The 112,168-nt window shown below is 62.6% G+C and carries 107 protein-coding genes and 2 pseudogenes; 53 read left to right on the top strand and 56 right to left on the bottom strand.

Annotation, left to right across the window (positions count from 1 at the left end):
- Window positions 1–424: 424 nt before the first annotated feature.
- The 12 genes from ccoS to HNQ71_RS20560 form a co-directional block, all read right to left on the bottom strand.
- Window positions 425–580: a cbb3-type cytochrome oxidase assembly protein CcoS gene (gene ccoS, locus HNQ71_RS20615; RefSeq protein ID WP_184874502.1), complete on the bottom strand. Its 156-nt coding sequence runs from the start codon at window positions 578–580 to the stop codon at window positions 425–427.
- Window positions 577–2,859 carry a cation-translocating P-type ATPase gene (locus HNQ71_RS20610; protein WP_184874501.1) on the bottom strand — a complete coding sequence of 761 codons (2,283 nt, stop codon included), beginning with the start codon at window positions 2,857–2,859 and terminating at the stop codon, window positions 577–579. Before HNQ71_RS20610 ends, ccoS begins: the two co-directional genes overlap by 4 nt.
- A 5-nt stretch (window positions 2,860–2,864) precedes the next feature.
- A complete protein-coding gene (locus HNQ71_RS20605) occupies window positions 2,865–3,671 on the bottom strand; it encodes a DUF2189 domain-containing protein (protein WP_184874500.1) in 807 nt (268 codons plus the stop codon).
- Window positions 3,672–3,717: 46 nt separating this feature from the next.
- Window positions 3,718–3,930 carry a hypothetical protein gene (locus HNQ71_RS20600; RefSeq protein ID WP_343068200.1) on the bottom strand — a complete coding sequence of 71 codons (213 nt, stop codon included), beginning with the start codon at window positions 3,928–3,930 and terminating at the stop codon, window positions 3,718–3,720.
- Window positions 3,927–4,808, bottom strand: coding sequence for a cytochrome-c oxidase, cbb3-type subunit III (gene ccoP / locus HNQ71_RS20595; RefSeq protein WP_184874499.1), 882 nt, complete (start codon window positions 4,806–4,808; stop codon window positions 3,927–3,929). The genes HNQ71_RS20600 and ccoP overlap by 4 nt, the downstream gene beginning before the upstream one ends.
- Window positions 4,799–4,969 (bottom strand): cbb3-type cytochrome c oxidase subunit 3, encoded by a 171-nt coding sequence (locus HNQ71_RS20590; RefSeq protein WP_184874498.1) that lies wholly within the window; start codon window positions 4,967–4,969, stop codon window positions 4,799–4,801. Before HNQ71_RS20590 ends, ccoP begins: the two co-directional genes overlap by 10 nt.
- The gene (gene ccoO / locus HNQ71_RS20585) at window positions 4,966–5,706 is read right to left on the bottom strand and encodes a cytochrome-c oxidase, cbb3-type subunit II (protein WP_184874497.1); all 741 of its coding nucleotides are present in this window, start codon (window positions 5,704–5,706) and stop codon (window positions 4,966–4,968) included. Before ccoO ends, HNQ71_RS20590 begins: the two co-directional genes overlap by 4 nt.
- A 5-nt stretch (window positions 5,707–5,711) precedes the next feature.
- The gene (ccoN, locus tag HNQ71_RS20580) at window positions 5,712–7,364 is read right to left on the bottom strand and encodes a cytochrome-c oxidase, cbb3-type subunit I (protein WP_184874496.1); all 1,653 of its coding nucleotides are present in this window, start codon (window positions 7,362–7,364) and stop codon (window positions 5,712–5,714) included.
- A 164-nt stretch (window positions 7,365–7,528) separates the two neighbouring features.
- Entirely contained in the window at window positions 7,529–7,993 is a 465-nt protein-coding gene (locus tag HNQ71_RS20575; RefSeq protein WP_184874859.1) for a group III truncated hemoglobin, read from the bottom strand.
- A 52-nt stretch (window positions 7,994–8,045) separates the two neighbouring features.
- Complete coding sequence (locus HNQ71_RS20570) at window positions 8,046–8,915, bottom strand: SUMF1/EgtB/PvdO family nonheme iron enzyme (protein ID WP_184874495.1); 870 nt, start codon at window positions 8,913–8,915, stop codon at window positions 8,046–8,048.
- A 73-nt stretch (window positions 8,916–8,988) separates the two neighbouring features.
- Window positions 8,989–10,095 (bottom strand): copper-containing nitrite reductase, encoded by a 1,107-nt coding sequence (gene nirK / locus HNQ71_RS20565; RefSeq protein WP_184874494.1) that lies wholly within the window; start codon window positions 10,093–10,095, stop codon window positions 8,989–8,991.
- Window positions 10,096–10,325: 230 nt separating this feature from the next.
- Window positions 10,326–10,772 (bottom strand): pseudoazurin, encoded by a 447-nt coding sequence (locus tag HNQ71_RS20560; protein WP_184874493.1) that lies wholly within the window; start codon window positions 10,770–10,772, stop codon window positions 10,326–10,328.
- Between the two features lie 167 nt (window positions 10,773–10,939).
- Here HNQ71_RS20560 and HNQ71_RS20555 point away from each other — a divergent pair, with 167 nt between their 5' ends.
- The 5 genes from HNQ71_RS20555 to HNQ71_RS20535 all read left to right on the top strand — a co-directional run bounded on the left by HNQ71_RS20555 (window position 10,940) and on the right by HNQ71_RS20535 (window position 15,400).
- Window positions 10,940–11,638 carry a Crp/Fnr family transcriptional regulator gene (locus HNQ71_RS20555; RefSeq protein WP_246461729.1) on the top strand — a complete coding sequence of 233 codons (699 nt, stop codon included), beginning with the start codon at window positions 10,940–10,942 and terminating at the stop codon, window positions 11,636–11,638.
- A 426-nt stretch (window positions 11,639–12,064) separates the two neighbouring features.
- On the top strand, window positions 12,065–13,585 hold the full coding sequence (locus HNQ71_RS20550; protein WP_184874491.1) for a PAS domain-containing sensor histidine kinase: 1,521 nt from the start codon (window positions 12,065–12,067) through the stop codon (window positions 13,583–13,585).
- The gene (gene fixJ / locus HNQ71_RS20545; protein WP_184874490.1) at window positions 13,572–14,192 is read left to right on the top strand and encodes a response regulator FixJ; all 621 of its coding nucleotides are present in this window, start codon (window positions 13,572–13,574) and stop codon (window positions 14,190–14,192) included. Before HNQ71_RS20550 ends, fixJ begins: the two co-directional genes overlap by 14 nt.
- Before the next feature lie 124 nt (window positions 14,193–14,316).
- A complete protein-coding gene (locus tag HNQ71_RS20540) occupies window positions 14,317–14,676 on the top strand; it encodes a response regulator (protein ID WP_184874489.1) in 360 nt (119 codons plus the stop codon).
- A gap of 82 nt (window positions 14,677–14,758) precedes the next feature.
- Entirely contained in the window at window positions 14,759–15,400 is a 642-nt protein-coding gene (locus HNQ71_RS20535; protein WP_184874488.1) for a helix-turn-helix domain-containing protein, read from the top strand.
- Window positions 15,401–15,657: 257 nt separating this feature from the next.
- Here the strand turns inward: HNQ71_RS20535 and HNQ71_RS20530 are convergent, their stop codons facing one another.
- The 7 genes from HNQ71_RS20530 to HNQ71_RS35710 form a co-directional block, all read right to left on the bottom strand.
- Window positions 15,658–16,104, bottom strand: a complete 447-nt coding sequence (locus tag HNQ71_RS20530) for a pyridoxamine 5'-phosphate oxidase family protein (RefSeq protein WP_184874487.1) — start codon at window positions 16,102–16,104, stop codon at window positions 15,658–15,660.
- 333 nt (window positions 16,105–16,437) lie between these two features.
- On the bottom strand, window positions 16,438–17,460 hold the full coding sequence (locus HNQ71_RS20525; protein WP_184874858.1) for an aminopeptidase: 1,023 nt from the start codon (window positions 17,458–17,460) through the stop codon (window positions 16,438–16,440).
- A gap of 346 nt (window positions 17,461–17,806) precedes the next feature.
- Window positions 17,807–18,958: an FMNH2-dependent alkanesulfonate monooxygenase gene (gene ssuD / locus HNQ71_RS20520; RefSeq protein ID WP_184874486.1), complete on the bottom strand. Its 1,152-nt coding sequence runs from the start codon at window positions 18,956–18,958 to the stop codon at window positions 17,807–17,809.
- A 45-nt stretch (window positions 18,959–19,003) separates the two neighbouring features.
- Window positions 19,004–19,852 carry an ABC transporter permease subunit gene (locus tag HNQ71_RS20515; RefSeq protein WP_184874485.1) on the bottom strand — a complete coding sequence of 283 codons (849 nt, stop codon included), beginning with the start codon at window positions 19,850–19,852 and terminating at the stop codon, window positions 19,004–19,006.
- On the bottom strand, window positions 19,849–20,643 hold the full coding sequence (locus tag HNQ71_RS20510) for a taurine ABC transporter ATP-binding protein (RefSeq protein WP_184874484.1): 795 nt from the start codon (window positions 20,641–20,643) through the stop codon (window positions 19,849–19,851). Before HNQ71_RS20510 ends, HNQ71_RS20515 begins: the two co-directional genes overlap by 4 nt.
- A 67-nt stretch (window positions 20,644–20,710) precedes the next feature.
- Entirely contained in the window at window positions 20,711–21,718 is a 1,008-nt protein-coding gene (gene tauA / locus HNQ71_RS20505; protein WP_184874483.1) for a taurine ABC transporter substrate-binding protein, read from the bottom strand.
- A gap of 355 nt (window positions 21,719–22,073) precedes the next feature.
- Entirely contained in the window at window positions 22,074–22,250 is a 177-nt protein-coding gene (locus HNQ71_RS35710; RefSeq protein ID WP_343068198.1) for a hypothetical protein, read from the bottom strand.
- A gap of 850 nt (window positions 22,251–23,100) precedes the next feature.
- On the opposite strand from HNQ71_RS35710, the pseudogene HNQ71_RS35705 reads away from it, so the two are divergent.
- The 4 genes and pseudogenes from HNQ71_RS35705 to HNQ71_RS20490 all read left to right on the top strand — a co-directional run.
- Window positions 23,101–23,415, top strand: a pseudogene (locus HNQ71_RS35705) (hypothetical protein); the annotation flags it as partial.
- Between the two features lie 24 nt (window positions 23,416–23,439).
- Entirely contained in the window at window positions 23,440–24,108 is a 669-nt protein-coding gene (locus tag HNQ71_RS34940) for a sensor histidine kinase (protein WP_343068217.1), read from the top strand.
- A gap of 328 nt (window positions 24,109–24,436) precedes the next feature.
- Window positions 24,437–26,545 (top strand): catalase, encoded by a 2,109-nt coding sequence (gene katE, locus HNQ71_RS20495; protein ID WP_184874482.1) that lies wholly within the window; start codon window positions 24,437–24,439, stop codon window positions 26,543–26,545.
- Between the two features lie 357 nt (window positions 26,546–26,902).
- Window positions 26,903–27,487 (top strand): alpha-ketoglutarate-dependent dioxygenase AlkB, encoded by a 585-nt coding sequence (locus tag HNQ71_RS20490; protein WP_184874481.1) that lies wholly within the window; start codon window positions 26,903–26,905, stop codon window positions 27,485–27,487.
- Between the two features lie 75 nt (window positions 27,488–27,562).
- On the opposite strand, the gene HNQ71_RS20485 is transcribed toward HNQ71_RS20490, so the two are convergent.
- From HNQ71_RS20485 to HNQ71_RS20475, 3 genes are all read right to left on the bottom strand, one after another.
- On the bottom strand, window positions 27,563–28,633 hold the full coding sequence (locus tag HNQ71_RS20485) for a YhjD/YihY/BrkB family envelope integrity protein (protein WP_184874480.1): 1,071 nt from the start codon (window positions 28,631–28,633) through the stop codon (window positions 27,563–27,565).
- Between the two features lie 114 nt (window positions 28,634–28,747).
- The gene (locus HNQ71_RS20480) at window positions 28,748–28,912 is read right to left on the bottom strand and encodes a hypothetical protein (protein WP_184874479.1); all 165 of its coding nucleotides are present in this window, start codon (window positions 28,910–28,912) and stop codon (window positions 28,748–28,750) included.
- A gap of 106 nt (window positions 28,913–29,018) precedes the next feature.
- On the bottom strand, window positions 29,019–29,204 hold the full coding sequence (locus HNQ71_RS20475; RefSeq protein ID WP_184874478.1) for a hypothetical protein: 186 nt from the start codon (window positions 29,202–29,204) through the stop codon (window positions 29,019–29,021).
- Window positions 29,205–29,485: 281 nt separating this feature from the next.
- Here HNQ71_RS20475 and HNQ71_RS20470 point away from each other — a divergent pair, with 281 nt between their 5' ends.
- The gene (locus tag HNQ71_RS20470) at window positions 29,486–30,637 is read left to right on the top strand and encodes an extracellular catalytic domain type 1 short-chain-length polyhydroxyalkanoate depolymerase (RefSeq protein WP_184874857.1); all 1,152 of its coding nucleotides are present in this window, start codon (window positions 29,486–29,488) and stop codon (window positions 30,635–30,637) included.
- Between the two features lie 98 nt (window positions 30,638–30,735).
- On the opposite strand, the gene HNQ71_RS20465 is transcribed toward HNQ71_RS20470, so the two are convergent.
- Together HNQ71_RS20465 and HNQ71_RS20460 are read right to left on the bottom strand one after the other, a co-directional pair.
- Entirely contained in the window at window positions 30,736–31,338 is a 603-nt protein-coding gene (locus HNQ71_RS20465; protein ID WP_184874477.1) for a general stress protein, read from the bottom strand.
- Between the two features lie 25 nt (window positions 31,339–31,363).
- Window positions 31,364–32,119 (bottom strand): DUF4142 domain-containing protein, encoded by a 756-nt coding sequence (locus HNQ71_RS20460; RefSeq protein WP_184874476.1) that lies wholly within the window; start codon window positions 32,117–32,119, stop codon window positions 31,364–31,366.
- Between the two features lie 346 nt (window positions 32,120–32,465).
- On the opposite strand from HNQ71_RS20460, the gene HNQ71_RS20455 reads away from it, so the two are divergent.
- From HNQ71_RS20455 to HNQ71_RS20445, 3 genes are all read left to right on the top strand, one after another.
- Window positions 32,466–32,723 carry a hypothetical protein gene (locus HNQ71_RS20455; RefSeq protein WP_184874475.1) on the top strand — a complete coding sequence of 86 codons (258 nt, stop codon included), beginning with the start codon at window positions 32,466–32,468 and terminating at the stop codon, window positions 32,721–32,723.
- Between the two features lie 33 nt (window positions 32,724–32,756).
- Window positions 32,757–32,972 (top strand): hypothetical protein, encoded by a 216-nt coding sequence (locus HNQ71_RS20450; protein WP_184874474.1) that lies wholly within the window; start codon window positions 32,757–32,759, stop codon window positions 32,970–32,972.
- Window positions 32,973–33,092: 120 nt separating this feature from the next.
- A complete protein-coding gene (locus HNQ71_RS20445; RefSeq protein WP_184874473.1) occupies window positions 33,093–35,051 on the top strand; it encodes a hybrid sensor histidine kinase/response regulator in 1,959 nt (652 codons plus the stop codon).
- Between the two features lie 479 nt (window positions 35,052–35,530).
- Here the strand turns inward: HNQ71_RS20445 and HNQ71_RS20440 are convergent, their stop codons facing one another.
- Window positions 35,531–35,734 (bottom strand): CsbD family protein, encoded by a 204-nt coding sequence (locus HNQ71_RS20440; RefSeq protein WP_095091057.1) that lies wholly within the window; start codon window positions 35,732–35,734, stop codon window positions 35,531–35,533.
- 491 nt (window positions 35,735–36,225) lie between these two features.
- Between HNQ71_RS20440 and HNQ71_RS20435 the strand changes: the two genes are divergently transcribed.
- Window positions 36,226–36,396, top strand: coding sequence for a hypothetical protein (locus tag HNQ71_RS20435; RefSeq protein ID WP_184874472.1), 171 nt, complete (start codon window positions 36,226–36,228; stop codon window positions 36,394–36,396).
- A gap of 108 nt (window positions 36,397–36,504) precedes the next feature.
- Here the strand turns inward: HNQ71_RS20435 and HNQ71_RS20430 are convergent, their stop codons facing one another.
- Window positions 36,505–36,768: a YMGG-like glycine zipper-containing protein gene (locus HNQ71_RS20430; protein ID WP_184874471.1), complete on the bottom strand. Its 264-nt coding sequence runs from the start codon at window positions 36,766–36,768 to the stop codon at window positions 36,505–36,507.
- 416 nt (window positions 36,769–37,184) lie between these two features.
- Here HNQ71_RS20430 and HNQ71_RS20425 point away from each other — a divergent pair, with 416 nt between their 5' ends.
- Window positions 37,185–37,406, top strand: a complete 222-nt coding sequence (locus HNQ71_RS20425; protein WP_184874470.1) for a hypothetical protein — start codon at window positions 37,185–37,187, stop codon at window positions 37,404–37,406.
- 101 nt (window positions 37,407–37,507) lie between these two features.
- Window positions 37,508–38,908 carry a phospholipase D family protein gene (locus HNQ71_RS20420; RefSeq protein ID WP_184874469.1) on the top strand — a complete coding sequence of 467 codons (1,401 nt, stop codon included), beginning with the start codon at window positions 37,508–37,510 and terminating at the stop codon, window positions 38,906–38,908.
- A gap of 177 nt (window positions 38,909–39,085) precedes the next feature.
- Here the strand turns inward: HNQ71_RS20420 and HNQ71_RS20415 are convergent, their stop codons facing one another.
- Genes HNQ71_RS20415 through HNQ71_RS20405 form a run of 3 tightly spaced genes read right to left on the bottom strand, consistent with a single transcriptional unit; the run spans window position 39,086 to window position 42,559 of the window.
- Window positions 39,086–41,071, bottom strand: a complete 1,986-nt coding sequence (locus HNQ71_RS20415) for an oxidoreductase (RefSeq protein WP_184874468.1) — start codon at window positions 41,069–41,071, stop codon at window positions 39,086–39,088.
- Window positions 41,072–41,119: 48 nt separating this feature from the next.
- Window positions 41,120–41,914 carry a pyrroline-5-carboxylate reductase family protein gene (locus HNQ71_RS20410; protein WP_184874467.1) on the bottom strand — a complete coding sequence of 265 codons (795 nt, stop codon included), beginning with the start codon at window positions 41,912–41,914 and terminating at the stop codon, window positions 41,120–41,122.
- Between the two features lie 15 nt (window positions 41,915–41,929).
- On the bottom strand, window positions 41,930–42,559 hold the full coding sequence (locus tag HNQ71_RS20405) for a TetR/AcrR family transcriptional regulator (protein ID WP_184874856.1): 630 nt from the start codon (window positions 42,557–42,559) through the stop codon (window positions 41,930–41,932).
- A gap of 148 nt (window positions 42,560–42,707) precedes the next feature.
- On the opposite strand from HNQ71_RS20405, the gene HNQ71_RS20400 reads away from it, so the two are divergent.
- The 3 genes from HNQ71_RS20400 (at window position 42,708) to HNQ71_RS20390 (ending at window position 45,740) form a co-directional block, all read left to right on the top strand.
- On the top strand, window positions 42,708–44,744 hold the full coding sequence (locus HNQ71_RS20400) for an NADH:flavin oxidoreductase (protein WP_184874466.1): 2,037 nt from the start codon (window positions 42,708–42,710) through the stop codon (window positions 44,742–44,744).
- Window positions 44,745–44,925: 181 nt separating this feature from the next.
- On the top strand, window positions 44,926–45,153 hold the full coding sequence (locus HNQ71_RS20395) for a hypothetical protein (RefSeq protein ID WP_184874465.1): 228 nt from the start codon (window positions 44,926–44,928) through the stop codon (window positions 45,151–45,153).
- 155 nt (window positions 45,154–45,308) lie between these two features.
- Window positions 45,309–45,740: a hypothetical protein gene (locus HNQ71_RS20390; RefSeq protein ID WP_184874464.1), complete on the top strand. Its 432-nt coding sequence runs from the start codon at window positions 45,309–45,311 to the stop codon at window positions 45,738–45,740.
- Window positions 45,741–45,830: 90 nt separating this feature from the next.
- On the opposite strand, the pseudogene HNQ71_RS35545 reads toward HNQ71_RS20390, so the two are convergent.
- Window positions 45,831–45,944, bottom strand: a pseudogene (locus HNQ71_RS35545) (KTSC domain-containing protein); the annotation flags it as partial.
- A gap of 181 nt (window positions 45,945–46,125) precedes the next feature.
- Here HNQ71_RS35545 and gspD point away from each other — a divergent pair.
- Genes gspD through gspG form a run of 3 tightly spaced genes read left to right on the top strand, consistent with a single transcriptional unit; the run spans window position 46,126 to window position 49,222 of the window.
- Complete coding sequence (gspD, locus tag HNQ71_RS20380) at window positions 46,126–48,249, top strand: type II secretion system secretin GspD (protein ID WP_184874463.1); 2,124 nt, start codon at window positions 46,126–46,128, stop codon at window positions 48,247–48,249.
- A gap of 2 nt (window positions 48,250–48,251) precedes the next feature.
- Entirely contained in the window at window positions 48,252–48,746 is a 495-nt protein-coding gene (locus tag HNQ71_RS20375) for a prepilin peptidase (protein WP_184874462.1), read from the top strand.
- Window positions 48,746–49,222, top strand: coding sequence for a type II secretion system major pseudopilin GspG (gene gspG, locus HNQ71_RS20370; RefSeq protein WP_184874461.1), 477 nt, complete (start codon window positions 48,746–48,748; stop codon window positions 49,220–49,222). The genes HNQ71_RS20375 and gspG overlap by 1 nt, the downstream gene beginning before the upstream one ends.
- Before the next feature lie 12 nt (window positions 49,223–49,234).
- Here gspG and HNQ71_RS20365 read toward each other — a convergent pair whose 3' ends face one another.
- The 11 genes from HNQ71_RS20365 to HNQ71_RS20315 all read right to left on the bottom strand — a co-directional run bounded on the left by HNQ71_RS20365 (window position 49,235) and on the right by HNQ71_RS20315 (window position 58,385).
- Window positions 49,235–49,969: a general secretion pathway protein GspJ gene (locus tag HNQ71_RS20365; protein WP_184874460.1), complete on the bottom strand. Its 735-nt coding sequence runs from the start codon at window positions 49,967–49,969 to the stop codon at window positions 49,235–49,237.
- Window positions 49,966–50,325, bottom strand: a complete 360-nt coding sequence (locus HNQ71_RS20360; protein WP_184874459.1) for a PulJ/GspJ family protein — start codon at window positions 50,323–50,325, stop codon at window positions 49,966–49,968. Before HNQ71_RS20360 ends, HNQ71_RS20365 begins: the two co-directional genes overlap by 4 nt.
- Window positions 50,322–50,795, bottom strand: a complete 474-nt coding sequence (locus HNQ71_RS20355; RefSeq protein ID WP_184874458.1) for a GspH/FimT family pseudopilin — start codon at window positions 50,793–50,795, stop codon at window positions 50,322–50,324. Before HNQ71_RS20355 ends, HNQ71_RS20360 begins: the two co-directional genes overlap by 4 nt.
- On the bottom strand, window positions 50,792–52,009 hold the full coding sequence (locus tag HNQ71_RS20350) for a type II secretion system F family protein (protein WP_184874457.1): 1,218 nt from the start codon (window positions 52,007–52,009) through the stop codon (window positions 50,792–50,794). Before HNQ71_RS20350 ends, HNQ71_RS20355 begins: the two co-directional genes overlap by 4 nt.
- The gene (locus HNQ71_RS20345) at window positions 52,009–53,664 is read right to left on the bottom strand and encodes a GspE/PulE family protein (protein ID WP_184874456.1); all 1,656 of its coding nucleotides are present in this window, start codon (window positions 53,662–53,664) and stop codon (window positions 52,009–52,011) included. The genes HNQ71_RS20350 and HNQ71_RS20345 overlap by 1 nt, the downstream gene beginning before the upstream one ends.
- Window positions 53,661–54,572: a general secretion pathway protein GspK gene (locus HNQ71_RS20340; protein ID WP_184874455.1), complete on the bottom strand. Its 912-nt coding sequence runs from the start codon at window positions 54,570–54,572 to the stop codon at window positions 53,661–53,663. The genes HNQ71_RS20345 and HNQ71_RS20340 overlap by 4 nt, the downstream gene beginning before the upstream one ends.
- On the bottom strand, window positions 54,569–55,162 hold the full coding sequence (locus tag HNQ71_RS20335) for a hypothetical protein (RefSeq protein WP_184874454.1): 594 nt from the start codon (window positions 55,160–55,162) through the stop codon (window positions 54,569–54,571). Before HNQ71_RS20335 ends, HNQ71_RS20340 begins: the two co-directional genes overlap by 4 nt.
- Window positions 55,159–55,758 (bottom strand): type II secretion system protein GspM, encoded by a 600-nt coding sequence (gene gspM / locus HNQ71_RS20330; RefSeq protein WP_184874453.1) that lies wholly within the window; start codon window positions 55,756–55,758, stop codon window positions 55,159–55,161. Before gspM ends, HNQ71_RS20335 begins: the two co-directional genes overlap by 4 nt.
- 2 nt (window positions 55,759–55,760) lie before the next feature.
- Window positions 55,761–56,810 (bottom strand): PilN domain-containing protein, encoded by a 1,050-nt coding sequence (locus tag HNQ71_RS20325; RefSeq protein WP_184874452.1) that lies wholly within the window; start codon window positions 56,808–56,810, stop codon window positions 55,761–55,763.
- A 161-nt stretch (window positions 56,811–56,971) separates the two neighbouring features.
- Window positions 56,972–58,138: an alpha-D-ribose 1-methylphosphonate 5-triphosphate diphosphatase gene (locus HNQ71_RS20320; protein ID WP_184874451.1), complete on the bottom strand. Its 1,167-nt coding sequence runs from the start codon at window positions 58,136–58,138 to the stop codon at window positions 56,972–56,974.
- A 22-nt stretch (window positions 58,139–58,160) separates the two neighbouring features.
- Window positions 58,161–58,385 (bottom strand): hypothetical protein, encoded by a 225-nt coding sequence (locus HNQ71_RS20315; RefSeq protein WP_184874450.1) that lies wholly within the window; start codon window positions 58,383–58,385, stop codon window positions 58,161–58,163.
- Window positions 58,386–58,462: 77 nt separating this feature from the next.
- Between HNQ71_RS20315 and HNQ71_RS20310 the strand changes: the two genes are divergently transcribed.
- The 9 genes from HNQ71_RS20310 (at window position 58,463) to HNQ71_RS20270 (ending at window position 69,880) form a co-directional block, all read left to right on the top strand.
- Window positions 58,463–59,065: an ANTAR domain-containing response regulator gene (locus tag HNQ71_RS20310; protein WP_184874449.1), complete on the top strand. Its 603-nt coding sequence runs from the start codon at window positions 58,463–58,465 to the stop codon at window positions 59,063–59,065.
- Between the two features lie 2 nt (window positions 59,066–59,067).
- A complete protein-coding gene (locus HNQ71_RS20305) occupies window positions 59,068–60,306 on the top strand; it encodes a CmpA/NrtA family ABC transporter substrate-binding protein (RefSeq protein ID WP_184874855.1) in 1,239 nt (412 codons plus the stop codon).
- 346 nt (window positions 60,307–60,652) lie between these two features.
- Complete coding sequence (locus tag HNQ71_RS20300) at window positions 60,653–61,981, top strand: CmpA/NrtA family ABC transporter substrate-binding protein (RefSeq protein ID WP_246461716.1); 1,329 nt, start codon at window positions 60,653–60,655, stop codon at window positions 61,979–61,981.
- A gap of 92 nt (window positions 61,982–62,073) precedes the next feature.
- Window positions 62,074–62,970, top strand: a complete 897-nt coding sequence (gene ntrB, locus HNQ71_RS20295) for a nitrate ABC transporter permease (RefSeq protein WP_184874448.1) — start codon at window positions 62,074–62,076, stop codon at window positions 62,968–62,970.
- 10 nt (window positions 62,971–62,980) lie between these two features.
- Window positions 62,981–63,778, top strand: a complete 798-nt coding sequence (locus HNQ71_RS20290; RefSeq protein WP_184874447.1) for an ABC transporter ATP-binding protein — start codon at window positions 62,981–62,983, stop codon at window positions 63,776–63,778.
- 4 nt (window positions 63,779–63,782) lie between these two features.
- Window positions 63,783–66,233, top strand: a complete 2,451-nt coding sequence (gene nirB, locus HNQ71_RS20285; RefSeq protein WP_184874446.1) for a nitrite reductase large subunit NirB — start codon at window positions 63,783–63,785, stop codon at window positions 66,231–66,233.
- Window positions 66,234–66,299: 66 nt separating this feature from the next.
- Window positions 66,300–66,629, top strand: coding sequence for a nitrite reductase small subunit NirD (nirD, locus tag HNQ71_RS20280; RefSeq protein WP_184874445.1), 330 nt, complete (start codon window positions 66,300–66,302; stop codon window positions 66,627–66,629).
- 3 nt (window positions 66,630–66,632) lie between these two features.
- On the top strand, window positions 66,633–69,461 hold the full coding sequence (locus HNQ71_RS20275) for a nitrate reductase (RefSeq protein WP_184874444.1): 2,829 nt from the start codon (window positions 66,633–66,635) through the stop codon (window positions 69,459–69,461).
- Window positions 69,462–69,625: 164 nt separating this feature from the next.
- Window positions 69,626–69,880 (top strand): BrnA antitoxin family protein, encoded by a 255-nt coding sequence (locus HNQ71_RS20270; protein WP_184874443.1) that lies wholly within the window; start codon window positions 69,626–69,628, stop codon window positions 69,878–69,880.
- Window position 69,881: 1 nt separating this feature from the next.
- Here HNQ71_RS20270 and HNQ71_RS20265 read toward each other — a convergent pair whose 3' ends face one another.
- The 11 genes from HNQ71_RS20265 to HNQ71_RS20215 all read right to left on the bottom strand — a co-directional run bounded on the left by HNQ71_RS20265 (window position 69,882) and on the right by HNQ71_RS20215 (window position 82,555).
- Window positions 69,882–70,241 (bottom strand): cupin domain-containing protein, encoded by a 360-nt coding sequence (locus tag HNQ71_RS20265; RefSeq protein WP_184874442.1) that lies wholly within the window; start codon window positions 70,239–70,241, stop codon window positions 69,882–69,884.
- Window positions 70,242–70,296: 55 nt separating this feature from the next.
- Window positions 70,297–71,679: an NAD(P)/FAD-dependent oxidoreductase gene (locus HNQ71_RS20260; RefSeq protein WP_184874441.1), complete on the bottom strand. Its 1,383-nt coding sequence runs from the start codon at window positions 71,677–71,679 to the stop codon at window positions 70,297–70,299.
- A 29-nt stretch (window positions 71,680–71,708) separates the two neighbouring features.
- On the bottom strand, window positions 71,709–72,827 hold the full coding sequence (locus tag HNQ71_RS20255; protein ID WP_184874440.1) for an ABC transporter ATP-binding protein: 1,119 nt from the start codon (window positions 72,825–72,827) through the stop codon (window positions 71,709–71,711).
- A 1-nt stretch (window position 72,828) separates the two neighbouring features.
- A complete protein-coding gene (locus HNQ71_RS20250; RefSeq protein ID WP_184874439.1) occupies window positions 72,829–73,617 on the bottom strand; it encodes an ABC transporter permease in 789 nt (262 codons plus the stop codon).
- Window positions 73,614–74,522 carry an ABC transporter permease subunit gene (locus HNQ71_RS20245; protein ID WP_184874438.1) on the bottom strand — a complete coding sequence of 303 codons (909 nt, stop codon included), beginning with the start codon at window positions 74,520–74,522 and terminating at the stop codon, window positions 73,614–73,616. The genes HNQ71_RS20250 and HNQ71_RS20245 overlap by 4 nt, the downstream gene beginning before the upstream one ends.
- A 25-nt stretch (window positions 74,523–74,547) precedes the next feature.
- Window positions 74,548–75,630, bottom strand: a complete 1,083-nt coding sequence (locus HNQ71_RS20240; protein WP_184874437.1) for an extracellular solute-binding protein — start codon at window positions 75,628–75,630, stop codon at window positions 74,548–74,550.
- A gap of 4 nt (window positions 75,631–75,634) precedes the next feature.
- The gene (locus HNQ71_RS20235; protein ID WP_184874436.1) at window positions 75,635–76,327 is read right to left on the bottom strand and encodes a helix-turn-helix domain-containing protein; all 693 of its coding nucleotides are present in this window, start codon (window positions 76,325–76,327) and stop codon (window positions 75,635–75,637) included.
- A 95-nt stretch (window positions 76,328–76,422) separates the two neighbouring features.
- Window positions 76,423–76,683, bottom strand: a complete 261-nt coding sequence (locus HNQ71_RS20230) for a hypothetical protein (RefSeq protein ID WP_184874435.1) — start codon at window positions 76,681–76,683, stop codon at window positions 76,423–76,425.
- Between the two features lie 110 nt (window positions 76,684–76,793).
- Window positions 76,794–78,686, bottom strand: a complete 1,893-nt coding sequence (locus HNQ71_RS20225) for an ABC transporter ATP-binding protein (RefSeq protein ID WP_184874434.1) — start codon at window positions 78,684–78,686, stop codon at window positions 76,794–76,796.
- Complete coding sequence (locus tag HNQ71_RS20220; RefSeq protein WP_184874433.1) at window positions 78,686–80,548, bottom strand: ABC transporter ATP-binding protein; 1,863 nt, start codon at window positions 80,546–80,548, stop codon at window positions 78,686–78,688. Before HNQ71_RS20220 ends, HNQ71_RS20225 begins: the two co-directional genes overlap by 1 nt.
- Before the next feature lie 171 nt (window positions 80,549–80,719).
- Window positions 80,720–82,555, bottom strand: coding sequence for a dipeptide ABC transporter ATP-binding protein (locus HNQ71_RS20215; RefSeq protein WP_246461714.1), 1,836 nt, complete (start codon window positions 82,553–82,555; stop codon window positions 80,720–80,722).
- 158 nt (window positions 82,556–82,713) lie between these two features.
- On the opposite strand from HNQ71_RS20215, the gene HNQ71_RS20210 reads away from it, so the two are divergent.
- The 12 genes from HNQ71_RS20210 to HNQ71_RS20155 all read left to right on the top strand — a co-directional run bounded on the left by HNQ71_RS20210 (window position 82,714) and on the right by HNQ71_RS20155 (window position 96,857).
- Window positions 82,714–84,072 carry an LLM class flavin-dependent oxidoreductase gene (locus HNQ71_RS20210; protein WP_184874432.1) on the top strand — a complete coding sequence of 453 codons (1,359 nt, stop codon included), beginning with the start codon at window positions 82,714–82,716 and terminating at the stop codon, window positions 84,070–84,072.
- Window positions 84,073–84,087: 15 nt separating this feature from the next.
- Window positions 84,088–84,864 carry a DUF427 domain-containing protein gene (locus HNQ71_RS20205; protein WP_184874431.1) on the top strand — a complete coding sequence of 259 codons (777 nt, stop codon included), beginning with the start codon at window positions 84,088–84,090 and terminating at the stop codon, window positions 84,862–84,864.
- Between the two features lie 39 nt (window positions 84,865–84,903).
- Window positions 84,904–86,541 carry an ABC transporter substrate-binding protein gene (locus tag HNQ71_RS20200; RefSeq protein ID WP_184874430.1) on the top strand — a complete coding sequence of 546 codons (1,638 nt, stop codon included), beginning with the start codon at window positions 84,904–84,906 and terminating at the stop codon, window positions 86,539–86,541.
- A gap of 76 nt (window positions 86,542–86,617) precedes the next feature.
- Complete coding sequence (locus HNQ71_RS20195; protein ID WP_184874429.1) at window positions 86,618–87,577, top strand: ABC transporter permease; 960 nt, start codon at window positions 86,618–86,620, stop codon at window positions 87,575–87,577.
- Window positions 87,574–88,461 carry an ABC transporter permease gene (locus HNQ71_RS20190; RefSeq protein ID WP_184874428.1) on the top strand — a complete coding sequence of 296 codons (888 nt, stop codon included), beginning with the start codon at window positions 87,574–87,576 and terminating at the stop codon, window positions 88,459–88,461. The genes HNQ71_RS20195 and HNQ71_RS20190 overlap by 4 nt, the downstream gene beginning before the upstream one ends.
- Before the next feature lie 310 nt (window positions 88,462–88,771).
- Window positions 88,772–90,502, top strand: coding sequence for an ABC transporter substrate-binding protein (locus tag HNQ71_RS20185; RefSeq protein WP_246461695.1), 1,731 nt, complete (start codon window positions 88,772–88,774; stop codon window positions 90,500–90,502).
- A 191-nt stretch (window positions 90,503–90,693) separates the two neighbouring features.
- Window positions 90,694–91,677 carry an ABC transporter permease gene (locus tag HNQ71_RS20180; RefSeq protein WP_184874427.1) on the top strand — a complete coding sequence of 328 codons (984 nt, stop codon included), beginning with the start codon at window positions 90,694–90,696 and terminating at the stop codon, window positions 91,675–91,677.
- Window positions 91,674–92,576, top strand: coding sequence for an ABC transporter permease (locus HNQ71_RS20175; protein ID WP_184874426.1), 903 nt, complete (start codon window positions 91,674–91,676; stop codon window positions 92,574–92,576). The genes HNQ71_RS20180 and HNQ71_RS20175 overlap by 4 nt, the downstream gene beginning before the upstream one ends.
- Window positions 92,573–93,388 carry an ATP-binding cassette domain-containing protein gene (locus HNQ71_RS20170; protein ID WP_184874425.1) on the top strand — a complete coding sequence of 272 codons (816 nt, stop codon included), beginning with the start codon at window positions 92,573–92,575 and terminating at the stop codon, window positions 93,386–93,388. The genes HNQ71_RS20175 and HNQ71_RS20170 overlap by 4 nt, the downstream gene beginning before the upstream one ends.
- Window positions 93,385–94,323, top strand: coding sequence for an ABC transporter ATP-binding protein (locus tag HNQ71_RS20165; RefSeq protein ID WP_184874424.1), 939 nt, complete (start codon window positions 93,385–93,387; stop codon window positions 94,321–94,323). Before HNQ71_RS20170 ends, HNQ71_RS20165 begins: the two co-directional genes overlap by 4 nt.
- Before the next feature lie 20 nt (window positions 94,324–94,343).
- Entirely contained in the window at window positions 94,344–94,820 is a 477-nt protein-coding gene (locus HNQ71_RS20160; RefSeq protein WP_184874423.1) for a GNAT family N-acetyltransferase, read from the top strand.
- A gap of 21 nt (window positions 94,821–94,841) precedes the next feature.
- Entirely contained in the window at window positions 94,842–96,857 is a 2,016-nt protein-coding gene (locus HNQ71_RS20155; protein ID WP_184874422.1) for a beta-N-acetylhexosaminidase, read from the top strand.
- A gap of 13 nt (window positions 96,858–96,870) precedes the next feature.
- Here HNQ71_RS20155 and HNQ71_RS20150 read toward each other — a convergent pair whose 3' ends face one another.
- Entirely contained in the window at window positions 96,871–98,076 is a 1,206-nt protein-coding gene (locus HNQ71_RS20150) for an ROK family transcriptional regulator (RefSeq protein WP_184874421.1), read from the bottom strand.
- A gap of 295 nt (window positions 98,077–98,371) precedes the next feature.
- Here HNQ71_RS20150 and HNQ71_RS20145 point away from each other — a divergent pair, with 295 nt between their 5' ends.
- The 3 genes from HNQ71_RS20145 (at window position 98,372) to HNQ71_RS20135 (ending at window position 101,604) form a co-directional block, all read left to right on the top strand.
- A complete protein-coding gene (locus tag HNQ71_RS20145) occupies window positions 98,372–99,394 on the top strand; it encodes an LLM class flavin-dependent oxidoreductase (protein WP_184874420.1) in 1,023 nt (340 codons plus the stop codon).
- A 41-nt stretch (window positions 99,395–99,435) separates the two neighbouring features.
- Window positions 99,436–100,080, top strand: coding sequence for a ThuA domain-containing protein (locus HNQ71_RS20140; RefSeq protein ID WP_184874419.1), 645 nt, complete (start codon window positions 99,436–99,438; stop codon window positions 100,078–100,080).
- A gap of 90 nt (window positions 100,081–100,170) precedes the next feature.
- Entirely contained in the window at window positions 100,171–101,604 is a 1,434-nt protein-coding gene (locus HNQ71_RS20135) for an aldehyde dehydrogenase family protein (RefSeq protein WP_184874851.1), read from the top strand.
- 172 nt (window positions 101,605–101,776) lie between these two features.
- Here HNQ71_RS20135 and HNQ71_RS20130 read toward each other — a convergent pair whose 3' ends face one another.
- Window positions 101,777–103,798, bottom strand: coding sequence for an amidase (locus tag HNQ71_RS20130; RefSeq protein ID WP_184874418.1), 2,022 nt, complete (start codon window positions 103,796–103,798; stop codon window positions 101,777–101,779).
- Window positions 103,799–104,006: 208 nt separating this feature from the next.
- Between HNQ71_RS20130 and HNQ71_RS20125 the strand changes: the two genes are divergently transcribed.
- Window positions 104,007–104,282, top strand: coding sequence for a hypothetical protein (locus HNQ71_RS20125; protein ID WP_184874850.1), 276 nt, complete (start codon window positions 104,007–104,009; stop codon window positions 104,280–104,282).
- 469 nt (window positions 104,283–104,751) lie between these two features.
- Here HNQ71_RS20125 and HNQ71_RS20120 read toward each other — a convergent pair whose 3' ends face one another.
- Entirely contained in the window at window positions 104,752–105,318 is a 567-nt protein-coding gene (locus HNQ71_RS20120) for a TetR/AcrR family transcriptional regulator (protein WP_184874417.1), read from the bottom strand.
- 103 nt (window positions 105,319–105,421) lie between these two features.
- Between HNQ71_RS20120 and HNQ71_RS20115 the strand changes: the two genes are divergently transcribed.
- Together HNQ71_RS20115 and HNQ71_RS20110 are read left to right on the top strand one after the other, a co-directional pair.
- Complete coding sequence (locus HNQ71_RS20115) at window positions 105,422–106,237, top strand: oxidoreductase (protein ID WP_184874416.1); 816 nt, start codon at window positions 105,422–105,424, stop codon at window positions 106,235–106,237.
- A gap of 58 nt (window positions 106,238–106,295) precedes the next feature.
- On the top strand, window positions 106,296–107,297 hold the full coding sequence (locus HNQ71_RS20110) for an NADP-dependent oxidoreductase (protein WP_184874415.1): 1,002 nt from the start codon (window positions 106,296–106,298) through the stop codon (window positions 107,295–107,297).
- A gap of 165 nt (window positions 107,298–107,462) precedes the next feature.
- Here the strand turns inward: HNQ71_RS20110 and HNQ71_RS20105 are convergent, their stop codons facing one another.
- Entirely contained in the window at window positions 107,463–107,906 is a 444-nt protein-coding gene (locus HNQ71_RS20105) for an SRPBCC family protein (RefSeq protein WP_184874414.1), read from the bottom strand.
- Between the two features lie 258 nt (window positions 107,907–108,164).
- Here HNQ71_RS20105 and HNQ71_RS20100 point away from each other — a divergent pair, with 258 nt between their 5' ends.
- From HNQ71_RS20100 to HNQ71_RS20085, 4 genes are read left to right on the top strand one after another with little or no spacing between them, the layout of a single operon-like run.
- A complete protein-coding gene (locus HNQ71_RS20100; protein WP_184874413.1) occupies window positions 108,165–109,025 on the top strand; it encodes an FAD binding domain-containing protein in 861 nt (286 codons plus the stop codon).
- The gene (locus HNQ71_RS20095; RefSeq protein WP_184874412.1) at window positions 109,025–109,501 is read left to right on the top strand and encodes a (2Fe-2S)-binding protein; all 477 of its coding nucleotides are present in this window, start codon (window positions 109,025–109,027) and stop codon (window positions 109,499–109,501) included. The genes HNQ71_RS20100 and HNQ71_RS20095 overlap by 1 nt, the downstream gene beginning before the upstream one ends.
- Window positions 109,502–109,503: 2 nt before the next feature.
- Entirely contained in the window at window positions 109,504–111,768 is a 2,265-nt protein-coding gene (locus HNQ71_RS20090) for a xanthine dehydrogenase family protein molybdopterin-binding subunit (RefSeq protein WP_184874849.1), read from the top strand.
- Complete coding sequence (locus HNQ71_RS20085; RefSeq protein ID WP_184874411.1) at window positions 111,768–112,013, top strand: MoaD/ThiS family protein; 246 nt, start codon at window positions 111,768–111,770, stop codon at window positions 112,011–112,013. The genes HNQ71_RS20090 and HNQ71_RS20085 overlap by 1 nt, the downstream gene beginning before the upstream one ends.
- Window positions 112,014–112,168 lie beyond the last annotated feature (155 nt).

Genomic DNA, 112,168 nt, shown 5'->3' with positions numbered 1-112,168 from the left:
ATGGCAAAAGCCCCGGTGGGCGCTTTCTTGCCGGCCAACGTCAATATCTGAGGCGAGAGGTGTGCTGGAGGAGGCGACTCCGGCCGGTCAAGAGAGTGCACCGCATCCTCCGGCGTGGGCTGATGCAGAGGTCAGTCCAGACCTACCTCAAGCGCGTCCGTGATTTGAGCCTGCGGTGGCTAGGAGACGTCGAGGCTGAGGGCGGTGGCCGGCTGCCGTCCATAGTCTCGATGGTGATCCCGAACCTCTGACGTATAGATTAGGAATCAGAAGGATGGGGATACTCATTTGGAGCTCTTACCCGGGTCGCCACCGAATACGAGAATATATGATGGATATGGCTGGGCGAACCACCCACTACTTCGCATCCAGGACTCGCAGCTTCGCAAGCGTATCGACGTAGACCAACAGTTGTTGAAGGCGGCTATTTGGGCTCGTCCTGATCGTCGTCCATCAGGATACGTGCCGCAGCCCCGTCCAGATCCTCGTACTGCTCATTTCGCAATGTCCACATGAATGCCGCCAGACCCAGCAGGCCGAGCAGGATTGCGACAGGCACAAGGAAGGCCAGATAGCTCATCTCGTCGCGTTCAATGTCCGGGCGGAAAGCAGGCCTGACGCCCTGCGCCTGAATGGCATGCGGGAACCCAAGCGCATGGCATTGGCCACCACCAAAACCGACGAGAGCGACATCGCGACCGCCGCCACGAGCGGAGTGATATAGCCGCACACGGCAAAAGGCACCGCAATGGCGTTGTAGCCGACTGCCAGAGCGAAATTCTGCCGGATCAGTTTTCCTGCATTGCGCGAAATCTCGTAGGCGTCCGCGACGCTCGCAAGGCTTTCTTTCAGGAACACGAAGTCGGCTGCATTGCGGCCGACATCGGCCGCCGTCGCGGGAGCCATGGAGACATGCGCGGCCGCGAGGGCTGGCGCGTCGTTTAGTCCGTCTCCCACCATTAACACCTTGGAGTGGGCGGTGGTGAGAGCCGCGATCCGCTCAACCTTGTCGGATGGAAGCATTTCCGCTGCGAAATCATCGATGCCGAGGTTCGAAGCCAAATCGGCCACTGCGGATCTGCGGTCGCCGGACAGGATCCCGACACCGAGGCCCTGCTGGCGCAGTCGATCGATCGTCGAACGCGCGCCACTTCGCATCATGTCTTCAAATACCAACCGCGCCAGCTGCTGTCCGTTCTGGACCAGCAGCGACACCGAAAACCAGCCGTCCGCGCCTTCCGGCATTTTGCGGCCGAGGGCCCAGTCCGGTCGACCCAGGCGGTAGATGGTGGTTCCCGTCCTGGCTTCGAGGCCGCGGCCAGGGTATTCGCCGAGGTTCTTCATCGGGGTTGCTCCAACCGAGCCCTGCGATGCCGCGGCCAGAATTGCGACGGACATCGGATGCCTTGAGCCTGACGCCATTGATGCCGCAAGCGCCAGTGCACCGGGATCGACGCTGGCGGTGTTGACGAGATGTGGGCGGCCAAGCGTTAGCGTGCCAGTCTTGTCGAACAGCACAGTGTCGACTTCGGCGAGGCGTTCGAGAGCGGAGCCATCCCTGACCATCACGCCTTTTTCGAAAAGCCGCCGGGCGGCGACCACCTGCACGATTGGAACGGCAAGGCCGAGTGCGCACGGGCAGGTTATGATCAGCACGGCGATGGCAATCGAAACCGATGCGTGCCAATCCCTGGTGAAGGACAGCCAGCCTAGGAACGACAGCAACGCGATTGCATGCACGACGGGCGAATAGAGCGCCGAGGCACGATCCGCCAGCCGGCGATAGCGCGCCCTGCCGCCCTCGGCGGCTTCCATCATTCTGATCATTTCCGCCAGGAATGAATCCTTTGCCTCAGCTGCGGCTGTTATCGTCAGCGGCCCCGTCAGATTGAGCAGCCCGGCCTGGACCAGGGTCCCCGCAAAGGCGGGCCTGGGTGTCGTCTCTCCAGTGACAACCGAACAGTCGAGCTCCGAAGCGCCTGCCATGACGATCCCGTCGACAGGGACCCTGTCGCCGGCGGCAACGAGGATGGAGGTTCCCGGCCTGATCTCGGCAATCGGGACATAGCGCCGGCCGTCGGCATCCACCACGATCGCTCCCCTGGGCGCGAGGCTCGCGAGCCCTGCCACCGCCGAGCGCGCTTTTTCCCGCATCACGTGGTCGAGCGTGCGGCCGATGAGCAGAAAAAACAAAAGCGATGTCGCAGCGTCGAAATAGGCATGCGGCCCACCCTGGATGGTGTCGTAGAGGCTGAGCCCGAACGCCATCAGCACGCCGATCGAAATCGGCACATCCATGTTTGTCCGGCCGTTTCGCAAGGCTGCCCAGGCTGAGAAAAAGAATATCCGCCCCGAATAGACGATTGCCGGCAAGGCGAGCCCTGCGGAAATCCAGTGGAATGCTTGACGGGTTCCGCCTTCGGCTCCGGACCAGACCGAAACCGACAGCAGCATGATGTTCATGGCGCAGAAGCCGGCAACAGCGAGCGCCTTGATCAGCCGGGAGTATTCTGGACTGCGCTGGTCGGTTTCCGCGGTGAAGACATGTGACGCGTAGCCCGCCGCTCTTAGCGCGCCAATGAGATCGGGGGCCTCATCGGCAATCGGGCGCCATTTTACGATGGTCCGTTTCATCGAAAGGTTGGCCCGGGCATATTCGACACCGGGCAAGGTCGAGAGAGTGCGTTCGACCGTCGCCATGCAGGATGCGCAATGAATTTCGGGCACCGACAGATCGGCTTGATAAAGGCCGCCACCGAGGTCGCGGCTTAGAAGGACAAGCTCCTCTCGCGGACTGGAAACCAGGCCCGCCGGGCCGATCTCCAGGGCGGCCTCGGCCCCGGGTGCGCAGCAGCTCATGAGCGCTACTCCTTCACCCCCGGTTCAGGCGAAATCGTCCTGTAGGCATGCCATGTGGCATGCCCGAGCACAGGAAAGGTGACGATCAATCCCATCAGCCCAGTGCCAAGGCCAACAAGGGTCAGCAGCAGCACGATCCCGCCCCAGGTGATCATCACCGGCCGATTGTTCCAGACCAGCGAAATGCTGGTGCCCATCGCGGTAAAGGCATCCGTTCGCCGGTCAAGCAGCATGGGAACCGAAAAGGCGCTGATGGCGAAGGAGAATGCGGCGAACACCCCGCCAACCGCCGTGCCGACAACCAACATTGCCCAGCCGATGGGGGTGGTGAAAAGCATCGGGGCAAGGTGGTCGAGACCGGGAAACGGCCGCCAGCCGAAGAACAGGGCGTAGATGATGACCGCGGCACGCATCCACAGCAGCGCCAGGCCGAGCATGATGAAGCCGACGAAGAGAATCTGGCCGCCGGAGGCCGGCCGCACAAAAATCATCCTGGCAAGAGAGACGGCTTTGCCCTGTTCCAATGCTCGGCTTTTTTCGTAGAGGCCGACCGCCATCAGCGGGCCGACCACCATGAAGGCCGCGGTTGCGGGAAACAGGATGTAGTCGAGGCGAAACAGGAAAAGTCCGCCGACGATCACGGCGGACACGGCAAATACCACCAGCCCATAGGCGAGGCTGGGGGCCGGGGTCGACATCAGGTCGTGCCAGCCGGCGCGCAGCCAACCGAACGCGGCATTGGCCGGGAGACCGCGGTTGCGCGATCCGACGCGAACGAATTCTTCGTCAGTGGCGAGATGGAGATCACTCATTCCCATGATCCTTCCTGTCGTTTCGCCGGGCCGCGCATCTTGAGCGTCAGCATGACGAACTGGCCGCGGCGTAGCTGTTCGTCGCGGGGTCGCCGGGCGCCTTCAAATGCGGCACGCAATCGGCTTGCGACGCGAAGGACACGTAGACCAGATGGACATTGGCGGCTGCGACCAGCGTCAGACCCACCGCGACCAGGACGAGCGCGACAGTTCGCGAACGCGATCGCGGTCTCGACGGCAAGGCGGGATCCAGGCTCACTGAGGCACCTTCCGGAGCGAAAGCACATAGAGGGCAAGTATCTTGCGCTGGGTCGCGGAGAGTCGCTGTTCCCAATGAGGCATATAGCCTTGCCGGCCGCCATAGACTGTCGTGGTGACGGACTGGAGGTCGCCGCCATAGATCCAGTTGTTGTCGGTGAGGTCAGGCGCACCGACGTCGCGCTTGCCCTTGGCATCGTCGCCATGACAGGCGATGCAGTTCTGTTTGAACACGTCCTGTCCGGCGGCAATGCTTTGCGGATCGGCATCGAGGCCATCGGTGGTGCCACCGAGAGACCGCACATAGGCGACAACGTCAGCCAGCTGCTTGCTGTCGATCACCCCGTCGCGGCCAAAGGCCAACATCTGCGAGGTCCGCGTGTCGGGATGGGTAGAGTTGATGCCGACCCGCAGCGTTTCAAGGATTGTCTTGGGATCGCCGCCCCAGAGCCGGATACCGGCGGTGAGGTTGGGAAATCCCGGACCGCCCGTGGCTTTGGTGCCATGGCAGGCCGCACAATTGTCGCCAAACAGCGTGTGGCCGGTTTCTTCGACGATCTTCATCATCGACGGATCAGCCTGAATTGCCGCAAAATCCATTTGATCGATCTTTTGGGTCCAGGCGGAACGCTCCAGCGTCGCGTCCTTTACCAGGCGGTCGACGCTGGTTTTCTGGTCAATTCCAAGCAGACCCTTGGTGTAGGTCTTGCCCAATGGCCAGGCGGGCATGAGGACCCAGTAGCACACGGCAAAGAGGATGGTGGTGGCCAGGAAGAAGAACACAATACGCGGAACCGGCGTGTAGAGCTCCTTGATGCCATTCCACTCATGACCGGTCGTGACCTGTCCCGTGACGGGATCGCGCTCGCCTATTTCCATGGCTTGTCGTCTCCGTCGAGAATGCTGTCTTTCGCCCTTTCGAACCGCTTCTTGTTCGACGGCCAGAACGTGTAGACGAGGACGCCTACTGCCATCGCGATCAGATAGAAAAGGCCCCAGCTTTTGGAGAAGGCGACGACGGTTTCGTGTTCCCAGCTCATTGTGCGGCCTCCGGCTGCACGGCAACCCCCGCCTGGGCGGCGCCGGTCAGATGGCCAAGGATCTGCAGATAGGCGACCAACGCATCCATTTCGGTAACAGTGGCCGGATTGCCGTCAAACGCCCTGACCTGCGTTGCTTCCCCATAGCGCTTTGTAACGCCGGCGGCGAAATCACCGTCCGGCGCAGTTTGGCCGAGCGCATCCTGGGTCGCGTTGGCGATCATGTCGTCGGTGTAGGGAACGCCGACGTCCCTGAGAGCGGTGAGATGTTCGCCGAGGTCGTCGATGCGCAGCGGGTTGTCGCGCAGCCAGCCAAACTTGGGCATGATCGATTCAGGAACCACAGCGCGCGGGTTGATCAAATGGGCGACCTGCCAGGCATCGGAATATTTGCCGCCGATGCGGGCCAGATCCGGCCCTGTGCGCTTTGAGCCCCACAACATTGGATGATCGTATTTCGATTCAACTGCGAGCGAATAAGGGCCGTAGCGTTCGACTTCGTCGCGCAATGTCCGGATCATTTGCGAATGGCAGGCGTAGCAACCCTCGCGCATGTAGATGTCGCGTCCAGCCTGCTCCAGCGGGGTGTAGACCCGCATGTCCGGCGCGTTCTCGACCGTGTCGTCGATGGTGAACAGCGGGGCGATTTCCACGAAGCCGCCGATGCTGGCGACCACGACGATAGCAAGGACGAAGCCGATGGCGCTGCGTTCGATCTTGCGATGGAATTCGGGCATGATCCTCACTCCGCCGGCTGGGCGACAGGCGCCAGGTTACGCTGCGGCGCGTCGTCGCTCGGTTGCAGTGCGGCTTGCGAATGGCCGCGGATCGTCATCAGAATGTTGTAAGAGCCGGTGATGGCACCGAGCAGAAACAGCAGCCCGCCGAAGGCGCGCGCGATGTAGTAGGGATGCATCGCCACCATGGATTCGATGAAGGAATAGGTGAGCGTTCCGTTCTCGTTGTAGGTCCGCCACATCAAGCCCTGCAAGATGCCGGAATTCCACATCGCAAAGACGTAGATGACCGTCCCCGAGATCGCCAACCAGAAATGCACCTCGATCAGTTTGGCCGAATACATCCGTTCCCGCTTCCACAATGCCGGGACCAGACAATAGATCGAGCCGAAGGTGATCAGCGCCACCCAACCCAGGGCACCGGCATGGACGTGACCGACGGTCCAGTCCGTATAGTGGGAAAGCGCGTTGACCGGTCGGATCGCCATGAACGACCCTTCAAAGGTGGTCAGACCGTAGAAAACCGCTGCCGCCATCATGAAGCGCAGCGTGGCGTCGTCGCGCACCTTGTGCCAGGCGCCGTTGAGCGTCGCGAGCGCGTTTCCCGCCGAGGCCCACGATGGCACCAGAAGCACCAGCGAAAACGTCATCCCCAGGGTTTGGACCCATTCGGGCAGGGCGGTGTAATGCAGGTGGTGTGACCCCGCCCACATATACATGAAGGTGATGCCCCAGAAGCTGATGATCGACAGCCGGTAGGAATAGATCGGCCGACCCGCGCGCTTGGGCAGGTAGTAATACATCATCCCGAGAAAGCCCGAGGTGAGGAAGAACGCGACGGCGTTGTGGCCGTACCACCACTGGGTCATCGCGTCCTGGACGCCGGAAAAGGCCGAATAGCTTTTGGCATGGCCGAACGACACCGGGACGGCGAGATTGTTGACGATATGGAGGATCGCCACGACCAGGATGAAGGCCATGTAGTACCAGTTGGCGACGTAGATATGCGGCTCCTTGCGGCGAGCCAGCGTGCGAATGTAGATCGCGAAATACACAACCCAGACGATGACCAGCCAGATATCGGCGTACCATTCCGGCTCCGCATACTCCTTCGATTGCGTGACGCCCATGAAATAGCCGGTCGCGGCCAGGACGCAGAACAGGTTATAGCCGAGCAGGACGAACCAGGGGCTGAACTGGTCGGGCAGCCGGGCGCGCGAGGTCCGCTGCAGCACATGAAACGACGTGGCGATCAGCGCATTGCCGCCGAAGCCGAAGATCACTCCGCTGGTATGAACCGGCCGCAACCTGCCAAAGCTTGCCCAGGCCGCGTCGAAGGTGAGATCGGGCCAGGCCAGCAGGCTTGCCACCCAGACGCCGAAGAACATGCCGACCATGGCCCAGATCATGGTGAGGATGACGCCCACCTTGCTCGGGTCGTCGTAATAGTGATCCAGGCGTTCGGCGGAGGGTTCGGGGGCATAGAGCCCCGAAAGCATGACGAAGATCATCGCAACGCTTGCAACAACGACGATAAAGCCATGCACGCCGATCGGATCGCCGCGGCCAGCGGCCGCCATGGCCAATCCGACCATGGCCATGAGGATGAGCACAACAATTGAAAGTTGGCGTTCGCCGGATGTCAGTTGAGCGAGCATATGCGGCCACCTCAGATGCCCCTCAGGGCGAAATCGTCCCTCGGGTGTCGCATGGCTGTGCGGCAGGTAATTTGATCTGGCGCAAAAACGAAGCAGATTGCGCCCGGAAAAAGAGTGCCGCTTTGAGGCGGCCGGCCCGACAGCGGCGCCCGGCGAGGTCCATCTCAGCCGCCCTTGGCTGCAGCAGTGTTGCCCGCCGGTGAGCCGGGAAGCGGAAGGCGAAAGAACATCGCCAGCTTCAGGCTTTTCGCGATGCGTTCGGCGCGATCGACAAATACCGCGGCCGTTTCCGGGGCAAAGTGCGCCGCAGTGGTCTCGCCAAACAGGTCCAGCCAGATGTCGAAATCGGCCTCGGTCACGTCTTTCAGTTTCAGATGCGCAGGCACCGGGCGTCCGCGATAATCGCCGGTCTTGAGAATGACGGAACACCAGAAGTCGGTCATTTTCTCGAGGTGCGGTTCCCAGTCACCGGTGATCTCCCGCGCGAAGATCGGCCCTAGCCGTTCGTTCTTTCGGAGTCGAAAATAGAATTCGCGGACCAGCGCACCAATGCTTGCCCGGTCAACTCCCGGATGGACCACAGGCCGCTCTGCAGCTGGTCGCGGCTGATCGATCGCAGATGAATTCATGGTGATCCTTTCGGCGGGTATGCTCTTTGCCTCGAAACGCGGCATCCACGGGTCAGGCGAATCCAAGGCGCCGGAGGGCGGCTCGCACGACGTTGAGGCGTTCACGGACAAGGCGGAAACCCAGATTGTCGGGTGGCGTGCCGACCGCGCATCCGCCGCTTTTCCCGTCCCGGATGAAGTTCGACATATAGGTGCGGTGGAAACCTTCCACGACGTGCACCCCGCAATTGTCGATCGAGCTCAGAGTGCTGATGCCGTCGGCGGCGATCGTTGCGTGGACGTAGCAGGTCGACGTCCATTCCCAGACATTGCCCGCAACGTCCGCCAACCCCTTTGAGTTGACGCCAAAGGCCTCTTTGACCCGTGGCTCGGGATCAGATTTCCGGCCGAGCGCAGCCTCGGTGCGATACTGGGCGAGCCAGCGCAGCGCCGGATTGTTTGGGTCGTCGGTGCCGCCCTCGATGTCGCCGCGGAACCGTTCGCCGGCGGCATAGGCCCATTCCGCATCTGTCGGCAGCCGCCATGTCGCGCCAGTCTGGGCCGAGAGCCAGGCCGAATAGGCTTCGGCGTCGATGTGGCTTACGCCGGTGACGGGAAAATTGTCGCTATCCAGGGTGTCAGCCGCCTTGCAACGACCGGCCGTCACGCATCGTCCGTATTCGGCTGCACTCACCTGGTATTTCATGATTTTTAGCGGAGCGCTGATCGTTGTCAGGATCCGCGGCGCCGCGACAGGATGGCCTTTCCCGAGGAATTCACCTGGCTGAGGATGATCGAACGATCCGGGCGCAAGGGTCACGAGTTCGGGGCTCGCCACGAACGAACCGGCCGAAGAGAACCGGTCAAACGCACTGGTCGCGCCCATGACGATCAGCGCGGCAGCCGCGACACTCCCGAGGGCTACGATGGGGTTGAAAGACATGGCATTTCGTCCGGGGCGCACGCGACCTCGCAGAGGGCGCAAGGTCGCATCGATGTTCAGGTTCGGATCCTCGTCACTGCGTTGCAATGGCCCTCGGGGCTTCGACCTGTGTCATGAGGTCGTCATTCCAGGTTCCGTCGACCATGAAATGTGCGGTCGCGCCGAGTTCCACGGCCTCGATCAGATTGTGGTTCACATAGGCGTAGACGCCCGGCTGCAGGAACGTATAGAGGGCCGAGCCGGCCGAGCCGCCGCGAATGAACCAGGTTTCCAGGTCCTTTGCGGGAGGGTTGGCGAACTTGCCCTGTTCCCAAACATAGTCGCCGTGGCCACCGATCAGATGCGGCCGCGTGTCGCGATTGGCTTGCGAATGGACGATCAGGACAGTCTCGCCGACCTTCGCCTTCATCGCATTCTCGCCAGTCAGCGATCCGGCCTTGCCGTTGAACACGACGTGGGTCGGGATCAAGCCGCGCATGACCTTGACGGTGTCGTCATAGTTGTCGCCGGCAGTTTCGTATTTCTTGAATTTCCCCTGCTCGTCGCGCGGGACGTAAAAATCGTTTTCGCCGATATAGTAGATGCGGTCGTAGCGGATGGGTCTGCCCTTGTCGTCGCGCAGGCCGTCACGCGGCAGCACCATCACTGCACCGCTCATGCCCGATACGACGTGCCACGGGATCATCGGTCCGCCGGGTGCGCAGTGGTAGACGAACGTCCCCGTGCGCGTTGCCTTGAAGCGCAGCGTTGCCTGCTCGCCGGGGTTGACCAGTGTCAGTGCGCCGCCGCCGAGCGCGCCAGTGGCAGCGTGGAAATCGATGTTGTGTGCAAGCGTGTTGGTGTCGGGATTGATGAGGGTAAGCTCGAGATAGTCGCCTTCATGGACAACCATCAAGGGACCGGGGATCGAGCCATTGTAGGTCATAGCGTTGAGCTGCGTCCCATCGGCGTCGATGACGACGGGCTTTTCCTCGATTGTCATCGTGAACTCGACGACTTTCGGGCCGTCCTTGGCCACCTGGTCGTGCGCGTGGACGAAGGGTGGCGCGACGAGGGTGATCCTTTCGCGCGGCAGTCCGGCCACTTCCTTCGCGCTCGCCGCAGCCGGCATTGCGCCGATCGTCGCCACCGCGGCGGCGGTAAGGACGGATCCCAACAGAGCTTCACGTCGCGTAAGCATTTCAATCTCCTTGTCCGTCAATCACTTGATGCTCGAGATTAGCCTGCTTGCGGGAACCGTCTTTGCGCTGGCGCAAACCCGCAATCATTTCCATGCGACTATCGAATTTACGGGGTGGAGCGGATCGTGCGCTGCATATGAAAATAGGCCGGACTGGACCTCCCCCGCGTGGTCCGTCCGGCCGTTTCCCTCCGGCGATCCCCAACCGGAGGGTATCTATGATGAAGGCGTCAGTTGGAAGCGGCTTTGGTTGCCTCGCCGAAGAGCTCGGCGAACACAGTTTTGGCCTTTCCGGTCTGTTTGACGGCTTCCGCCGCGTCAAGGTTCACAGGCTTGCCGACGACGATCAGCGCCACCATGCCCATGCCGTAATGCGGGGCGCATTTCACGCCATAAACGCCTTCCTTGGTCATGGTCACGGTGATCTCCTCGCTTGCCTTTCCCTTGAAGGCTTCAGCGCCATCAGGCAGCATTCCCTTGACGCTCTCGGCATTGTGGGACTTGTCGGTGGGCACGAATTTGATCGTGTCGCCGGGCACCGCTTTTACGTAGGCGGGCTGGAAGACCATCGAACCCTTCTCGCCCTTGTTGAGCATCTGCACGACGTGTTCTTCAGCGCTTGCCGCGCCGGCCAAAGCGAACAGCGCAATGGCTGCGGCGATCAGAGGCAGTTTCATGGGATAGTCCTTTCCTGGGTTCATCACGGCATCAACCGTTGCGGCCTTCTACGCCACGGGGTGGCCTTGGGATTTGCGCTGGCGCAAACCGGCGCACGAAATATCTGGATATGACGTGGCGATCTGGCGCTCCCTTGAGGAGCTCCTGGTGGGCGAGGGAGCCGAGTTTGCCGCTTGACCGGTCGATTATCGCGTCGTTGCCGCTGTTTGAGGGTCTGAGCCCGGCAGAACTAGACGGCGTACTGAAGGACGCGCGGGCCGCGCGTTTTCCGAAAGAGTCGACAATATTCGAGCAGGAAGCCGAGGTGCGCTCGTTCTTCGTGCTGCTTGCCGGACATGTCCGCGTCGTTCGCGCCACGCCTGACGGCCGCCAGGTGATTGCCCGTTACATCAGCGAAGGGGAGATATTCGGCATTGCTGCCGCGCTTGGCAGGCTGACTTATCCGGCGACCGCCATCGCAGCGGTCGATTGCGTGGTCCTGGTTTGGCCGAACGCAGTCTGGCCCGATCTGGCGGCGCGGTTCCCTGTCCTTAGTGCGGGTACGTTCAAGACCGTCGGAAGCAGGCTTCAGGACGCGCAGGCGCGGGTCGTGGAACTGGCTACCGAACATGTCGAGCAGCGCGTGGCCAATGCGCTTCTTCGGCTCGCGAACCAGACCGGGCGCAAAACCGAGGCGGGGATCGAAATTGATTTCCCCATCTGGCGCCAGGACATTGCGGAGATGACCGGCACGACGCTGCATACCGTCAGCCGGCTGCTGAGTGCGTGGGAGGAGAGGGGGATTGTTGTGAGCGGGCGTCAGCGCGTCACCGTCACGGATGCTCATCGTCTGGTCCTGCTGGCACAGCATCGCAGCAAGGACTGAGCGGAGCATCTGCCGCAGGGCACATCTCGAGATCCATCAGGAAATCCCGTTCCACCACCTGATGGTCCCGGCACGCCTCGGAAACCGTATGGAAAGGAGCTAAGAGGCAACCCACGCAGAGCATCCGGTGTTACAGCGATGCTCATGGGCCATCTCCTCATGATTTCATCGACGGACATGTCCGGACGGATATGCAAAGGTGCGCCTCCCTCAACTGGCTTTCTTCATCCTCGGTTGTATCGCGCGGGTATTTGGCCAGTCTTTGCGGTTGCGCAAGGAACGGACCGACAGCGGCGGCCTCGTGACGCGCACTCGCTCTCGTTCGGTTCGGGATCGCTCGAACGGGAATAATGCGGTAAGTGACGAACGTTCAGTGGCTTTGGCTGCGTTTGGCAGCATGTTTTCAGTGCAGCGGTAACAAATTTCATGCCAGCGCGGGACATTACCGGTATCAAAGGACGCTTCCTGCAAGCGGTCTTGTCTCGCCGTTTCGAAGGGCGCAAGGGCTACCTGCTGGCGATTTTCATGGTGGCGGTCGCTGTCCTGCTGCGATTTCTCTTGCAGGGACTACTCGAAGACCGGGCGACATTTACCCTTTTTACCCCGGCTATCCTCGTCGCATCGATCGCTGGCGGTATCTGGCCCGGGCTGTTGTCCGTAGCGCTTTCCTTGGCCGGAGCGTCGTGGCTGGACAGTCTTCCGTCCGATCGCACCCACAATCCGGTTGAACTCGTTGTCTTCGCGCTTGTCGGCCTGGCAATCGCCTGGATGGGCGAAATGCTGCACCACGCCAGCAAGGCAATCGATCGGGCCGAAAGCGCGCTCGGCGCCCGGGAGGCCCATCTTCGCTCCATTCTTGATACCGTGATCGACGCAACCGTCGTCATCGAAAAGGACGGCACGATCGTTTCGTTCAATGCCGCCGCGGTACGGCAGTTCGGCTACACCGAAGCGGAGGTCGTCGGAGAGAATGTCCGCCTGCTTATGCCGGAACCCTATCGCCACGAGCATGACAGTTACATGCACAGATACCTGACCACCGGGGAAAAGCGGATCATCGGAATCGATCGCGTTGTTGTCGGCCGGCGCAAGGACGGCTCGACCTTTCCGTTGAAATTGGCGGTCGGCGAGATGAATTCGGGTGACAAGATCTATTTTACCGGTTTCATCCGAGACCTTACGGAGCGGGAAGAATCGGCGGCACGTCTGCATGAGATCCAGGGCGAACTGGCGAGGTTGGCCCGCGTCAACGAACTCGGCGAAATGGCCTCGACGCTCGCTCACGAGTTAAACCAACCACTCTCGGCGATCGCCAATTACGTTCAAGGCTGCGCCCGCCTGCTGCGCGACATGGACGACGCCGTGGCGACAAAGATGAGGGCTGCATTGGAAGAAACCGCCAGGCAGTCGCTGCGCGCAGGGCAGATCATCCGCCATCTTCGCGAATTCGTCACCAAAGGCGCCACCGAGAAAGCGCCGGAGAACATTCGCAGCCTGGTGGAAGAGGCCGGGGCACTGGCACTGGTGGGATCGCGAGAGCGCGGGATGCGGACAGTGTTCGAATTCGCGCCTGGACCGGCAACCGTGATGGTCGACCGCATACAGATCCAGCAGGTGCTGACCAATCTGATGCGAAATGCCATGGAAGCCATGCGCGACAGCGCGCGCCGTGAGCTTGTTGTGCGCACCCATGCCGCGCAGGGTGGCGAAATCGCCGTCGTCGTCGAAGATACCGGGCCAGGGATTTCCGAGGAGATTTCCGCCCAGCTTTTCAAACCCTTCGTGACGACAAAGCCCGGAGGAATGGGGGTTGGACTGTCGATCTCCAAGCGGATCGTCGAGGCGCATGGCGGAACGATGGCGGTGAGCCAGAACGCTGCTGGTGGCGCGACGTTCAGGTTCACGCTCCCCGCATTCGAGGAAGAGGACGCGAATGGAGACAGGTGATTACATCGTTCACATCGTCGATGACGAGGAGCCGGTCAGGAAGTCGTTGGCTTTTCTGCTCACGATGTCCGGCTTCGCGGTCAAGATGCACGAGAGCGCAACCGACTTTCTGGCTGTGGCATCGGGCATCAGAAATGGCGTTCTGGTCACCGATCTGCGCATGCCTGACATGACCGGGGTGGAGCTCTTGCGCAATCTCGTGAAAGCCAATGCGTCGCTTCCGGCCGTGGTCATCACAGGTCACGCCGACGTCCCCATGGCGGTTGAGGCGATGAAGGCCGGCGCAACAGATTTCATCGAGAAGCCGTTCGAGGACGTTGTCCTTATTGAAGCCATCCAGCGTGCGGCCGAGCAACTTGTCGATAAACCGTTGGAGCTCGACGACGTCGCCTCGATACAGACAAGGCTTGGGCGGTTGAGCGATCGTGAACGCCAGGTTCTTTCTGGCGTGGTGGCCGGATTGCCGAACAAGTCGATTGCCTATGACCTGAATATCAGCCCGCGTACCGTCGAGGTGCATCGTGCCAACGTCATGGCCAAGATGCAGGCAACAAGCCTGCCGCAACTGGTCCGGATGGCATTGGCCGCTGGTTTCGGTCCAGCCTGAATTTCCCCTCAGCCTAGATTTTTGCGGAGGATTGATCTGGCGCAAGGCGTGAAGCGCCAGATTGCCGCTGGCTACGGGACGACTGGCGGGATGAACTCGCCGGCGTATCCGGAAGCCGTGATCCTTGTCCGCCGCCAAAACCATATTAGTCGTGGCGCCCGACCCCGGGCTCAGGCGTTCGCTCGAGTTCGCGCTCGAAGTCGAAGGCTTCTCGGTGGAATCGCATGCATTGCTTTCGACAGTTGAGGCTTCGCCCGCGGCAAATGCCGCGGCCTGCGTTATCGTCGATGAAAGTGCGATCCGGCTTGGCCCTGCTGGACGCCAGCCGCTTGCCCGTTTCGCCGGGCGGGTGATTCTGCTTGTTGAAGAAGTCGATCCGATCGCCGGCCCCGAAGGCTTCGCGGTCCTGACCAAACCGGTCGAGGGGAATGACCTCATTGACATGGTGCAGGCGTTTTCCGCCCGCCACCTCCTCGCTGACTAAGTAGAACCCCTTAGGACATAACCCAATTTCGCAGACCGGCATTCCGCGCGATTGCTGGGTCACCGAAATCTGGGAAACAGCCATGAACGCTATCGCCAACACTCGGGTGCCCTTCGAGATCCTGACCGCCCCGCAACTGGACGTGCCCAATGATGGCCGGCCGGTGCCGCTCTCGTTCTTCAACGCAGGCTCGGAGATCTACGCACAAGGCGAAAAGGTCGCTTCCCACTACCAGATCGAGTTCGGCGCAGTCCGCATCTACCGGCTGCTTGCCGATGGGCGCAGGCAGATCACGGCTTTCCATCTGGCGGGAGAGACGTTTGGCTTTGAAGCTGACCTTGCCCACCATTTCTTTGCCGAGGCCATCGTCACGACGGGACTGCGGACATTCCGACCGGTGGCCGGCCTGGACAGATCGCGCGAACTGCTGCCACTTGCCCTTCGCTGCATGGTGCGGGCTCAGGAACACCTGCTGGTGGTTGGCCGGCAAACGGCGGTCGAACGCATAGCCGCTTTCCTGATCGACATGGCTGATCGTCAGGGAGAGCTCGCTCAGATCGAGTTGCCGATGTCCCGTCAGGATATTGGCGACTACCTCGGTCTCACGATCGAAACAGTATCACGGGTGCTATCGAGATTGCGCGACAAGGGTGTGCTCAAGTTTCACGGACTTCGTATCCTCGAAATCTGCAAGCCTGAAACGCTCCGTTCCATGTGCGAGTAGTCTGTCACTCTAAAGTCGTCTCGGTAGCCGACACGGCCGCAACTGCGGCACAGCCGCAGAAGCACCCACTCCGGTTCGCTCTTGGGATGCGTCCAACGATCGTGGTGGATCTTGCGTCAAGATCATGGCGATGGACCTCAGCGTCAACAGCGTAAGTCGCTACACGGCTGGTCGATCTCTCTACGATTTCCGCACTTGCGCGTCGTCCCGGTCGTCACCCTTCGACGGTGTCGATGTATTGATGCACTGAAAACAGCCTACTCACTTGCTTCCCGGCCGGACACCTGCTCGACGAGGATCCGGAAGAATACGTGCGGTGTGCTATCTGACACCGGAGGCGTCACCGGTTTGAGGGCGCCGGGCTCCCACCAGTCAGCGTGCTTGCTTAGTATCGTCCAGGCATGGTCGCGCTCGAGCTTGTGGCCTATCTGGTCAGGCAGTTCCTCATAGCGGCCATTGACAACCACGCTTCTCCAGCCCCGCCCTTCGCCGCGTTCGTCCACTTGGACGGACACCAGCGGGTTGGCGCGCATCCAGTCGATCTTCTTGCCCAGCATGGAAAACGCGTAGAGATGATTGTCGGCGTACGCATAATGCACCGGAACGACATAGGGCTGCCCGTCCCTGGCGCACGCCAGGCGAGCCACACGATTGGCCGTCAGCACCTTGGTGCATTCCAGGGCAGAAAGTGTGCGGATCAGCATTGTGCAATCTCCTCTATTTTGCGTCTATTCTTTGTCGTCTTAAGGCCCTATCCGGCGAGCTGCCGCGGCGGGCTTGAGGACACCGCTCGATCGGTACCTTCCTAGCGAACGAATCCCGGACGAGATCGTCCGCGCCGGTGGGGCGCGGACGCTTGAAAATGAATGCAGACTATGCGTCGGGGCGGAAGGTGCTTTGACCGAAATCAATGTGCGTATCGGGGCAGGGCGCAAAGCTGGGGTTTCCGTGGCCCGGGATGTTCCCTGACCCTCTCCTTTTGGTCACCAATCTGACCATCGGAGCATTCCCGAGACCGGCTCCTTTGCTTGTTCAAGTCAATCACACGTGGCCGCAGCCTTAAGCGCTTCGGCACGGGAAGGCTTCTGCAAATCAGCGATGCGTCGAACAGAAGCATAGAACCTTGGATAGTCGCCGGAGCACAAGTCGAACAGGTGAAGGAACGCCGGAACCTGTTCGCCGTAGACAGCGGTCGCGGCGAGCTTTGCGTTGTTGATGGGGGCATCGAACCAGGCGTCGTATCCCCGGTATCCGGCCCAGCGTTTGTCGCGCATTTGCCGGTAGCGCATCCGCAGCTTGTCGATCGTGGCTGCTTTGGCAGCCGCCATCTGCTCCGGGGTGCGGGGACTCTCATAGACCTGCCTTAGCTCGTCCCGCGTTTTCGACAACAGTCCGAGAAAATCGGCACGGCGCTTGCGATCGGCTTCGTAGCGGCGCAATCCGGCGTGATCGCCAGCTGCGCGCAGCCATTTCCTCACGCCGGTGGTTTCGACGGCAACTGCGAAAGCCTCATTGAATGCGGAGTCGTCATTCACATAGATGCGCTGATGCGCCAGTTCATGAAAAATAAGGCTTGCGAGGTACGTGTCGTCCTGGCGGAGCATAGTGCTTAGCAGTGGGTCACTTGACCAGCCCAAGGTGGAATATGCGGTGATGCCTGTGACGTAGACGTCCAGCCCCAGCCTATGAAGTTCGACAGCGCTTTCAGTCGCAGATTTCCGAGCAAAGTAACCCCGGTACGGAACGCAGCCGAACACAGGAAAGCACCATGTTCGTGGCGTCAGCGAGAATTGCGGCGCGGCGAAAACGGCCCAGGTTACAGCGTCCCTGCCGATGTCAACATAGCTGCGGTAGCTATTGTTTTCGGGCAGTGCCAGTTCATCTGTCGCAAACCGTCGTATGGTGCTTGCCGACGTCAACTTGGTGCGCAATGCTTCAGGCGTCGAAGGATCATGGATCAGTTTTCCAACATTTTCGCGCGCCGCCATGATCTGCGCATGACCCTCTAGGGACTGCGCGTAGTAGGAAATGCTTGTGCAACCGGTCACCCCGGATGCCATGATCACCGCGGCAAACAATCGAAAAACGCGCTTCACCAGCTTGCCCACCGCTTGCTCTAATCCCTATGGAGCAAATGTCCCCATGGCCCCGGTCTCAAACAGGCGCGCCAACTTTCGTCAAGACCTGCAGCGGCAGCGGGTCGGACTTTCGAAGTTGGCAGGTTTGGCAATGCGGACATTTCGCCTACGAATTGACGGATGTCCCACCGCAGGGCGGAGTCCGCAAGATGCGGACTGTCCACTGGGATGCCACGTTCCCTCAAGCTGCCGGTCTGCTGCCGGCCCTATCTCGGTCCTTCGATGTCACCAGTGGTGTGGCTGCTCTGAGCGCGGAGCAGACAGGACGTCACGATGCGGATGCGGCGACCTTGGAAGGCACACCGCGTCCGAACTCGACGTCCCAGCTTCGCTCCACGGGTGCGGCTTCGCCACTCAACCCGAGTTTGGGGAAAAGCAGTTCGGCGACGTTGAACGCCTCTTCCAGGTGCGGGTAGCCGGACGCGATGATCGTTTCGATGCCGATGTCCTGATACTCACGTATGCGCGCTGCAACATTGTCGGGATTGCCGACCAGCGCCGTTCCCGCGCCGCCACGCACCAGCCCAGGTCCAGCCCACAGATTCGGACCGACAACCAGCCGGTCGCGCCGGCCCTGATGAAGTGCCGACATGCGCTTCTGCCCAACGGATTCCGAGATGTGGACAAATCCGTTCTGGGCTTCGGCGATCAGGTCGTCGGTGACGTGGCTGATCAGCCGGTCAGCGGCAGCCCAGGCCTCATCCTCCGTTTCGCGTACGATCAGATGAATGCGAAGGCCGAAACGGATCGTGCGGCCTTGTGCAACCGTTGCTTTCTTCACGCGATCGATCTTCTCGGCAAGCTGGTCCACCGGTTCGCCCCAGCTCAGATAGGCGTCCACATGCTTGGCGGCGATTGCAATGCCGGCGTCGGAAGAGCCTCCGAACCAGAGTGGCGGATGGGGTTGCTGAACCGGCGGGAAGGAAATGTCGGTGCCGTGGGCAGAAAGGTACTTGCCCTCGAAATCCGCCGGCTCACCCGAAAGTATCCGCCGCCAAATGGTCAGGAACTCGTCGGTTTGCGCATAGCGCTCGTCATGGCTGAGCTTGTTGCCGTCGCCGGCGAGGTCGGCTGGATCCGCCCCGGTGACGACATTGAGCAGGACGCGGCCGCCGGAGATGCGATCCAGGGTGGCGGCATGACGCGCAAACAGGGCCGGTGTTCCGCTGCCTGGCCGAAGCGCCACGAGGAACTTCAGCCGTTCGGTGAGCGGGATCAACCCGGCCGCCACGATCCAGGCGTCCTCACACCGCGTCCCGGTGGGCAGCAGCACGCCCTTGAAGCCTAGCCGGTCGGCGGCCTGTGCGATCTCCTTGAGATAGCCGAAGGTTGCCGGGCGGTGCCGCTCGTCGGTGCCGAGATACGGTCCATCGCCATGCGTCGGCAGGTACCAGTAGAGGTCGAGCGGCTTGCTGGGCATCGGATTGTTCCTTCAGCGATGTGGACTGTGCGGGCAGGCAATGCGTCAGAGCTTGCCCTTCCAGGGGATGAGACGGCGCTCCAGCCAGCGCATGCCGCTGGTGAAGGCAAAGGCAAGGATGGCGATGACGATGAGGCCGACGAAGACGACGTCGGTGGCGAGGAAATTGGCTGCGGACATGATCATGTAGCCAAGGCCTGACTGGGCCGCGATCAGCTCGGCCGCGACCAGCGTCGACAAGCCGGCACCGATGGCAATCTTCAGGCCGGTCATGATTTCCGGCAATGCGGACGGCAGGATGATGCTGGTGAACAGTTGCAGCCGGCTGGCGCCGAGCGACAGCGCGGCATTGATGCGTTCAGCCGGCACTGACCGGACACCGGCCTGTGCGGCAAAGCAGATCGGTGCAAAGGTTGACAGCGACAGGAGCACGATCTTGGAAGTCTCGCCGATGCCCAGCCAGATGATCAGCAGCGGCAGGTAAGCCAAAGGCGGCAAGCCCCAGTAGAGATCAATCGGCACGCTGAAGATCCCCTTGACCCAGCGATTGAGGCCCATCAGCAGGCCGAGCGGAATGCCAAGGAAAATGCCGACGCCGAGCGCCGCCGCGATACGGCCCAGGCTTGCCAGTGTGTGGTCGAGAAGCGTGCCGTTGGCATAGCCGTCGGCCCAGACGGCGCTGAATTGGGTCAGCACCTCGGCCGGCGACGGCAGGAACAGCGGCGACGCCCAGCCAAAGCGCGCGGCGATAAACCACAACGCGATCATAGCAGCCAGCGTGACCAGGCTTATGCCAAGCGTGCTTGTCGACGCGGATCGGCGTGGCGGGGGCGACGGCCTGCGCTGGGTAGTCGAAGGTGGGAACGAAGTCGGGGAATTGGCGGCAAGCGTCATTGCAAGGTTCCTGTGCGGGCGCCTTCCGGCTGGTGGATCAGCGAGCGGATTTCCTGACGCAATTCAATGAAACGCGGGTGGGACTGGATCGGCCCGATGTCGCCACTCCTGGCAACCTCGCGGACGAAATCGGCCTCGAACCGGGCAACGATACGGCCAGGCCTGGGCGACATCACAACGATGGTCGTGCCCAGCGTGAGGGCTTCCTCGATGGAATGGGTGATGAACAGGATCTGCTTGCCGGTCTTTGCCCAGACCGAGGCCAGAAGCTGCTGCATTGTCTCGCGCGTCAGGCTGTCGAGGGCGCCGAACGGCTCGTCCATCAGCAGGATCTTCGGATCGGTGGCTAGGGCTCGCGCGATACCGACGCGCTGGCGCATGCCGCCGGACAGTTCATAGGGCGGCTTTTCGGCGAAATCGGCGAGCCCGACCAGTTCCAGCAGACGCCTAGATCGCTCATGGCGTTCGCTGCGCCGCACGCCCCGGTATTTCAGGCCGAGGGCAACGTTGTCCAGCACATTGGCCCAGGGCAACAGGGTATCCTTCTGGAAAACGACACCACGATCGCCGCCGGGCGCGACAATCTCTTTTCCATCCAGTGTGATCGTGCCCTGGGTGAGCGGCAGGAAGCCGGCGATCGCGTTGAGCAATGTCGACTTGCCGCATCCGGAAGCACCGACTGCGACGACAATGGAATCAGGTGCAATGTCGAGCGAGACGTGATCGAGCGCGTGAACGTCATGGCCGTCGGAAGCTGGAAAGGTGACGCTGGCGTCGTGAATTCGAAGCATGGTGGCCTCCAAGCAGTCTGGCTGACGAGACTGCCGCCAGCCAGCACCGAATGTCGTTCAGGGATGTCTAATTGGAGGCCTTGGCGGCCTCCGCATATTGCGGATCGGCGGCTGCGGCGTAGCTGTCCTTGATGGCGGTGATCTTCTTCTGGTCCTTCAGGAAGCTCGCAGTGTCCTTGAGGATTTTCGCGACGGCGCTCTTGTCGCCACCGCCCAGCCATTTATCGGAAACCTGCTCGTCGAGCGGCGGAACAACCGTCGTCTTCAGCTGCTCCGAATTCTCGGCCGCCGTACCGCCCTGCAATTTGGCGATCGCCTTGGCGCTCTCGGAGTCCGGTCCCCAGGAAGCTGGGTTGGTCAGGTACGACGTTGTGTAGCCATCGATCAGCCGGACATACTGGCCGAGGAAGTCGGGATTGGCCTTGGCGAATTCACCGGTCACCACCAGCGCGCTGAAGGTCGGAGCGCCACGATCGGCGACCTGGCCGGCTGTGAGCAGGACCTTGCCGTTCTTCTTGAGTTCGGAGAGTGCCGGATCCCAGACGAAGGCGCCGTCGATGTCACCGCGCTTCCAGGCCGCGACGATTTCGGGCTGAGGAATGGCGATGACCTGGGTTTCCTTCTCCGTGATACCTTCCTGCTTGAGTACGGCAAGAAGCTGGTAATGGTCGGTCGAGACGGGTGCTGCGGCGAGCTTCTTGCCCCGCAGGTCGGCAGGCGACTTGATCTCGGGCCGCACCACCAGGGCTTCGCCGTCACGAGAGACTGACGAGATGTAGAACGCCTTCACGTCGATGCCCCTGCTGACGGCGGCTGCGAACGGGCTCGATCCGACATCGCCGATCTGGACGTCGCCGGATGCGATGGCGGCGAAGATGTCGGCGCCGGAATTGAAGCGGCGGAATTCGATGTCCCAGCCGGTCTTCTTGGCAAGATCGCCATTGGCAATGCCGAGATTGTATGGATTGGCACCCGTCTGGTAGGCGATGACGACTTTCTTGTCGGCGGCAAGCGCCGCGGCGGAGCTGGCCGCCAGGGCAAGCCCGACAAGGGCAGCGGAGATCAGTTTTCGCATGGTATCCTAATCCTTTTGAACAGAGGGCACAGCTTCGATTGCCGGCCCTGAGCGAGGGGCCGAGGATTAAAGTCCACTAATATTATAGACTTAGACAGGAATGAAATTCCGAAAGGCCGATCCTCGATAAAAAATTCGGCTTCGACGCGAACCGGCCCCAAAGGATAATTCTCGCGCAAACCCGAAGGGTCGGTCCGACGCATTATTTGTGGGATCAGCCAGTTGTCGGCGGGTCAAATTTCTCTCGACTGCCGCGGCCGCCCTAGCTTGAACTAACGCTTGCTGTTCACTGGCTTGTGATTATGGTTGGGCAAGTTTCTGAGGCGGCAGGGGAAACAGCATTTTGCCTCGTCGATCAGCTCGATCGCACCTTCTTGGTCTGATCGCGGCCGCGGTAATACCCGTCTGGCTCTTCGCGGCCTATCTGCTGGTCCAATATGCTGTGCATGAGCGGTCCCGCTTCGAGCAGGACGCCCGCCAAACCGCCCGGCAGGTTTCGCTCGTCGTCGAGGGCGAACTGGCCAACCTGCAAACGACTCTCAACGGTCTGTCGAAGTCGCCTGCTTTGGCCAATGGCGATCTCTCGGCCTTTCGCGGCGAGGCACTCAGCCTGGTCGAAGGGACGGACCGGATCATTGTCCTGCGCGATTTAGGTCGCAATCAGTTGTTGAACACAGAGATCGGGTACGGTGTGGTTCTGCCGCCGGTAGATCCGATGCCAACGGAGGATTTGGAGAAACTCAGAGCGTCCGGCGTTTTCGTCAGCGACGTCTTTGCCAGCAAGGATTCCAAAAACCACCATGTAGCCGTTGCCATACGGGTGCCGGCGCCGACGGGCGAAGATCTGATCCTTTCGATTTCCATCCCGACCGCGCGCGTCCGCGATGTGATGATGCCTGCTGTGCCTGAGGGGTGGACGGTTGGTGTTGGAGATCGCCACGGAAGGTACGTGGCACGTTCCAGCTCGCACGAGGAGATGACCGGCAGACCCGGATTGCCGGAATATCTGGAAAAAATCGTTGGCCGCTCCGGCAGCTTCACGTCCCGCAACTTCGAGGGCACCACGCTGCTGGCAGGCTACTATCGATCCTCATATTCGGATTGGTTCTATACCGCCAACGTGCCGCTTTCCGAAGTGCAGGCGCCGCTGTGGCGTTCGCTCGCGGCAATTTGCGGGATCGGCCTCCTGGCGCTTCTTGTGTCGATCGCCCTCGGATACGTTGTTGGAAAGCGCTTCACTGGGGCGACCACCGACCTTGCCGCCCGCGCTGACGCGCTTGGGCAAGGCCGCACAGTTGAGCCCATGTCCACCACGGTTGCCGAGTTCGGCGCCATTGCGCAGGCGCTGGTAGACGCCGAGCGCGCCATCGCCGAGCGACGGTATGAATTGGAGACAGTACTGGAGACGGTGCCGGCAGCGGTCTGGTTCACCTATGACCCCCCAAGCCCTTCAGGTCATTCGCAATCGCTTCGCGGCGGAACTCATGGGTTTGCCGACCGACGCCCGCAAATCGTTTGGCGCGCCCGACCTCGTGATCGACACCGTGGCGATCAAGGACGGGCATACCGTGAGCCGGGAGGACCGACCTCTAAGTCGGGCCATGCGCGGAGAACTGACCGACAACGAAGAATTCGCCTATACGCTTCCGTCGGGCGTGGAGCGCTTTCTGCTCTCGAGCGCGCGTCCGATCCGCAGCCCAGGCGGCAGCATAATTGGTGCCGTGCAGATCAGCCTTGATATCACCGACCGCAGACGCGGCGAAGAGCATCGCAAATTGCTGGTCAACGAACTCAACCACCGCGTCAAGAACACGCTTTCGGTGGTCCAGGCTATCGCCAGCCAGACGATCCGCAACGCAACCACTTTGCCGGAGGCAGGACGGATCCTGTCCGGCCGGCTCATCTCGCTGGCGAAGGCGCACGATATCCTGACACAGAAGAACTGGAGCGGCGCCGATCTCCACGATCTGGTCACAGCCTCGATCAAGCCACATGCTCCGATCGAACGATTTCAAATCAGCGGAGGGAAGGTTTGGCTTCCGCCCAACGTCGCCCTTTCATGTGCTCTCGCGCTTCATGAACTTACGACAAATGCGATCAAATATGGGGCGCTGTCGAATGCCACCGGCAGGGTTTCGCTGTCCTGGAAGCTTGTTGGTCAAAAACAGCAACGCCAACTTGAACTCGAATGGCGAGAGGCAGGCGGCCCAACCGTTGGTCCTGTCGAGCGCAAGGGGTTTGGCACCCAGCTCCTGGAGCGCATCTTCGACTCCGATTCCGCGGGACGCGTGGTGCTGACTTTCGAAAAGTCAGGACTGGTCTGCCTTTTCCAGGTGAACCTGTCTGAGCCAAAAGGGGCTGAAGCACTTTCCCAAAGTAGCAAAACTTAGACAGCGCTGTTCAGTCCGAACTATTTTCGGGTGCGCCAATGGCGCATGGCGGACTCTTTGAAGTCATTCGCTTCCTTGCGGCACGGTCTCGACTGCCAGCGACCGAGCGGGCAGGCGCTTCAATAGCTCGGCCTGCTATTTCGTAAGATGGATCCATGCGGCCCAGTCTTCCGGGCGAAGAACGACGATTTGCCGTTTGTGAATGGCCGCAATGTCCGGCCTACGCAAGCCGGCAAAAGCAGGATCCAAACTGACGACGGAACGCAAATCCTTTCGGGACATTGAGCAAGCAGTGCAGCTTACGCGTTCACCTCAAGGGATTTCCAGCATGGCGAAGCAAACATCCAAATCGGCCGGGACGGCCGTGACCATTCATGATCAGAAACTGCGGCGAGGCGCAGGCGGAGAACTGCACCAGCTAGCCTCCGTCGCAACACCGGTGTTGACAACCGCCCAGGGAGGACCGGTTTCCGACGACCAGAACTCGCTCAGGATCGGCCCACGTGGACCGACCGTGCTCGAAGACTTTCACTTCCGCGAAAAGATCTTCCATTTTGATCACGAGCGGATCCCCGAACGCGTCGTCCATGCCCGTGGCTATGGCGCGCACGGCTATTTCGAAACCTATGAATCGCTGGCGAAATACACGCGTGCCGACATCTTCCAGCGCGCCGGCGAAAAGACACCGGCTTTCGTCCGCTTCTCCACCGTTGCCGGCAACAAGGGCTCTGCCGACCTTGCCCGGGATGTGCGTGGCTTCGCCGTCAAACTCTATACGCAGGAGGGCAACTGGGACATCGTCGGCAACAACATGCCGGTGTTCTTCATCCAGGATGCGATCAAATTTCCCGACTTGATCCACGCCGCCAAGGCCGAGCCCAACAGCGACTTCCCGCAGGCACAGACCGCGCATGACAATTTTTGGGACTTCATCTCGCTCACTCCGGAAAGCATGCACATGATCATGTGGGCAATGTCCGACAGGGCGATCCCGCGTTCCCTGCGCTTCATGGAAGGTTTTGGTGTTCATACGTTCCGGTTGATCAACGCCAACGATGAATCGACCTTCGTCAAGTTCCTCTGGAAGCCGAAGCTCGGTCTCCAGTCCGTCGCCTGGAATGAAGCGGTCAAGATCAACGGCGCGGATCCAGACTTCCATCGCCGCGACCTGTGGGACGCCATCCACGCCGGCAACTTCCCCGAATGGGAACTGCAGCTGCAGCTGTTCGATCAGGCATTCGCGGACAGCTTCGACTTCGACATCCTTGATCCCACCAAGCTCATCCCCGAGGAGGTGCTGCCGCCGATCGCGGTTGGCCGTCTTGTGCTCGATCGCATGCCCGACAATTTCTTTGCCGAGACCGAGCAGGTCGCGTTCATGACGCAGAACGTGCCGCCCGGCATCGACTTCTCGAACGACCCGCTGCTGCAGGGTCGAAATTTCTCCTACCTCGACACGCAGATCAAACGGCTGGGGAGCACCAACTTCACCCACCTGCCGATCAACGCACCCAAATGTCCCTTCCATCACTTTCAACAGGATGGACACATGGCGATGCGCAACCCGGTCGGGCGTGCCAACTACCAGCCGAATTCATGGGACGAAGGACCACGTGAATCGCCGGCCAACGGGTTCCGGTCGTTCGCCGAGGTCGAAGAGGGACCAAAAGCCCGGTTGCGGTCGGAAACTTTTGCCGATCACTACAGCCAGGCACGCCAGTTCTACATCAGCCAGCAGCCCGTCGAGCAAGCGCACATCGCCTCGGCGCTGACGTTTGAGCTGAGCAAGGTGCAAACCCCGGTCATTCGCGAGCGCATCGTTTCCCATCTTCTGAACATCGACGATGGGCTGGCCGCCAAGGTGGCGGACGCGCTCGGTCTGAAGGCCATGCCGAAGCCTGCCGATGCGGCAGTGGCAACGCGCCGGGATCTCGCAGCTTTGGATTCGCTCAGCATTCTCAAGAACGGACCCGGTCGTTTTGAAGGTCGCAAGCTCGGCATCCTGGTGACCGACGGGACAGACGCCGGCCTGTTGAAGGGCATGCAGCAGGCGTTGACCAAGGCTGGCGCAAGCTTCGAGATCATCGCGCCAAAGGTCGGCGGGGCCAAGGCCAGCGACGGCAGTTGGATCGATGCGCACCAGATGATATCAGGCGCGCCATCGGTTCTCTACGACGCCATCGCCCTGTTGCCGGCAAAGCCTGCGATGGGCGACCTGATGAAAGAATCGACCGCCCGCGACTTCGTCGCGGATGCGTTCGCGCATTGCAAGTTCATCGGCTTCGTCGAAGCGGCAGCTCCGCTGTTGTCTAAGGCCGGAATTGTCGAAGATGAGGCGGTTATCTCCCTTGGATCGGCCAAGGACATTTCGGGCTTTGTTGCAAGGCTTGGAGAGTTACGCTGGTGGGCGCGCGAGCCGAAGGTGAAATTGGGTTAAATTCCGCTAGCGACATCGGGCATGTAGCCCTTCGTCATGCATCCTGTTGTTGCGGCGGTGCTGGAATTTCAAGTTCAGTTGGTGGCGCCGCGCTGACGCGTGCCTCGGTCGGGGCCGGCAATGCCCGACGAGCCCGCCACAGGGTGCGTCCAGTGACGGGCTCTTTCGAGTGCATCCAATAAGGAACGGAACAAACAGCTACCATCCTCTTGAGGACATTCGCCTCGTCCAAAGGATGATCGGCCGGGTGCCGCTCAGTTGCACCGCGTCGCTTGACGAAAATTGTTGGAAACGCCAAGTGTAGGGCATGGCCTGAGGATCCTTGTCCAGCATTCGTTTCAAAACCATCTGTACAGCATGATCTCGAAAGCCTCCCATTTTCAGAATGACCTGTTTGGTTCGGCCAACGCATTGCCGAACGGCTTTCACTACCTGCCGGAGCTCATCACCCCTGACGATGAGGCATTTCTCGTGTCCGCGCTCCAGGATTTGGCGTTCGAACCGTTCGACTTCCACGGCCACCTCGCCAATCGCCATGTCGTCAGCTTCGGAACGCGTTATGACTATCAGCGACGCCAGGTGGTCGAGGCGCCGCCCATACCGGAATTTCTGCTGCCACTTCGGCATAAGGTCGCTGCGTTTGCACGCATCCCTGAACAGAACTTCGTCCAGGTGCTGATCAACGAATATCGGCCAGGCGCCGGCATTGGGTGGCATCGCGACAAACCGCACTATGAGTTGATCGCCGGCGTGTCGCTGCTGGCACCGTGTGATTTCAGGCTGCGTCGCAAGAACGCCGACAAATGGGATCGTCAGACCATCACGGTTGAACCGCGCTCAGCCTATCTCCTGTCAGGCCCGGCGCGCAGCGAATGGGAACACAGCATTCCGCCTTTGGCCGAGCATCGCTATTCAATCACGCTGCGAACATTGCGGCTGTAAGCCAAAATCAAACGCGCGCGCAGCGCGCTCGGATCGACAAGCACTGCAGAGGGAATGATCCGCTGATCCGAAGCATCAATCCGCAATCTTGCCCAATGTGTCGGCGACGACCGCGCCGCGCTCTCCCATTGGCCGTGCCAGGCCCGTGGTCGAATCGACGGCCGTCTGATGTTCCATCTCGGCGTTGATGGCGGCGCCGGCAATGAGGATGATGACTGAAATCCAAGTCCACATCATCAAGCCGACGACCGCGCCAAGCGATCCGTACGTGGCGTTGTAGTTGGCGAAATGCTGCAGATAGAACGAGAAGAGCCACGATGCCCCGATCCAGACAGTGGTCGCGATCAAGGCTCCCCAACTCAACCATCGCCACTTGGCATGCTCTCGGCTCGGCCCGAAGCGATAGAGCAGGGAAATGCCGGTCAGCATTGTGCAAAGCAGGATCGGCCATCGCGACACCGCAACAAGCGTTTCGGTCCAGGCATCAAGGTAGAAATAGCGCAACAATGCCGGAACGACGCCCACGGTCAGCAACAGCACGATGCCGATCAGCAACGCTCCGATCGTAAACAGGATCGACATCAGGTTGAGGGTGATGAAGCTGCGCTTCTCACGCTCTTCATAGGCAATGTTCATGGCGTCGAAGAGCGCCTTCATGCCGCTGTTGGCGCTCCACAGCGCTATGCCAAGGCCGATGAAGAAGCCGGTTCCGAGAGCACCCGGTTTCTGTTTGGCCAGAGCCTGCAGCTGGTCGCGAATGAGATCGAGCCCACCCGACGGCAGCAAACCGCCCAGATAGGCGACGTGATCCGCGACTGTGACCGGATCCGCAACAAAGCCATAGATCGAAATGAAGGCCGCCAACGCCGGAAACAGCGCCAGCAGCAGATAAAAGGTAGCGCCGGCCGCGACCAGCAGGACCCGGTCCTTGTTGAACTCTTCCCACAGCCGCCAGAAGATATCCTTCCACCCCAGGGCCGGGATCTGTGATGGCCAGGCTGCATCGCGTCCACGGCCTCTAGGCTCCGACCGCAGGGTGGCTTTGCTGCCTTCGGTCGTTGATGCAGCACGACTGGCCGCTTCCCCATCGATGAGCGAGGGCTTCGTTCCGGCCGGCTGCTGTTTCCCTTCCGCCTTCGAAGCCACTGTGCGCGCCTTAATCGATCCCGCGTTCAACAGGTGTCGGCGGGCGCCTCCAGCGCGGCAAAGCACCTCTCGCCTGATCTGGCGTTGCTATGCCGTCCAGCGCTGCCTGCACCGCTATCCCTCAGCCTTGAAATTCTTTGCCTTTTCGGCCGCCTTCTTCTTGTCGCCGCCGTGCTCGCGCAAAAGATCCTTCGCCTGCTTCGGCGACACGTCGGTCGTCTCGGCGAGGCGCATCGCCTCCCGGTCGGTATCCTGGGATTTGGTCTGGTCCTTTGGCATGGTGCTGTCTCCGGTGTGTGAAGGACAACAACAAACTCGCGGGTCGGTTCCCCTCTGCACTCCGCAAAGCAGGTGCTTGGTGCATGTCACCAAGCCATTTCCGTCGTTACTTCTGCGCTTTCTTCCGAGCGGCTTGCTGGTTTTGCCCGGTGGCGGCGGAGGTTCTTGCGTCCTTGGAGTGCGCCGCTATGGCCGGCCCGGCGCCTGTCGCCTTGCGCATGTCCCCTGTGTTCTTTTTGTCATCCGCTCTCCTGCCGGTTAGGCCCGAGAACATCTTGCCGAAAAAGCCCATCTCGTCCTCCTACATGTCCGATGCGCGCCGTCGGGGCGCTCAATGATTGAAGCTCCTCTCACGACTTTCGTTCCTTCGAATAAGCCGAATGCTGTCCCGCATTGGGCTTCAATTCGAGGGCTCGGGGTTCCATACAAAGTCGATCTGGCCGGCTGGAGCCGCTCATGAATGCCTGCTGGACTATGACCTGACGTAAGCTTGCTATTGTGCAGTGCAGCAACGATGTTGTTGCCTGTGCATTGTGCGCGGTTTTCGTCACTCTGGCGGCCAAGGATCTCGATTTGCGAAACCTCTCAGATACAATCACTCGCCTGACCGCTATGCGTGGCCGGCCGGGTTTGTCCGCGCACCGCGACGACCGCTTGTCCGACATAGCCGGTTTCGGATCCAATCCTGGTGCCTTGCGTGGGCGCTTCTACGTTCCTGAGAACCTTCCGCGGGGAGCGGCGTTGGTTGTCGTCCTGCACGGCTGCACGCAGACGGCGGATGGGTACGATCATGGATCTGGATGGTCGAAGCTGGCGACCGATCAGGGTTTTGCAGTGCTGTTTCCGGAGCAGCAGCGCGGCAACAATCCCAATGTTTGCTTCAACTGGTTCGTACCCGAAGATATCACGCGCGACCGTGGAGAAGTGCTCTCCATCCGCCAGATGATCCAAGCCATGGTGACAAAGCATGGCCTCGACCACCGGCGCATTTTTATCACCGGTCTTTCCGCCGGCGGCGCCATGGCGGCGGCAATGTTGGCAACATATCCGGAAGTGTTCGCTGGCGGCGCAATCATAGCTGGGCTCGCCTATGGCAGCGCGTCGACGATCCCGGAAGCCTTCGATCGCATGCGTGGCCATGGGGGCCCATCGAAGGCTGAGCTTCAAAGGCGCCTTGCGGAAGCTTCGCTCCACAAAGGGACTTGGCCGAAGATTTCAATCTGGCAGGGCTCGGCCGACACCACGGTGGTCCCGTCGAACGCGGATTCCATTCTCGCCCAATGGCAAGGGGTTCATGGCGTCGGCGCCAGCCCCACCCGAAAAGAAACGGTCGATCGACAGATACGGCAGGTGTGGTGCGACGTGGACGGCAATGAGTTGATCGAGAAATACACGATTGCCGGAATGGGCCATGGCACCCCATTGCAGACGCTCGGTGATGATGGCCTGGGCGTTGCCGCCCCATTCATGCTGGACGTCGGTATTTCATCAACACGCCATATTGCGGATTTCTGGGGTCTTACAAGCCGAACTGAAGCCAGATCTGGGGAAGCGCCGAAAAGGTCGCCAGGCAAATCAGTGAGGACCTACGCACCTGCGGAAAATCCGCGAGCAGTACGCGCCGATGCTTCTAAGGCGCCTCAGCCTGATGCTCGGGGCGCTTCGGCCACAGGCATTACCAAGGTGATTGAGGACGCTCTGCGCGCAGCCGGCTTGATGCGTTAGCTCAAAAGCTCATTAGCTGGGTAAGAGCGACAGGTTTGATGCCAAGAACGACTTCCCGGCCGAAAGGTCGAAGTTTCGGCCGGGAAAGTTTCCTGCGGTTAGATGCGATTGACGCGGCGAGCGCCGTCTCGCCCAATTTCATTCGAGGTGTAGTTCTCGGCATCGGCGTCGAAACCGGTCCATCCGCTGGCCTGATACTCCTCACGACGCTCTTCCAGGTTCACGGACTTGGTCTGCCCCAGAATCCTTTCGGCGCTGGCCACCAGCGGGTCTTCGACCTTGGCGGTGACCAACGTGCCGCCGCGACGCACACCCTCTGCATAGACGTGCGCATCGTCCTCTGCGACGCCGGAATCAGTGAGGGCTCCGACGATGCCGCCGGCAGCGCCACCGACGACGGCGCCTCCAACCGCGCCGACTGCAGTGGCAGCCAGCCACCCGGCGGCCACCACCGGGCCAACGCCGGGGATGGCCATGAGGCCAAGCCCGGTCAGCAGTCCGCCAGCGCCGCCGACAACGGCACCCAGTCCGGCGCCGCCAGCGGCATCGTCTGCAGCCTTGGATTCGTCTTGGACGCGCCAATTATCCGCATTGTTGGCGACGATGCTGATGTTGGAATGCGGAATGCCCGTCGCTTCCAGCTCGCCAACGGCATCGGAAGCGTCGTCATAATTGTCGAATAGTCCGGTCACAGTTTTCATTTTTGATCTCCTGATTTCTGGTTGATTAGTTGGTGCCGGCAACGACGTTGCCCTGGTAGTCGAGCGCAACCGCCGTGGTCTTGCCGCCCTTGTTCGCCTGGCCGCGCCAGATGCCCTGATCATCCTTGGCCAGCTTGGACACATCGGAGAAGCCAGCGTCCTGAATGCGATCCTTGGCCTGATCCTCGGTGAAGCTGTTCGCACCTGGAACGGGGGCGGAGGGGTTCGCGGTGTCGGTGGTGGCTACGGCCGGGGTCGTCGAGGTCGTGGCCGCCGATTTGTCACCGATCTTGGAAGCGATCTTTTCGATCATTTCCTGATGCATCTTGAGTGTCGGGACTGTCTCCTGGGCGAACGTCTTCAGCTGAGCGTTGTCGCCATCCTTGGCGTAGCTCTCGAACAGCTTGACCGCATCGGAATGCGCATCGCGCTGCATTTGGACGTAGGGTGTGTCGATCGGATCCTTGCCATTTTGCAGAGTGTCGACATCGCCCTTGTGCTTGGCGTCCAGTTCCTTCGGGACTGTCAGCTTCTGCTCGCCGGCGATTGTCTCGAGCTTGGCGTTGGCCGCGCCATGGTGGTCAATCATCTTGTGCGCGAAGTCCTTGACACTCTGGTCCTGTGCTTTGGTTTCGGCAACCTTGCTGGAATCCACTTCGAACATTCCGCCTGCCGCGGCCTTGTCGACAAAGTCTTGCGCGCTGTCGGCAGCAAGCGCGGGCAGGGCGAAAGACATAGCTGTAGCTGTGGCCAGTGAGGCCAAAAGTAGGCGGGTTTTCATGGGATAGGTCCTTGTTTGTGCACACATGTGCTAAGGGCCTAACCTGCGCCTTTGGGCTTTGTTCCGGACGGTCAGCGATAAACTGGCATTGATCTGCGAGCCCTGTTTAGGCCTCGGAGAGTGGCGACCGCGCTCTGGAGCGCTCGGCTTGGCTGTCAAGAGATTGCCAATATAGGCCGGGGAACATTCTTGTCGAAGTGAAGTTTTGACTGTGCCTTGGTTTACTCCCCGTGGCCAAGGCACGGAAGTTGCCTCTACAGCTTCCACAGCCCGTCTCGGGGTGGGGCAAAACAAACCGAGGCGGGCAATTTCGGGTTCGCGAGGAGAGGGGTGGAGGCTGACGAAAATGGCCGTGGCTAAGAAGGACCAGGAGCGCATCACCTACGCTTGGATGTACGGGGTGCAGGCTCGAAAGGACGGCAAGGAGCGCGTTGTGCCCGAGGTCTGGGACGAATGCGCCGATGCATGGCTGCAGGGGTTTGACGGTGAACCTCTCATCGGCGCGGACAAGGCCAAGCCGGTCGGCGACCAGATGGAAGCGGAAGTTGACGAAACTGCCGTAAGCGAGCCGCGTCAGTCGACCAGGAACATTTTTGCCGGCTAGGAATTCATGGATCTCTTGGCGGTGGAGGCTTTCATGACCCAACGACGCGTCGACAAGGAACGGATTGAGCGCGCTGATCGCGAATCGAAACTGGCGATCGAGGCTGAGCGTCTAGCGAGAGATGCCAAGACGGCGCGACTGCGAGAGCAGCGCCTTTCCGTGGTAGCGTCTGTCGAAAAGACGGCTCCGGTCAAAAGCCATCGAGGCGCCGTGAAGAAACCCCCACGAAAGATTATTGAGGCCGACTGAGAGGTAGCCCGGACGGGTGGCACCAGTGCCGCCGCGGATACCGGGCTTCGTTCAAGCTCCACTTCGTTGATCCTGATGTCGGAACCGGAAGCGCTTCATAGCGTTTCGGCTAGTTGACGTATGGAGCAGCACCTTTTGCAAAAGTCCCCCATTGTACGGACCGCCTCGTCTCTGCCGGTCGAGGATCGGTATCGTGTGCTTATTGAATCGATTACTGAATATGCGGTGTATCTTCTCGATGAGAACGGGATAGTCATCAGTTGGAATCCAGGCGCGCAGAAGTCCATGGGCTACACTGCGGATGAAATCATTGGCCAACATTTTTCTGTATTCTATAGGCCAACCAACCGAGCCGCTGGTTCGCCCGAAATTGCACTCAAAACGGCTGTGACAGAAGGTCGTTTCGAAGCCGAAGGCTGGCGTGTCCGCAAGGACGGCACCGAGTTCTGGACGCATGTGGTCATCGATCCCGTCCGCAGCACAGATGGCGCAGTCGTCGGGTTCGCCAAGATCACACGAGACCTGACGGAAAGGCGAAGCGCTGAACAAGCGCTGAGGAGCAGCGAGGAGCAGTTCCGGATTTTGGTCCAGAGCGTCACCGACTATGCCATTTACATGTTGGATCCCAAGGGTTTCGTGAGCAGTTGGAATCTCGGCGCAGAGCGTATCAAAGGCTACAAGACGGACGAAATTCTAGGCGAGCATTTCTCGCGCTTTTATCCGGAGGCCGATCGAAAGGCCGGCGCTCCGGAAGAGAGCCTTGCGATCGCGGCGAAAGAAGGTCGTTTCGAGCGTGAAGCCTGGCGTGTGCGCAAAGACGGCACCACATTTTTGGCCCATGTCATCATCGATGCAATTCGAAATGACGATGGGGAACTGATCGGTTTTGCGAAGATCACCCGCGACGTGACGGAGCGCAGCAAGGCGCAGCAGGCACTCGAGCGAACGCGTGAACAACTCTTTCAGGCCCAGAAACTGGAAGCCATCGGACAGCTTACCGGAGGCGTCGCGCACGACTTCAACAATCTTCTAATGGTGATCCAGAGCAGCCTTTCGATGATACGCAAGCGCGTATCGGATGACTCCAAGCTGGTCTCCCTTTTGGACAACGCGTCGCAAGCCGCTGCTAGAGGGGCAACACTTACCCAGCGAATGTTGGCGTTCGCTCGCCGTCAGGATCTCGATCAACAAATGGTCTCGATTCCCGATCTCGTGCGTGGGATGACGGAAATGCTTGAAAGGGCAATTGGTCCGGCCACCGCAATCATAACCCAATTTCCATTGTCACTGCCTGATGTTGTCACTGATCCCAACCAGCTGGAATCCGTGCTTCTGAATCTCGCAGTCAACGCGCGCGACGCCATGCCCTCTGGAGGGTCGTTTGTCATAAGCGCTCGCGCTGAAGAACTGGACGTCTTCAACGATCACAAGCTTAATGCCGGCCGCTACGTCCGCTTTTCGGTGAAAGATGAAGGGCTGGGGATGGATGCCGCGACACTTTCCCGTGCGACCGAGCCGTTCTTCACGACGAAAGGCGTAGGTAAAGGGACCGGTCTAGGCCTCGCGATGGCGCAAGGTTTTGCGGAACAGTCCGGAGGCCGGCTTATGATTGACAGTCAACCCGGTGCCGGTACCACGGTGGAAATTTGGATCCCGGCTGCAATGTCGTCGCGGCTTGCGGATGACACGCCTGCTCCGCAGACCATCGTGCCCGGCACGAATCGGCAACCACTGACAATCCTGGCTGTCGACGATGATGCTCTGGTGCTGATGAACACCGTCGCGATGCTGGAGGATCTCGGACATTCCGTCTCGCAAGCAAGTTCAGGGCTACGTGCGCTGGAAGTCCTCAGGCGGGAGCCGAAGCTGGACTTGCTCATCACGGATCATGCGATGCCAGGCATGACCGGCGTCGAACTGATTGATCTGGTTAGAGCCGAGCGCCCGCACCTGCCCGTAATTCTCGCGACGGGTTATGCCGAGCTTCCTTCCGGGACGCAGACGAACGCGACCCGCCTGGCTAAACCGTTTTTCGACGATGACTTGGAAAAGGCCATGGATCTCGCGTTGCGACGGTGACGCTTTGCCTTCAGGCTGGGCGCTGGCCATACGGGACCAAGCCTGTCGCCTGGCGTTCCGATACGCGGCAAAGGTGACCCCAATCACCTCCCATTTGCTGCATCTTGCCAGCCCGCCGAATGGTGTGGCGGGCTTTTTACGAAAGCGGCGATCAGAGGCTGGCTGGCCGAGTTGTCCGCCACCGAAGGGCGAGGAATGCCGCGCTGCAAGTTATTCTGCGGAGCGGTCGATTCCTCACCCGATTGAAAAGCTTGCTGCCGTTACCGGCCCTAAATGCCAGCTGTCGCGGGGTGCGAGCCTCGCCCTCTGGACCTTGAACGCCAAAAACGTCTCGGGGGTGCAATGGAACATTAGTGAATTCTAATAGTTATCAGGACAGCAGGGGCAAACCAACACCCCAGCAAGTCCCGTATCCCTAGGGACGGCCCGTCGCTGCCGTGAATGGAGCGACGGGCGTTGTCGTGATAGTCAGGGTGGCCCTACCACCCCTGCCGGCCATACCAGTCATCGATATCGCGACGGGCTCGATCCTTTTCGATGCCGTAGCGCTCTTGGATCTTGCCTTCGAGCTGATCGCGTTTGCCAGCGATGCGATCAAGATCATCGTCAGTGAGTTTGCCCCACTGTTCCTTGATCTTGCCCTTGACCTGCTTCCAGTTTCCTTCGACGCGGTTCCAGTCCATGACACAGGTTCTCCTTCGTTTCACACAAGGCGGAACGTCGTCCGGGGAGGGAGGTTCCACGATGTTCTCGCTGTTCGGACTTTCTCAAAACGTTGGGTAGATGGGCCGGTGCCTGTTGGGCTGGGCAAGCGGTTGGTGGCAGTCTCTAAGGGTTTGTGCCTGGCGGCAGGGTGATGCCCTCCATCCCTGCGGAAGATGGGCCTCCGATCGGGCCCGCGCTCTCCACGGAGGCGGGCTTTCGCTGATTGGGATGACCGACAGAAAAAGCAGCAGGTTCGGGTTGAAGAGGCTGCGCCAAAAGTAAGCGTTGGCTCCCGCTCGGCTAAAACACGGTGCAATCTTCTTGGCGGACGTCAACCGCCACAATGTCATAACGCAGCTTTCGATAAACAAAGCCCAAGGCGTGGTCCAGTGCTATGCGCGGGATAATTCCTGGCAGGAACCTTCCACCTCGCGCGCCGTTGGGTCACAAGGAAGGGACATCCGAGACAATGGTTGACGACCAAGGAAAGCTACCGGCTGCGACGGACGGCCTGGCTCGTCGTCTGGCTACGGAGACCGGCATCGCCGAAGCACAGGCCCGCGAGCTTATCGACTTCCTCGGGCTCAATTGGGCATCATTATTGCGGGAAGCGCGGATGCTGAAAAACGGGAAGCCTTAGACCGCTACGTTCTGCATCGGATCATGTGGGACTGTCGGCTCGCTCAAGACAAACAGCCGAGCGTTGAGCCGCGTGGTCCCGCTGACGGGATCACGCGGCTCGATAGTATCAATACCCGTCGGGACAACGTGCGATGTAGACACGCCCATGGCGATCTCTGTAGCGGCACTGGCCGGCTTCGCTGGCATGCCCGATCACCGCGCCTGCAATGGCTCCAGCGGCACCGCCAACGATCGCGCCTTTCACCGGATCACCGGCTACGGCTGCACCAATTGCCGCTCCGCCTAGACCGCCGACTGCAGCACCCTGCTCAGTGCGCGAGCATGCTGCGAGCGGAATAATAAGGCTCAATATGAGCAACGTCTTTTTCATGAGTTGTCCTCCGGCGGCCCGACATTGAGCCCGGTGATAAATGCGCGATTTGTCTTTTCGATCCGTCGATTTGCTAAATTAGCTATTTATTGTGCGTCATCTTCTGCAACGGCCTGAAACGTAAGCTCAAGCAGGGCTGCTCGGTCACGCGAAGCATCGCCAGGCGAGGAAAACCCTGCCGCATCTGGAAAAGTCGGCATCAATGTTGGAACATTAGAGGGCCCTAAGTGTTCATTCAACGCGAGGGTTGTCGTGCCTCCTGCACCAGATCCTCAAGGACCGGCGAGAGCGCTTGGTCTGACAATAGTTATTGAGGAGATGGAACCATGCACAGCATTATCTACCTCGTCGGGCTCGTCGTCGTCGTCCTAGCAGTTCTGAGCTTTTTTGGCCTCAGGAGGTAGCGCAAAGCCGACATGACCCAGACTGTTGAACCGCCAATATTGCCAGAGGGTAGCCCGGATCGGGAGATCAATTGTGAAGTCGCACTGGAAACCGCATTCGCAGCTTTGGTAACGGCCTCGGAGGCGCAGGGATGGACACCCCTGGAAACGGCCACAACTCTGTTGAAGATTGCCACGCAACATGGCCAGCAGGTCCAGGCTCTCGTTGCTGCAATCAAGAGCGAGCCGGAATGAGTCAATGGGTTGGCAACGCGGTAGTGGATCCGTTTGAACTCTGAGGCGCTGGCTATGTCCGGCAATAGCGGCTTCGACCGCCGTCAAAAGGTCGCCAATTCATGGATGTCTGCATCGCCCGAACACGAGACGACATTGTCAAAACCGGCAAGAGCGGCTTGCTGCTCATCTCCGACAACTATGATGCCTTCGCCGCGCGTGTCTTGGCAGCAAGAAGCGCGGTTCGCACGCTCGACCTCATGTACTACCTCTGGCATGACGACCACACCGGCCGCTTGCTTCTGCAGGAAGTTTTGCGGGCGGCTCAGCGGGGCGTGCGCGTGCGGATGCTGCTTGACGACGTCAACCCGCGCAAAAGCGATTCTGCATATCTGGCGCTGAGCAGCCATCCAAACATCGAGCTGAAGCTGTTCAATCCGAGCGGCGTCAGAGCACGCGGCATTGTGCGCGGCATGGAAGTTCTCCTGCGACTTTTTGCATTGACCCGCAGGATGCACAACAAGGCGTGGATAGCCGACGACGACATCGCCATCGTCGGGGGGCGCAATGTCGGCGATGCCTACTTTGATGCAGCAGAAACAAATTTCCGCGACCTCGACGTTCTCCTCCTCGGCCCCGCCGTGCAGCAAACCGCCGAAATTTTCGAGGCTTTCTGGGCGTGCCAGGACGCAAAACCAATTGGCGCGCTCAGTCCAGCCGCTGCGACCACGCATGCCGAATTGTTTGGAGGAAGCGATGACGAAACCGAGTCAAAACTTTTGAACGGGATCGGCGACCACGGGACCATCGCTGAGTTCATTGCCGCCGGCAACGATGTGCACTGGGTGGAACGTGTTCGAGTGATTTCCGACCCTCCGGAGAAAGTGCGCGGCTGGAGGCGTCGCAGTTGGCTGTTGAAGGAATTGCTTCCGATCATTCAGTCGGCGCGCAATTGTCTGGAGATTGTGTCTCCCTATTTCATTCCTGGCAAAAGGGGTTCCGCAATCTTGTCGGACCTCGTCAACGACGGAGTGGAGGTCGCGGTTCTGACCAATTCCTTGGCAGCCACGGATGTCGCCGCGGTCCACGGGGCCTATGCAAATTATCGCAAGCGATTGCTGCGGAACGGCGTCAAACTTTTTGAGCTTCAGCCCTTCAGCCGGCAGGCGGCGATCTCGGTATTTGGGTCCAAGGGCGCCAGTCTGCACACGAAGGCTTTCAGCGTCGATGACAAGACGGGTTTCGTCGGCTCCTTCAATTTTGACCCGCGGTCTGTGTCTTTGAACTCGGAAATGGGAGTGCTTTTTGAGGATGAGGAATTGGTCGCTGAATTGAGGCACCGGTTCCAGGCAGAGATATCAGCGGAAGCGAGCTATCGGCTCGAACTGAAAAACAATGTGCTCCACTGGCATGGATGCGACGAAGGCAGGCCCCAAGATTATACTCACGAGCCTGAAGCGGGGATTTTCCGCCGCATCCTGGCGATCCTGGTCCGCCACCTCCCGATCGAGTCCCAACTTTAGGCAGCAAAGCGACCATCGTGCGTCACCCTGCCACCGGCACCTTGCCCACGGTGCTCGAGGCATGTGCAGCGTAAGGTCGAGCCTAAGCGCTAGGTCCCTGCGTTAACGCGTCTTCGTGCCGAGGGGTGCGGGCAGGGTGGCTGCTTTGCGCCGCCATCTTGGCGACTAGTGTGCCTATCATAGTCGCAAGGCGACCTTCCTTCCTTCGTGGAATGCGTAGGGCGCCTGGCGTGGAGCGGCGGCATCGCCGACCTCCATGAAAGGTTGCGACGTGCCTTTCAACTCCTTCGCCAGCCAATCCGCCGCCACGTTGGTGGTTGCGAGAACAAGGCAATCGCCCGGTACGAAGCTTTCTTCACGGGTGTTGTGGTCGACGACGGTCACGCCGTCCCCGTGCCACTCCAGGACGCTGACGTCCACCAACCAATTGACTCCAAGCTCACGCAAAGTCCGTCGCAGCGGGAAATCGGCAGCCGTCCGCTGCAGTTCCTTGCCGACCAGCGGATCGGGCGTGAGAATGGTCACTTGATGGCCATCCTCGGCAAGTTTCCAGGCTGTGCCACCGCCGCGCCAGCCTCCGCCTTCGTCGAGCAAAAGCACGCGCTTGCCTGGTCGTGCATGGCGGGCCATCACGGCTTCGATCGAGAAGACATTTCCCTTTTCGATGCCGGGCAGGCTCGGCATTGCCGGGAGCGCCTTCTGAAATCCGGTTTCGGGAGACACCGAACCCGTGGCCAGGACGACGGTATCGGCTTGGAATGAGGGGATTTCCGATGCCTCGATATAGGTGTTCAGTCTCACGTCGACGTTCAACTTGTTGAGCTGGCGCTCATACCATCCAAGAAGGTCGAGGATTTGCCCTCGGCGCGGCTGCAGCCCGGCGAGCAGAAAGTTCCCGCCCAGTCTGCTGGAGGCTTCGACCAGCACCACGTCGTGACCCCGCTCGGCGGCAACCCGAGCCGCCTCAAGACCGGCGGGACCGCCGCCGACGACCAGCACCCGCTTCTTGATGGCGGCTGACGTGAACCGGTCACCACCCCATTCAAACTCGCGCCCTGCCGAGGGATTGATAAGACAGCTGATCCAATAGTCGCGCGAACGGCGGCCCCAGCACATCTGGTTGCAGGATATGCATCCGCGCACATCTTCCGGACGGTCTGCCTCGGCCTTGCTTGCCAGATGAGGGTCGGCGATCTGGCCCCGCACGATCGAGACCAGGTCTGCAGCCTTCTCGCCGAGCACGGTTTCGGCGTTTTCAGGTGTCCTGATATGGCTCTCGGCCACCACGAGGGCCGTCTTGACCACGCCCTTGAGGGTCGCCGCAAGATCGGCACCAAGCTTCTCCGGGTAGAGAAAGGTCGGCATTATCTTGTAGAAATCGAGGTAGCTGCCGGTTCCGCAGGTCACGTAGTCGATCAGCCCCTGCTCATCATGCAGCCGAATGATCTCCGCCAGTTCCTGGCGACTGAGCGCGACAGTGTAGTCTGGCTCATCGCTGACCGAGAGCCCAACGATGAAATCTCGGCCGCATGTTTCCCGGATGCGGGTCAGGATCTCGCGAGAGATCCGCGTGCGGTTTTCGAGCGAGCCTCCCCATTGGTCTTCGCGTTGGTTTGTCCACGGCGTCCAGAATTGATCGATCAGTCCGACATAGGCAGCCCAGACTTCGACACCATCGAAACCGGCTTCCCGGCAGCGGCGCGCGGCCTGAACAAAGCCGTCGATGGTCTCCCAGATCTCATCCTGCGACATAGCGTGGGAACCGTCGCTGTCGTGATAGCTTGGAAGGCCCGAGGGCGACCAATGCGCATGAAACGAGTTGTCCGAATCGCCATGCGCACCAACGTGGTAGAGCTGCTGGATGGCGATCGCCCCGTGGTCCTTGATCGCCCGCGTGACCTGCTGGAAATGAGGAATGACGCTATCGTCGCCGGGCCGGAAATTGCCGCGTGTCAGCACGGCGGCCTGATGGACGGGCATGGGTTCGACAACAATCATGCCGGCCCCGCCGATCGCTCGTTCGGCATAGTAGGCAACGTGTCGTTCGGTCGGCACGCCACTTTCGGCCATGTTGGCGGTGTGAGCTCCGAACACGATCCGGTTGCGCAGGGTGCGACTGCCCAGCTTTATGGGCGAAAACAGATGCGGAAAGAGTTTTGACATTGTATCTCACCTGCGGGTCGGAGGACGGCAACCTGCCTCGTGTGGCAATCAGGAGGCTTGTCCCATGCTCACGGATTTCTGAAGCGCTGCAGCAAGGCCGTCCGCCACCGCAGCTTCAAACCCAGCCGCGCACATGGCCTCGATTGCTGCTGCGGTGGTGCCGCGGTAGTCGAGGAAGGTCCGGACGATGTCTTTGGGATTGTCTGAGCGAGCCTCGAGGAGTTTTCCCGTTCCAATCAGCACCGCGCTGACGCTCCTTCGGGCAATGTCCGGGCTTATTCCTCGACGGATGGCATCATCCATCATCGCCGCGGCCAGGAGAGCCGGAAAGGCCGGGCCGGATCCGGTGAGGCCCGTCAGATAGTCGATATCTGCTTCGCTTTCGACTTCATCGGCGGCGCCACAGGCCTCCAGAATCCGACAGGCGACATTGCGGTCATCCGCAGTAACGCCAAGAGAGCCTATCCAGGGCGTATAGGAATTGCGCACCTCTGCCGCGGCATTCGGAAGCGTGCGCACGACCCGTTCGGTGTTGAGACGTCGAGCCAGTTGGTCGAGAGGCACCCCGGCCATGACCGACATGGCGAGCTTGCCATCGGCAGAGATGTCGATGGCAGGCCAGTCCTGGGGGCGGACCGATACGATGATGACATCGGATCGATCCGCCAGTTCCTGATTGTCCCTGGTCCATGTTGCGTTTGGCAGAAAGCCGGGTTGCCCGCTTCTGTAAGAAAGCGTGAGGTGCTCAGCGGCGACTATTTGTGCATCGACGATGGCCTCGGCGATGGCGCGTCCAAGCCAGCCACCTCCACCAATTATTCCGATGCTCAAGGGTTCGCCCATCGTCGAAACTCTTCCTCAACCCGCCGCATGGCCATGTCTGGCGAAGAACCGGTCCAGCTCGCGCTTCTGTGGTGCCTCGCCCGTAAAAATCTCAACGTAGCCGGGAATGCGCTTCATGCGGATCGCGAGATCTTCCTTGGTCTGCATTGAGATGTAGCCGATCTGCACGAGGTAGATGGTGCGCGCTCGAACGTCGGCTGAGCTCTCCTCGTAACCGAAGCGGACGAACATCTGGCTCATTGCGTCGAGGCGCGTCTGGTCGGCTGCCTGTACCTCCGCGAGGATCTCGGGAGATTGAAGCGCCCAGCTTCTGACCGCGAACTCGAACTGGGAGTCGAACAAGGTCTTGTCGAGCCAGCAGTCGAAAACGTTCAGCATCGCTTCGGCCACCGTCTCGGCATAGGCCTCAGCCTGCTTGACGAGGTTGCCTGTGTTCTTGTCCCGCCAACGCGCCACGAGGGCAGCCAGCAACTCCTCTCGATCCTTGAAGAACCAATAGAAGCTGGTGCGCGACAGGCCCAACCTCTTGGCCAAGGGCGAAATTCTCACCGTGTCGACGCCGGATTCGAGAAGCAAATCGTAGGCGGCTCCGAGCCATCCCTCCGGCGATCCGCGCCATCCGCTCTCGTTCGAAATCTGCTCCATGGGCGACCAACCTAACAAAATGAAAAAGTGAAAACCAGAAAAATGTACACCTACGTCGATTTTATAGACCCATAGGAACTCAAACTTGACATATCTGTACATTTTCAAATAGCGTTTGCACATGCCACGCCAGCCCGGAGTCCGTCAGATGTCGAACGATCCCCTTTTGCAGCCGTACAAACTGAAGCATTTGACCCTTCGCAACCGCATCATCGTGACGTCTCACGAGCCGGCCTATCCGGAGGATGGGATGCCGAAGGAGCGCTATCTTGCCTACACGCTGGAGCGGGCGAAAGGCGGTGTGGCGATGACGATGACGGCCGGGTCGGCGGCGGTCTCGAAAGACAGCCCCCCGGTTTTCAATAACCTGCTCGCCTACAAGGACGAGATCGTACCGTGGATCAAGCAAATGACCGATGCGGTGCACGAAGAGGGCGCCGCCATCATGATCCAGCTGACCCATCTTGGACGGCGTACCCGTTGGGACAAAGGCGATTGGCTGCCCGTTGTGGCTCCGTCCCATCATCGTGAAGCCTCACACCGAGCGTTTCCCAAGAAAATCGAGGACTGGGATATCGAGCGCATCATCAAGGACTTCGCGGACGCCGCCGAGCGGATGAAGGCAGGCGGGATGGATGGCGTCGAGCTCGAGGCTTACGGCCACCTGCTCGAACAGTTCACGTCTCCTCTCACGAACGAACTTGACGGTCCTTATGGCGGTTCGCTCGATAACCGCATGCGCTTCTGCATGGATGTCTTGAAGGCGATCCGGTCACGGGTGGGCGAGGACTTCATCCTGGGCGTGCGATACACCGCGGACGAATGTCTCCCCGGCGGCACTGGCAAGTCGGAAGGCCTTGAAATCTCCAAACGCCTCAAGGAAAGCGGACTTATCGACTACCTCAATGTGATCCGCGGCCACATCGACACCGACGCGGGCCTGACGGACGTCATTCCGATCCAGGGAATGGCGAACGCGCCGCACCTTGATTTTGCGGGCGAGATTCGTGCCGCGACCAACTTCCCGACCTTCCATGCGGCGAAAATTCCGGATGTGGCGACTGCGCGCCACGCGATTGCGTCGGGTAAGGTCGACATGATCGGCATGACGCGGGCTCACATGACCGACCCACATATCGTGCGGAAGATCATCGAAAAGCGCGAAGACGAAATCAGGCCCTGCGTCGGCGCCAACTATTGCCTTGACCGCATCTATCAGGGCGGGGCGGCATACTGCATTCACAACCCCGCCACTGGTCGCGAGCTGACCATGCCGCACCTTGTCGCCAAGGCCGAAACCCGCAAGAAGATTGTTGTCGTCGGTGCCGGTCCGGCTGGCCTCGAGGCGGCCCGCGTGGCGGGTGAGCGGGGACACGAGGTCGTGGTCTTCGAAGCTGCCAGCGGACCGGGAGGGCAAATCCGCCTGACAGCACGGAGCCCACGCCGCAAGGAGATGATGAGCATCATCGATTGGCGCATGGCTCAGTGTGAAAAACACGGAGTAGGCTTTCAGTTCAATACCTGGGCTGAAGCCGAAACCATCGAGGCTGAAAACCCGGACGTCGTCATCATCGCCACGGGCGGGGTGGCCCACACCGACGTCCTTTCGAAGGGCAACGAGTTCGTGGTGTCTTCATGGGACATCATCTCCGGAGACGTGAAGCCGGGAACCAATGTCCTCATCTACGACGACGCGGGTGACCACGCGGCACTCCAGGCCGCGGAATTTCTTGCGAGCGCCGGAGCGAAGGTTGAAATCATGACGCCGGACCGGTCCTTCTCACCCGAGGTCATGGCAATGAACCTCGTGCCATACATGAGGTCGCTGCAAAAACTCGATGTGCTCTTCACGGTCACTTATCGGCTGGAGTCTGTCGAAAAGGACGGCAACCAGCTCATTGCCCATGTCGGCAGCGACTATGGCGGCGTGTCCAAACAGCGCGTCGTGGATCAGGTTGTCGTCAATCACGGCACTATCCCGCTCGACGACATCTATTTCGAACTGAAACCGAAATCGACCAACCACGGCGAGATTTCGCACGATGAACTCATCACCGGACAACCGCAGTCGGTGGTACGGAATGCGCAGGGCCAGTTCCAACTGTTCCGCATCGGCGACGCCGTTTCAGCACGCAACACCCACGCAGCGATCTACGACGCACTTCGCCTAGCCAAAGATATCTGATTGGTGAGGCGGACAAACTCGTCCGCTCAATCACAACAAGGGTTCGCCCGGCATCACTCGGCAACCCCAGCGACGCCGCAACTGTCGTCAACCGGCGGTTTGTACGGAATCGTACCTTCGATTGATATGCATCTTGGACGGGATCAAAATGAGCTAGAGGTGATCATGGGGAAGGAGCCACATGAGCATCGCCAGACGGACAACAGGACCTGTCGGCACTGCCAGGACCTTTCTGGCGGTAGAGCTGGCAAGTGCGCGATACGGCGATATCATCTCGGTCAAAGCGGCAATCGGGGCAGCTCGCAGGGATGCGCCTTATCTGCGCGATACAGATGACGAGTTGACGGTGGAGATCGTCGACCTGGCAAGGGAACTAGGACTGGCCGTCCTTTTTGACGCTCGCGATTGATCGGATTGCCACTGACTTCGCCGGCCGCCGGCGTTCGACCTGTTGGTGTCGAAGATAGATTCCTTCCCCGCAGTTTCCAGCTCTTGTCGAAGCACCGCCGCGCGATAATTCCCTTGAAGGGCGTGGGCGCTTCTCCCTCTCGACAGGAGACTGCCATGAAACATCAGACACTCGATCAACTGCATGCGGTCGCCAAGATTGAAACTTCGGCCGCATATTCGGAAATGACACGCAACCAGCGCATCGAACGCTGGGCGGAACTTCTGGAGCAACATCCCGAGCGATGCCTTGCCGCGTTTACAGGTACCGAATATTTGCACCTGGAGGAACGTGCCAGTGTGCGGGGGGACGGATCAGCACTTGCCGTTGCCTTCGACGACCCGGTGTTGCGCGCATGCGGCCTGAAGGACGACACCTATGGCGAGGCCAGGCGGTTCTTCAAACTGAGCGACTGGCAACTGCACGAGATCGTCTGCGATTGTCATGTCGGCGCAACCATGAAAGCACATTGGGCTGCGGCGCGGGTTCGCGCAACAATTGGAGGAAAGGGATTCTTTGCATGGTTGAGGCAAAGGATCATGTACTGAGTTGGCCGGTTTGAGGTGAGGATCGTCACCTGTCCGGGACCGGGGTACGGTCCCCACCTGACCGGTTTGGGTCAAGTTGAAGACGGCGTAGGTTGCCGGGGCAACGTCTTCGTAGTCATAGCTGTCACCGCTTGGGACAAACCAGACGGAGAGCGTTCTGCTTGCCGGATCGTATTTGGTGTTTCGGATCACGGTCGACGGCATTTTTGGCCATCCGATGGCTAGCCGGACAAACCCGCCAGGAGCGATCGAATTCCGCTACCGGACTTCCGCCGCACGCGCTGCTCTCCACCACCTACCCTGTGGATAGACCCCAAATACGCCCATCATTCCAAACATCCGCTTGCAAGAAGCCCTAGACTGGGAATCTAGGGGAATCGGGTGGATGTCGAGCAAGCCGAGTTGTCGCGTCGTGTTGTGCACGCTGCTGGCGATTGCCGGCTGCACTTCCGCGCCGGGCAAGGACTTCTTCACCGAGACCATCGACAGCCTGCATGCCAAGAACTCGCCCTTGCGGGCGGGATATACCGGGCCTGGCGCCGTCACGTCGGCCTCCGGCCAGGCGCAGCGCTTCAACGGCGCGCAATACCAGGGCTCGGGTCAGTTCGTCTCCTCCGGCGCCCCCGTCACCAAGGTGACGACCGATGGCTCGGGCCAGTTCGAGCTCAATCTGGTCAACGCGCCGATTGCCGAGGCGGCCAAGGCCGTGCTTGGCGATGCGCTTCACCTCAACTACATCGTCGACCCGCGCGTGCAAGGCACGGTGACGCTGCAGACGTCGCAGCCGGTGTCGAAGGATGCGCTGGTCGACATCCTGCAATCGGCGCTTGCGGTGAATGGCGCCGGCATCACCAACCGCGCCGGCACTTACCAGGTCGTGCCGCTTTCGGAAATCATGTCCAGCACGCCGCCGGTCAGCGTGCCGTCGACGTCACCGTCCGGCCCCGGCGTCAAGGTGCAGGTGCTGCAGCTGCAATTCATAGCCGCCGACGAGATGAAGACCATTCTTGAACCGATCACCCGCCAGGGTTCGGTGCTGCGGGTCGATTCCACCCGCAACCTGATCACTGTCGCCGGCAATGACAGCGACCTCAATGCCATTCGCGAAGCGGTTTCGGTGTTCGACGTCGACTGGATGCGCGGCATGTCGGTTGCGCTACACCCACTAAAGACCTCCAAACCGGAAGCGGTCGCCGCCGAACTCGATTCGATCTTTGGCACCAAGGATGGGCCCGGCGCCAAGCTCATCCAGTTCATCCCCAACGACAGGCTGAATTCGGTGCTGGTGATCACTTCGCGCCCGGCCTATCTCGCCCGTGCCGCGACCTGGATCAACAAGCTCGACAGGCTGGCCGAGACCAATGAAAGCCAGCTTTTCGTCTACCAGATCCAGAACCGCCCGGCCAAGGAGCTGGCCGCTGTGCTGAGCTCCGTTCTTGGCACCACCGTCAAGACTGAAGGCGACTCGGGCGGCTCGAACGTGTCGCCCGACCAGACCCCGATCGCCATGCAATCGGATGGCGTCACGCCGGTGCCATTGACCGGGCCGTCGCCTTCGCTGCCCCCGCAGGACGGACAGCCGCCCGCCCACGCCACGGTCGTCGCCGATATCGAAAACAATGCGCTGCTGATCCAGACCACGGCGCGCGACTACGAACGCATCGAGCAGATCCTAGCCAAGGTCGACGTTCTGCCGACGCAAGTCATGCTGGAAGCCGTCATCGCCGAAGTCACGCTCAACGACGAGCTGAAATACGGCCTGCGCTGGTTCTTCGAGAATGGCGGCATGAAGATCTCGCTGTCCGACGTGGCGAAGGGAGCTGCCGCGGCAGCACTGCCAGGCTTCAACTGGAGCTACGCAACCGACAACATCCAGGTGACGCTGAACGCCTTGTCCAGCATCACCGACGTCAATGTCATCTCGGCGCCAACCATCATGGCCCTGAACAACCAGAAAGCGATCTTGCAGGTCGGCGACCAGGTGCCAATCGCCACAAGACAGGTGGTGGACCAGACGTTCGGCAGCGCGCCGGTCGTCTCGGTCGAGATGAAGGACACCGGCGTCATCCTGACAGTGACGCCTCGCATCAACAATGCCGGCAGGGTCATGCTCGACATCGAGCAGGAGGTCAGCAATGTAACGAAGACGACCAGCTCCGGCATCGATTCGCCGACCATCCAGCAGCGCAAGATCCAGACCCGCGTTCTGGTCAATGATGGCGAGAGCCTGGCACTGGGCGGCCTCATCCAGTCGCGCAACAATGTCGACCGCACGCAAGTGCCTATCCTCGGCGACATCCCGATTATCGGCAACGCGTTCAAGCAAAAGACGGATAGTATCGGACGCACCGAACTGATCATCTTTATCAGGCCGCATGTCGTCCGCGACATCAACGAAGCCCGCGAAGTGACGGACGAATTCCGCGGCAAGATCAGCCTGCAGACGCCGATCCAGAAGCGGCGCGGCGGCACCAAGCTGCAACAGGATCTGAAGAGGCTGGCGTATTGACGATGGCCACGCACCCATCTCTCGTGCTGGCCGCCACGGTCGCCCTGGCGGCGGTTCTGGCCGCGATTTCGATAGCCGATTTCCGCAGGCAGATCATCCCGGACGACCTCAACCTGGCTCTGGCCGCCCTCGGCCTTGGCTATCAGATGGCGACTGAGGCAGACGGCCTACCGCTGCGGCTCCTGTTTGCCGCCATGACTTTCGCCGCTGCCTGGCTGATCCGGCGCGGTCATTTCCTGATGACCGGCAGGATCGGCCTCGGCCTCGGCGACGTCAAGATGCTGGCCGCCGCCGCATGCTGGATCAGCCCGCTGCTTTTGCCGGTGCTGCTGTTCATCGCCAGCGCCAGCGCCCTGCTGTTCGTTGGCGGGCAGGTGCTTGCGACAGGGCCGGCAGCGGCGCGGGCCCGTGTTGCCTTCGGTCCGTTTATCGGCATCGGCCTCGGCTGCAGCTGGGCGCTGGAGCAATTTGCAGGTTTGAACATGGGACTGCTCTGATGATCACTCAGCGCTTCACTCGACTTTCCGAAAAATCCGGCCGCGCCAGAAAATCTGTCGGCGAAAGAAATGATCGCGAAGGCGGCTTCACCCTGGTCGAGCTCCTCGTCGTGCTCGCCATCATTGCGCTGATCGCGACGCTGGCCGCGCCACAGGTCCTGCGTTATCTCGGCTCGGCCAGGACCAACGCGGCCAAGGCGCAAATCCGCAACATCGAAAGCGCGCTCGAGCTCTACTATGTCGACAACGCGAAATACCCGACCGCGGAGGAGGGGCTCTTGGCCCTGGTCGCCGCGCCGGCCGGCGAAGCGCGCTGGAACGGGCCCTATCTCAAGGGAACAACCGGCCTGAAGGATCCGTGGGGGAGGCCTTATTCCTATGAAGTGAAGGCCGATGCGAGCGGCGTGGTCATCCGCAGCCTGGGCAAGGACGGCAAGCCGGACGGAACCGGCGAAGACCAGGACGTCAGCAACTGATAGGGGCCGGAGTCACTTCGTGCGCGGCAGCGCCTGGGCATTTGTCAGGTCGAGGCGTGCAAAACCTCTCGCCGAATAGGCCGCACCATCCCGCAGTACCGAGATGGTGAAGCGCACGGCGGCGGGCAGGCGCCGCGGCACGGTCCAGCCTGGCGACCACGATGAGGCCGTCGCCGCACCGTCTAGGTACTCGAATTTCATGGCGCTCACACCGCCGATCAACCGCACCGGTTCGCCCCGCGTCGATGCGTTGGATCCGCTGCCGCGCCGTGTTTTCTGGACGATGGCCAGCACGCCTCCGGCCTGGCCACCATCACCAAGCGAAACAGCAATTTCGCGCAGCGCGGTGGATTTGAAGCCGATCGCCTGAACGGCGCTGAATTCGATCCGGGCATTGTTGCCGTTGAGATAGAGCACCATGTCCGGCGACGATTTGGATAGGGGCAACGGCTCGGCATGGCTGATCGCCGTTTCCAGAAACCGCGATGCGGCATCGACCTCCATCTGGAATTCGGTTGCCTTTTCGATGCGCACCATCGTTCGGGCCTGGCCGAGGAAGACCATCATCAGCGACGTAATCACGCCGATCAGGGCCAGCCCGACCAGCACGTCGATGAGCGCAAACCCCTCAGCCGATGCCGATGGTTCCGGCGGCGATTTGCGACCTGGCCGACGGGCGCCTGAAAGACGTTTCCGAATCCTGCCGGCTCGGACCTTGGAACGAGGGCGGAAGAACAGGCCGATCATGGGAGCGCCGGGTCCCGCACGGGCACGAAGGTCAGAAATGACCCGCCTGGAAACGCTCCGTGGCTGTTCTCGATGAGAACAGCGGTTACCTTTGCCTTCGACACGTCTATCGTGCGGGTCTTCAGGGTCCAACCGGATTGCGCCGTGGGTTGGATTTGGGCTTCGTAGTCGGCCAGCATCACACGCACCGTCCTGGCGGCTTCGGCCTGGCGCTGGGCCGCACTGATGCTGCGGCTTGCCAGCACGATCGACTGGCTGGCGATGCCAAGCACAAGCGCCAGGATGGTCATGGCGACGATCATCTCGAGGATCGAGAATCCGTCTTCGGGGGAGGGCTGCGACGATGTCCCGGTCATGGCAGTGCGCGCCAGGTCGGAAGTCCGGTCAGCCAGTTGACCGCGATGCGCCTGGTCCGGCCTTTTTGCTGCAGCGAGATGTCCATGCCGGAAGCGCTGCCATCGGGAAGGAAGGTGAGGACCGTCTGCCGGTCGGCGACGACGGTCTCTTGGCCGGTGACCACGGTCATTTTGACATCGTCCGGCAGGGCAACGATGTCTCGTTCGCCAAATCGGATGATGCGGGTGCCGAGATCGACAATGACCTGCTTCGGCCTGGCGGTGGCGATTGCCGATGTGCGCGACAGGCGCAGCCGCATGGTGATTTCGCCGGCTAGCGTCTCCAGGTTCTTGCTGCGATAGTTGCTGACGAGCCCCGGTGCGGCGATCGCCGCGACGAGGGCCATGATCGCCAGCACGACCAGCATTTCGACCAAGGTAAATCCGGCCGTTGCGTCCGCCGATGCACTGGCTCCCGGCGCGGCCGTCATTGCAGCGCCAGATCGTTGATGCTGAGGATCGTGGTCATCACCGAAATGACCAGGCTGCCGACGAGAAAACCGAGCGAAATCGTCAGCGCCGGCGTCAATAGCTTCAGCACGGTGTCGATCCGCCGCGCCAGCGTCAGCTGAAGCATTTTCGCGGCACGGTCCAGCACCACCGGAAGCGCATTCGCCTCTTCGCCGAGCGAGACCAGCGACATCGTCGCGTTGTCGAAAATCCCCGCCTTGACGATCGCGCCATGCAGGCGGGCGCCATTGGCGACGGTTTCTTCGATGGATGCAAAGCTTGCCGCCAGTGAACTCTGCCTGGAAACATTGGCGGCCAGCCCAAGCGCCTCGGTCATCGCCACGCCATTGCCGAGCAGCAACGCAAGCGTTTCCAGATAGCGCGCGACCACGGCATCCCTGACCAGCGGGCCGATCAACGGGATCTTCAACAGCCAATGCGAAAACTGTTTTCTGGCACCAGTCGACCGGGACAGGAAAAGATAGGAAAGCAGGCCCAGCACCGCCGCCAGCGGGAAGACGAAGGGATAGTCCCTGAACACCGTGCCGAGCGTTGAAAGCACGGTCATGGTGAACGGCTTGGGGGCGGATGAGCCTTCGAAGATCGGTTCCAGCGCCGGCACCAGAACCGTCGCCAGAATGACCAGCGCGCCGCTCATGACCATGAGCAGGAAAGCCGGATAGGCCAGGGCCTCGACGATCGCCGCACGGCGCTTGGCCGTTGCCTCGAACGTATCCGCCAGCCGCTGGCATATATAGGCCATCTTGCCGCTGCGCTCGCCGCTGGCGAGCAAGGCTGCGACGTCGGAGGTGATGCCCGGCAGGCCGGCAAACGCTTCGGCGATGGGCCGGCCGCCTGTCGTGAGATCGAGCACCGATTGCAGCTGTTGCCGCCGCTGGCGGTTGGCCTCGCCCGAGATAACCGCGTTCAAGGCACGGTCGACCGTGAAGCCGGCGTTGAGAAGCACTGAAAGCTCGGAGAACAGCCGGCTGAGATCGACCCTGCGGGTGAACGTCAGCGCGCTGCGTCCCGGCAAGCGAAGCTGCTGCCTTTCGCCGTTCACTGGGGCCAGATGGTATGAGCGGCGGCCCTGCTGCGCCAGTTTGCGGGCAGCATCCTGCTTGGTCGATGCATCGAGGACGCCGGTCTCGGTGCTGCCGTCGACGAGATAGGCGCGATAGGCAAAGGCCGGCATCAGTCGCCTCCTGCGAGATCGATGACGCGCCGGACTTCGTCCATCGTGGTGACCTGCGATCGGGCCAGTGCCGTTGCGTGGACGGACATCGGCACGAGGTCGTCTTCGGCCGCGATTTTCCCGATCTCCATTTCGCCGGCACCTTGGTCGATAAGCTCGGCGATGCGCGGCGACACCTGCAGCATTTCGTAGGTCACCGTGCGACCGCTGTAGCCGGAGCCGTTGCAGGTGCGACACGCCGGAACGGTTTGGGCGGCGCCATGGCAGGTCGGGCAAATACGCCGCAACAGCCTCTGTGCGATGACGCCTCTGATCGTCGCACCGAGCAGATAGCCGTCGATGCCCATATCGCGAAGCCGCGTGAGCGCCCCCGCGGCACTGTTGGTGTGGAGCGTCGAGAACACCAAATGGCCGGTCAGGGCTGCCTGGACCGCGACTTGCGCCGTTTCGCGATCGCGAATTTCACCGAGCAGGATGATGTCGGGGTCCTGCCGCAGGATCGAACGCAGGGCAGCGGCAAAGTCGAGGTCGATCGCCGGATTGACCTGCAACTGGGTGATGCCGGCCATCCGGTATTCGACCGGGTCCTCGACGGTGAAAATCTTGACGTCCGGCCGCGAACGTTCCGCGAGGATGGAATAGAGCGTCGTCGTCTTGCCGCTGCCGGTCGGCCCGGTGATCAGCACGATGCCGTTGGCGGCTTGCGACATGGAACGGATTTTCGCTTGTGCGGCGCCGTCGAACCCCAGTTTCTCCAATTTCAGTTCGACCCCCGCGCGGTCGAGGATTCGAAGCACGATGGCTTCGCCGTGAATGGACGGAATGACCGAGACGCGCAGGTCGACGTCGCGGCCGCGCACGGCGATGCGCATGCGTCCGTCCTGCGGCAAGCGCCGTTCGGCAATGTTGAGCCGCGACAGGATCTTGATGCGGGTGGAGATGCCGGACAGCATAGCGATCGATGCGGTGTCGACGGTGGACAGCATGCCGTCATGCCTGAAGCGGATGCGGACGTGATCCTCGAGCGGCTCGATGTGGATGTCGGTGGCTCTCGCATCGACCGCCTTGTGGATGGTCTCGGCGACGAAGCGAACGATCGGCGCCTCGCGCGCAAAATCCTTCAGCCGGTCGAGGTCGTCGGGGCCGAAATCCAGGGTTTCGCCGCCGTTGCCGCCATTTGAAACGGCCGCCATGGCCGATTGCTCGATGCGGTCGATGCATTCGGCAATCATGCGCCTGGGCAAAATGCGCAGCGCCAGCGTCCGCTCATAGTGAAAGGCGAGCGCGTCGATGGTTGCCGACGAGAACGGATCGGCCACGGCGACGACCAGCCGCTCGGCGTCCATCTGCAGCGGCAGGATCGCGTTTTCACGCAGATAGGCCAGCGGCACGCCTGCCAGCATTTCGGGGCTGACCCGTTCGGGAATCTCGACCGGCGTCGGTGCGTTCAGGTAGCGGCTGAGGCTGTTGGCAAGGTCCTGCTCGCCGATCAGGCCGAGTTCGGTCATCACCGTATCGAACGGGTGCCCCGAGGTTCGCGATGCCCCCAATGCGCGCTGGGCGGCGTGCGCGGTCAGCACCTTCTCGCCCTCGAGAAAGGCAAGGAACGCCTCGATCCCCTGGGTCTGGCCAAGCGTCTGCGAAGAAGCGTTCATGAGCTCCACCCGCGCAGGATCCGCGCCGCCTCTGCGCCGAAAAGCACCTCGCAGCCGGCTGTGCCGATGGCTGGCGGCAGTGCGGCGGCCGCAGTGAGCGGGCTTCGGGCAACGCGCTGGAATGCCGTCGGGCCGACCGGAGACCTCTCGATGATGAACCCCGCTTCGGCCGTGATGCCGGATCCGTCCCGCCTGGCGACCACGTCGACCGTGTAGGCCGATGCATCGGCCGGCGCTTCGGTGACCGATGCGCTGCTGCCGCCGGCAAGAGCTGCGCGAAGACGGTTCGGCGCACGATCGGCGCTGATCGTGCCGCGTTTCGAGTTGACCGTGAAAACAGCATGGAGGGTCTGCAAGGGCATCGACGCAAGTGCCGAAAACTCCTGCAGCTCGGACACCGATTCGAACGGCGCCTGCTTGTCTTGGGGCGGCCCGACAGGGCTTCTGGGCTGACCAGCGAACAGCGTGGCATTGTCACGAACCCGGATCGTGGCCTTGGCCAAGGCTTGTGCCATCTCCCGCTGGAAGCCGAGCGATGCGAAACCAAGCGCCAGCAATTGGTCGTCCGCGGCATTGAGATCGATCAGCCCGTCATGATCCTGGACGCGGACATCGAAGCTGAAGTCTCCCTCCCGGCACGCTGCGGGGGTGGAATCCAGCGGGAATGTTTTCGCCCCCGAGCCACCGGTCAATTCGCTCGCAACCACATTGCCCAGGCCTTCGGCAAGCAGCGACAGGCGCTCCTGCTCGACCTCGTTGTTGGCGATCATCAGCCGCGTTTTTGCCGTCACGGCGAAGGGGACGACGATGGCCGAGACGATGAGCATGAACACCAGCACGGCGACCAGCGAAAAGCCGCTGCTCGCGCTTTCGCCCCCTGTGTTTGGGCTTTCGTGGCGGTCGCTCATAGTTGCGGTTCATTCGGGGCTGGCGCCGGGACATTCGGGGCCGCTGGCGGGGCATTTGGGGGCGGTGGCGGGGCGTTCTTCCATGGCGGATAAAGCGGGACCCGCGCCAGCTTGCCATTGCGCTCCAGCACCGCCTGATCCTTGTCGATCGCCGACACTGTCCATCCGTCGACGGTCTCGCCACTGCCGTACCAGATCGCGGTTTCGCTGCCGGCGACGCGCAGCAGGGCCTTCGCCGCCCCGCCGTGAATGCTGATGCCCAGAAGCGAAGGCGCGGCGGCCGGCGCGGCCTCTGGCGGTGGCGGCGCTTGTTCGACGGCGGCCGCGACCACCGCAACCGGCGGCGGCCCGGCCGGCGGGGCCACGAATTTCCGGCGCGTCGGTGTGAACAGCGGCCGCTCGAACGTCTCGCTGAAATTGCCGACCTCGGGAAACTGCAGCGCTCCCGCCGCCGAGGCGAGGCCGCCGTCATGCCCCTTACCGGAAGCGACCGGCGAGATGTCGACCGGCGTGTCGTAAAGGGCGACATTGACTAGGACGAGACCCGCGATCATGGCGGCAATCGCCAGGCCGGCGAATTTCCGGGTCATGGCTTGACCCCACCGGGCGCCGGCGCCACCGGCGTTTGCAGCGGGCCGTAGAACAGGATTTCGGCAAAGATCTCCGGGTCGCCGCTGCGCCCGGCGATCGGTCCTACATCGGTCGTGCGCAGAGTGGCCTCGCGAATGAACAGCACCGGCAGCGAGGTTTCGATGGCGAGAACGGCGTTGTGAATGCCCTCCAGCGGCCCCGAAAGATTAGCCCGCAGCCCGATGAAATCGACGCCGGCTTCGCTCAGCACCGGCGCATTGCCGGCCGACAGCACGTTGACCCCGTTGGCGGTGGCAATCGCGTTCAGACGGGTCTGCAGCCCGCCGCGAATGATCGCCTCGCTCTCGCCGGTGAGAAACTCGGGATTTGCCGCCACCACGGGGCTGGCGGCGCCGTCGAGGCGCTTTGCCAGCGCCGCCACGCTCTGCAACTGGCCGAGAAGCTCGCGCTTTTCCTCGATCCCGGCTTGCGCCGAGGCGACGCTGTCGAGCCCCGCGAACACAGCCCAGGCCAGGACACAGGCCGTCACCGCGGCGAGGGCGAGCGCAATCAGGCGGCGGACCAGCGGGCTGGTGTTGAGGATGGCGGAGAGCATGGTCAGAGCGCTCCGATCTTGGCCGAAATGGTGAAGTGTTCGCCGTCCTGGCCAGGAACCCTGACCACCGGCGAGGCGAATTCGGGGGCCGAAAACAGCGGCGAACCGTCGATCGGCTTGATCAGCTCGGCGGCGGAGGCGGAAAAGCCAGTGATGGTCAGGTCGTCGCCCTTGGCCGACAGATCGGTCAGCCAGGCCGAGTCGGGAAGCAGGTGCGTCAGTTCGGCCCAGACGCGCACCAGCGACGCGGTCTTTTTCTTTTCCGTGCGGATCTTTTCAATTTGCTCGATGCCGGTCTGGCGCTTCTGCAGCGCGGTGCGTGCCGCCTTGGCCAGCACCTGTGCATCGGCGATCTGCGCGTCCAGTTCCGCGCCGGCCTGCCAAGTGCGCCAATGCGCATGAGCGAAGGTGACCAGCACTGCCGCGGCCAGCATCGAACAGGCCGTCACCCAGACGGTCCTGGCGCGTCGGTCGCGCGCTGTCGGTGGCCAGATGGCGGCGAGGCTGAGCGGATCGGCTCGCAGCGTGCTCTCCGGCTGCGACAGTGACAGGCAGCGGACCGACCCGCCGGCCCGGCGGACCGTGTCAAGGACCGCAGCAAGCGTCTTCGCCTTGACGACATGGTAAAAGCAGTCCTGCCCGACCTGACTGGCGAAGACGACATGCACTTGCGCCGGGTCGATCGGCGTCGAGGCCAGAAGGTCGAGTTCGGCCATGTCGCGCGCCTGCCGAAGCGGCAGCCGCCGCGCCGCCAGTTGCCGGGTCAGGAACAGCCCGGGCTGGATCCGGATGTCGAAGCTCGGCCGCTTGCGCCGGGGCCCGCCCTGGAGAAGTGCCAAGATCTCGTCCGAGGACGCCGTCAGTGCCAACGGGATCGACTGGAACTCCGGCGCATTGGCCTCGCGGGCGCGGATGCCATCATCCGCCAGGCTGATGATCCAGTCGCTTGTGGAAGATTGCTTTTGTCCACGCGTTACCCGCGACCAGACGCCTCGCAGCTCATCGAGCCACCAGTCGAAAAAATCCATAACCTGCGCGTTGAGTGTCGCCACAATCAACCACCCGCCACCCCAGCTGATTCTCAGCCCGGGTTTTCAGGCTGAGACTACTACAATTGCTGGTGTGATGCGGATATTCGCGAAGGTGCGGAAGGGCGGTTGGCCACAGCTTTTGTTGTTTGTCACGGAGGACACACCAGTTGTTTGCCTCCCTTTCAGCGCCGACTTGGGCTCAGCGTACCGTCGCTGTAGATCATGCGGCCGGCGCGGAATGTTGCCCGGACGCGTGCGACCGGGTGGCGGTCGGCCACGACGAGATCGGCCAGCAGTCCCGTCTCGATGGCGCCTCGGTTGTCAAGACCCAATGCCTTAGCCGGATTGGTGCTGGTCAGCGCCGCCGCCGCCACAAGGCCACCGTCATCCAGCGCCGCCAGGCTAAGAACAGCCGGCAGGATCGAGGCCGGGTGGTAGTCACTGGCCAGCATGTCGAGCAGCCCGGCCTCGTAGGCCTTCCGGGCGGAAAGATTGCCGGAATAGGAATTGCCGCGCAGCGCATTGGGCGCGCCCATGACGGTGTGCATTCCGAGCCTGCGGGCTTCTTGCGCCGCCTCCAGGGTCACCGGGAATTCGCTGAGCGCGGCGCCCAGGCCATGGACGAATTCGACCTTCTCCAGCGTGTCGTCGTCATGCGAGGCGAGCACGATGCCGCGGGCACGGGCAAATGCCGACAGGTCCTGCAACGTGCTGAGGACGTCGCCATGTCCGTTTCGACCGGCGATGCGCTGGCCGACGATCTCGGACGCCTCGGCAACCGACATGCCGCGCTCCTTGGCGATGCGGGCGATGTAGAGTTCAACGTCGCGGTACTGCCCCTGTCCGGGCGTGTGGTCCATCAGCGAGATCAGGTGCAGCTTGCCGGCGTCCATCAGCCTTTGCAGCACGCCGATGGCCGCGGCGAAAGTCACCTCGAACCGGGCATGGATGCGATGATCGACCAACAGCTCGTCCTTCAGTCCGGCAATGGTCTCGATGATATCAGACGTATGCTCTTCCGAACGCAGCACGCCGCTGGTGACGCTGGCGCCGATGAAGGAGAGCGCGGCATAGGCCGTGGTCACGCCGCAGGAGGCCAGCTTCTTGTCGAGTTCGGCAATGCCGATCGTCATCGGCACATGCACGCCGAGGCGCGGCTCCACTTCCTTCTCGACCATGTCGCCATGCATGTCGATGAAACCGGGCAGCAGCAGGCGGCCTCCACCCACGATGTCGGCGTTCTCGACAGGCTCGTCGCGGACCTGTTCTATGCGGCCGTCTTCGATTTTGATGGCGCCATTGGCAATGACGCGGTCGCGCAGGACGATTTCGAATTCACTCAGCCACATCTCGTCTCTCTTTGGCGCTATCTCAGGTTTTCAGCATGATCTTCCCGGAAAACGGATTCACTTTCGGGATCATGCTGCAGGTCGGCGGGCTACTGGGTACAGGGGTGCTGTGGATCCTGGAAGACCCGGTCGACCCCTGTTCCACCACAAGCCCCTGCGCAGGCATAACCCGGTCGGCTATCGTTCTGATGACACCGAGATCATAGGAGGCCAGGATCACGGTGGTGGCGCGGTGCAGCTGGTTCATCGTGCCATGCGCAGGAATGTTGCGATCGCCGGGTTATCCCGCATTGCACAATTCCCTCGCTTGGTCACAATGCAGGCATGGTCCGAACCGCACTCGCCGTCCTGGTGATCGACGAAAACCGCATCCGCGCCGCGATCATCGAGGCGGGGTTGCGCGAGGCCGGCCATGAGCGGGTCACCGTTATCCATGACGTCACTGGCATTGCGCGACGGATCGCCGAGATCGAGCCCGATGTCATCGTCATCGACCTCGAAAACCCGAACCGCGACATGCTGGAAAACATGTTCCAGCTGTCGCGCGCGGTGAAGCGGCCGATCGCCATGTTCGTTGACCGCTCCGACCAGGCCTCGATCGAGGCGGCGGTCGATGCCGGCGTTTCGGCCTACGTCGTCGACGGCTTGCGGCAGGAGCGCGTCAAGCCGATCCTCGACATGGCGGTCAGCCGCTTCAACGCCTTTTCGCGCATGGCGTGCGAACTGGAAGAGGCGCGCAGCGAGCTCGAGAGCCGCAAGGTGATCGATCGCGCCAAGGGCATCCTGATGAAGTCGCGCGGCCTCAGCGAAGAGGCCGCCTACACGCTGCTGCGCAAGACGGCGATGAACCAGAACCGCAAGATCGGCGACATCGCCCAGAGCCTGGTGACTGCCGCCGGGCTGCTGGGACCGGCGGAGGACGAATGAGCATGGGCGCCGAGCATCAGATCACCGCAGGCTTCATGCCGCTGTTCGACAGCGCGGTGCTGGTCGCGGCCAGCGAGCTTGGCTTTGCCGCGCGCGAAGGCATCGACCTCACGCTGCACCGCGAGACGTCCTGGGCCAACATCCGCGACCGCATCGCCATCGGCCACTTCCATCTCGCGCATATGCTGGGACCGATGCCGCTCGCCTGCAATCTCGGGCTGACGCCGCTCGCTTCAGAAACCATCGTGCCGTTCTCGCTCGGTCTCGGCGGCAATTGCGTCACCATTTCCAATGCCGTCTGGGCCGGCATGGCAGCGCATGGCGCTGAGCCCGATCTCGATCCGGCGCGCGCCGGTGCCGCACTTGGCGCGCTCATCCGCGAGAGCGCCGCTGCCGGTCGCGATCCGCTGCGCTTCGCCGTCGTGCACCCGCATTCCGGGCACAATTACGAACTGCGCTACTGGCTCGCCGCCTGCGGCATCGATCCGACGCGCGAGATCGAGATCGTCATCGTGCCGCCGCCCTTCATGGCCGACGCGCTGGCCACCGGGCGGATCGACGGCTACTGCGTCGGCGAACCCTGGAACAGCGCCGCGGTGGCCGCCGGCACCGGCCACATCGTCACCGTCAAGGCACAGATATGGCGCAACAGCCCGGAGAAGGTGATCGGCGTGCGCAAAGTCTGGGCCGAGCAGTCCCCCGACGCCTTGGCGGCGCTGCTGCGCGCACTGCATCACTCGGCGCGCTGGTGCCAGGATCCGGCCAACCATGGCGAACTGGCCGCGGTGATGGCGCAGCCCGGCTTCCTCGGCCTGCCGCCGGCGGTCCAGATGCCGATCCTGACCGGCCACCTCCAATTGGGCGGCGGCGCGGCGCTGGATATCGACGACTTCTTCCTGCCCTTCGACAAGGCGGCGAACTTTCCGTGGAAGAGCCATGCGCTGTGGTTCTACACGCAAATGGTGCGCTGGGGGCATGTCGAACACACGCCTGGCAATCTCACTATTGCCCGCGACTGCTACCGTCCCGATCTCTACCGTTCGGCGCTGAAGCCGCTTGGCGTCGCGCTGCCCGGCGCTAATTCGAAAGTGGAAGGCGCGCTGCGGGTGGCCACCGCGGTGGGTGCGACAGGGGCCGGCCTGGTGCTCGGCCCCGATGGTTTCTTCGACGGCCAGATCTTCGATCCCGATGAGATCGAAGGCTACATAGCCGGCCAGAAATCGGCCCGCGCGCAACCCTGATCATTTTCGCGCCATTCTTGTGCGTTGCACAAAAATTGTGCGTGCGATTGCTCTAATGAACAATCTTTGGCCTGCTCGCCATATCGTCTGTTGCGCAGGCGGACGGCGCGTTTCATTGATTTCATTGTTATTTTTCCTTTTCGCCGAAACTGGCATGGTTCATGCTTTGAAATAACCAGGCCCCGTTGGGGTCACGGAACAGGCGTCCAATGGCGGGCGCCACAGGCAAAGCTGCCGCTCAGGTCAAGACGCGATCCGGATTTCCGGACGCGAAGGCCTGGCCGGCGGCTTTTTTGTTTTTGGGCCAACAATCGACGGCGCGGACCGCGTTCAACCGGAGACGACGATGAAGAAGACGATGAAGACATGGATCGGGACGGGAACATCGCCCAGGGATTTGACACGGCGCGATTTTCTGGTCAGCAGTGCGATGACGGCGGGCCTTTTCATGGCTGCCCGCAAGCTCTTCCCCTCCGGCGCCTATGCGGCCACGACCTCGCCGGAAGTCACCGGCGCCAAGCTCGGCTTCATAGCGCTGACCGATGCCGCACCGCTGATGATCGCCAAGGAGAAGGGTTTTTTCGAGAAGTTCGGCATGCCGGATGTCGAGGTGCTCAAGCAGGCATCCTGGGGCGCGACGCGCGACAATCTGATGCTCGGCGGCGCGGCCAACGGCATCGACGGCGCCCATATCCTGACGCCGCTGCCCTACCTGATGCACACCGGCAAGGTGACACAGAACAACCAGCCGATGCCGATGGCGATCGTGGCGCGGCTCAACTACGACTGCCAGGGCATTTCGGTCGCCCAGGAATATGCCGGTACCGGTGTCGGCCTCGACGCCTCGAAGCTGAAGGACGCCTTCGCCGCCAAGAAGGCGGCCGGCAAGGACATCAAGGCCGCCATGACCTTCCCGGGCGGCACCCATGATTTGTGGCTGCGCTACTGGCTCGCCGCCGGCGGCATCGATCCCGACAAGGACGTCTCGACCATCGTCGTGCCGCCGCCGCAGATGGTGGCCAACATGAAGGTCGGCAACATGGACGTGTTCTGCGTCGGCGAGCCGTGGAACGAGCAGCTCGTCCACCAGGGCGTCGGCTTCACCGCCGCCACGACGGGCGAATTGTGGAAGGGCCATCCGGAAAAGGCGCTCGGCCTGCGCGCCGAATTCATCGACAAATACCCGAACGCCACCAAGGCGATCCTGATGGCCGTCATGGAAGCCCAGCAATGGTGCGAGGCCAAGGAGAACAAGGATGAGATGGCCGCCATCATCGGCAAGCGGCAATGGATGAACGTGCCTGTCGCCGACATCATCGGCCGCCTCAAGGGGGACATCAACTACGGCAATGGCCGCGTCGCCGCCGGCACCGATCTCTACATGAAGTTCTGGAAGGGCGGCGTGTCCTATCCGTTCAAGAGCCATGACTCGTGGTTCCTTGCCGAGAACATCCGCTGGGGCAAGTTCGCGCCGACCACCGACATCAAGGCGCTGGTCGATCAAGTCAACCGCGAGGACCTGTGGCGCGAGGCGGCCAAGGACCTTGGCGTCGCGGCAGCCGACATTCCGGCATCCTCGTCGCGCGGTGTCGAGACCTTCTTCGACGGCAAGATCTTCGATCCGGCCAGCCCGTCCGCCTATCTCGACAGCCTGAAGATCAAGGCCTCGGCATAGCCGGCGCAAGCGGCGCTCGCGCCGCTTGTCGCCACCGCGCAACGGCGCCTTGCGCCGTTGTCGCAGATCCCGACCAAGGAGTTTTCCCAGACATGTCGATCCAGACAATCGAGGACACCACAGTGAAGGCGTTCCCCGCGCCGGCCAAGCCGGCGGAGGTCATCGCCTTCACCGCCAAGGCGCGGCGCCGCTTCGATCCGATCGTGATCGCCGGCAAACTGGCCAGCGCGCTGGTGCCGCCGGCCATCGTCATCGCCCTCATGCTGGTCGTCTGGCAGATCGCCTGCTCGTCGCCGACCGCCAGCCTGCCGCCGCCGAGCCAGGTGTGGAACGAGGCTTACGACCTGATCGCGCATCCGTTCTTCAACAATGGCCCGCAGGATATCGGGCTTGCCTGGCGGGTGCTGATCTCGCTGCAGCGGGTCGCCATCGGCTTTGGCCTGGCGGCGATCGTCGGCGTGGCGCTCGGCGCGCTGGTCGGTCAGTCGATCTGGGCGATGCGCGGCCTTGATCCGGTGTTCCAGATCCTGCGCACCGTGCCGCCGCTGGCCTGGCTGCCGCTGTCGCTGGCCGCGTTCCGCGATTCCAGCCCATCGGCGCTGTTCGTCATCTTCATCACCTCGATCTGGCCGATCATCATCAACACCGCCGTCGGCGTGCGCAACATCCCCGAGGACTATCGCAACGTCGCGCGCATCCTGCGGCTGAACCAGTTCGAGTTCTTCGTGAAGATCATGGTGCCGGCCGCCGCGCCCTACATCTTCACCGGCTTGAGGATCGGCATTGGCCTGTCCTGGCTCGCCATCGTCGCCGCCGAAATGCTGACCGGCGGCGTCGGCATCGGCTTCTTCATCTGGGATGCGTGGAACTCGTCGCGGCTGCCCGACATCATCGTCGCGCTCGCCTATATCGGCGTCACCGGCTTCTGCCTTGACCGCCTGGTCGCAGCGGTCGGCGCCTTCGTCACCCGCGGCACAACGGCAAAGTGAGGACAGCGCCATGACGGCCTATCTGAAGCTCGACCATATCGACAAATCCTTTGCCCGCGGCAATCAGGTCAGCGAGGTGCTGAAGGACATAAGGCTGACCATCGACAAAGGCGAATTCGTCTCGATCATCGGCCATTCCGGCTGCGGCAAGTCGACCTTGCTCAATTTGATCGCCGGGCTGACCACAGTGTCCGCAGGCGCCGTGCTGCTCGAGGACAAGGAGGTCGACAGCCCCGGACCGGAACGCGCCGTGGTGTTCCAGAACCACAGCCTGCTGCCGTGGCTGACCGTCTACGAAAACATCAACCTGGCGGTATCGAAAGTCTTCGGCCGTTCGAAGAGCAAGGCCGAGCGGCATGACTGGATCATGCGCAATCTCGACCTCGTGCAGATGGCGCACGCCAGGGACAAGCGCCCGGCGGAAATCTCGGGCGGGATGAAGCAGCGCGTGGGCATCGCCCGGGCGCTGGCCATGGAGCCGAAGATCCTGCTGCTCGACGAGCCGTTCGGCGCGCTCGATGCGCTGACGCGCGCCCATCTGCAGGACGCGGTGATGGACATCCATTCGCGGCTCGGCTCGACGACGATCATGATCACCCATGATGTCGACGAGGCGGTGCTGCTCTCCGACCGCATCGTCATGATGACCAATGGTCCGGCGGCGACCATCGGCGAGGTGCTTGCGGTGCCGCTGGCGCGCCCACGCCGGCGCATCGAGCTCGCCTCCGACCGGACCTTCCTGCGCTGTCGCGAGGCGGTGCTGAAGTTCCTCTACGAACGCCACCGCTTCGTCGAAGCCGCGGAGTAGCATCATGAGCGAAAAACTCGTCATCATCGGCAACGGCATGGCCCCCGGACGCATGCTGGAGCACCTGCTGGAACAGGCGCCGGGCCGCTACACGGTCACCATCTTCAACGCCGAGCCGCGGGTCAATTACGACCGCATCATGCTGTCGCCCGTTCTGTCGGGCGAGAAGGCCTATGAGGAAATCATCATCCATGGCGATGGCTGGTACATCGCCAACAACATCACCCTCTATAAGGGCCACAAGATCATCGCCATCGACCGGACGGCGAAGACCGTCACCTCCGATCACGGCGTAACCGAGCCCTATGACAAGCTCGTCATCGCCACCGGCTCGGTGCCGTTCATCATCCCGGTGCCCGGACATGATCTGCCGGGCGTGCTGACCTATCGCGACCTCGACGACGTGCAGGCGATGATGCTCGCCGCGCAGTCGCGGGCCAAGGCGGTGGTCATCGGCGGCGGCCTGCTCGGACTGGAGGCAGCGGCCGGGCTGAACGCACAAGGCATGGACGTCACCGTGCTGCATGTCATGCCGACATTGATGGAGCGCCAGCTCGATCCGGCCGCCGGCTATCTCCTGCAGCGCGCCGTCGAGCAACGCGGCATCAAGGTCATCACCAAGGCCAACACAAAGGCGATCACGGGCAACGGCAAGGTCGGACAGGTGGAACTCGCCGATGGCACCGTCATTCCGGCGACGCTGGTGGTCATGGCGGTCGGCATCAGGCCGAATTCGGCGCTGGCGAAAGAGGCCGGCATTGCCGTCAATCGCGGCATCGTCGTCGACGCCGGCATGCGCAGCAACGATCCCGACATCTACGCGCTTGGCGAATGCGCCGAGGTCAACGGCCAGGTCTACGGGCTGGTCGCACCGCTCTACGAGATGGCGCGCGTTACCGCCCAACAACTGGCCGGCAACGAGAAGGCGGCCTTCGTCCACATGGACACGCCGACCAAGCTCAAGGTCACCGGCATCGACCTGTTCTCGCTCGGCGACTTCGCCGAGGGCGAAGACCGCCAGGAGATCGTGCTGCGCGACGCGGCCGCCGGAGTCTACAAGCGCCTGGTGTTGAAGGACGATCGCATCATCGGCACGGTGCTCTACGGCGAGACGGCCGACGGCGCTTGGTTCAACGACCTCAAGAAGAAGCAGACCGACATTTCGCCAATGCGCGACACGCTCATATTCGGCCAATCCTACCAGGGGGGTGCCCCTCTGGACCCTATGGCGGCCGTTGCAGCCTTGCCGGATGATGCGGAAATCTGCGGCTGCAACGGCGTTTGCAAGGGCAAGATCACGGGCGCGATCACGGCCAAGGGGTTGACCTCGCTCGACGATGTGCGTGCTCACACCAAGGCGTCGGCCTCTTGCGGCTCCTGCACCGGGCTGGTCGAAAAGCTGATGGTGCTGACCATCGGCGACAAATACAACCCGGCCGCCGTACAGCCGATGTGCGGCTGCACCACGCTCGGCCATGACGAGGTGCGCCGGCTGATCATGGCCAAGCGCCTGAAGACCATTCCGGCCGTCATGCAGGAGCTGGAATGGACGACCTCCTGCGGCTGCGCAAAATGCCGGCCGGCGCTCAACTACTATCTCGTTTGCGACTGGCCGGACGACTATGCCGACGACTACCAGTCGCGCTTCATCAACGAGCGCGTCCACGCCAACATCCAGAAGGACGGCACCTATTCGGTGGTGCCGCGCATGTGGGGCGGCGTCACCAATGCAACCGAACTGCGCGCCATCGCCGATGTCGTAGACAAGTTCGAGATCCCGATGGTGAAGGTCACCGGCGGCCAGCGTATCGACATGCTCGGCATCCGCAAGGAAGACTTGCCGGCGGTGTGGGCCGATCTCGGCCAGGCCGGCTTCGTCTCCGGCCACGCCTATGCCAAGGGCCTGCGCACCGTAAAGACCTGCGTCGGCTCGGACTGGTGCCGCTTCGGCACGCAGGATTCGACCGGCCTTGGCATCCGCATCGAGAAATTCATGTGGGGGTCGTGGACCCCGGCCAAGGTCAAGATGGCGGTGTCGGGTTGCCCAAGGAACTGCGCCGAGGCGACCTGCAAGGATGTTGGTGTGATCTGCGTCGACAGTGGCTACGAGATCCACTTCGCCGGTGCGGCCGGCCTCGACATCAAGGGCACCGAAGTGCTCGGCCTGGTCAGGACCGAGGACGAGGCGCTGGAGCATATCGTGGCGCTGACGCAGATGTACCGCGAGCAGGGCCGCTATCTCGAGCGCATCTACAAATGGGCCAAGCGCATCGGGATCCCCGAAATCAAGCGCCAGATCATGGACGACGATGCCAAGCGCAAGGCCTATTTCGACCGCTTCGTCTTCAGCCAGAAATTCGCCCAGGTCGACCCGTGGTCGGAACGCGTTTCCGGCAAGGACAAGCACGAATTCCGGCCGATGGCCTCGGTCGGGTTTGCGCAGGCGGCGGAGTAGGCGCGTGTTCCCGAAAAGTGGAAACCGGTTTTCGCTCAAGAACACGCGCAAACAGGGATGAAACAAATGAACTGGGTATCAATAGGCTCCCTGTCGGACATCCCCCGCCGTGGCGCGCGTTGCGTCGACACGCCGGAAGGCAAGGTCGCTGTCTTTCGCACCGCCGACGATCAGGTCTACGCCATCGACGACCATTGCCCACACAAGGGCGGGCCGCTGAGCCAAGGCATCGTGCATGGCACGGCGGTGACCTGTCCCTTGCACAATTGGGTGATTTCGCTGGAGACGGGCAAGGCGCTCGGCGCCGACGAGGGCGCGGTGCGCACCATTCCGGTGCGGGTCGAGGGCGAGCGTCTGTTCATTGCGCTGGAAGCGCTGGCCAGCCGCGCGGCCTGAACCATGGAGATTGAGGCAGCGCGCGAGGTGAGGACCACTTGCCCCTATTGCGGGGTGGGCTGCGGCGTGCTGGCGAAGGTCGCCGCGGACGGGCAAGTGTCCGTCCGCGGCGACCCCGACCATCCGGCGAATTTCGGCCGGCTCTGCTCCAAGGGCTCGGCACTGGCCGAGACCATCGACCTCGACGGCAGGCTGCTTTATCCCGAAATCCATGGCCGCCGCGCCGGCTGGGACGAGGCGCTCGACCTCGTCGCCTCGACCTTCTCGCAAACCATCGCCGAGCACGGTCGCGATGCCGTCGCCTTCTACGTCTCCGGCCAGCTCCTCACCGAGGATTATTACGTCGCCAACAAGCTGATGAAGGGTTTTGTCGGCTCGGCCAACATCGACACCAATTCGCGCCTGTGCATGGCCTCTTCGGTCGCCGGCCACCGCCGCGCCTTCGGCTCCGACACCGTGCCAGGAAATTATGAGGATCTGGAGCTTGCCGACCTCATCGTGCTGGTCGGCTCGAATCTGGCCTGGTGCCATCCCGTGCTCTACCGGCGCATCGCCGCGGCTCGGGAAAAGCGGCCGGAGATGAAGATCGTGCTGGTCGATCCGCGCCGCACCATGACATCAGACATCGCCGACATGCACCTGGTGATCGCGCCCGATGGCGATGTCGCTCTGTTCACCGGGCTGCTCGCCTATCTCGGCCAGCACAACGCGCTGGACCGCGCCTATATCACAGCGCACACCACCGGTTTCGGGCAAGCGCTTTTCGCGGCATCGGCGCTCGATCTTGCCGCCGTCGCTGCCGCCACTGGCCTCAGCGAGGACGAGCTTGACCGCTTCTACAGTCTGTTCGCCGCGACCTCTAAGACCGTGACGGTCTACAGCCAGGGGGTGAACCAGTCGTCGTCGGGCACCGACAAGGTCAACGCCATCATCAACTGCCATCTCGCCACCGGCCGGATCGGCTCACCGGGGGCAGGGCCGTTTTCGGTGACCGGCCAGCCCAACGCCATGGGCGGCCGCGAAGTCGGCGGCATGGCCAATATGCTCGCCGCCCACATGGAGATCGAGAATCCCGAACATCGCGACCGCGTGCAGCGCTTCTGGACGGCGCCGGCCATTGCCGAAAGGCCCGGCCTGAAGGCGGTCGAGATGTTCCAGGCGGTGGCCGACGGGCGTATCAAGGCGCTGTGGATCATGGCCACCAACCCCGTCGATTCGATGCCGGATGCCGATGCCGTCGAAGCGGCGATCAAGGCTTGCCCGTTCGTCGTGGTGTCGGACGTGCTGGCCAGGACCGACACGGTCCGCCATGCCCATGTCCGGCTGCCAGCCGCCGCCTGGGGCGAGAAGGACGGCACCGTCACCAATTCCGAGCGCCGCATCTCACGCCAGCGCGCGTTTCTGGACCTGCCCGGCGAAGCGCGGCCCGACTGGCAGATCGTCGCCGAAGTCGGCAAGCGTATGGGCTTTGCCGAGGCATTTTCCTATGCGTCGCCATCGGAGGTGTTTGCGGAACACGCCGCGCTGTCGGGGTTCGAGAATGATGGCGCGCGGGATTTCGATATTGGTGCGTATGCCGGTGTCGATGGGGAGGGGTATGAGAGGTTGGCGCCGTTCCAGTGGCCGACGCCGAGCCCAGCCACCCCCCTCTGGCCTGCCGGCCATCTCCCCCTCAAGGGGGGAGATCAGCTGTCACCGCCGCTTTCGCCAATTGCTAACGTCGCAGAACAAGCGCCATCAGCGAAACTGCCAATCTCCCCCCTTGAGGGGGAGATGGCCGGCAGGCCAGAGGGGGGTGGCTGGGCTCAACCCATCCGCTTCTTCGCCGACGGCAATTTCTACACACCCGACCGCAAGGCGCGCTTCATCGCCATCCGTCCCGCCGTCGAGACCCGCACCAGCCAGGACTATCCGCTGATCCTCAATACTGGCCGAATCCGCGACCACTGGCACACCATGACGCGGACCGGCAAAAGCCCGCGGCTGTCCCAGCACATTGCCGAGCCTTTCGTCGAAATCCACCCGGCGGATGCGCAGCGCTTCGGTATCGGCGACGCCGATATCGCGCGCGTTTCCAGCCCGCGCGGCGACGTGCTGGTGCGCGCGCTGGTGACGGCACGCCAGCGCCAGGGCAGCCTGTTTGCACCGATGCACTGGACGGATCAGTTCGCCGCAAAGGGCCGGCTCGACGCCCTGACCGCGCCGCTGACCGATCCGGTGTCCGGCCAGCCGGCGCTAAAGCATGTCGCCGCCCGCATCGAGAAATTCGCCGCGAAAGCCTTCGGCTTCGCGGTGATGCGGCAGAGGCCGGCGCCGGATACCGCGACCTACTGGGCCGCGGCCAAATGCAAGGGGGGCTGGCGGGTCGAACTCGCCTTTGCCGATGACGACATCGACTGGGCCGGCTTCGCAGTGGCCTTGTTCGGCACGCCGCCGGGCGCCGAAATCCTCGCCTATCACGACCGCGATGCCGGCCAGCATCGCATCGCCGCTTTCGACGGCGATCACTTGGCCGGCGCCCTGTTCGTAGCGCCAGGTCCGGTCGCGGTGTCGCGCGGCTGGGCGGCGGATCAATTGAACGCCGATCATGTCGATCGGCGCGCCAGGCTGGCGATCGTGGCCGGGCGGCCGGGCGGGGTCGACGTCGATCGCGGGGCCATCGTCTGCTCCTGCTTCGGCGTCGGCGCCAACCAGATCGCGCAAGCGGTGCGAGGCGGCTGCGCCAGCGTCGAGGCGATCGGGGCAGCCATGCATGCCGGCACGAATTGCGGCTCTTGCCGTGCCGAGATCAGGATCATCGTCGACGCACAAATTCTTCAAGCCGCCGAGTGACCGGCGCCAGCGTGTGCCGCGAAAGTCGCTGGCCGGTTGGGGTTAAGGATCGAAGACAGGGTCCCGGCCAAATGGGCCTGCGCATTGGCGCCAGTTGGGCTAAGGTGGCGCAAACGTGCAGCCTCATCGGCGAGCATGAGTCGTCTTCCAGTCAGGGTCACCCAATGGCAAATCCCCCGCGCCGACCGACAAATCCGATGACGGCGGCCGAAGCCGCCTTCAAGCCAGTCAAGAAGCCGGTTGCTCCGCATCGCGAGCCCTCGGCCGCTCCGGGTGTCAGGGAGCTCGTTTCGATCAGGATCGATCGAGCGGTGCTGGACCATTTTCAGGCCGATGGCCCCGGCTGGCAGGACCGGATCAACGACACCTTGCGGCAGGCGATAGAAGGCAAGCCGACCGGCACTGGGAGCGACGACTAGCTCACGCCGCTTCGAAGTGCAGGATGTAGAGCTTGCGCGTCGCTTCGTGGATCGTCCATTCGCCCTTCCAGCCTTTCGGCAGCACCAGCATTTCGCCGGCACGAACCTCCTTGCTGCGGCCATCTGGACCATGCAGCGAGACCCGGCCCGACACGATGTGGCAGGTTTCGGAATTGGTGTCGCGCGAGGCGGTGAAGCGGCCGGGCGTGCATGCCCAGACGCCAACTTCGAGCGTCCCGTCCGGCGAGGTCCACAGCGTCCTCGACGCTTCGAGTTGATTACCGCTGATCGAGGTCGGCTTGGGCTCGGGCTCGCCGAGGTCGATTGCAGCGAGATGGGCGAAGGTCTGGAAGTCGGTCATGGCGGTCTCCGGGCAGGCACTGAAATTTTCAACTCGATATGCAACGTCGCAGGGCTCAATGCCCGGTGATGCGGTCGGCGATGGCTGCCAGTTTCGACGTGTGCTGGAGGCCGGCTTCCTCACGCTCGTCGGCAATGCGGTAGAGCTGATACATCGAGTGGACGCCAAGCCAGCGCATCGGCTCGGGCTCCCATTTGCTGACCTGGCGGTTGACCCAGGGCAGGCGGGTCAGCTCGGTGTCGCGGCGCAGGATGAGGTCGCGCAGCGTCCGGCCCGAAAGGTTGGAGCTCGACACGCCGAGGCCGACATAGCCGCCGGCCCAGCCGATGCCGGTCTCAAGGTCGAGGCCGGCCGTCGTGCACCAATCGCGCGGCACGCCAAGCACGCCGCACCAGGCGTGGTCGATGCGAAGTTTGCTGGTCTGCGGCAGAAGGCGGGTGAGGATCGCGTGCAGGCTTTCGATGGTCGCCTGCTGGGTTTGGCCGCGCACGTCCGTCTGCGACCCGTAGCGGTAGGGCACGCCGCGCCCGCCCATGGTGATGCGGCCTTCGCGGGTGCGCTGGGCATAGCAATAGGCGTGCGCTGCGTCGCCCAGGAGCTCGTGGCCGTCCCAGCCGATCTCGTCCCACAGCGATTGCGGCAGCGGCTCGGTGATGATTTGAGCGCTGTTGAGCGGCAGCCAGAGCCGCTCATTGCCTGGTATGCCGGCCGTGAACCCTTCCGTGGCGCGGATGATGATGGGCGCGCGCACCGTGCCACGATCGGTGGTGACCTTGCCCTTCTCGATGCCGGTCACAATTGTCTGTTCGTAGATCGGCACGCCAAGGCGTTCGACGGCTTCGGACAGTCCACGCACCAGCTTGGCCGGCTGGACGCGCGCGGTGCCGTGGTGGACATAACCGCCAAGCACATTCCTGATGTTGATGCGGGCCTTGGCCTCTGCCTCGCCGATCAGGCTTACACGCTCCCGCGGGACGCTCCAGCCGACCGCATCCGCATAGGCCGCCTTGATCCGCTCCAGTTGCGGCGGGTTGGTCGCAACCGTCAGATTGTCGACGCGGCGGATGTCGGCATCGATGCCTTCGGCCTCGGTCACCGCGATCACTTCGTCGACCGTGCCGTGCATGGCGGTCTCCATGTCGATGACGGCGCCGCGCGTCGATGTCTGCAGGTATTTCTCGCGTGACCAGCTGAAGCCGCCGGACAGCCAGCCGCCATTGCGGCCGGACGCGCCGAAGCCGGCGAATTCCCTTTCCACCATGGCGATGCGGATCGAAGGATCGGCCTTCTTCAGATAGTAGGCCGTCCAAAGGCCAGTGTAGCCCGCGCCGACAATGCAGACATCGGCTTCGAGGTCGCCCGGAAGCGGCGCGCGATAGGCTGGCAGGCCGATGTCGGCATACCAGAACGAGATGTTGCCGTTGACTTTGGCGTCCATGTCTAAAAATCCTGCGGGGGAAAGAGCGATCAGGTCATCGTCATGTCGGCGCGGTCGTCGTCGGCAAGAAGTTTTGCATCGACGACCGACCAGCGCAGATCGACCCTGTCGCCAATCGAGAAAGGCGTGGCCTCCAGCGTCGCGCGCACGATGGCGACCGAGCCATCGCCGAGCGTCACCTGGTATTTCGAACCCGAGCCCAGATAGATCGCTTCGCTGACGTGGCCGGTGAGGCTGTTCTGCCCGGCGGCGGGAGGCGTGTTGGTTCTGGCAAGCGAAAGCTTTTCCGGCCGCAGCAGCACCACCGGCTTCTGGCCGCTGGCGAGCTTGCCGCCGGCAACGACCTTCTGACCGGCGATGGTCAGGCTGGTTTCGCCGCCCGACGTCTGGGCATCACCACGCAAACTGGTCGATTCCCCGATGAACTTCGCCACGAACAATGTCGCCGGTTCGTCGTAGAGCTGACGCCCGGTTCCGACCTGTTCGATGCGTCCCTGGTTGAACACGGCGATGCGATCGGAGAGCACCAGCGCCTCTTCCTGATCGTGCGTCACATAGACGAAGGTGGTGCCGAGCTCGCGGTGGATGCGCTTGATTTCCAGCTGCAGCCATTCGCGAAGTTTCTTGTCAAGGGCGCCGAGCGGCTCATCCATCAAAAGCAGCGGCGGATCGAAGACGATGGCGCGCGCCAGCGCCACGCGCTGCTGCTGGCCGCCGGAAAGCTCGGCCGGATAACGATGCGCGAAGTCGGCCATCTTGACCATGTCCAGGGCGCGCGCGACATGGCGGTCGCGCGCTTGCTTGTCCATGCCGCGCAGGGCGAGCGGATAGGCGACGTTCTTGCCGACGGTCATGTGCGGAAACAGTGCGTAGTGCTGGAAGACGACGCCGATGTTGCGCTTGTGCGCCGGCAGCGCGACGATGCTTTTGCCGCCGACGGCGAGGTCGCCCGAGGTCAGGTCGGTAAAGCCGGCCACGACGTTGAGCGTGGTGGTCTTGCCCGAGCCGCTGGGGCCGAGCAGCGTCATGAATTCGCCCGGCTCGATGTGAAGGCTGACGTCGTCGAGCGCGGTGAATTTGCCGTAACGCTTGGTTGCGGCCTTGATGTCGATGGCCGCGCCACGTTCTTTGCTGTTGGACGCAGCCATCTCAACCCCTCGTCGATTTCGAGCTGATGATCAGCCCGGCACTGATCACCAGCGTCGTGGCAATGAAGATGATCGTTCCGACGGCTGTCACCGTCGGGTCGGCGTCGCGGGTGATGCTGGTGAAGATCTGCACGGGCAAGGTCTTCAGATAGGGGCTGGTGATGAACAGCGCGATGATAATTTCATCGAATGAGGTGACGAAGGCAAACAGCAGCCCCGAAAGGATGCCGGGCGCGATCAGCGGCAAGGTCACGGTGCGGAACGCGGTGAAGCGGTCGGCGCCAAGGCTTGCCGCCGCCGTCTCCAGCCGCACGTCGAAGACTTCGAGGCTTGCCGACACGGCGATGATGACGAAAGGAATCGCCAGCATCGTGTGCGCAATGACGAAGCCGGTGGTGGTGCCGACGAGATGGTAGTCGAGATAGACGGCATAGATGCCGATTGCCAGGACCACGCCGGGCACGATCATCGGTGTGATCAGGATGGCGCGCAGCAGGCCGGCGCCGGAATGTTTCATGCGGCTGAGGCCGAGCGCCGCCAGCGTGCCGATGAGCGTGGCGGCGACGGCAACGAGGCCCGCGACCCTGAGGGAGTTGAAGAAGCTGGTCAGCCAGTCGGGGTTGGTGAAGAAATTCTCGTACCACTGCCAGGAGAAGCCGGATGGCGGGAAGGCAAGCGACTTCTTCTCGTTGAACGACATCGGGATGATGACCAGCGTCGGCATCACCAGCCACACGGCAACCAGCAGGCAGAACAGGCCGAGCAGAATGCGGAATGGTGCCAGTCTCATGATCTGGACGCCTGTTTGTGGCGCTGGCGCATCAGCGGCGCGGCGAGCGCCAGAAGCATGAAGGTCGCCACCAGGAGCACGACACCCATGGCGCCGCCACGGCCCCAGTTGAGCAGGCTGAGCACCTGGCTCTGCACCAGTGTCGACAGCATGGTGCTGCGGGGTCCGCCGAGCAGGGCCGGCGTGATGTAGAAGCCGAGCGACAGGATGAAGACGATGATGGCGCCGGCGAACACACCAGGCAGCGACAGCGGCAGATAGATCTGCAGGAAGGCAAGCGAGGGCCGCGCGCCGAGGCTGCGCGCCGCCTGCACGAGGCGCAAATCGATGCCGCGCATGACCGAATAGAGCGGCAGGATCATGAAGGGCAGCAGCACCTGCGCCATGCCGATCACCACGCCGGTCTGCGTGCGGATCAGCTTCACGCTGTCAAAGCCGAGCAGCCTGATGAGCGAATTGATGATGCCGGAATCCTGCAGCAGGATGACCCAGGCCAATGTGCGCACCACGCCGCTGACCCAGAACGGCACCAGCACGCATAGGATGAGGACAAGTCGCATGCGCGGCCCGACCGCCGTCATCAGGTAGGCATAGGGGTAGGCGGCGATGACGCAGACGATGGTGACCCAGGCGGCAATGGAAAAGGTGCGCCACAGAACCGTGACGTTCACCGGCGTGGAAAAGAACCAGACGTAGTTCTGCATTCCCCAGGCGGGGTCCGAGAAACTGCGCAGCGTGACGGTCAGCAGCGGATAGCCCATCGCCGCGATAAGCAGGAGCAAGGCGGGCATCGCCAGCAGCGAAGGATAGGCGGCGAGGCGCAGGCGCCGTTGCGGCCCCTGCACGCCACCCGCCGGCCGGGGATTGTCACCCCCGGCCGCCAGCGTATGCGATGTCTGGCTCACACGTTCACCTTGGCGTTCGGCCGGCTCAGTTGCCGGCCATCAGCGCCGTCCACTTGTCGGACGCGATGGCGAAGTTGGCGACCCAGAACTTGATGTTCTGCTGGTAGCCCTGCTTGGCGTGTTCCGGCGTGTTGGTCAGGAAGGCGGCGACCGAAGCATCCACCTTGGGCTGCGCCTCGGTGTTGATCGGCGAGTAGGATGTCTGCTCGGTCAGGACCTCCTGCGACTTCTTGCCGAGATAGGCGTTGATCAGCGCATAGGAGGCGTCGGTGTCCTTGGCCCCGACCGGGATGGTCAGCTGATCCATGACGACCAGCCAGTCCTTCCACACCGGCGTATAGGCAGCGCCGTTCTTGACCGCCGTCATGGCGCGGCCCGTCCACATGATGATCATGTCGGCCTCGCCGGATTCCGCCAGCTGCTGGGACTCGGCGCCGGTCTTCCAGAAGATCGTGTCCGGACCGATCGCCTTGATCTTGGCGATGCCCTTGTCGATGTCGGCGGGCGTCATGTTGTCGACCGAGCCGCCGTCAGCCAGGATGGCCTGTTCGATCAGGCCGCCGATCGGGCTGCCGCTGCCGTCGATGGCGCGGGTGCCAGGGAATTTCTTGGTGTCGAAGAAATCTTTCCAGTCCTTCGGCGGGTTGTCCTTGTAGGTCGCGGTCTTGTACATCAACACGGTGCCGTAGTTCATCGCCGGCACGCTGCACTCGCCGACCTGTCCGGCCGGAATGTGCGAAACGTCCAGCTTGGTCAGATCGAGCTTCTGGAACAGCTTGCCGCAATGCACGAATGGCGGAAAATCGTCGGTATCGACGACATCCCAAGTCACATTGCCGGACTCGACTTGCGCCTGAAGCTTGGCGATTTCGGTCGGCCCATCGTTCAGCAGTTTGACGCCGCTCTTGTCGACGAATTCCTTGAGGGCGGCGACCTGGCCGTCTTGGTAGATGCCGCCATAGGAGACGAAGGTCAGCGTCTTGCCTTTCAGCGACCCGTCCACCACGGTGCCGGCCGGCGGCGCGCTCTGCGCATGAGCCGCTGCGGCTGAAATCAAGGCCAGTGCGGCGGCGCCGACAAGCCCGGACACTATTGATCTGCTTCCCATTTTTTTAACCCTCCGATGACTCGCTGTTTGATTTTGGCAGTCCGGGTGCGAGCGATTTCCGGGCCACATATTGGTCGAGATCGACGGCGCCGCTTGTCGACGGCGCTATGATCCACAGCACTTCGGCCACCGTGTCGCCGACATTGATGGTCCTGTGCGGCGTCGAGGTCGAATATTCGATGCTGTCGCCCTCTTCGAGGATGAAGCACTCGTCGCCCAGCGTCAGCTGCAGCCGGCCACGCAGCACGAAAAACATCTCGTGCGCGTTGCCATGTGTGTAGGGCAGGTCGCCGGTCGAGCCGCCGACGGCGAATTCGCCGCAATAGACTTCCATCTCGCGGATTGGCCGGCGCGACAGCAGCGTCTTGCGGTAGCCTTCGCTGGTCGGCAGCGCGGGTCGTTCGGCGCGTGTCAGCACCGCGTGCGGCGAGACTTCGCTTTCGTCGAAAAGATCGGCGAGGCCGATGCCGAGCGCATTGGCGATCAGCATCAGCGTGCTGGTGTTAGCTCCCGAAAGTCCGCGCTCGAGCTGGCTCAGGAAACTGGCGGTGGTGCCGATCAAGTCGCCGAGCTGGCGCAGCGTCAGGCGTCGCGCGGTGCGATAGGCCTTGATGCGATCGCCCAACACCGTGGAACGGCGGGCTTCCGCGCCGGTTGCGGCGTTGTCGTTGAGTGCGTGATCCGCAACAGTTTTCATGGTGATCTCAAGGTTCACTTAACATGGTATTAAGTGAGGCTTCGTGGCAAGCGGATTCGCTTGGCCACCTGAAAATCACAGATGGGCCAGCCTAACTATCTCCTTGCCGGTGGAGGAATATCGTCGAAAGGCGCTTTGGTTTGGCGATCGAAAACGACGGCCAGCCCGTTCTTGACGGCAAGCGAGGCGACCATGTCGTCCAGTTCCCGATCAGAAATGGCGGGTTTGAGGATCTGCCGGATGGCCAGATAGGCCTGCTCGGTCGACACATAGTCGTAGCGCTTTTTGCGCGCTTCGACATATTGCTCGATGAGAATGCCCAATCGGCGGGCGGCGATGTCTTCTGGTTGCTGCACGGGAGCCTCCTCAAGCTCGATCGTCTCCAGCCCCCTAAGATGTAAAAACCACACCGCGAAAGTTAAGGCCCGAAGCCAAAAAATCGGCTGTCGTCATTCGACCAACCAGGTCATGTCGCCTTGCCGACCGCCGCGTCCAGTTCCAGCTCGCCTTCCGAAATGTCGTCGAAGGAGGCGTAGTTCATGTTGTAGAGGCGGGCGTAGAGCCCTTTTCGTGCCATCAACTGTTCGTGGTTGCCGCTTTCGACGATCTCGCCGTTCTGCAGGACGATGATGCGGTCGGCGCCGCGAATGGTGGCCAGCCGGTGGGCGATGACCAGCCCGGTGCGGCCTTCCAGCAGTTTTATCAGCGCTTTCTGGATCAGCATCTCGGTGTAGGAATCGATGCTGGCCGTGGCCTCGTCGAGGACCAGGATCTTGGCGTCGGCCACCAGCGCCCGCGCGAAGCTGATCAGCTGGCGCTGGCCGAGTGAGAGATTGCCGCCGCGCTGTTCGAGCTCGGTGTCGTAGCCATCGGGCAAGTTCTCGATGAAGTCGTGCGCGCCGACGGCCTGTGCGGCGCGGACCACCTCGTCGCGGGTGGCGCCGGTCTTGTGATAGCGGATGTTCTCCAAAACCGAGCCGGAGAACAGGAACGGTTCCTGCAGCACCATGGCCACCTGATCGCCGAGCGAATCCTGGGTCAGGTCGCGCACGTCATGGCCGCCGACCAGAACCTGGCCTGACCAGACATCGTAGAACCGGTGCACCAGCGCCATCGAGCTCGACTTGCCCGACCCGGTCGGGCCGACCAGTGCAACGGTCTCGCCCGGATTGACGCGGAAGGAGATGTTCTTCAGCACCGGCAGGTTCTGCCGGTAGCCGAAGGTGACGTTCCTGAACTCGACCGAACCATCCATGTCGCGCGACAGCGACAGGGCGCCATCCTTGTCGCTGACGTCCACCGGCACGTCGAGCACTTCGGAGATGCGCTGGCCCGAAGCCATGGCGCGCTGCATGACGCTGTACTGCATGGTGAGCGAGCGGATCGGGTCGAAGAAGCGCTGGATGTAGAACAGGAACGCCACCATGACGCCGACGTCGAGGCTGTGCGACAGCACCATCGAACCGCCGACGACGATGACCGTCGCCATGGCGATGCCGGTCAGCGTGTCGACGATCGGCACCATCACCTGCGCGTATTTCGCCGACGTCAAATGGGCATTGAGATTGGCCAGCACCTTCTCGTCGTAGAGGTCGAAATTGACGTGCTGGCGTTCAAGGCTCTGCACAGTGCGCACGCCATGGATGCCCTCGGCCAGCGCGCCGTTGGCGATCGAGTTGGTCTCGTGCGCGGCCATGAAGGCGACCTTGGCGCGCGGCAGCCAGAACAGGCGCACGATGAACAGCACCGGCATGGTCGACAGCGTCAGCAGCCCGAGCCGGAAATCGAGCCACAAAAGCACGCTGACGATGCCGAACAACAGCACGATATCGCCCACCGACATGACAGACGTCTCGAGGAATTCCTGCATCGAATTGACGTCGCCCTGCAGGCGCGACATCAGCCGGCCGACCTCGGTCTTGTCCATGAAGCTCAGCGAGACGCGCTGCAGGTGGCTGAACATGGCGCGGCGTAGGTCAGAAAGCACGTTCTCGGCGACCTTGCCGACGACGCTTTCCTGTACATGGCTGGCGGCATAGTTGATGAGGATGATCAGCGTGAAAGTGCCGATCGCGGAGATCATCACCGACTGGTCGAGCCTGCCTGCCGCCATGCCGTGGTCGATGGCGTAGCGGATGACCAGCGGGATCGCCAATTGCGTCAGCGTGAACACCAGCACTGCGGCGACCGAGATGAAAATCCGGCTCTGATACGGCTTCACGAAGCTCCAGATACGCCGCACGATGCGAGGATCGTACGCCTTGCCGAAAACCTCTTCCTCGTCGCGGTGCGAGCCGACGACAGCCTTTGTCGGCCGTCCGCTGGTGTCTTCCTTCTCGTCGTCGTTCTGTGCCGACATCACGCGGCTCCCAGAGCCGTGGGCCGATCGTCCTCAGGCCGCAGTTGCAGGTCGTAGAGCGCGCGATAGCGTCCGCCGAGCGCCAGCAGCTGCTCATGCGTGCCGCGCTCGACGATCCGGCCGTTCTCGACAAACAGGATCTGGTCGGCATGCATCAGCGAACTCAGTCGGTGCGAAATAATCAGCGTCACGCGATCTTTTGCGAAGCGCTTCATCGCCGCCCGGATGCGCTGCTCGGTGCCGGCGTCGATGGCCGCGGTGGAATCGTCGAAGACCAGCACCGATGGCCGCAACATCAGGCTGCGCGCGATGGTCAGGCGCTGCCGCTGGCCGCCGGACAGCGACGCGCCGCGTTCGCCGACGACCGTGGTGTAGCCGGCGGGAAGCCCGATGATGTAGTTGTGCAACTGGGCGAACTCGGCTGCCTGCCCGATACGGGTCTCGCGTGCCCAGGGATTGCCATAGGCGATGTTGTTCTCGATCGAGGTGGTGAACAGGAACGCGTCCTGCTGCACCACGCCGACGGCCTTGCGCAGCGATTGCAGCGTGACCTTGCTGATGTCCTGGCCGTCGATGGTGATGCTGCCCGAGGTGACGTCGTAGAAGCGCGGGATCAGGTGCGCGATGGTCGACTTGCCGCTGCCGGGAGGGCCGACGATGCCGATGGTCTCGCCGGATCTTGCCTCGAAGGAAATGCCGGACAGCGTCGGCCGGTCGCCCGCGCCAGCGTAGCGGAAACCGACATTGTCGAAGCGCAGCACGCCCTCGGTGACGACGAGGTCCCTGGCGCCCGGCGCGTCCTTGATGTCGAGTTCGGCGTCGAGCAGTTCGAACAGCCGGGTGCCGCAGGTCGAGGCGCGTGCGAAGGAATTGACCATCAGGCCGAGCTGGCGCACCGGCATCTGCAGGATGGTCATGAAGGTAAGGAACTGGGCCAGCGTGCCGACGCTGATTTGACCCGCAATCACCTTCTGCCCGCCGAACCAGAGCACCAGGCCCATGGCGGCGAGGAACGAGAAGTTCATGGCGCTGGTGTTGCCAACGCGGATGTCGACGCGCTTGTTGGCGAGGTCGAGCGCATCCTGCTTGGCGCGGTCGAATTTATCGAGCTCATGCCGCTGCGCCGCAAAGGCGCGCACGACACGGATGCCGCCGAGGTTCTCGTCCATCACCCTGCTCAGCACCGACAGGCGCTGCTGCAAGGTCAGCCAGGTGCTGCGCAGCGCCAGCTGGGTGACTGAGGAGCGCCAGGCGACGAACGGCACGAAGCTCAGGCTCAACAGCCCGAGCACCAGATCGGTGCTGATCAAGAGATAGGCGCCGACGCCGATCAGCACGCCGAGCAGGACGACGCGCAGGATGCCGGTGGCAAAGAACATGCGCACGCCGTCGAGATCGAGCAGGCCGAGCGTGATCAGATCGCCGGTGTGGACCCGGTCGTGGTAGGAGAAGCTCAGGCGCTGGATCTTCTCGTAGAAAGCCAGGCGCAGCTCATAGCCGGTTCGATGGCCGACGGCCTCGCCGTAATAGTTCTGCGCCATGGTGAAGAGACCGCGCAGGATGCTGACGACGAGCAGCGTCAAAGCGGTGTTCCACAGCGCGTGCTCGGCCGCGGTACTGACCCCGGCGGTCATGACGCCCTGCGCCTGGTCGATGGCTCGTCCCAGCAAGCGTGGAATGAAGAGCTGCAGCGTTGCGGCGATGAAGGTCGAGACGAGGGTGATCGCGACCTGCCAGGGATGGCGCAGCGTCAAGCGCACAATCCGGAGCAACGTGCTGAGGCCCTTTCCCCACGAGGCTTCGGCCACATGGGCAAACGATTTGCCGCGCTCCGGCGCGCTGCCGATTGCAAGCGTATTCAAAGGAAAATATCCAACCCAATCCGGGCATTAGCCCGGATGAATAGAGCAGACTCAGTTCAGATGGCGTGATGTTACGCGGGTCCGGCTTGGCCGTTCAAGAGCCAATGACGGCATCGCACTGTGCCTGAAGGCAACAGGCTGTTGCGCGTGTTTGGAATGCCGACAATCCGTTCACGAACCCTGCCGCCAGCAAGCGATTAGGTGGCCGGGTGCGACCTGCCTGGCGGGCGGTTCGGCCTTTCTGCAGTCTGGCAGGGCCAGGGGGCAGCGGTCGGCGAAGGAACATCCCTTGCTTTGCGTACCGGCCGCCTCGATCGCCACCGGAGTCGGCGCGGCCTCATCGGAGGACGCGGCCAGGAGCAGTTCCGTGTAGGGGTGATTGGGGCCCCGGAAGATCTGGTCGGATGAACCGGTTTCCACCAGACGGCCACGATAGAGCACGCCGATCCTGTCGGCCATGTAGCGCACGACCCTGAGGTCGTGGCTGATGAACAGATAGGTCGTGTCCTTGTCGCGCTGTAGGTCGTTGAGCAGGTTGAGAACGGTCGCCTGGACGGAGACGTCGAGTGCCGAGGTGGGTTCGTCAAGCACGACGACCTTCGGCACGCCGGCGAAGGCCCGCGCGATCGCCGCCCGTTGCCGCTGGCCGCCGGACAGCGATCGCGATTTCTGCTCGGCCGTGGTGCCGGCGAGGCGAACCGACTGCAAGAGGTCGCTGACGCGGGCTCTCACCTCGCCGCGGCGCAGGCCGGCGAGCCGGCGCAGCGGACGGCCGAGGATCCTGCCGATCCGCTGGCGTGGGTTGAGCGTGCGATCCGGCGACTGGAAGACCATCTGCACGTCGCGCCGTTCGGCAAGGTTTCTCTGCTCGACGCGCGGCGCGACCGTCCTGCCGAACAGTTCGACCGATCCGGCGTCCGGTTTCTGCAGGCCGGTGACGATCCTTGCCAAGGTCGACTTGCCGGAACCGGATTCGCCGATCAGCCCGAACGTCTCGCCCTGGCCTATGTCGAGATCGATATCGCTGAGCACTGGCTGGCTGCCGAAGGCATGGCTGATGCCTTTGCAGGCGATCGCGATCTGGCGTTCTTTCCGCGCGCCGGCGGCTTCATCGTTGGCTGTCGGGTGCGCTGCCAGACCGGGTCCGTCGGTCTCCGCCAGTCTGCCGTCCCGCTTGGTGTAGTTGAGGGCCGGGATCGAGGCGATGAGCGCCTTGGTGTAGGCGTGGCGAGGGTTGTCGAAGACATCGGCGGCGACGCCGCTTTCGACCACCGTTCCCGACTGCATCACCGCCACGCGGTCGCAGGAGCGGCGGATCATGTTGATGTCGTGGCTGATCAGAAGCACGCTGGTTTTGTGATCCTTGCGCAGGTCGTGCAGGATGGCGATGATCTCCGACTGCACGCTGGCGTCGAGCGCCGTCGTCGGCTCGTCCAGCACCAGCAGCGACGGGTCGAGCGCGATCGCAATGGCGATGTTGGCACGCTGCTGCATGCCGCCGGACAATTCGTGCGGATAGAGATCCAGCACCCGGTCGGGACGGCTCACCCGAACGTGCTCTAACAGTTCGGCGGCGCGCGCGCGGGCCTCGTCGTGGCGAACCGGGCGATGCCGCATGATCGTCTCGGTGATCTGCCGCCCGATCGTCATGCTTGGATTGAGGGCTGCACCTGGGTGTTGGTAGACGGTGGCGATGTGGTTGCCCCGCAACTGGCGCAGTTGCTCGGCGGAAAGATCGCGGATTTCGCGGCCCTGGAATTCCAGCGCCGACGCCGCGATGCGGGCGTTTTTCGGCAGATAGCGCAGGATAGCGAGCGCCACCGAGCTTTTGCCCGATCCCGACTCGCCGACCAGGCCGAGTGCCTCGCCTTGACCTATGTGCAGCGACACGCCGCTGACGGCGGAATGCGATCCGTTGCGCCCGTCATAGGCGATGGAAAGCTGATCGACGTTGAGCACCGAGGAGGACATTGGGAGCTTGAAACCACTTTCTTCCAGCGCGGCCATCGAGGGCAATCGCTTCCGCTTTCGCAATACATAATCTCTATAAAATTACTCGAATTAAGCCGGAGCGCAATCTACCTTTCACCCCTCAGGAGAGATTGTCGCAGCCTGTAGAGAACAGCGCGACAGTCTCCGGAGAGAAGATTTGGAAGGAGGCCGGCATGGCTCGAGATCACATGATCCTCAGCGCATTTTTCTTCAACCCGCAGGGCGATCATCGGATGTCGTGGCGCCATCCGCGGGCGCCGGGCCGGGAGGTGCTGGACTTCGACTTCTACCGCGATCTCGTGCAGGCGGCCGAACGGGCAAAGATCGACACCATCTTCGTCGCCGACCACGTGTCGATCTGGGATTCGGTCAAGAGCGGCGTTGCCCACTACGCCAACGCCCGCCTCGAGCCCTTGACGCTGTTGTCGGCGCTGGCCGGCGTGACCAGGCATATCGGCCTGATCACCACGGCGTCGAGCTCCTACAGCGAGCCCTACAATGTGGCGCGCATGTTCGCCTCGCTCGACCATATCAGCAAGGGCAGGGCGTCGTGGAACGTCGTCACCTCGGCCATGGACGAGGAGGCGCGCAATTTCGGCCGCGACGGCAATATCGAACATGCGTTCCGCTATGAGCGCGCGGCCGAATTCCTCGATATCGTCAAGGCACTGTGGGACAGTTGGGAAGACGAGGCGCTGCTGATCGACAAGGCGTCGGGCTATTTCGCCGACCCCGACAAGGTCCACCTGATCGATCACAAGGGAAAGCACTTCAAGGTGCGCGGACCGCTCAACGTCTCGCGGCCGCCACAGGGCCATCCGCTGATCGTCCAGGCGGGCTCGTCCGAGGACGGCAAGAACTTCGCCACCGCCCAGGCCGATGTGCATTTTGCCATCTTCAGCTCCAGGGAAGACGGCATCAAGTATCGCCAGGACATCAATGAGCGCCTGGCCCGCCACGGCAGGCGGCCGGAGAGCTTCAAGATCCTGCCTGGCATCCTGCCGATCGTCGCCGCCTCCGAGGCGGAAGGCCGGGAAAAGCAGGAGTATCTGCAGACCTTGCTTCCCGACCAGGTCGGCATCGACCTTCTGTCGAGCTGGAGCGGCATCGATCTCTCCGTCTATCCGCCGGACGGGCCGCTGCCGCAGCTGCCGGACGAGAGCACCTTCAATGGCGGACGCACATCGCTCAACAGGGTCAAGCAGTGGTCAAAGCAGAATCTCAGCCTGCGCGAGATTGCCCGCAAGCTCGCCAACAGCGGTTCGGTGCCGACCGTCGCCGGCACGCCCAAGCAGATTGCCGACCAGTTGCAGGACTGGTTCGTCTCGGGTGCCGCCGACGGTTTCAACCTGATGTTCCCGCTGCTGCCCGAGGACTGGGTGAATTTCGCCGAGCAGGTGGTGCCGGAGCTGCAGCGCCGCGGCGTGTTCCCGACCGAATACGCGCCGGGAACACTGCGCGACCGCTTCGGCCTGGCGCGGCCCGCCAACCGCTTCGCCGAACAGCGCGACAATGCGCGCGCCGTGTCCTGACCCCGGAGAACGATGATGACCGCCGCACCCAGACTGCAGCCGCGCGAAGCGACCGCCCCGCATCTCGTCAATGTCCTGCACAGCCCCAAGCGCGTGCGCGTCAAATTCGGCGGCCGCACCATCGCCGACAGCCGCAACGTGCTGGTGCTGCGCTCCAACCACTTCCTGCCGATCTATTTCTTCCCGGTGGCGTCGGTCGACGCGTCGGTGCTGAAGTCCTCGCTGCATCGCGAGCCGCACGCGGTCGGTGGCGACACGGCCTACTGGGATGTCGACACCGGCGACAGGCGGAGCGCCAACGCGGCCTGGTCGTTCGTGTCCCCGCCGGGTGAAAACCTGTCGCCGCTCGCCGGGCGCATCGCCTTCACCTGGAAGCTCGTCGACCAGTGGTTCGAGGAGGACGAAGAGGTCTTCGTCCATGCCCGCGATCCCTATGCGCGCATCGATGTGCTGCAAAGCTCCAGCCATGTGCAGGTCTGGTTCGACGGCGAGCCGATCGCCGACAGCCACCGTCCGGTGCTGCTGTTCGAGACGCATCTGCCGACGCGCTTCTACCTGCATCCCGATGACATCAATCTGGAGCGGCTGACGGCTTCCGCAACAACGACGCGATGTCCCTACAAGGGCATCGCTTCCTACTGGTCCGGGCTCCTGAGCGATGGTTCGGTGCGCCCGGACATCGCCTGGTGCTACCGCGACACGATCGCCGAGATGCCCAAGATCAAGGGCCTCGTCGCCTTCTATCCGCAGGCCGTGGATCGCATCCATCTCGACGGCGAACCCGTCGCATAGAGCATCTTTTCAACTGTCATTTCAAACTGGGGTTTAAACATGACCAAACACAGAGATATCGACGCACTTCGCAATCTGTCGGGGGACATCTGGAATGTCGCCGTCGACGAATATCAGGGCGGCTTTCTCAAGCGCCGCGATCTGCTGAAATACGCCGCACTGCTCGGCTTGACCGGCTTTGCCGCCTCGCAGGGACTTGCAGGCGCGCGCGCCGCAGCCGCCGCCGGCGGCATTGTCCGCGTCGGGCTCGGCCAGCCGACCAAGGCGATCGATCCCGTCTCGGTCACTGATCCGGCGAGCATCGGGGTGATCAGCCAGGTCGGTGAATATCTGATCCTCGACGATCCGAAGGACGGGCTGCAGCCGAAGCTCGCGTTGTCCTGGGAGGCTGACGAGACCGCCAGCCGCTGGACCTTCAAATTGCGTCCGGGGGTGAAATTCCACGATGGCCGCGCGGTCACCGCCAAGGACGTGGTGGCGAGCTTCGAACGGCTTGTCGATCCGGCCAGCGGCTCGTCGGCACTGTCGGCCTACAAGGGCATCCTGTCCAAGGGCGGCGCCAAGTTGGTCGACGACGAAACCGTCGCCTTCGACCTCGACGGTCCGAACAGCAACTTCCCCTTCTATGTCTCCTCCGACGTCTACAACGCCGTCATCCTGCCGGCCGACTATGCCGGCGATTTCGAAAAGAACTTCAACGGCACCGGCCCGTTCAAGCTCGAATCCTTCCGTCCCAAGCAGGGCGCGAGCTTCGTGCGCAATCCGGATTACTGGGGCGAGAAGGCACTGCCTGACCGGGTCGAGATCAAGTTCTTCGACGACGAGCAGGCCCAGGTGCTGGCGCTGCAGGCCGGCCAGCTCGACGTCATCCCGAGCACGACGCGGCTGGAACTGGCGATCGAGGGCAATCCCAATTTCAAGCTCCTCAGCGTGCAGGCAAGCTCGCATGATCAGGTGCACCTGCGGACCGACCAGGCGCCGTTCACCGACAAGCGCATCCGTCGCGCGCTGGCGCTTACGCTCGACCGCGAGGCGATCGTGAAGGGGCTGCTGAAAGGCCGCGCCATTGTCGGCAACGACACCCCGTTCGCGCCGATCTTCCTCTCCGCCGACTCGTCGGTGCCGCAGCGCAAGCAGGACATCGCCGAGGCCAAGCGGCTGTTGGGCGAGGCGGGTGTGCCGAACGGCTTCGAGGTGACGCTGACCACCGAGCGCGCCTATGACATTCCCGACTATGCGGTGATCATCCAGAACTTCGCCAAGAAGGCAGGCATCGACGTCAAGCTCAATGTGCTGCCGCAGGACGCCTACTACGGCTCGGCGACCTTCGGCAGTTCGCCCTGGCTGGATTCGGTCCTCGGCATCACCGATTACGGCCATCGCGGCACGCCCGACATCTTCCTCAACGCGACCTTGAAGAGTTCGGGGGCCTGGAACGCGGCGCATTTCAAAAACCCGGCCTATGACGCTCTGCTGCTCGACTACTCCAAGGCACGCGACCTCAACGCCCAGCGCCTTGCCGCCGGCAAGATCCAGACCCTCCTGCTTGACGAAACGCCGGCGATCATCAGTTACTTCTCGCAGTACAGCCGGATCACCAGCACCAAGGTCGAGGGCGTGCGCTTCACGGCGATTTCGCACCTGCTGCTCGACCGCGTTACCTTCGTCCAGGCATGATGATCGAGCGCGGAGATAGCGTCCCATTCCCATTGCGTCGGGATGGGACTCGTTCAAAGCAAGGCGGCGAGACGCGATGGTGAGTGGCCGCACCGTGTCGGCCCGCGTGGGCACACTTTTGCTCGCGCTATGGCTGGTCAGCATACTGGTTTTCTTTGCCGGGCAGGTTCTGCCCGGCGATGTCGGCCGCGTCATGCTCGGGCCCTTTGCCGATGCGCAAGCGGTGGCGGAGCTGAACAAGCGGCTCGGCGCCGACCAGCCCGTGCTCATCCAGTACTGGCGCTGGTTCAGCAACGCGCTCACCGGCGATTTCGGCAGCTCGCTGTCTATGGGCGGACCGGTGGCGCCGTTCGTGCTGGAAAGCCTCAAGCGCTCGGCGGCGCTTGCCGGCATAATCCTGGTTTTCCTTGTTCCGCTAGGGGTCGGCGCCGGCGTCGTCGCCGGTCTGAATGCAGGCCGCTTCATCGACCGGCTGATCGTGATGGCGGGCGTTTCCTTCGGCATTGTCCCGGACTTTGTGTCCGGCCTGATGCTGCTCATTGTTTTCGGCCTGTGGCTGAACTGGTTCCCGATCTCGGGCGTCGCGCCCGATGGCGCTGGCATCTGGACGAACGGCTATTATCTGATCCTGCCGGCGCTGCCGCTGGTGCTGAATCTTGCCGGCTATATCGCCCGCATGACGCGGGCAGGCGTGATCGAGGCGATGGCCGCTGACTATACACGCACCGCCGTGCTGAAGGGGCTCGAGCGGCGCGAGATCATCTTTCGGCATGTGCTGCGCAATGCGCTGACGCCGACCATCGCGGTGCTTGCGACCCAGACCGGCTATATGTTGGGCGGGCTGGTGGTGATCGAAGCGCTGTTCGGCATCCAGGGCCTTGGCAATCTGGTTCTGAACGCGGCCAAGGCGCGCGATTTCCCGATGCTTGAAGCCGGTGTGCTGGTGATGGCGGCAATATTCGTGCTGTCGGCTGCGGCAGGCGACCTCGTGCTGGCGCTGCTCGATCCGCGACAACGCCGAAGAGCTTCGTCATGACGGACCTGGCGGAGTTTCCCGCACCGCGGCGCGCCGTGATCGGCTTGGCGGCAGCGCGCAGGGTCCGCAGCGCTTTTGCCGGACTGCCTTCGTCGGTCGTGGTCGGTTCGCTGGTGCTGCTGTTCTGGATCGCGTGCGCGCTGTTCGGCAATCTTTTCGTTCCCTACGATCCCTATGCCGAGGATTTCCTGGCGATGCTGACGCCGCCCGACGCCGTGCACTGGTTCGGAACCGACCAGCTCGGCCGCGACGTGCTGTCCCGCATCATCGTCGGATCGCGCGATATCCTGCTGGTTGCGCCGCTGGCCACGCTTGCCGGCGTCACCGCCGGCAGCATCATCGGGCTGGTGCTCGGGTATTTCGATGGCCTTGTCGATGCCATCGGGGCCCGGCTGCTCGACACGCTGATGGCGTTTCCGTTCATCGTTCTCGTCACCATGACGCTTGTCGCGATCGGCCCATCGAACCTGACCGTTGTTCTTGTGATCGCCATCGCCTACGCGTCGCTGGTGGCGCGGACCGTTCGGGCCGCCGTGCGCGAGCAGAAGCAGCGCGATTATGTCAGCGCCGCCCGGCTCGGCGGGGAGGGTGCGCTCGCCATCATGTTCCTGGAGATACTGCCCAATGTTCGGGAAACGATCCTCGTCGAGCTCGTCACCCGGCTGGGATACGCGTTCTTCTCGATCGCCACGCTGAGCTTTCTCGGCCTCGGCATCCAGCCGCCTTCCGCCGATTGGGGACTGGCCGTCGCCGACGGCTACGGCTTCCTGACCGGCGGCAAATGGTGGGTCGTCGTCTTCAATTCCGCGGCAATCGTCTCGCTGGTCATGGCGACCAACCTCATCGCACAAGGCATCGGTGCCTTCGAAAACAGCGATGTCTGAGCTTTGATGCTTCTCCGCCGGCGGCGGAGAGGGAAGCCATCCCATCACAATGATCGCACTGTGAGATCTGTGCGTTGAGCACGTGGGAAGGGGCTCGACGCGATCCCTCGGCATCGCGATCCAGGTTCCTTCCGCCGACAAAACCCTTCCGTCGTTGCCGCACGTTTCGACAGAGCGGGAGCATGCTTCATGGGGACGGCCGAACAGAGCCGTTGACGCTGACCCCCGTTACCTCCTAGGATTAAATCAAATTGATTTACGTTACTCGCCCGAAGAGGCGGAAATGCCGATCAACAATGGGAGATGAAGTATGACTGCCAGGCTGCCAGACCCGCATATGCGTTCTCTGCAAGACCCGTCGACGGCTGTTTCACGTCGGCGCCTGCTGATCGGCACGGCTTTCGTCGCCGCGACCATCGCCACGACTTTCTCCTTCGGCGCGCGACCGGCGTCCGCCGAATCGGTGCTCGCCATGCACATCGAAGAGCAGACGAGCTGGGTGCAGAACTTCAACCCCTTCGACCTTGGCGGGCGCCGCCAGAGCACGATGGATTTCGTCTACGAGCCTCTGGTCATCTTCAACGATTATGACAGCGGCAAGCCGATCTTCCGGCTGGCGACGGGATACAAATTCTCCGACGATCTGAAATCGATCACCTACACGCTGCGCGACGGCGTCAAATGGTCCGACGGTCAGCCATTGACCTCGGCCGACATGAAATTCACGCTCGAGCTGATGCTGAAGAACCCGGCGGTCGACATTGTCGGCGTCGGCGGCAGCGTCGCCTCGGTCGAAGCGCCTTCGCCGACCGAAGTGAAGATCACGCTGAAGGATGTCGACACCCACTTCCCGGAATCGATGGCCGATTTCCCTGTCGTGCCCGAGCACATCTGGAAGGATGTCGCCGATCCGCTCGCTTTCAAGAACGAGAAGCCGATCGGCTCGGGCCCGATGACCGAGATCCGCCGCTTCACGCCGCAGGTCTATGAGCAATGCCGCAACCCGAATTACTGGGACGCCGCCTCGCTGCATGTCGACTGCCTGAAGCTGCCGCAGATCTCCGGCAACGACCAGATGCTGGCATTGCTGCCGGAAGGCTCGATGGACTGGATCGGCTCGTTCCTACCCGAGATCGACAAGACCTATGTCGCGCTCGACAAGGACCACAATGGCTACTGGCAGCCGCCGGCGGAAACCATCGCCTTCCAGGTGAACTTCAAGACCGCCAACCCGGCATTGGCCGAGGCCTTCAACGACATCAATTTCCGCCACGCTTTCAGCCTGGTCATGGACCGCACGGCGATGGTGGACATTGCCGGCTTTGGCTATCCGGTGGTCAATCTGCACGCCAGCGGCCTGCCGCCGCGCTTCGACGCCTGGCGCAACAAGGCGGCCGAAGGCGACAAGGACGTATGGATGACCTACGACGTCGACAAGGCCAACAAGGTGCTTGACGACGCCGGCTACAAGAAGGGCGCCGACGGCATGCGCACCACGCCGAAGGGGCAGCCGATCGCCTTCTCGATCATCGTTCCCAATGGCTGGACCGACTGGATCGACGCCGTGCAGATCGCCACCGAAGGCCTGCGCAAGGCGGGCATCAACGCCTCGGTGGCGACGCCGGAATACGAGCAGTGGCAAAAGCAGATTCTCGACGGCTCGTTCGATGCGGTCATGAACTCCCGCGCCGACGGACCGACGCCGTTCCGCGGCTACTACCAGTCACTGTCGACGGCCTTTGCCGGTCGCATCACCAGTGCGCCGTCGCGCTATTCCGATCCGGAACTGGACAAGGTGTTCGACGCCTATCGCAAGGCGACCACCGACGAAGAGCGCAAGAAGCTGTTCGACCAGGTGCAGGTGATCATCGCCGACAATTTCCCGGTCGTGCCGGTGTTCAACGGACCGACCTGGTATCAGTATTCGACCAAGCGCTTCACCGGTTGGGTGACCAAGGACGAACCGGTGATGAACCCTGAGAACCACGACAACAACCGCATGCGGTTGATGCATCTGCTGCGCCTGAAGCCGGTGCAATAAGTCTGACGCAACACTCTTCTCCTCCGTGAGCGGGAGAAGGGTCCGTGTCCCAAAATCCTGGCTTCGGCGGCGGTCGCCGCGAGGCCGGATGCCGGACATGGCAAGACGCCTGCAGCTGCTACTTCGTCCGTCGCCTTCGGCGACAGCTTCTCCGCCAGACGGAGAAGGCAACCGAGCACAAGGGATAGCCGATGCGGATTCCTCTTCGACGGCTTGGGGTCTATTTCGTCGCCTTCCTGTTTGCCATCGTGATGAATTTCACCGTTCCCCGGCTGATGCCCGGAAGCCCGGTCGACGGCATGATCGCGCAGCTCGGACCGCGCGCGACACCGGCGGCGATCGGGGCGATCAAGGCCCGCTTCGGCGCCGTCGAACAGCCCATCCTCGGGCAGTTCGTCGACTATATCACCGGCCTCGCCCGGTTTGATCTCGGCGTGTCGGTCAAATATTACCCGCAGACCGTCACCCAGGTGCTTGCCCGTTCAGCCGGCTGGACCGCGTTCCTGGTGACCACGGCGATCATCTTTTCCCTCTGCGTTGGAGTCTCCCTCGGCGCAGTGGCAGCCTGGCGGCGAGGCGGACGCTTCGATGCGTTCGTCTCGCCGTTTTCTGTCGTGCTGATCGCAATCCCGCCGGTCATCATCGGACTGGCGACCTTGTTCACCTTTGGCGTGACGCTGCGCTGGTTCCCGGTCGGCTATGCCTACAATCCCGACCTCGATCCGGGCCTGAACTTCACCTTTTTCGGCAGCGTCTTCTGGCACGCGGTGATGCCGGTGCTGACGCTGTCGCCCTATCTGATCGGTGAATTCCAGACGACGATGCGCTCCTCGATGATATCGGTGCTGGGCGAGGATTATGTGACCATGGGCCGAGCCAAGGGGCTCGGCGAGACCGCGGTGATGTTTTCCTATGCGGCGCGAAACGCGATGCTGCCGGTGCTGACCAATCTGGCGCTGATGCTGGGCGCCGTGTTCGGCGGCTCGATCGTCACCGAAATCGTCTTCAACTATCCGGGCCTGGGGCTGACGCTGTTCACCGCAAGCGTGGCGCGCGACTATCCGGTCATCCAGGGCCAGCTGCTGCTGATGACGATGGCGACGCTCGGCGCCAATCTGCTGGTCGACATCCTCTACGGTGTCGTCGATCCGCGCATCCGGGAGGAACGGGCATGAATTTCGGTTGGCAACTTCTGTGGCGGCAGAAGAAGGCCGTCGCCGGGCTGATCATCGTCGCCGCGCTCTGCCTGATGGCGCTCTTCGCACCCATCCTGGCACCGACCGATCCGGGCGAGCGGGTCGGCCGCTCGCACCAGCCGCCGACCGTCGAGCATTATTTCGGCACCACCAAGATGGGCCGCGACGTCTATTCGCAATTCGTCTGGGGTGCGCGCCCGTCGCTGGCGGTCGGTTTTGCCACCGGCCTGTTCATCACCGCCCTTGGCACCATCATCGGGCTGTTCGCCGGCTATTTCGGCGGCCGCACCGATGCGACGCTGGACCTGATCACCAATGCGGTGCTGGTCATCCCCAACATCCCGCTCTTGATCCTGCTGGCCTCCTTCGCCGGCACGGTCGGTCCGGTCGCCATCATGATGATCATCGCTCTGACCTCGTGGCCGTGGGGCGCGCGCATGACGCGGTCGCAGACGATGGCGCTCAGGAACCGCGAGTTCGTGACCGCGGCGCGCATGGTCGGCGAGCCGTCCTGGCGCATCATCTTCGTCGAGATCCTGCCCAATCTGGTGCCGCTGATCGGCATCAACATCGTCGGCTCGATCATCTACGCCATAGTGGCGCAAACGACGCTCGAATATCTCGGCTTCGGCGATCCGCTCAACGTCACCTGGGGGACGATGCTCTACAATGCGCAGAATTCCTCGGCCATCATCGTCGGTGCCTGGTGGGACATCGGCGCGCCGGCCGCCGGTATCGCGCTGGTCGGGTTGGGTCTGGCGCTGTTGAACTTCACCTTCGACGAGATCGCCAATCCACAGCTGCGCTCCGGCCCGGCGCTCAGCCGCTGGTTGCGCCTCAGCCGGCTGCGCAAGCGCGAACCGGAGGCGGCACGGTGAACGAAGCGCTGCTGCAAATCCGCGATCTCAGCGTCGACTATCTCTTGGACAAGGGCGCCTTCCGGGCGGTCAAGAACGTGTCCTTCGACATCGGCCGTGGCGAACTGTTCGGGCTCGCCGGCGAATCCGGTTGTGGCAAGAGCACGATCGCCTACGCCATCACACGGCTGGCCAAGGCGCCCGCCTGGGTGGCGGGCGGCGAAATCCTGCTTGACGGCCAGGATCTTTTGAAGCTGCCGGAGAGTCGGCTGCAGGAGGTGCGCTGGCGGCGGATCGGCATGGTGTTCCAGAGCGCGATGAATTCGCTTAATCCGCTGATGCGGGTCGAGGCGCAGTTCCACGATGTGCTGCGCCGGCATACCGGCTCGTCGCGCGAAAAATCGCGGGCGCGCGCCGAGGAGATGTTCAAGCTGGTCGGCATTCCGGGCAGCCGGCTGACCGACTATCCGCACCAGTTCTCGGGCGGCATGCGCCAGCGCATCGTCATCGCCATCTGCCTGGCGCTGAAGCCGGAACTGATCATCATGGACGAGCCGACGACGGCCCTCGACGTGGTCGTGCAGCGCGAAATCCTCGAACAGGTCATCGACCTGCAGCGCGGCTATGGGTTCTCGGTGCTGTTCATTACCCATGACCTGCATTTGATGGCGCAGCTCTGCCACCGCATCGGGGTGATGCTGAAGGGCGAACTGGTCGAGGTCGGCGATGTCAGGCAGGTCAGCCGCGCGCCGGCGCACGACTACACGCGAAAGCTCTGGGGCGCGATCCCGCAACTGCCCGGCTATCCCTCCGTGAAGGACGCGATCGCATGAATGCCGTGACGACTGTTCCCCCAGCAGCCATCGCGGCCGAGCCGATTGTCAGGCTGGACGGCATCCAGCGCAGTTTCGGCCTGGTGCAGGCATTGCGTGGTGTCTCGCTGTCGCTGAAGGGCGGCCACGCGCTGGCGCTGGTTGGCGAATCCGGCTGCGGAAAGACCACCTGCGCCCGCATCATCGCGCGCATGGATACCCCGACCGGCGGCGAGATGCTCTACCGCGGCCGCAACATCACGCGGACCGGCACGGCCGCCGAGGAAAAGGCCTACCGCCGCGCCGTGCAGATGGTGTTCCAGGATCCGTTCGCCTCGCTCAACCCGGTGTTTTCGGTGCAGCATCATCTGGCGCGACCGCTGGCATTGTATGGCCACGCCAGGAGCAAAGCGGAGCAGGTGCAAGGTGTCGCCGATCTCCTCAACTGGGTCGGCCTGGAGCCGGCGCTGACCGCGCACAAGTTTCCACATGAACTCTCAGGAGGCCAGCGCCAGCGCGTCAACATCGCGCGAGCGCTCGCCGTGCAGCCCGACGTGCTGGTCGCCGACGAGCCGACCTCGATGCTCGATGTCTCGATCCGCCTCGGCATCCTCGAACTCCTGGCGCGCATCAAGCAGGAGCGGCAACTGGCGCTGCTCTACATCACGCATGACATCGCCACGGCGGCCCATGTCGCCGAAGAGGTGATCGTGATGTTCGCCGGCCAGATGGTCGAGTGGGGGGATACACTTTCTGTGATCGGCGATGCCCGCCATCCCTACACGCAACTGCTGCTTTCGGCGGTGCCGGACCCCGACCGACCGTTCGTGGCCGGCGACAGCGCACGCTTTCTCGGCCACGCCGAGGAGGTGCGCCGCCTGAGCCGGCCATCCTCGACTGAAGTCAACCAGGTCGGCTCCAACCATTTCGTGCGCGCGCTGGGCGCGGTTTCCTGAATCAACACAATAGGGCTTCCATGGACTATCTCGTCAATCTTTCGCTGCTTTCCCCCGATCCCGAACTTGATGCGCGCATTCAGGGCGCCGCCGTCACCATTCGCCGGGCGCTGGCGCCGGAACTCGAACTGGTGACTCGCTGGGTGCGGCAAACTTTCAACGCCGGCTGGTCGAGCGAGACGACGGTGGCGTTTTCGCGCCAGCCGACCTCGTGCTTCATGGCGACGCGCGACGGCGGGCTGGTCGGCTTTGCCGTCTACGATTCGATCGCGCGTGGCTTCTTCGGCCCAACCGGCGTCGACGAGGCCGCGCGCGGCGCCGGCATCGGCCACGCGCTGCTGCTGGCGACGCTGCTCGACATGCGCGTCATGGGCTATGGCTACGCTATCATCGGCGATGTCGGCCCGTCCGAATTCTACGAGCGCACCGTCGGCGCCACCCAGATCCCCGATTCCGAACCGGGGGTCTATGCCGGCCTGCTCAACACCCATCCCTGACCTCTCGTTCGAAAGCCCGTCATGACGCTTCAATCCAAATCCGCATTCCGGCTGGAGACGACCTGGGCGCCAGCCACCGCCACCGACAAGCTCGCCTATTCGCTGACGCTCACCAATTTGTCGTCGAAGGCCATCGAAGGTTTTCGGCTGTGCGTCAGCGGGCCCGCCCGGATCGACCCGGCCGTCACCGTCGAAGGCGGCAGGCTGGCCGAACGGCTGTCCAATCATTCCGAATTCGCGCCGCCGGACGGTTTCGTGCTGCAGCCGCGTGAGACATGGACCGTCACCGCGCATGGGCTGAGCTATCCGCTGCGGCACTGGACCGATGGCGCCACCGCTGCCTACCTCGTGCTTGCCGATGGCACCGTAGCCCCTGTTGCATTGGCTCCGACCAAGGCGATCGGCGACAATGCGGTGCTGAAGCGCGGCGCCGAAATCTATCCGGTGCCCGTGCAGGCGCCGGTGCCGGTTTCGATCATACCGTGGCCGCGCACCGTTGCGGTCTCCGGTCGGCGCGCGGTTCCGCGAGGCCTGGCACTTCGGCCGAAGGGGACGGCAGCAACCGATGCCGCCGGCGCGTTCGGTGACCTTGTCGACAGCCTGTTCGCCGTCGAAGGCATTGTGCGCAACGAGGCCGAAGGCGGCTTGCCGGTCGATCTCGGCATCGCGGACGGATTTGGCAGGGAAGCCTATGCGATCCGCTTTTCAGCTGATGGCGTCGCGGTTTCGGCGGGAACGAGAACCGGATTGTTCTACGGGCTGGTCACGCTCGGCCAGATCCTGCGCGGGGCGCGATCGCACCCCGAGACGTTTCTGTTCCCGGCCGAAGGCGAAATCCGCGATGAGCCGGCGCTGGGCTGGCGCGGCACGCATCTCGACGTCGCCCGGCAGTTCTACGCAACGGCCGAGGTCAAGACTTTCCTGCGCATCCTTGCCTGGAACAAGCTCAACCGGTTCCACTGGCATCTGTCCGACGACGAGGCGTGGCGGGTCGAGATATCAGCCTATCCGGAGCTGACCAAGGTCGGCGCGTGGCGCGGCCATGGGTTGCCGGTGCCGCCTTTGCTGGGCTCGGGCCCCGAGCCGAGCGGCGGCTATTACACCAAGGCTGCGGTGCGCGAGGTCGTTCAACTGGCCGGCCAACTCGGCATTGAGGTCGTGCCGGAGATCGACGTACCGGGGCATTGTTATGCGATGCTGCAGGCGATACCCGAGCTGCGCGATCCCGGCGAGAGCGGCGAGTATTTCTCGGTGCAGGGGTTTCCCAACAATTGCATCAATCCGGCACGGCCGGAGACCTACATTGTGCTGGAAAAAATCCTCGACGAACTGATCGAACTGTTTCTGTTCAAAACCATCCATGTCGGCGCCGACGAGGTGCCGCTGGGCGCCTGGTCCGGTTCGCCGCAGGCGCTGGCGCGGCTCACCGAGGTTGGCGGCGAGGGGCTGGCCGCCGCGCATGCCAAGCGCCTCAACGTGGTCACCAACACGCACGGCGCCGATGAGATCGACGGCTCGGGCGCAGCGGTGCTGCAGGCCGAGTTTCTCAAGCGTATACAATCGTTCCTTGCGTCGCGCGGCTGCGTCACCGGCGGCTGGCAAGAGGCGGCTCACGGCAATGTCATCGACAAGCAGAAAAGCTACCTCTGCGGCTGGCGAACGGTGGAAGCCTCGGCGGCACTTGCCGGCGAGGGCTACGCGATGGTGGTGTGCCCCGGCCAGGTCTATTACCTTGACATGGCCAACAGCCCGGCCTGGTCGGAACCGGGCGCGGCCTGGGCCGGCTGGTCCGATCCGGAAAAGCTGTATGGCTTCGATCCTGTCGAGGGCTGGACGGACGCGCAGAAGGCGAAGCTGCTCGGCGTGCAGTGCTGTATCTGGTCGGAGCCGATGACCGACCGCGCCGTCTTCGACCGGCTGGTGTTTCCCCGCATCTCGGCGCTGGCGGAAACCGGCTGGACGCAGCCAGAGCAAAAATCCTGGAAGCGGTTCAAGGCGCTCGCCGGCCTGATGCCGGTGCTCTACGGAGCGAAGTAAGAGCCTCGTATGCCTAGGCGGAATGCGGCTTCTGCAGAACGTCGAATTGCGGGTTGGTTTCGGAGAAGATCGGCAGTGCGGCGGCACCGAGAACCGAAGTGTCCTTGCCGGCGGCGCCGACAAGGACACGCGGCACGGTGCGGGCGCTGGTCGAACTGACCGAGAGGTACAAGGGGTCGAGCCGGCTGGCCAGGAGCTCGATGACGCCGACCGGCATGAAGCCGCCGAGGACCACGGTTTCGGGATCGAGCGCGAGTTCGAGCATGTTGATCGCCTGGCGCAGAGGATCGATTGCCTGGACTACCCATGCTTCCAGACTGTCGCCATTGGCCAACAATGCCTGGAGCAATTCCGGCGAGGCATGATCGGGGTCGGGGATTTCCAGGCACTCATAGGCGGCGCGCAGCGAGACATAGCGTTCAAGACAGCCGCGCTTGCCGCAGCCGCATTCGAGGCCGCCGGGCTTGACGATCATGTGGCCGATCTCGCCGGCATTGTGGCGACTGCCCTTGTAGAGATGGCCGTCCAGGAACAAGCCTGCGCCAAGGCCGGTGCCAATGAACAAATAAACGAAACTGCCGAGGTTGCGGGCAACGCCATAGAGCCGCTCGCCGATGGCGGCGGCGGTGGCATCGTTCTCGACCGTGACCGGAATGCCGGTCAGCCGCTGCAATTCTTCAGCGACGGGAAAATCCTGCCAGCCGGGCAGCGCGGTCGGCCCGACCGAGGTCATGCCCTCGACGTCGAACGGGCCCGGCATCGCCATGCCGATGCCAAGCAGGCGGCCGCGGTCGAAACGAAACTTGCGCATCAGGTCGCCGGCGATCGCGGCCAGCAAGGGCATCGCCTGCGCCGGCGTCGGCCGGTCGACCGGGCGCTCGATGCGGGCGCGGACCGTGCCGGAGAGATCGGTGATGACGCCGACCGCCAGCTGGTGGTCGAGCTGCAGACCGATCGAATAGCCGCCGTCGGGATTGATCGAATAGGGAACCGCCGGCTGGCCGCGCGCGCCCTTCAGCGTGGCTTGCGCGCGAAGCAGCTGTTCCCGCTCGAGTTCCTCGACGATGTTGGAGATGGTCTGCGTGCTCAGCGCCGTCAGGCGCGCGATCGCTGCCCGCGACAATGCGCCGTTGGTCCTGATCGCTTCGATCACCACCCGGCGATTGTGTGACTTGGCCTGTTCGAGATTGGTCCCAGCGATGGCTTTTCTAGGGGGCATGTGCGCTCACCAACGAACCTTCTGCAGAAAACAAATCAAGTTGATTTAATTATATGCAATGGTAGCTACCACTTCTAGCGGGTTTCGCGACGAGAACGCCATCAGATCAGGATTATTTGGTGCCATCAGCGTTGTCCGCTATCGCCGAGATGGGCGGGCAACGTGCCGGCGAAGCGGCCTGGCCCAAGCGCCTCGGTCTCCCTTCGCAAAACATCGATCCGTCGCGATGGCTGAGAGACTGCAGCCAGCGCGAACGGCTTTGCATTCCATACGCCACTTCCATATATCGCAAGGCATGAAAAAAATCGGTTTCCTGTCATTCGGGCACTGGACGCCCTCATCGCAATCACAGACGCGGTCGGCATCGGACGCACTGCTGCAGTCCATCGACCTCGCCGTAGCTGCCGAGCAACTCGGCGCGGACGGCGCCTATTTCCGCGTCCATCATTTCGCTCGTCAGCTTGCGTCGCCGTTCCCGCTGCTGGCGGCCGTGGGCGCGAAGACCAGCCGCATCGAGATCGGCACCGCGGTCATCGACATGCGCTACGAAAATGCGCTCTACATGGCCGAGGACGCCGGTGCTGCCGACATCATCGCCGGCGGCCGCCTGCAGCTTGGCATCAGCCGCGGCTCGCCGGAGCAGGTGATCGACGGCTGGCGCTACTTCGGCTACGCCCCGGCGGAAGGGCAAAGCGACGCCGAGATGGCGCGGCATCACGCCGAGGTGTTCCTCGATACGCTGCGGGGCGAGGGGTTCGCACAGCCCAATCCGCGGCCGATGTTCCCCAATCCGCCCGGCCTGCTGCGGCTCGAGCCGCATTCGGAGGGCTTGCGCGAGCGGATCTGGTGGGGTGCGGCCACCAACGCCACCTCGGAATGGGCGGCGAAACTCGGCATGAACCTGCAGAGCTCGACGCTTAAATTCGACGAGAGCGGCAAGCCGTTCCATATCCAGCAGGCCGAGCAGATCCGGGTCTACCGCGAGGCCTGGAAGGCGGCGGGCCATCAGCGCGAGCCGCGCGTCTCGGTCAGCCGCAGCATCTTCGCGCTGGTCGACGATCGCGACCGCGCCTATTTCGGGCGTGGCGACCAGAGCAGCGACCAAATCGGCTTCATCGAGGAGAACACCAGGGCGATCTTCGGGCGCAGCTACGCCGCCGAGCCGGATGTGCTGATCAGGGAATTGGCGCAGGACGAGGCGATCGCCGAGGCCGACACGCTGCTGCTCACCGTGCCCAACCAGCTCGGCGTCGACTACAATGCCCATGTCATCGAGGCGATCCTGACCCACGTCGCTCCGGCGCTGGGCTGGCGCTGAGCCCGGATCGATCAAGGCGGAATAGCTTCAGGGAGGACAACATGCCGAAGAAAGCCTTGATTGCCTGGGGCGGCTGGCCGGGACATACGCCGGAGCAGAGCGCGAAGGTCGTGCGCGGTCTGCTCGAACGCAACGGTTTCGACGTCACGCTAGGCGAGGGCACGGCGATGTTCGCCGATCCGAAGCTTGCCTCCTTCGATCTCATCGTGCCCGTGATCACGATGTCGACGATCGAAAAGGCCGAACTTCAGAATCTGGTTCTCGCGGTTCGCCAGGGCAGCGGGCTTGGCGGCTTTCACGGCACGATGTGCGATAGTTTTCGCAACGAAACCGATTATCAGTTCATGACCGGCGGCCAGTGGGTCGCGCATCCCGGCGACATCATCGACTATACGGTCGCCGTCACCAGGCCGGATGATCCGATCACAAGCGGCGTCAGTGATTTCGCCTACCGATCTGAGCAGTATTACATGCATGTCGATCCGGGCAACGAGGTGCTGGCCACGACCACCTTCACAGACGCGCATTTCCCGGGAATAGGTGGCGTCGTCATGCCGGTGGTCTGGAAGCGTCGCTATGGGGCTGGAAAGGTGTTCTACAGCGCGCTCGGACACAATGCCGGCGAGTTCGCGGTTCCGGAAATGGCCTTGATTGTCGAGCGCGGCCTTGTCTGGGCCGCCCGCTAGGTTGGTGGTTGCGGAAGGGAGGACGGGACCTTGACGGTATCGGTGAAAGACCTGCCCCTTCACACGCCGATCGATGGCCGACACCGCAAGATGCTGATCGATGGCGTCTGGTGCGACGCGCTCGGTGGCCGGACTTTTGAGACCCGCAACCCTGCCACCGGCGATGTGATCGGCACAGTGCCGCTCTCCGATTCAAGCGACATCGACCTCGCGGTGGCGGCTGCCCGGCGCGCCTTCGATGGACCGTGGCGCCGGTTCAAGCCCTATGAGCGCCAGGTGCTGCTGCTTAGGATCGCCGACCTGATGGAGCGTCACTGGGAGGAGATCGCGCTTTCCGATACGACGGACATGGGCATGCCTATCGTGCGCACGCTGGCCAACAAGAACCGCGTGCTTGGCATGCTGCGCTTCTATGCCGGCATGGCGACGTCGATCCATGGCCACACGATCGGCAATTCGCTGCCGGGCGAGATCGTCTCCTACACGCGCAAGGAACCTGTCGGCGTGGTCGGCGCGATCATTCCCTGGAATGCGCCGACCGCCGCGTCGATCTGGAAGATCGGCCCGGCACTGGCGGCCGGCTGCACCATCGTGCTGAAGCCTTCTGAGGAAGCGCCGCTGACGCCGCTGTTGATCGGCGCGCTGATGATGGAGGCCGGCGTGCCTCCCGGCGTCGTCAACGTCGTCACCGGCACCGGCGCGGAAGCCGGCGCGCCGCTCGCCGCCCATATGGACGTCGACAAGATTGTCTTCACCGGCTCCACAGTGACCGGCCAGAGCATCCTGCGCGCATCGGCCGGCAACATGAAGCGCGTCTCGCTGGAACTTGGCGGCAAGTCGCCGGTCATCGTCTGCGCCGACGCGGATCTCGAGCGCGCCGTGCCGGTAGCGGCAATGTCGGTGTTCGCCAATTCCGGTCAGATCTGCATCGCCGGGTCGCGGCTGTTCGTCGAGCGGCCGATCTATGAGGAATTGGTCGAGCGGGTCTCGGCCTATGCGGCAAACCTCAGGATCGGCGACGGCGCCGACCCTGAGACCGAGATCGGGCCGCTGATTTCGCCCAAGCAGCTCGAACGCGTCGCCGGCTTCATCGAGGACGGCACCAGGCAAGGCGCGAGGCTGGTCACCGGCGGTCACCGCCTCACCGAAGGCGGGCTTGGTGCGGGCAATTTCATGGCGCCCAGTGTGTTCTCAGACGTTACCGATGACATGCGCATTGCCCGCGAAGAGATCTTCGGCCCGGTGATTTCGGCGCTGCCCTTCGACACGCTGGACGAAGTGGTGCGGCGCGGCAACGACACGCCCTATGGGCTGGGTGCAGGCGTGTTCACCCGCGACGTCGGCAAGGCGCACCAGCTGGCAAACCGCCTGCGCGCCGGCTCGGTCTGGGTCAACACCTATCACGCGATCGACCCGGCGGTGCCGTTCGGCGGGTACAAGATGAGCGGCTACGGCCGCGAGGGCGGCGCCGAGCATCTCGACGAATATCTAAACACCAAGGGCGTCTGGATCAGGACGGACTGAGAGACCGTTTGGAAACTCTACTCCTGCGGTCATCTGGCGGCGCTTTCTGCGCTTCCGGTGCTCACGTACTCAAATGTACGCTCCGCTCCGGTCCTCGAAAACACCACCATATGACTCGCAGGAGCGAGTTTCGAAACAGTCTCTGGACGCCGCGTGATCCGCAAGGCGGTATTCACCCGATGCCGCCCGTGACCGCATAGGCACCGGCGGTGCGGCCGTCTTCGAGCCTCACCACCGCTGTGACGATCGAGCCGTACGAGCCGCGCCAGACGCTGTGGAACTGGTGATGCTCGGCGGCCGGGACGAGCGCACTTCCGCTGAAGCGGGCGCCGCTTCGCTGCAGCGCGACGGCCTCTCCGTTAATGTGCACCTGGATGCTGGCCGTATCGGTCGCCTCGCTAGGCAGGTCGAGCGTGATGACGATCTCGTCCTGATCGCCCGAAGCCCGCGTCTCGGCGGCAAGCGTGATGGCGAGTGCAGGCGCCTTGCTGTTCGGGGCTTGGCCGGGACGGCCCGGAAAGACATCGTCGGCCAGTTCCGGCGTGCGCGGAGGACGGGTACGGCGCTGTGCCGAGCGTTCGAAATCTCCGGCCATGCGCAGCAGCCTTTCGTCATCATAGGCCTTGCCAGCAAAAGTGAGGCCGACCGGCATGCCGATATCGGTCATTGTTCCCATCGGTACGGTGACGGTCGGAATGCCGAAATGGCGCCAGACCAGATTGCCATTGGCGACCCAGGTGCCGTTGCGCCAGGCAAGGGCGGCCGCCGCCTCGTCGACATCGGCATCGGCCGGCCCGACATCGGCGGCGGCCGGCAGCACCACGGCGTCGATGCCCTGCGCGTCCAGCCAATCCTCGAAATCGATCCGCCTCGTCGCTTCCAGTCCCTTCAGACCATTTTCGAGCGTCGGAATCTCCGCGACTGATGTGACGCCCGATCGCGCCCGCTCGACATATTCCGAAAGGTCGAAGCCGCCCTCATAGCGGTCGGGCAGGGTGCCTGGCGGTTGCGGGAAGATTTTCGGGCCGTCGACCGAGGCGAGGTCGGGCAGTACCGGGTCGGCATTGGTGCGCAGGAAATCGTCCCAGCCCCAGATGCAGAGATCCCAGATTTCGCGCTCGGCGAATTCTTCTGGCACTAGCCCGCGCTCGACCATGGTCCGCGCGCCGGGGCGGTCGCGCTCGTAGTTGGAGACGACGGGAAAATCGACTTCAATCACCTCGGCGCCTAGCCGCGTGAGGTCCGCAGCCGCCTGTTCCCACAGGGCAAGCACCGAGGCGCGGGTCACGATCGGTTTGTCGACCCCGCTGTCACGGCCGATATACATTTTGGGCACGCCGAGCCGCATACCTCTGAGCGACCCCGCAAGCACCAGATCGGTATAGCGTTGCGGCCGCACATCGGAGCTCTTCGGCACCTTGACCCAAGGCTGCGCGCGCCAGAAATCGCCTCGCGTCTCGGGATCGTCGGCGACGATCACCTCGAGCAGTTCGAGCATGTCGGGCACGCTGCGCGTATGCGGCACCACGACATCCATGGTCGGCACCAGCGGCCAGTTGCCGCGCACCGAAATGACGCCGCGCGACGGCGTGTAGGCGACAAGCGCATTGTTGCTGGCCGGCGCCCGCCCGGACGACCATGTTTCTTCGCCCAGCCCGAAGGCGCAGAAGCTGGCTGATGTCGCCGTGCCGGAGCCGTTGGACGAGCCCGACGCGAAGGCGGCGGTCAGATAGTCGGCATTGTAGGGGCTTTCGGCGCGGCCATAGACGCCGCGCTGCATCCCGCCATTGGCCATAGGCGGCATGTTGGTGAGGCCGATCAGCACGGCGCCGCCGGCGCGCAGCCGGGCGATGGTGAAGGCATCTTCGTTGGCAACGAGATGCTCGAAGGCCGGCGAGCCGGCGGCCACCGTCAGGCCGGCGACCTTGTAACTGTCCTTGGCGGTGTAGGGGATGCCGTCGAGCGGTCCGAGCGTGGCACCGTTGCGGCGGCGCTGGTCGGAGGCAGCGGCCTCCTCGAACATGTCAGGGTTGAGCACCGGGACCGCGTTGAGGGTGATGCCATGGCGGTCGAAATGCGCGATGCGCCTGAGATATGCCCCGACCAGTTCGACGCTGGTGACAGCGCCGTCATCGAGCGCGTGGCGCAATTGCTCGATCGTCGCTTCGACTAGATAAAGGCTGGCATCGGTCATCACTGGTTCCAAGCTGTCGTTGCAATCCCATGGATGAGCGAGGCCGCCGGCTTCGGCAAGAGCCAATCGCGATGGCCTTCGACGGCATTTGGTTTCCTGCGGCTCGTTGTCCGGCTGGGTTTACACAACCGCGCGGTTTGGGAACTTTTGTCCGGCTGGCGGTTTTGGATGTATGGTGTGATTCAGAATAGCCAGGAGGGTGTTGCCGATGACCACGAAATGCTTTGCGATCTTGGCTCTTGCTTTTGCGATAGGCTCAAACCTTTGCTTTTCGGCGTTCGCCGGCGACCGGCATCACCACCAACGGGCCCAATCCGAACGCTACGTCCCCGCCGATGACGACCTCATCAACTTCCTTTTCGGCGGCCCGCGCTATTATGACCAGCAGTTGGTCACCACGGCGGCCGAACCGTGCTCCTACAATCGTGTTGGGCCCGACGCGAATGCGCTGAACCAGATCAACGATCATCATTGCGGCAAATAAGTCGCTGAGCGCCTGTTTGGAACCTCTGTTCTGGCGGCCATCTGAAGGCGTTTTCTGCGCTTCCCCACAGCGCATTCCTGGGCTTGCGACATACAAACCCACCCGGGCGGCTGCTTTCCGAGAAAACCGGCGCCGCCGTCATATCGATGAGAGAGTGCGTTGCCGAGCTCTTAGCGCGGACCGGTGCCGCGCTGGACGAAAACCTGCAGGACCTACTCCTGGAAATGGCCGAAGTCCGCGACATGATCGTCACTCTCGATGTTTAGGGCAATCCCAGGCGCTGGGCTTCGGCGAGATCGTCATGGTGTGGCAGCCTCGGCTTGGTCGAACATCGCGCCAGGGTGACGGTCGTCGCCCGCCCCGTGATGTCGATGCGGTTCCTGCCCAAGGGGCTGATGCGGAGCTTTTGGACGCAGCACGGCCCGAGGAAGTCCTTTTCGTGCCCAAAGGTGATGGGTGGCGCGCCGTCCTAGCGCTGCTGGATCAGCGTCAGCGCCGCATCTGCTCCCGCCGCAAGGATGCGATCCGACAAATCCGTCCCTGCCACCGCGCGGGCAAGTTGAAGCGAGCCGATGAGGGTCGCAAAGACACCCATGGCGGCGCCTTCCGGATCCCTCGCCTGCGGAAGTGCTGCAGACAACTGGTGCACCAAAACCAGCAAGCGTTCGGTATAGACTTCGCGCGTTTCGGGCGGCTGACGCGCGAGTTCCGGCAGCAGCGCGGCGTTGGCGCAGCCCGTTCCCGGATTATCCCGGTGCTCGGCTGACAGATACGCCGCTATGCCCATCTCCGGGCCACCGGCGGCCAATACCTCCTGCAGCTGCTGTGACTGGACCTCCATAGCCGCCACCAGGCTTTCACGCACAAGCTCCGCCTTGGATTGGAAATGCGGATAGAAGGCGCCGTTCGTCAGTCCGGCGTCGCCCATGATGGCTGCCAGTCCGGACGCGGCGATGCCGTCGCTGCGAAAACGGTCGGCGGCGACCTCCACGATCCGGCCCCGTGACGCGTCCTTTCGGCCCTTTTCATAGCGCATGGCTGCGATTCCTTTCTGCTATTGCATTATGATAATAATTTGATATTATGACTGTAATTCAATCGGCGAGACAAAGCTAGCCCTCATGAGTTTGGAGCACGAAATGAGTATGAATTCCGGAAAAACCGCTGTCGTGACGGGAGCCTCCTCGGGCATCGGTCGCGCCACCGCCGAGGCCTTGGCGCAGGCAGGGTTTACCGTCTTCGGCACGAGCCGCCGCAAAGCCAGCAACGGCCCGGACGGGGTGACCATGCTTGTTTGCGACGTGACCGACGGTGAGGCCGTCGCTGCACTTGTTTCGACTGTGCTCTCGCGGACCGGCCGGATCGACCTGCTGGTCAACAATGCCGGCGTTGGCCTGCTTGGTGGCGCCGAGGAATTTTCGATCGCGCAGGTGCAGGCCCTGTTCGACGTCAATCTGTTCGGCGTCATTCGCATGATCAATGCGATGTTACCGTCGATGCGGCGGCGCGGCGAAGGGCGCATCATCAACATCGGCTCGGTGCTGGGCCTCGTACCCGCGCCGTATTCGGCGCATTATTCGGCGGTCAAGCACGCGCTCGAGGGCTATTCGGAATCGCTCGATCACGAGGTTCGTGCTTTCAATATCCGCGTCTCGGTCATCGAGCCGGCATTCGTGCGTACCGTTTTCGACCAGAACGGCATCGAGCCGGATTCGCTGTTGAAGGAATACGATCAGGCTCGAGCCGGGTTCAAGGCGCTGCTTGCCGATGTGATGCCCAAGGCCGATCGGCCGGAAATGGTGGCGGATGCGGTCGTCAAGGCGGCGACCGATGCTCGTCCGCGACGGCGCTATACTGTCGGCAAGGCAGCGCGCCAGGTCAGCCTGCTTCGCCGCTTCGCCCCCGCGGAGATGTTCGACAAGACCTTGCGCAAGCAGTTCCGCCTGCCGATCTGAAGGCAGACGATTTCACGCACGGGCGACACGCCAAATCATTTTTCGGAAAGTCACTGCCATGAAGGCATTCGTCGTCGACAAATATAACAAGAAAGGCATTCTGCGGCTGGCCGAGATGCCGGAGCCGGAACTCGGGGACAACGATGTCCTGGTCGAAATCCATGCCGCAGGGGTGAACCTGCTCGATTCCAAGATCAAAACCGGGGAGTTCAAACCCATCCTGCCGTATCGCCCTCCGTTCATCCTGGGCCACGACGTGGCCGGGAAGGTGATCCGCGTGGGATCAAAGGTCCGCAAGTTCAAATCCGGCGACGAGGTCTATGCGCGGCCGCGCGATGGCCGGATCGGGACATTCGCCGAGTTCATCGCCATCGATGAAGCCGACGTTGCCTTGAAGCCCAAGAATCTCAGCATGGAAGAGGCGGCCTCGATCCCCCTGGTCGGTCTGACCGCCTGGCAGACACTCATCGAAAGGGCAGGTTTGAAGAAGGGGCAGAAGGTCTTCATTCAGGCTGGCTCCGGCGGCGTGGGGACATTCGCCATACAACTGGCGAAGCATCTCGGCGCGACGATTGCCACAACCGCTGGTGCAGCGAGTGCCGACCTGGTCAGGGATCTCGGCGCCGATGTCGTCGTCGACTACAGGAAAGACGATTTTGAGAAAGCCCTGTCGGGCTACGACGTCGTCTTGAACAGCCAGGACGCCAAAACGCTTGAAAAATCCCTGAATGTGCTGAAACCGGGTGGGAAGCTCATCTCCATCTCCGGCCCACCGGATCCCGAATTTGCCAGGGAAAAGGGCCTGAACCTGGTGCTGAGATTGATACTGCGTCTTTTGAGTCGCGGTATTCGGGCCAAGGCCAGACGCCGGGGCGTGAGGTTTTCATTCCTCTTCATGGAGGCGCAGGGCGATCAACTGGGCAAGATCACCGCCCTCATAGAATCCGGAGCGATCCGCCCGGTTGTCGATCGGGTCTTTCCCTTCGAAGCGACCAATGAGGCTCTGGCTTACGTCGAAAGCGGACGTGCCAAGGGCAAGGTCGTCATCAAGGTGAGATAGCGCTACATTTTTTATGCCCGGCCAACGCCTGTGACAGGGCGTGCGACGAGCGGAGAGCTTGCCTTGGCGTTGACGTTGATCGACGGCCGGTCTCCGGCCGTCGCAACCGCCGCTGCAGCTATTTGTTCTTGCGCAATCGCGTTGGGTACTTTTCGTGGAATTGCTTCATTGATTGATCTCGGGTTCGACGAGCCTTGCCAGGTTTCTGAGCGACTCCTGCCAGCCGAGATAGCAGGCCTCGACCGGAATGACGTCCGGAATGCCTGCCTGGGTGATGTCGACTTCGGTGCCGACCGACACTTTTTTCAAGATTACGGTCACCTGGATCTCGCCGGGCAGGTTGGGATCGTCGAACCTGTCAGTGTAGCGCAGGCGTTCGGCCGGAACGAGTTCGAGATACTCGCCGCCGAAGGAATGGCTGTTGCCGGTCGTGAAGTTGCGGAAGGCCATCTTGAACGTGCCGCCGACCTTTGCCTCGAGGTGATCGACAGTGCAGGTGAAGCCGTTCGGCGGAAGCCACTTCGCCAGCGCGTCCGCTTCAACGAAGGCGCGATAGACCTTCTCCGGGCTGGTCGTCAAAACGCGATGCAAATGTACGGTGCCGGGCATATCCTATATCCTTTCACGGTGGCTGTTCGATGCCCCTAGGACGAACGAGGCTTGGCCAGTCCGACACACGCTCTCGGATTTTTGAGAGCCTGCCGCAAGCCTGTTCGACCGCGCAGGGCTTGTCGTGCGCCAGTTCAGGTTGATGTGGGACTCGATTTTGCGGCGCCTGGCCTAATCGACGCAAATGAGGAACCGGATAGCCATTATGAGGAGACTGTTTATAACGGTCGCTGAGATCGCAAGGACCAAGGGGAGACGATGCGCTACATACGTCCGCTTTCAATCGAAGATGCCGTTGGCCTGCTGGCCGGGTCGACAGGTACGGCTGCCATTCTTGCCGGGGGCAGCGACCTGCTGGTGAGGATGAAGGGCGGCTTTGTCGAACCCGACCTGATCGTCGATATCAAGGCGATCGAGGAATTGAGCGAGATCAGGGAAACGGCCGACGGCTTCAGCATCGGTGCCGCTGTCCCCTGCGCCGTCCTCGGCGAGAGCGCTGCCCTGAAGAAGGCATGGCCCGGCGTCGTCGAAGCGGCCAAGCTGATCGGCTCGAAGCAGGTGCAGGGACGCTGCACGATTGTCGGCAATCTCTGTAACGCCTCGCCGGCTGCCGACAGCGTGCCGGCGCTGGTCGCGGCCGGCGCCAGGGCATCGGTCGTCGGGCCGGGGGGCAGGCGTACGATTCCCGTAGGGAGCGTGCCGACCGGGCCGGGCAAGACGTCCTTGGCCAAAGGCGAAATCATCGAGGCGATCCTGCTCGACAAACGCGCACCGCGTTCGGGCGATGCCTACCTGCGCTTCATTCCCCGTACGGAAATGGATATCGCGGTGGTCAGCGCCGGCGTGAACCTGACGCTCGACGAACACGGCGTCGTCACAGCGGCCCGCGTGGCGCTGGGCGCCGCGGCACCCACGGTGCTGCTGGTGGAAGAGGCAGCCGAGGCGATTATCGGCAGGAAGCTGGACGAAGCCGCGCTTGAAAGGCTCGCCAAGGTCTGCTTTGGCGCCTGCCGTCCCATCGACGACAAGCGGGGCACCATCGAATTCAGAAGGAAAGTTGCGGGTGTGCTGGCCAAGCGGGCCGGCACGACCGCCTATGCACGTGCAGGAGGCAAGTGATGGCTGGTGTAGCAGTCTCAACCACAATCAACGGCGACAGCGTCGAGTACCTTTGCCAGCCGGACGAGACGCTGCTTGACGTCTTGCGCGATCGCCTGGGGCTTACGGGCGTCAAGGAAGGCTGCGGCACCGGCGACTGCGGTGCCTGCAGCATCATCCTCGACGACCGGTTGGTGTGCTCCTGCCTGGTGCTCGGCGCGGAAGCCGAGGGCCGCCGCGTCGAGACCGTCGAGGGCATGGCACATGGCGACAGGCTGCACCCGCTGCAGCAAAAATTCCTCGAGCACGCAGCCCTTCAATGCGGCATCTGCACGCCTGGCTTCCTGATCGCGGCCAAGGATCTGCTGGCCAAGAACCCCGATCCGAGCGAGGAGGAAATCCGCTTCGGCCTCGCCGGGAACCTCTGCCGCTGCACCGGTTATGACAAGATCGTGCGTGCCGTTCAGGACGCGGCAAACGTGATGAAGGGAGCATGACGATGAATTTCGATCCGCGTTTCTCCACTCGCAACTTCGCCTCCGTCGGCACACGTCCTATCCGTCCCGACGGCGTCGACAAGGTGACGGGCCGCGCGCGCTATGGCGCGGATTTCAACATGGCCGGCCAGTTGGTCGGGCGCGTCCTCAGAAGCCCCCACGCCCACGCCACGATCAGGAAGATCGACACGTCGAAGGCGGAGAAGCTCCCCGGCGTGAAGGCGGTGATCACCGCGGCCGACCTGTCCGACCTCACCGATGGCGATGCCGCCATGTACGATATCCTCGACAATTGCATGGCGCGCACCAAGGCGCTCTATGACGGCCATGCGGTGGCCGCGGTGGCAGCCGTCGACGCCCGCACGGCGAGGCAGGCGCTGAAGCTGATCGAGGTCGACTACGAGCTTTTGCCGCATGTTACCGATGTCGACGAGGCGATGAAGCACTCCGCGCCGCTCATCAACGACGCCATCTTCACCGAGGGCCTCGAGGAAAAGCCGGTAAAGCCGTCCAATGTCACCAAGCGCAGCCAGTTTGGCCATGGCGATGTCCATCAGGGTTTCGGGCACGCCGATTTCATCGTCGAGCGTTCGTTCAAGACCGAGCAGACGCATCAGGGCTATATCGAGCCGCATGCCTGCGTGGCGAGCGTCAGCTCCGACGGCACCGCCGACCTCTGGGTCTGCACGCAGGGGCATTTCGTCTATCGCCAACACTGCGCCCAGCTGCTTGGCATGGAAGCCTCGAAGCTGCGCGTTACCTCCTCGGAGATCGGCGGCGGCTTCGGTGGCAAGACCCATGTCTGGGCTGAGCCGGTGGCGCTGGCGCTGTCGCGCAAGGCGGGGCGGCCGGTCAAGCTGGTGATGACCCGCGACGAGGTGTTCCGCGCCTCGGGCCCGACCAGCGCCACCTCGATCGACGTCAAGATCGGCGCCCGCAAGGACGGCACCATCACCGCCGCCGAAGCGACGTTACGCTATTCCTGTGGCCCGTATCCGGGCTCCTGGGCCGAGATCGGCGCCATGACGGCGTTCGCCTGCTACAAGCTCGAGAACGTCAAGACGGTCGGCTACGAAGTGCTGGTCAACCGGCCGAAGACGGCGGCCTATCGCGCGCCGTCCGCACCCATGGCGGCGTTCGCGGTGGAAAGCGCAGTCGACGAACTGGCCAAGGAGATCGGCATGGACCCGGTCGACTTCCGCATCAGGAACGCCGCGCAGGAAGGCACCAGGTCCTCCTACGGCCCCGTCTACGGCCCGATCGGCATCGGCCCGACGCTGGAGGCGGTGAAGAACCATCCGCACATGAAGGCGCCGCTCGGAAAGAACCAGGGCAGGGGCATGGCCTGCGGCTTCTGGTTCAACTTCGGCGGCCAGACCTGCACCGACCTCAACATCGGCATGGACGGTTCGGTCTCGCTTGCTGTCGGCACCGTGGACGTGGGCGGTTCCCGCGCCTCGCTGTCGCTGGTGGCGGCCGAGGAACTCGGCATCGCCTACGAGCAGGTCAAGGCGATCGTCGCCGACACCTCCAGCCTCGGCTACAACGACATGACCGACGGCAGCCGGGGCACCTTCTCGTCCTCCATGGCGACCATCTCGGCCGCCCGCAACGCGATCAAGGTCCTGCGCGAACGCGCCGCGCAGATGTGGGACATTGCCGTCGACGACGTGGTCTGGGAACAGGGCCACGCGGTTGCCAAGGGCGAGAAGCACGGCAATCTCGGCAAGCTATCGCTGAAGGAGATTGCCGCCGCGTCGGGCAAGACCGGCGGACCGATCGCCGGCCACAGCGAACTCGTTGCCGATGGCGCCGGCGTCTCCTTCGCCACCCATATCTGCGATATCGAGGTTGACCCCGAGACCGGCGCCACGAGGGTGTTGCGCTACACGGTAGTGCAAGATGCAGGCAAGGCGGTGCACCCGACCTATGTGGAGGGTCAGTACCAGGGCGGTGCCGCGCAAGGCATCGGCTGGGCGCTCAACGAGGAGTATATCTACGGCAAGGACGGGCGGCTGCAGAATCCTGGCTTCCTCGACTATCGCATCCCGGTCTGCTCGGACCTGCCGATGATCGACACGCAGATCCTCGAGATACCCAACCCCAACCACCCCTACGGGGTGCGCGGCGTCGGCGAGACGTCGATCGTGCCGCCGCTGGCGGCGATCGCCAATGCGGTGTCGAATGCAGCTGGCGTGCGGATGTCACATATTCCGATGTCGCCGCCGCGCATCCTGGCGGCGATCGAGGCGGAACGGGCAGGCTGATGGTCGAAGTGACGCTCTGGGGATCGCTTGGCGCGGCCGCCGGAGGCAAGAACAAGGTCGAGATCGAGGCCAAGGACATAAGGGAGCTGTTCAGGAAACTGGCTGAACAGTATCCCGGCATCGAGCCCTTGATCGACCGCGGCATCGCCGTCGCCATCGACGGGACGATCTATCGCGACACCTGGTCGAAGGAATTGCCGGAGGGCTCGGAGATTTTCCTGCTACCGAGGCTGGCAGGGGGATAATTGGACAAGCGTGGCTTAGCATCAAGATCTCGAACGTCTTGGTAGGGCCGGAAGCGGAACGTCCTCTGTGGATGGCTCCCGCATTGCAAGAGGTAATTCGACGTTCTGGCGCGTTGGGTCGGGTGCAGTCTTCTGTCCGGCCTGTTGTTGCAGCC

Source organism: Mesorhizobium sangaii (assembly GCF_014207355.1).
In the GTDB taxonomy this organism is placed as follows: domain Bacteria; phylum Pseudomonadota; class Alphaproteobacteria; order Rhizobiales; family Rhizobiaceae; genus Mesorhizobium; species Mesorhizobium sangaii.
This window is presented reverse-complemented; position numbering and strand designations above follow the sequence as displayed.

Excerpts from the sequence above, each read along its gene's own strand:
- HNQ71_RS20255 (WP_184874440.1), bottom strand. The coding sequence starts at position 72,827 with ATGGCTGCGTCCAACAGCAAAGAACGTGGCGCGGCCATCGACATCAAG.
- HNQ71_RS20195 (WP_184874429.1), top strand. The coding sequence starts at position 86,618 with ATGGTGAGTGGCCGCACCGTGTCGGCCCGCGTGGGCACACTTTTGCTC.
- HNQ71_RS20515 (WP_184874485.1), bottom strand. The coding sequence starts at position 19,852 with ATGACGCTTGCCGCCAATTCCCCGACTTCGTTCCCACCTTCGACTACC.
- HNQ71_RS20435 (WP_184874472.1), top strand. The coding sequence starts at position 36,226 with ATGGTTGACGACCAAGGAAAGCTACCGGCTGCGACGGACGGCCTGGCT.
- HNQ71_RS20275 (WP_184874444.1), top strand. The coding sequence starts at position 66,633 with ATGGAGATTGAGGCAGCGCGCGAGGTGAGGACCACTTGCCCCTATTGC.
- HNQ71_RS20365 (WP_184874460.1), bottom strand. The coding sequence starts at position 49,969 with ATGATCGGCCTGTTCTTCCGCCCTCGTTCCAAGGTCCGAGCCGGCAGG.
- HNQ71_RS20400 (WP_184874466.1), top strand. The coding sequence starts at position 42,708 with ATGTCGAACGATCCCCTTTTGCAGCCGTACAAACTGAAGCATTTGACC.
- HNQ71_RS20530 (WP_184874487.1), bottom strand. The coding sequence starts at position 16,104 with ATGCTGATCCGCACACTTTCTGCCCTGGAATGCACCAAGGTGCTGACG.
- HNQ71_RS20550 (WP_184874491.1), top strand. The coding sequence starts at position 12,065 with ATGCCAGCGCGGGACATTACCGGTATCAAAGGACGCTTCCTGCAAGCG.
- HNQ71_RS20610 (WP_184874501.1), bottom strand. The coding sequence starts at position 2,859 with ATGAGCTGCTGCGCACCCGGGGCCGAGGCCGCCCTGGAGATCGGCCCG.
- HNQ71_RS20335 (WP_184874454.1), bottom strand. The coding sequence starts at position 55,162 with ATGACCCGGAAATTCGCCGGCCTGGCGATTGCCGCCATGATCGCGGGT.
- HNQ71_RS20165 (WP_184874424.1), top strand. The coding sequence starts at position 93,385 with ATGAATGCCGTGACGACTGTTCCCCCAGCAGCCATCGCGGCCGAGCCG.
- HNQ71_RS20215 (WP_246461714.1), bottom strand. The coding sequence starts at position 82,555 with ATGGCCGCGCTGGAAGAAAGTGGTTTCAAGCTCCCAATGTCCTCCTCG.
- ntrB (WP_184874448.1), top strand. The coding sequence starts at position 62,074 with ATGTCGATCCAGACAATCGAGGACACCACAGTGAAGGCGTTCCCCGCG.
- tauA (WP_184874483.1), bottom strand. The coding sequence starts at position 21,718 with ATGCGAAAACTGATCTCCGCTGCCCTTGTCGGGCTTGCCCTGGCGGCC.
- nirB (WP_184874446.1), top strand. The coding sequence starts at position 63,783 with ATGAGCGAAAAACTCGTCATCATCGGCAACGGCATGGCCCCCGGACGC.
- HNQ71_RS20465 (WP_184874477.1), bottom strand. The coding sequence starts at position 31,338 with ATGAAAACTGTGACCGGACTATTCGACAATTATGACGACGCTTCCGAT.
- HNQ71_RS20090 (WP_184874849.1), top strand. The coding sequence starts at position 109,504 with ATGAATTTCGATCCGCGTTTCTCCACTCGCAACTTCGCCTCCGTCGGC.
- HNQ71_RS20305 (WP_184874855.1), top strand. The coding sequence starts at position 59,068 with ATGGGCGCCGAGCATCAGATCACCGCAGGCTTCATGCCGCTGTTCGAC.
- gspG (WP_184874461.1), top strand. The coding sequence starts at position 48,746 with ATGATCACTCAGCGCTTCACTCGACTTTCCGAAAAATCCGGCCGCGCC.
- HNQ71_RS20225 (WP_184874434.1), bottom strand. The coding sequence starts at position 78,686 with ATGTCGGCACAGAACGACGACGAGAAGGAAGACACCAGCGGACGGCCG.
- HNQ71_RS20320 (WP_184874451.1), bottom strand. The coding sequence starts at position 58,138 with ATGTGGCTGAGTGAATTCGAAATCGTCCTGCGCGACCGCGTCATTGCC.
- HNQ71_RS20355 (WP_184874458.1), bottom strand. The coding sequence starts at position 50,795 with ATGACGGCCGCGCCGGGAGCCAGTGCATCGGCGGACGCAACGGCCGGA.
- HNQ71_RS20570 (WP_184874495.1), bottom strand. The coding sequence starts at position 8,915 with ATGTCTTTCAACCCCATCGTAGCCCTCGGGAGTGTCGCGGCTGCCGCG.
- HNQ71_RS20575 (WP_184874859.1), bottom strand. The coding sequence starts at position 7,993 with ATGAATTCATCTGCGATCGATCAGCCGCGACCAGCTGCAGAGCGGCCT.
- HNQ71_RS20440 (WP_095091057.1), bottom strand. The coding sequence starts at position 35,734 with ATGGACTGGAACCGCGTCGAAGGAAACTGGAAGCAGGTCAAGGGCAAG.
- HNQ71_RS20200 (WP_184874430.1), top strand. The coding sequence starts at position 84,904 with ATGACCAAACACAGAGATATCGACGCACTTCGCAATCTGTCGGGGGAC.
- HNQ71_RS20140 (WP_184874419.1), top strand. The coding sequence starts at position 99,436 with ATGCCGAAGAAAGCCTTGATTGCCTGGGGCGGCTGGCCGGGACATACG.
- gspM (WP_184874453.1), bottom strand. The coding sequence starts at position 55,758 with ATGCTCTCCGCCATCCTCAACACCAGCCCGCTGGTCCGCCGCCTGATT.
- HNQ71_RS20405 (WP_184874856.1), bottom strand. The coding sequence starts at position 42,559 with ATGGAGCAGATTTCGAACGAGAGCGGATGGCGCGGATCGCCGGAGGGA.
- HNQ71_RS20300 (WP_246461716.1), top strand. The coding sequence starts at position 60,653 with ATGAAGAAGACGATGAAGACATGGATCGGGACGGGAACATCGCCCAGG.
- HNQ71_RS20375 (WP_184874462.1), top strand. The coding sequence starts at position 48,252 with ATGGCCACGCACCCATCTCTCGTGCTGGCCGCCACGGTCGCCCTGGCG.
- HNQ71_RS20490 (WP_184874481.1), top strand. The coding sequence starts at position 26,903 with ATGATCTCGAAAGCCTCCCATTTTCAGAATGACCTGTTTGGTTCGGCC.
- fixJ (WP_184874490.1), top strand. The coding sequence starts at position 13,572 with ATGGAGACAGGTGATTACATCGTTCACATCGTCGATGACGAGGAGCCG.
- HNQ71_RS20180 (WP_184874427.1), top strand. The coding sequence starts at position 90,694 with ATGCGGATTCCTCTTCGACGGCTTGGGGTCTATTTCGTCGCCTTCCTG.
- HNQ71_RS20100 (WP_184874413.1), top strand. The coding sequence starts at position 108,165 with ATGCGCTACATACGTCCGCTTTCAATCGAAGATGCCGTTGGCCTGCTG.
- HNQ71_RS20315 (WP_184874450.1), bottom strand. The coding sequence starts at position 58,385 with ATGAACCAGCTGCACCGCGCCACCACCGTGATCCTGGCCTCCTATGAT.
- HNQ71_RS20350 (WP_184874457.1), bottom strand. The coding sequence starts at position 52,009 with ATGCCGGCCTTTGCCTATCGCGCCTATCTCGTCGACGGCAGCACCGAG.
- HNQ71_RS20340 (WP_184874455.1), bottom strand. The coding sequence starts at position 54,572 with ATGAGCGACCGCCACGAAAGCCCAAACACAGGGGGCGAAAGCGCGAGC.
- HNQ71_RS20130 (WP_184874418.1), bottom strand. The coding sequence starts at position 103,798 with ATGACCGATGCCAGCCTTTATCTAGTCGAAGCGACGATCGAGCAATTG.
- HNQ71_RS20445 (WP_184874473.1), top strand. The coding sequence starts at position 33,093 with ATGGAGCAGCACCTTTTGCAAAAGTCCCCCATTGTACGGACCGCCTCG.
- HNQ71_RS20250 (WP_184874439.1), bottom strand. The coding sequence starts at position 73,617 with ATGAGACTGGCACCATTCCGCATTCTGCTCGGCCTGTTCTGCCTGCTG.
- katE (WP_184874482.1), top strand. The coding sequence starts at position 24,437 with ATGGCGAAGCAAACATCCAAATCGGCCGGGACGGCCGTGACCATTCAT.
- HNQ71_RS20205 (WP_184874431.1), top strand. The coding sequence starts at position 84,088 with ATGACCGCCGCACCCAGACTGCAGCCGCGCGAAGCGACCGCCCCGCAT.
- HNQ71_RS20110 (WP_184874415.1), top strand. The coding sequence starts at position 106,296 with ATGAAGGCATTCGTCGTCGACAAATATAACAAGAAAGGCATTCTGCGG.
- ccoP (WP_184874499.1), bottom strand. The coding sequence starts at position 4,808 with ATGGAAATAGGCGAGCGCGATCCCGTCACGGGACAGGTCACGACCGGT.
- ssuD (WP_184874486.1), bottom strand. The coding sequence starts at position 18,958 with ATGCCCAGCAAGCCGCTCGACCTCTACTGGTACCTGCCGACGCATGGC.
- HNQ71_RS20260 (WP_184874441.1), bottom strand. The coding sequence starts at position 71,679 with ATGGACGCCAAAGTCAACGGCAACATCTCGTTCTGGTATGCCGACATC.
- HNQ71_RS20190 (WP_184874428.1), top strand. The coding sequence starts at position 87,574 with ATGACGGACCTGGCGGAGTTTCCCGCACCGCGGCGCGCCGTGATCGGC.
- HNQ71_RS20455 (WP_184874475.1), top strand. The coding sequence starts at position 32,466 with ATGGCCGTGGCTAAGAAGGACCAGGAGCGCATCACCTACGCTTGGATG.
- HNQ71_RS20590 (WP_184874498.1), bottom strand. The coding sequence starts at position 4,969 with ATGAGCTGGGAACACGAAACCGTCGTCGCCTTCTCCAAAAGCTGGGGC.
- gspD (WP_184874463.1), top strand. The coding sequence starts at position 46,126 with ATGTCGAGCAAGCCGAGTTGTCGCGTCGTGTTGTGCACGCTGCTGGCG.
- HNQ71_RS20115 (WP_184874416.1), top strand. The coding sequence starts at position 105,422 with ATGAGTATGAATTCCGGAAAAACCGCTGTCGTGACGGGAGCCTCCTCG.
- ccoN (WP_184874496.1), bottom strand. The coding sequence starts at position 7,364 with ATGCTCGCTCAACTGACATCCGGCGAACGCCAACTTTCAATTGTTGTG.
- HNQ71_RS20265 (WP_184874442.1), bottom strand. The coding sequence starts at position 70,241 with ATGACCGACTTCCAGACCTTCGCCCATCTCGCTGCAATCGACCTCGGC.
- HNQ71_RS20120 (WP_184874417.1), bottom strand. The coding sequence starts at position 105,318 with ATGCGCTATGAAAAGGGCCGAAAGGACGCGTCACGGGGCCGGATCGTG.
- HNQ71_RS20150 (WP_184874421.1), bottom strand. The coding sequence starts at position 98,076 with ATGCCCCCTAGAAAAGCCATCGCTGGGACCAATCTCGAACAGGCCAAG.
- nirK (WP_184874494.1), bottom strand. The coding sequence starts at position 10,095 with ATGCTTACGCGACGTGAAGCTCTGTTGGGATCCGTCCTTACCGCCGCC.
- HNQ71_RS20095 (WP_184874412.1), top strand. The coding sequence starts at position 109,025 with ATGGCTGGTGTAGCAGTCTCAACCACAATCAACGGCGACAGCGTCGAG.
- HNQ71_RS20105 (WP_184874414.1), bottom strand. The coding sequence starts at position 107,906 with ATGCCCGGCACCGTACATTTGCATCGCGTTTTGACGACCAGCCCGGAG.
- HNQ71_RS20290 (WP_184874447.1), top strand. The coding sequence starts at position 62,981 with ATGACGGCCTATCTGAAGCTCGACCATATCGACAAATCCTTTGCCCGC.
- HNQ71_RS20185 (WP_246461695.1), top strand. The coding sequence starts at position 88,772 with ATGACTGCCAGGCTGCCAGACCCGCATATGCGTTCTCTGCAAGACCCG.
- HNQ71_RS20210 (WP_184874432.1), top strand. The coding sequence starts at position 82,714 with ATGGCTCGAGATCACATGATCCTCAGCGCATTTTTCTTCAACCCGCAG.
- HNQ71_RS20235 (WP_184874436.1), bottom strand. The coding sequence starts at position 76,327 with ATGAAAACTGTTGCGGATCACGCACTCAACGACAACGCCGCAACCGGC.
- HNQ71_RS20135 (WP_184874851.1), top strand. The coding sequence starts at position 100,171 with ATGCTGATCGATGGCGTCTGGTGCGACGCGCTCGGTGGCCGGACTTTT.
- HNQ71_RS20175 (WP_184874426.1), top strand. The coding sequence starts at position 91,674 with ATGAATTTCGGTTGGCAACTTCTGTGGCGGCAGAAGAAGGCCGTCGCC.
- HNQ71_RS20450 (WP_184874474.1), top strand. The coding sequence starts at position 32,757 with ATGACCCAACGACGCGTCGACAAGGAACGGATTGAGCGCGCTGATCGC.
- HNQ71_RS20360 (WP_184874459.1), bottom strand. The coding sequence starts at position 50,325 with ATGACCGGGACATCGTCGCAGCCCTCCCCCGAAGACGGATTCTCGATC.
- HNQ71_RS20310 (WP_184874449.1), top strand. The coding sequence starts at position 58,463 with ATGGTCCGAACCGCACTCGCCGTCCTGGTGATCGACGAAAACCGCATC.
- HNQ71_RS20410 (WP_184874467.1), bottom strand. The coding sequence starts at position 41,914 with ATGGGCGAACCCTTGAGCATCGGAATAATTGGTGGAGGTGGCTGGCTT.
- HNQ71_RS20480 (WP_184874479.1), bottom strand. The coding sequence starts at position 28,912 with ATGCCAAAGGACCAGACCAAATCCCAGGATACCGACCGGGAGGCGATG.
- HNQ71_RS20395 (WP_184874465.1), top strand. The coding sequence starts at position 44,926 with ATGAGCATCGCCAGACGGACAACAGGACCTGTCGGCACTGCCAGGACC.
- HNQ71_RS20415 (WP_184874468.1), bottom strand. The coding sequence starts at position 41,071 with ATGTCAAAACTCTTTCCGCATCTGTTTTCGCCCATAAAGCTGGGCAGT.
- ccoS (WP_184874502.1), bottom strand. The coding sequence starts at position 580 with ATGAGCTATCTGGCCTTCCTTGTGCCTGTCGCAATCCTGCTCGGCCTG.
- HNQ71_RS20155 (WP_184874422.1), top strand. The coding sequence starts at position 94,842 with ATGACGCTTCAATCCAAATCCGCATTCCGGCTGGAGACGACCTGGGCG.
- HNQ71_RS20460 (WP_184874476.1), bottom strand. The coding sequence starts at position 32,119 with ATGAAAACCCGCCTACTTTTGGCCTCACTGGCCACAGCTACAGCTATG.
- nirD (WP_184874445.1), top strand. The coding sequence starts at position 66,300 with ATGAACTGGGTATCAATAGGCTCCCTGTCGGACATCCCCCGCCGTGGC.
- HNQ71_RS20535 (WP_184874488.1), top strand. The coding sequence starts at position 14,759 with ATGAACGCTATCGCCAACACTCGGGTGCCCTTCGAGATCCTGACCGCC.
- HNQ71_RS20430 (WP_184874471.1), bottom strand. The coding sequence starts at position 36,768 with ATGAAAAAGACGTTGCTCATATTGAGCCTTATTATTCCGCTCGCAGCA.
- HNQ71_RS20510 (WP_184874484.1), bottom strand. The coding sequence starts at position 20,643 with ATGCTTCGAATTCACGACGCCAGCGTCACCTTTCCAGCTTCCGACGGC.
- HNQ71_RS20085 (WP_184874411.1), top strand. The coding sequence starts at position 111,768 with ATGGTCGAAGTGACGCTCTGGGGATCGCTTGGCGCGGCCGCCGGAGGC.
- HNQ71_RS20160 (WP_184874423.1), top strand. The coding sequence starts at position 94,344 with ATGGACTATCTCGTCAATCTTTCGCTGCTTTCCCCCGATCCCGAACTT.
- HNQ71_RS20390 (WP_184874464.1), top strand. The coding sequence starts at position 45,309 with ATGAAACATCAGACACTCGATCAACTGCATGCGGTCGCCAAGATTGAA.
- HNQ71_RS20425 (WP_184874470.1), top strand. The coding sequence starts at position 37,185 with ATGACCCAGACTGTTGAACCGCCAATATTGCCAGAGGGTAGCCCGGAT.
- ccoO (WP_184874497.1), bottom strand. The coding sequence starts at position 5,706 with ATGCCCGAATTCCATCGCAAGATCGAACGCAGCGCCATCGGCTTCGTC.
- HNQ71_RS20525 (WP_184874858.1), bottom strand. The coding sequence starts at position 17,460 with ATGGCATCCGGGGTGACCGGTTGCACAAGCATTTCCTACTACGCGCAG.
- HNQ71_RS20345 (WP_184874456.1), bottom strand. The coding sequence starts at position 53,664 with ATGAACGCTTCTTCGCAGACGCTTGGCCAGACCCAGGGGATCGAGGCG.
- HNQ71_RS20145 (WP_184874420.1), top strand. The coding sequence starts at position 98,372 with ATGAAAAAAATCGGTTTCCTGTCATTCGGGCACTGGACGCCCTCATCG.
- HNQ71_RS20270 (WP_184874443.1), top strand. The coding sequence starts at position 69,626 with ATGGCAAATCCCCCGCGCCGACCGACAAATCCGATGACGGCGGCCGAA.
- HNQ71_RS20125 (WP_184874850.1), top strand. The coding sequence starts at position 104,007 with ATGACCACGAAATGCTTTGCGATCTTGGCTCTTGCTTTTGCGATAGGC.
- HNQ71_RS20560 (WP_184874493.1), bottom strand. The coding sequence starts at position 10,772 with ATGAAACTGCCTCTGATCGCCGCAGCCATTGCGCTGTTCGCTTTGGCC.
- HNQ71_RS20605 (WP_184874500.1), bottom strand. The coding sequence starts at position 3,671 with ATGAGTGATCTCCATCTCGCCACTGACGAAGAATTCGTTCGCGTCGGA.
- HNQ71_RS20420 (WP_184874469.1), top strand. The coding sequence starts at position 37,508 with ATGGATGTCTGCATCGCCCGAACACGAGACGACATTGTCAAAACCGGC.
- HNQ71_RS20475 (WP_184874478.1), bottom strand. The coding sequence starts at position 29,204 with ATGGGCTTTTTCGGCAAGATGTTCTCGGGCCTAACCGGCAGGAGAGCG.
- HNQ71_RS20240 (WP_184874437.1), bottom strand. The coding sequence starts at position 75,630 with ATGGGAAGCAGATCAATAGTGTCCGGGCTTGTCGGCGCCGCCGCACTG.